A 115,343-nucleotide genomic window follows, 5' to 3' on the forward strand; every position below is an offset into this window, starting at 1 on the left:
AGCTTGCCCCAGGCGCTGTTCACGCCTTCCCAGCGCACCTGCCCTTCGATATCCGTCATCCGCTCCGGCGTGCCGTTGGGCTGGCAGTGGAACCAGAAGATCTCCGGGGCATCAACGCCGTCTATGCGCGCCAGCGGATCGTAGCTGTCCTGATCGCTGTAGACGTAGGTCAGCGGCACGTCCCCGTGCACCTCCTGCAACAGCCGGAACCCTTCCCAGACAAATCGGGTGGTGACCGGCTTGCCGGTTGGCTGTCCGCCCAGCATTTGGCGGCGCGTTTTGCTGATGCGTCGCCCGAGCGGATCGTAGCGGAAGCTGACCTGCGTCTGCGGCCTGTTGCGGTCCCGCGGCTGGCTGATCACCTCCGTCAGGCGGTGCTCACCGTCGTAGCGGTAGTGCCAGCGGGTCTGTCCGTTATCTTTCTCCACGGTGCGGCCGTGGATGTCATAGCGCCAGCGAATACCGTTCAGCTGCGTCAGGCGGTTGTGCGTGACCTTCTCAGCAGTTCCTTCGAGCGGGTTACCCGCCGCATCCCAGCGCCACTGCTCCTGGCCGGGTAGCGTACCGTCCTGAACGAGCAGACGCCCGGCGCTGTCGTACTGCCAGCGGTACCAGCTGAACGGGTTATCGTCCCGCTCTTCCCTCACCAGGTTATTGCGATAGTCGTAATCCCAGCGGCGGGACCAGCGGCGCGGCGACGGGCGCTGGGCATTGCCGGTAAAGACGTCCCGGCGATGCAGTCGGCCAAGACGATCGTATTCGCTGCGGGTGGTCAGCAGCCCCTGCGTGCGGCTGGTTTCACGGTGAAGCTCGTCGCGGGTAAAGTCGGAGACCGACAGCTTATCGAGGGCAATGCTGAGCAGATGCCCGCTGCCGTAGTAGAACTGTTTCAGCTCGCGGCCATCGGGCAGCGTGACGGAGGTGCGGTTGCCCAGCGCGTCATACTCCCACGCCAGTTCGCCGTGCTCGCCCGCTTCGCGCGTGACGCGACCAAGCGCGTCGTACTCAAAGGCAAGCTCCTGCTCTGCCTCGGTGGTCCACGCGTCGACTGAAAGCGCAGGATGCAGCCCAATCCGGCTTAACAGCCCGGACGGCGTGTAGTGGTAGCGGGTCTGCCCTTCTGGCGTGGTGCGGGCGACCAGCTGACCGCTCGCGCTCCAGGCGAAGGCGTGGGTGATAGCCTCCGGATGGCCGGCGGCAAACGTGCGCGCTATCGTGCGTCCGCAGGCATCATAGCGATACTGCGAGGCCACGCCATCAAGCCCTACCTCTTCCAGCAGCAGCGAGTCAGCGCCCCAGCGGAACTGGTACGCTTCGCCGTTCTCGTTTTCCAGGGCAATCAGACGCCCGCGGCTGTCCCAGCGGCGACGGACCTCTTCACCCTGCGTATTACGGGTGGCGGTTAAGCGCCCCGCCTCATCGTATCTGAACTCACTCTCTTTCCCGTCGGCGCCCGCGTGCCTCACCGGCAGGCCACGTTCGTTCCATTTAAGCGACTCCGTCCAGCCTTCCGGACGGTCGAGCTGCACCGGGCGCCCTGCGGCGTCGTAGCGGTAGCGCGTCTCTTCACCGTCGGCGCTAATCTCTGCCACCAGCCAGCCCAGCGGGTGATAGCGATAGCGGGTAATACGCCCGGAACAGTCCGTCGAACGGACAATCTGCCCGGCCTCGTTGTACTCCTGATAGCGGCTGTTGCCGGCGGCATCGACCTCTTCAACGACCTGGCCGAACTCGTCCCGGCGCAGCTGCGTCGTCTGCCCCATCGGATCCAGCACACGCTTCAGTCCGTGGTGTTCGTCGTACCAGAACCGGGTCGCGCTGCCGTCTGCTTCAATGATTGACGAGGGGAGTGCGCGGTGCTCAAGCCAGGTGGTGGTGCGGGTATTGCCGTCGGCATCGATTTCCTGCACCCGGTTGCCCATCTCGTCGTAGACGAAGGTGACGGCGTTGCCGAGCGGATCGATGCGACGCGTCAGAAGCTCGTTATCGTCCCACTCGTAGCGCCAGTTTTCACCGCGCTCGTCGACGTAACACACAATCAGATTCTGCGCGTTCCAGTAGTGGCGTCGCGTCTGGCCGTCGTAGTGCTCGACGGTCGTCAACCCCGCGTCTAAATCGTAGCTAAAGCGGCAGCCATCGCCGGTGCTGGTGCGGTTTTCCACCACGCGCCAGTGATCGAATTGTTTCCAGCGGTATTCGCTCTCCAGCCCCCCCGGCAAGCGGTGCCAGACCATCAGGCCGTGGTCGTTGTAACGGTATTCACGCGTCACCACGCCGGAGGCGTCCGTCGCGCTCGCCAGCTGGCCGCGCGCATCGTAGCCCCACTGCATCAGCGGCCAGGTTTGGTTGCCGTCGAAATGGCTAGCTGCGGTAACCCGCTGCGGGAAACGTTCATCCTCATAGCGCAGGGTGACGTCTATCGCCCGCGGCTCGTCGTGAAGACCAACCAGCCTGCCGTGCTCGTCCCACGCCGTCAGCAGCGCGTTGCCGTATTCATCGCTGAGGGAGGCCAGACGCAGGATAGAAGGATTCGCGCGGGTCGGTTTGTACAGACGCCACACCGCGCCGTCATCGTCGGCAATCGCCACGTCGCCGCTCTCATTGCGGCGGATAATGATGCCTTCGCTGATGCTGTAAAACGCGCGGTCGACAGGCGGCAGCTCGAAGCTCAGCTCGCGCCCGGTTTCATCGAACCAGGTCGCATTGTTATCTTCCAGCGTCAGATAGCTGTCAAAAGTTGTAGCCCAGCCCAGACCGAACAGCCCTTCGCGGGTGGTCAGGCTGTTATAGCTGCGCTGCCAGCGCAGCGGGAAGCGCCCCGGCAGCGAGAAGTCGAGCTCGTCGTCGTCATTCAGCACCTTCACGCCGGTGGCAGCATGAACCGGGTGCGAGGAGCCAAACACGGCATTCACCGCCATATCCGCCAGCATCCCACCGCCTGCCGCCGCCAGCGCACAGGGCATGTTTTTCAGGATCTTGCCCGGACGCCCGCGCAGCAGGGAGAGCGCAATCATCCCCAGCGCGAGACCCGGCGTTTTACCGCTTTTGATATCGCGGACCGTGAGCGTGTCCCCGCCGATGATCACGTTAGGAGAGACATCGTCGGAAACGGTGCCTTCGCAGGTGGTGCGATCTTTCGCGCGCACCGCAGGCTGGCCGTTGATGAAGACGCTTTTGGAGCCTTCCGCCAGATACTGCGGCCCGGAGTGTTTTTCACACGCCACCTTGTCTTCTTCCAGCGGCGAGGTTCCCGCAGCGGCAGAGGCCACGCTCGGCTGCCACATTTCGCTGCCAAACTGTCCGGCGGCGGAAAGCAGCATGCCCGCGTAATCGGCAAAGCTGCCCGGCGACTGCGGCTCAGGGGGCGGGGTATCGGCGGGCGTGAGCGTGCCTGCCGCGCGCGCGGCAGGGATTGCGTTGGTCAGAACGTTGTTCGAACCGGTGGTGATTTTGCCCGCAGGCGACGGCGGGAAAAGCGCATTACCTAACCCTTCCGCGGCATTGCTGATATCGTCTGTGATCCCCGCCACGTTCGCCAGCACGCCGCCAATGATGCCGCTTAACAGACAACTGGATCCAATTGCTGCCACGCCTGCAGCTGCTGCCCCCGCCCCCAGCAATGGCGCCGCTACGGTTGCTGCTGCGCCTACCGCCGCACCGATCACCGCATAGGCGGCACCTTCCGCCACAATGCTGGTGATGTCAGCAAAAATGCTGGAGTGAATAATCTCGTCGCCCTTACGGGCCGCGTTGTTATCGCTCATGCCTTACACATTCCGGTTGTCGTTTAGCGTCAGACTCTGCTTAAGCGCGCTCCAGCGCACCTCGTCCTCTTCAGTGAATGCTCTGAGCGCTGAGAGGGTAAAAATCATCAATACCGGTTTGCCCGGCGTCTGCACGGCCAGCTGTTTTTGCCACAGACGCTGCCCGTTGCGGTCAAAGGTGGTCTCGACTTCCAGTCCGCTAATTTTTCCATCAGGCCCGGCTTTTACGCTCCGGAATTCGCTCTGGGCAATCTCACCCATCTGAGGACGCAGCACGTCCCACTGGCGGTGAAACTCTTGTTCGTAGTCGCTGCCGTCCGGGATAACGCCGCGGCTGACCACCACGGACAGCCCGCTTTCGTCATCGCGAATGATGTTCATGCTGTTATCCTGCCAGGCAGCAGGAAAAAGGGAAAATGAACCTTCCTGGAGGGTGTATTTCATAAGTGAACTCGGGATGATTAATATTGAGAGAAACAAAAGAGGCCAATCCATGCTGGCCTTTTGGCTGGCTGTTTTATTTAAGCCACTGGCCTGACTGTTCGACTAAAACATGACTGCCTTTGCTGACAACCAATTTCACAGGTGCATACGTCACGGTATAAGCGATCTCGCCATTCTTGTACGTTGAGCCGATTATTTTACCTGCGGAGTCGTGTAACGTTTTACCCCTTAAGGAGATCGTACTGTTATCGCTTTTGCGCACGCCGAGATAAACCATCTCGTCACATTTGCTCTCAAAATGGCCGCATTTGTTTATCAGCGAAATAGTGAATTTATCGGTGTCCAGTTTTCTGGTTTCCGCGTTTTGAACCGAAGCGGCTTTACGTAATGTATACCGCAGCGGGGCATAGTAATTTCCTTTTTGAGGAGGAGTAACTAAACGCCATTCCATTTCACGCCCCTTTATTTCCAGAACAGCCCGTCCACCTACGCCGCCAAATGATGAGTTGAACTCAACGCTGGCACGATTGCCAGCGATCGTACCGCTAAGATTTTGCTCATCATCTTCCGGGCAATCTATGCGGTTTCCTCTCTGGGAGATATAGCAATAAGAGCCGATGATTCGGTTGTCTGATTCAGCTAACCGCAGGGTTAACGTCGAGTCGTTCTTGTATTCGCCAGCCCACTCCCCGTCAAATACGAGTTTTGATTGGCCGAACGTTGCAAAATGCATCGCATTAAATCTGGCTGCCCACTGCTGAATATCGGCATGAATAACCGGGCTATTATCAGATGACTGGTAATGAATAACGTCCGACGTCGGAACCACCCAGGCTGCAAAGATTTTGCCGTCAGGATTGATGACCAGCGCGGATGCATTCTCCTGAAAGAGATCTTTTAACCAGCCTTCAACAAACAACCCACCACCTGTGGTGGTATGCGGTTCACCGAAGACATCAAAGTTATCAATAAAGGTCTGGTAATGATTTCCCAGCGTTTTCCTGAGATTGTCTGTCACTTCGCTGTCGTTAACGATGTGACTGACCGTATCGAGCTTATTATATTGCGATAATTCAAGCGCCGTTGTGGTTTCAACGACGCCTGTCAATAACGCCGTGAACAAAACGACTGCCAGATACTTTTTGGTCATAAATCACTCTGAAGTACCATTTTCGTAATTCATTGTTATTTTTACAACCTTACTGTCTTTAAGCTCAAAAGAGAGCAATTTCTTTCCCAATTCATAGGAAACCCACTGCTCCCCGGAATCATTTTCGACCTGACCACTGCCGTAAGCTTTATTAAGTTCATTTATTGTTGAACCAATATGGATCCCGCGAACTGTTTTGCCATCCGGAGCAGTTAACGTAATCTGCGCCACAATATAATCGTCAACACTTCGCTCGGTTTTATCCCACCAGAGATTGGAACTGAATATTCTTAACCCAGTCTTCTGATGCTGGTAGAATTTATAGTTCGTTCCGTCAAAAGGAACTTCACCGACAAAACTACCTTCCACAGAAACTGCAATTTTACGCGCAACCTCAGGAGTCCATCTCTCACCCAGTGCCACAATCTGGTCGTTTAACTGCAGAGAAAAATCATCTTTAGCCAGAATGAGCGGCATAGTCTGAGCCATTACTTCATAACTGCTCAGAAAGGTAGACATGAGGGTAAAAAAAAGAGAGACAGAAAGGCGTTTTTTCACGTTAATCGTCATTTGTTGGATAAATGTTATGCTACTCACTACTTTAAAAAGCAGTGAGTAATGAAATAAACATTTTTAGTCAGCGCTAATAGCGACCCCACCCAAGCAGTCAGGTTTTTTTACCGTGAAACTGAAGCTTATTTTTTGCCCATTCATATCCTTTAGCGCTGTATAACTGGTCACTTCGTTCTCCGAACGGCCTCGCGGATAATCAGTTAACGTCAGTTGCGGATAATGTTTTTTAACAGTGTCGAGAGTGATGCACTGGCCGGACGGTGAAAAATTCAGTAACGGTGCCATCCCGTCACTTTCTTTACTTAAACGTAAATCAATTGCAGTAATGTTCGTTCCATCCGCCAGTTTGATATCGTCGGCATTGTAGAAATTGATATATTCATTTTGTTTCGTTAGCTTGAATGACAACGGAGCGTTATCCAGACTGTTAACGGACAATGTTTTGAGCGATGCGCTCATTTCTTCAATGAACTGCCAAAGATCCTGTTTCTGCATGTTACCTCCTGCCATTCCCGTCGTTAATAAAGCCGCAAGCACCGCACCCGTTTTTAGACTATGGATAATTTTTATCATACCAACCGCCATAATAATCTTCGTAATATTGCCCTGTGGTAGACGTTTGTTCGCCTTTGCCAAAGATACGGCCTATCTGCGTACGCGCTTCACTTTCCTTTATAGCCCCACGTTCGAGAGAATCATAGATACGATTATATTGTGTCTGATTTGCCGGATTGCCTGCAATACCTATATCCCCACCCTTGTTGGCTATGATTTCGCGTTGGACCCGGATATTGTTCAAGGTTGCAGCGCCTTCATCACTGAGTGTGCTGTTGAGATAGGCGTCGCGCGAAGAAAAATCAATGTTAGGTTCATATAAAGCGTGACCACTTTCATGTGACAGAGACTGAACGACTGCATTCGGGTTACCGAGCTCATTTTTATCAACGGTAATAACGCGCTTTTGACGATTGGCAAACGTCCCCTTGCCTGCTTCACCTTCTTCAAATGTCCAGCCTCGTTTCTTTAACGTCGCTATGTCATTTTTCATCGTCGGTGATTTATCGACAAGACTATCTACATCCTTTCCATATCCGCTTGAAGGAACATTGGATGCTGGAGGCGTAGCGTTTTTAGAGGTTTCGGCTGGTGCGCTGGCAGCCACACCAGCCTTACTCTCCTTTCCCGGCGTAAATTTCGCCTGCACCGCCGCATCAATATCCCCTTTATGCCCAGAACCCGGCGCCGTTGTGCCCGGCTTGGTGCCAGAAGTATTCAGATGCAGCTTACCGCCCGTGGTGATATAACCATCCCCTTCCACGAAGAAGTTAAACTCTTTGCCGATCAGGTTAATCTTGCCGTTAGCGTTCAGCTCAATAGCGCTCTCACCTGAGACCAGCCGCAGCTTCGTCCCGGATGCAATAACATACTGCTCGACCGCCGCATCCAGCTTGCCTTTCCCCGTCAGGATCTCGGTTCCACCTTTCACCGCTTGAGTCTGGTTTGCTTCCACACGATGCAGCTCATTTTTCTTCACGTAATGGCTGCGCGCCCCGCCGACGCTGTGCGTTTCATCATTTTTAACGCTGGTATCCATATTGCGCTCGGCCTGGATCCATACCTGTTCTGCGCCCGCTTTATCCTCAAAGCGCAGGGCGTTGGCGTTGTCCACGGAGCCCCCTTTCGTGCGGCTCATAAAGCCCATCTGCGTCGCTGCGGCCGGAAGCGCCCACGGCGGCATGCTCGCGTCGTTATACACGCGGCCGGTAATAATCGGACGGTCCGGGTCGCCGTTGATAAAGTCCACCACCACCTCGTCGCCGACGCGCGGGATCTGCACCCCGCCGTAGCCCTGGCCCGCCCACGCGCTCGACACGCGAACCCAGCAGGAGCTGGTGTCATCGCCCTTCGCCAGCCGGTCCCAGTGGAACTTCACCTTCACCCGGCCATATTTATCCGTCCAGATACTCTCCCCCTTCGGCCCCACCACCTTCGCCGTCTGCGGGCCGTAGGTGCGCGGCCAAGCCGTGCTCTGCGCCGGGCGGTAAACCACCGCCGACGGAATGACCGTGAAATCGGTACGGTGTATGGTCTCCCCCTCGCCGCTCGCGTAGCGGTTCTCCTCGAAGTGGTAGCCCGCTGCCGTCACCAGATACTCCCCGTTGTCGCTAAAGAACGGCGCGTTGGTTAACGTGAAGGAGTGCCCTGGCGCTATCCCCGCCGCCGTGGCGGTGGCCTGAATCTGCTGATGCTCCACCTGCCAGCGCTCCTGACGGATACGGGCATAGAACTCCCCGTGACCTTTGTCCACAAAGCGACCCGGCCAGTCGTACACGTCAATGCTGCCCGGCTTCGGCGACGCCGGGTTCTGCTGGGCCTGGAAAAGCCACGCGTTCGGCTTGCGGAAGTCATAGTCGTCGAGGCTGTAAATCCCCGGCGTCACGCTGTCCTCCAGCGCCCACTGGCTGATGCCCTCTTCATCCGTACTGCCGCCGGACGGCGTCTGGTGGTAAGGAATGACCTCATAGCCGCTGAAAGGCTGATGCTGCGTGGCGGCGTCAGTCAGCACCAGGGTGTGCTTGTCCGCATCGTGGCTGAAGTGATACGCAATCCCCTCCAGCTCCATCAGGCGGCTGATGAAGTCCAGGCTCGACTCCTGATACTGCACGCAGTAGTCCCAGACCCGGTAGCTGCCGGTGAGTTTATCCTCAACGTTGACCTGATGCTCACCCAGCAGGGTTTTCACAATCTGCGGCACAGTCTGCCCCTGGAAGATACGCAGGTTACGGTCGCGCTTCATTGGCCACAGGTCCGGCTCCACCGTCAGCTGATACACCGCATAGCGGGTGCCCGTCAGCTCAACGGCGCTGACCGCCACGCGGGTAATTTTTCCGTTAATATAGCGGGACGTCAGCAGATTCTGCGTCGGGATGGTCACCGTGACCGGCTGGCCCAGCAGCTTACTGCGGTCGATGCGTGCGTTCGTGCCGAGCACGGTCAGCGCCAGCGCGAACGACTCGGACATCGCCTCGCGGCCCGTCAGTTTCCAGAAAAGCAGCCCCTCCACCGGGAGCTGAACGGTAATTCGGTTGAGCATAATCATTATTCCACTATGGACTAATCTCAGTGCCAGAAGTTAACTCATTTCAATACGCAAAGCGTAAACGCTGCTGGTTTGATAATGAGTAGCTGTAAGATTGACTTCTCATGCCACAAAAAAACCACTTTTCCTGAATTTTCATCGAGATAAACAGTTACAAGAAAGTGTCTTCAGGGGCTCTATCGAACAATTCACCAGCCATTTTGGCGATACGTTCATGTTGTACGAGTTTATTTTTCCACTCCTGCGGAATAGCGGAATAACCATATAATGCTCCCGCTATTTGTCCCGCCGTTGCCGCAACGCTGTCAGCGTCATCGGCAAGATTGGCAGCCAGCAGAATCGCATCCCGGAAATTATCAGTATTCCATACGGACCACATCGCGGCCTCAAGCGTATCGATTACATAACCACTTGAACGAATCTGATCGCGAGTTTTTTTCTTATATTCACCCGCGTTGATAATCATTACACGTGGCTGAAGCGGCATGACATGCGGAGAAAAAATAAAATCTTTATTGCTACCATTAATCATATGCACAAGCAAATAACTTAAATACTGAGTGCTATTTATTGCTTCCGCGGCACCGTGTGTTGCGATACTTTGTTTTTTTGCTTCATAAAACGATTTGTTTAATGATTTTCTAAAAAAAATTGAGACAGGTGCTTGTCTGATAATGGATGCATTACCTGCAGTTTCTGGCGCAGTATTACCGCTCCACCCGGGACCAACAGTTAAATATTGATCTAAAGCAAATCGAGTTGTATTACCTATATCAAAACAGATGCCATTTGAACTGTTATAACCATGCTGATACCAGTCCAGAAGCTTATTCCTGAAGCATATAGTATCAGCATCACCTTTCTCAAGAAGCGTTTCCGCAAGACATAATGCCATGGATGTATCATCCGTCCATTCACCTGCGCGGAGTCGAAATGGCCCACCACCTATCATATCTTTGACATGTGCTTTGTCACGAGGTAAAAATTCAAGCGTTGTACCTACGGCATCTCCAACAGCAAGACCAATAAGCGCACCGACAGCACGATCCCGTGATTCCGCGAGTGAGATGTTACATTGTGGTGTTAAGTCCCATTGTTTTTGTACATCGCAATCAAAAGATGATTCTAATAGTTTATCATTATATTTATACTGCATCTTCTGCTGGACTGAAAGACTGCTAACAGGTAAGTACTTACGATATATATCTACATATTTTAACAATACATTCAAATTAGCATGTAAGTCTATCACCATTCACCCATAATAAAATATTTTTAATATCAACCCCTAGAATTCATCAGGATATTTCATTTTAAGATTATGTTGTTTCATTCTGTAATTGGCATCAACCTCATGCGGCAGTCTAACCTTTAAGCCTCGGCGGATTTGATCCACAATAAACCAGGCATCCGACAACCTTTCAAAAAACAACTCATCAGAGTTATCGAACTCCTTCACTGCATACATACCGAACGTCATTTCCCATAATTTCGCTTTATCCTTTTCCTTGCCTTCAATTAAATCCCAAAGAAATAATAATTGTTGTACAATAGAGTCGTACATTTGTAAAAGCGGAGAGTGAGGATCCTGATTTTTGACCTCAGCATATCTCTTTTTTGCTAAAATTAATGCTTTTTCAACATAACCAAAGATTGTCATTTTATCCTTTGCATGGGATTTAGTTAAATTAAAGCATCACACCAGATTGAAGTCATTAGATTCCACCGTTTATCATTGGCAATTCTAACTATAAGAAATTATCCTCAGGTGCTCTATCGAATAATTTACCCGCCATTGTAGCTATCCGTTCGTGTTGTACGAGTTTGTTTTTCCAAGCCTGCGGAATACCGGAATAACCATATAATGCTCCCGCTAATTGTCCTGCCGTCGCCGCAACGCTGTCAGCGTCATCGGCAAGATTGGCGGCCAGCAGAATTGCATCCCGGAAGTTGTCAGTATTCCATACGGACCACATCGCGGCCTCAAGCGTATCGATAACATAACCACTTGAACGAATCTGATCGCGAGTTTTTTGCTTATACTCACCCGCATTTATGATCATTACGCGCGCGCACAGTGGGAAAACATGAGGGGAAAAAGCTTCTTCTTTTTGATAACCGTTAATTAAATAGTGCAATACCAATCCGAGAAATTGGCATGCGTTAATTGACTCTACCGCGCCATGCGTTGCTCGACTCTGAGCCTGGGATTCGAAGTAAATCGCACGCAGCGATTTTCGACGAAAGATAGACACCGGTGCTTGACGAATAACCCCAGCATTACCAGCAGTGTGTTTCTCTGTATTACCATACCAGGAAGGTCCGACACGCATATACTGTTCAAGTGCGAATCGCGTCGTATTCCCGATATCGAAGCACCGACCATTACTACTATTCTCTCCGTCAAGATACCATTTCAGGAGATATTTTCTAAGCACATCGGTGTGCATTCTGTTTTCTGAAAGATAAGTCTCTGCCAGACATAATGCCATGGACGTATCATCTGTCCATTCACCAGGTTTTAATTGAAAAGGTCCCCCACCAATCATATCCGCTACATGTTCGCTGTCTCTGCGTTTAAATTCAAGAGTAGTGCCAACTACATCTCCAACAGCCAAACCCACTAACGCCCCAAGTGCTTTATCGCGTGAAACATCTTCATTTGTGATTAAAGGTAATATTTCATCCCATACATGAGAGGAATTTGAATCATCAATGCTGCTTCTTATTACCTTACGAACATTAACTGGCATGTAGTTACGATAACGATCGGCATAATGATTAATTACTGAGTCTTCGCTGTAAAGATCTATCATCCCGCACCCTTTAATCAAACGTTGTTTACCACTTGCGATATCGTTTTTGCCTTTTCAAATACTCAACGTCTTGCTCATGAGGGAGAATAAACTTCAATCCTTTTCCCATTTGCGAAGCTATATAATTAACATTGGACAAATGCTGAGCAAGTTCTGCATCGGTTGTATCAAACTCTTTTGACGCAAGCACTCCAAGATTTAATTTGTGCAATTTACTTTTATCTTTCTCAGACCCCGTTAGAATAGACTTAATATAGTCCAACTGATTCTTCGCCATAACATATAAAGAAAATGTAGGATTTTCATATAATCGATGATTAATTGCATCAATAGCATCATTGATATAATCCAGCGCGGTGTAATTTTCTTTACTCATGAGTCACCTCAAATACTGCCCTGGCGATGGCCTGAACCTGCGGATGCTCCACTTCTACCTGTTACACAGCATAGTGCGTGCCCGTTCTCTCAACGGCACCGTTCGCCACATGGATAATCTTGCCGTTAACATAGCGGGATGTCAGTTTTCAGAACAGAATATCCACTCCCGCGAGCTGAACGATAGTTCAGCTGAGCATGATTTTTTATTCCACGATGATCTGTTCTCAGTGCCTGAAGTTAACTAATCCTCAGAACGAGGGCGGTTATGATATTATTTCTGTGAAACAAAAAATAAAACCACATTTCTATGGTTTTATTTAGATGGCCATGAATTAACTTTGTCAGCTCATCGTTTTTCTATGCGAAACGTAGAAAGAATGATTTCCATGCATCGTTTATTGGCTTCGTAATAATAATCCTGATGATTACGATGAGGCCCAACCACCTCAACGTAACACCACAAATCATTCATTTTAAAGATACGCATATCGTAATAAGCCCTGATATTCTCAGCAGCACTGACTACCTCTCCCGTACAGCTATAAAGATCGCCTGTAAACGAGGGATTGATATCATTTGGGATGCTGGCAATGTCCGATGTCGTAAGAGAGACCGCACTATCGTGGCGGTTAAAGCGCGCAGTTGCTTCATCGAAAATAGCCTGCGCAGCGGGATAATCAGCCTGACGGAAAAGACAGAAATTAATCACTCCATGGTTGACGTTACCTATTGTGTGTTCAATTACCAGACGATTATCATCCAGCGTATTCACCAGCCATGAATCCGGAATTTTAAATCCACTGTCATTTTTGTTGCTAAGGCTGACTGTTTTCAACAGTTCTGAAAGCATCAAATTGCTGCGATGCAGTAAATCCCAGTTGATAGCAATCAGGAAAATAGTATCGGCAATCGTGTTGTAATCTTTCGACGCACAAGCCGTTTTCAAAAGGAAGTAATTTCCCCCACCATTTACAGGATTATAATCCTTCTGCACCGTATATCGTGAAACGACCTCATCACCCGATGGCATCGTTTTAATGGACAGGATATCCGCAAACTTCCCGCTTCCTGAAGGATGCGTAATTATTCTTTGGCTCAGTACTTTCTCACCCATTAAATCGAGCTTATTTATAAGCCAGTCTGACGCATTCATCTCCCACTGACAGTGTTCATATGCAGCCCAGACTTCAATATAGGGGCCGGTGTCATCGGCGATGTATCGTCCGATATTCGTCAGCCCAACCTCCTGAAATGTGATCGGCTTTAACTCTGCTGGCTTAACATTCTGGGGTAACAATAGCCAGTAATGAAGCATCTCTTTTTCTGCAGAGGTATAGAGACATTTCCAGAAATTTTCCCGAATCTCTTTTTCCTGATCCTTCATCTCAAGAGGAAAAAAATATTGTTTTTCAGCAACCATAATGCAACCTCACTCGTCGCGCTTACTTAAGCCATAAACCCGAAAACATAAGGAAGCTTCCGAGGGTAATTAAGCTTTTAGCAAAGATAAGTAAGCCAGGCGCCACGGCACGTGTCATAGACGATAATTTTTCATAATTTTCCGCGTTGTATCTTTTGTGCCCCCCCATAATCCCGGAAAATAACGTGCAGAGCAGCACTAATGTGATCTTTAATCCCCAAACACACAAGAAAGACATGGATAAGATGATCGAATAATGCTTGGCCGTTGCGACGGAAAATAATGACATTGACTGAGCAAGCCATTTCAACGTAAAGCCAATGACGACCGTAGCCACTAACACTAGAACGAACATTAACCCCGCAAGGAGCCATTGCTTTTTGTTAAATAAATCTTTTCCATTCCAGATAAGCGCTAGCGTCCAAATCATAAAGACTATAAAGAAAAACCAATGCATCACAACGTTCCCCATTTACACATTTTAATCTCCTATCAGGACTGTAACACAGCCAGTCTTAATCACACCATCGCCACTGCCCGCCGCTGGGGACGGCTTACTTTCATCATCGTCATAAATCCAGTCAAGAATCGGTTTGAGAGCAAATTTGATACTGGCATCCCCTCCCAGACCGAGCGCCGCTGCAAGCTCACCGGACACCTTAAGGTTGAATGAATAATCAGTGCTATCAATCCAGGTTCCCACGCCTGCAGAAGCGCCAGCGCTCCCTGCACTCCCTGAAAGCTTGCCATCGGCAACGACTACGCCATAAAAATCGGCTTTAGCCGTCGCCTCTCCTTTGACCGCCGCGGCTTCTGCGCCAAGTTCAACATTAAAACCATAACGCCCTTTATTTCCGTCATATAGTTCACTGACGGCCTTCGCTTCAGCGGTTGCCAGGTATACATCCCCACCGACGCCGCCGTATTGTTGCCCTTCTTTTCCAATGCTTCCCGAGGCGCCATATTGTATTGCGGTGGCGTTTGCATTGAGATTAATCGCCCCGTAATCAGCTCGATCGGTCACTAACGTGCCGCTGGCAGTCGCCACCCCTACTTTAGTACGTACCTCGCCTTTATATTTATCCTGACTTTTTGTATTCCCGACCGTGATATCGGCAAGTGCGAATCCGGCTGAAGCCGTATCGGGTTTTCCAAAGCCGGATTTATCTTCAAGGCTTGCATAGGCGCCAAGCACACGGGCGTCGTAAACATCACCATGTATAGCACCATCTTTACCCGCATCCTTCGCCGCCGTTCCGCCCCAGTATTGCGGAGGTGCGGGTTGAGTGGATGCGACCGCAGGGGTCGCTGAGGTATTGCAACCCGTCTTGTCACCTTCCCTGGCGAGAGGCAAACCATTCACAAATACCGTTGTTGAACCACTGAGAATACTTCCCTGACCATGTTGGGAGCATGAAAGCGGGTCGCCTTTTCGTGCTGCCGGAAATCCGCCAATAATTACGTTGGGACTTCCGCTTTGAATTGGGCCAGTATGTGCGCTGGAATCAATGCGCGCTCTGGCGGCTGGTTTTCCCATAATAGCGTTCTCTGTACGCAGATTAACTGTTAACTTTTACAATCGCGCCCTTAATATCGGTAAGGTTAGTTCCCGTTATACTCACCGTATCATTTGCTTTGAGCTCGGTATTGATCCCATCACCTAGTCTTGTAAGCTCATCACCTTTGAAGATGGCTTGTTCCACAGCCTCTGCTTTGAGGTTGCCTTGGCCTACGTGAATCTCAATGGTATCCGGGGCGATCAGAATATAGTTGTCTTTAACTTTGAGTTTAATCGTGGTCACAGATTCCAGCAGCGCGTTACCTTCTTTATCCATGGTCAAGACGGTTTGATCTTTCCCAACGTTTATAACGTGCTTGTTACCAATATTATGCGTTTCATTATTACCTACATCTGATTTCAGGTTCCGCTTAATCGTAATATTCTCATCCTGTCCGATGGTTTTTCTACGATCGACACCGACATCATGAGTTTCAGAATTTTCAATATCCGTATCCATATTTTTTTCTGCATGGATCCAGATCTGCTCGTGCCCGGCTTTATCTTCAAAACGGAGAATATTGGCATTGTCTTTATGGCCATCTTTGCTGCGGCTATAAAAGCCCATCTGCGTCGCCGCAGCCGGAAGCGCCCACGGCGGCATGCTTGCGTCGTTATACACGCGGCCGGTAATAATCGGACGGTCCGGGTCGCCGTTGATAAAGTCCACCACCACCTCGTCGCCGACGCGCGGGATTTGCACCCCGCCGTAGCCCTGGCCTGCCCACGCGCTCGACACGCGAACCCAGCAGGAGCTGGTGTCATCGCCCTTCGCCAGCCGGTCCCAGTGGAACTTCACCTTCACCCGGCCATATTTATCCGTCCAGATACTCTCCCCCTTCGGCCCCACCACCTTCGCGGTCTGCGGGCCGTAGGTGCGCGGCCAAGCCGTGCTCTGCGCCGGGCGGTAAACCACCGCCGACGGAATGACCGTGAAATCGGTACGGTGTATGGTCTCCCCCTCGCCGCTCGCGTAGCGGTTCTCCTCGAAGTGGTAGCCCGCCGCCGTCACCAGATACTCCCCGTTGTCGCTGAAGAACGGCGCGTTGGTTAACGTGAAGGTGTGCCCTGGCGCTATCCCCGCCGCCGTGGCGGTGGCCTGAATCTGCTGGTGCTCAACCTGCCAGCGCTCCTGACGGATACGGGCATAGAACTCCCCGTGACCTTTGTCCACAAAGCGCCCCGGCCAGTCGTACACGTCGATGCTGCCCGGCTTCGGCGACGCCGGGTTCTGCTGGGCCTGGAACAGCCACGCGTTCGGCTTGCGGAAGTCATAGTCGTCGAGGCTGTAAATCCCCGGCGTCACGCTGTCCTCCAGCGCCCACTGGCTGATACCCTCTTCATCCGTACTGCCGCCGGACGGCGTCTGGTGGTAAGGAATGACCTCATAGCCACTGAACGGCTGATGCTGCGTGGCGGCGTCAGTCAGCACCAGGGTGTGCTTGTCAGCCTCGTGGCTGAAGTGATAGGCGATCCCCTCCAGCTCCATCAGGCGGCTGATGAAGTCCAGGCTCGACTCCTGATACTGCACGCAGTAGTCCCATACCCGGTAGCTGCCGGTGAGCTTATCCTCAACGTTGACCTGATGCTCGCCCAGAAGGGTTTTCACAATCTGCGGCACCGTCTGGCCCTGGAAGATACGCAGGTTACGGTCGCGCTTCATCGGCCACAGGTCCGGCTCCACCGTCAGCTGGTACACCGCATAGCGGGTGCCCGTCAGCTCAACGGCGCTGACCGCCACGCGGGTAATCTTGCCGTTAATATAGCGGGACGTCAGCAGTCTCTGCGTCGGGATGGTCACCGTGACCGGCTGGCCCAGCAGCTTACTGCGGTCAATGCGCGCGTCCGTGCCGAGCACGGTCAGCGTCAGCGCAAACGACTCGGACATCGCCTCGCGGCCCGTCAGTTTCCAGAACAGAAGCCCCTCCACCGGGAGCTGAACGGTAATTCGGTTGAGCATAATCTTTATTCCATTTAGCTTATGCGATGCAAAAAAGCGGGTCGCATCTCTGATAAAGCATCATTCAAGAAAGGGGCTTTTCCCGCTCGTTCATCCAAAAAACAAGAGAGTAGATTTTCAGTGACTCTGATGTGACAAATAACCCTACATTCAACCAGACGTTTGAAATTCCAAACACGCTTACTAAAAGAGGGAAAAATGAGACTGAACATCTGAATGAAATCAAACGAAATAATTCCTGAGCAAGAGCAAATTTGACTGCGCCGTTCTTTCGTTTGAAGAATAACCAGGCCGAAGCAAACAAAGAGAGTAGTAAAAGTAAGTCAAGCACAAAAAAAAGCATGACCAAAATGCTGAAACCATCACCTGCAAAATAATCCAACGAAGCACTAAATGCTTTTGCGTCAGAAAGAAATGGGATTCTGTTGTGGCGTACTGAATTCGCGCAATAAATTAAAATTGCGAGAAGATCCATACTTCCCCAGAAATACCCTGATTTACTCTTTAAATGAGCGACATTTTGTTTATACACGTAATTAACACTGACAAATTGGAATTCCGCATCTTCGCTTCAGCTAACTCTCCGGGGTCGGAGACAAAAGGGCCTGTCGTTTTTCACTGACGGTGGTCAATTAAGACCACCGCTACTAAGCCAACTGAGCTTTCAATCCTAAAGCGATTTTGTACATAAAGAGAAGAGACGATCTTCGAACACCTTTGGAATAAGTCTCTGGCCTTGAAGATCGTGCATTACTAAGGATTCACCAGCCAGGTGCCCGGCTTGCTGATATCCAGCGTCTGGCTGCGCGTTCTCCCGTTGCCCTGCAGTTCAATCTTCGTCTCACCCGCTGGCAGCTTGAGCGAGGCATAGCCGTTGGTCGCCGGACGCAGCGCTTTTGGTTCGCCGTTCACTTTCAGCGTTTCACCGTCCTGGATACGGATATAAACCAGCGCGACCGGGCTGGCGTCGGCAGGTGGTGGCGTCTGCTGTGCCGTCGCTGGCTCGCTCACCGTCGCCGTTTCTGGCTTCACCTCTGGCGCGTTCGCGGCAGTTTCTGTCGGACGCGTCTCTGACGGAGCCTGGGCAGCCTGCTCAGGCGCATCATTCCCACCGCTGAACAGCATCGCCCCGGCGACAACGCCCACCAGCACGCCCGCGGCAACCATGCCCGGGATCTTATAGCGACGCCAGTCGAGCACCGAAGCTGGCTTCTCTTCCTCAACCGGAACCAGCATGGTGCCGGTTTTTTTGGCGGTGAGCACGTCATTGATCCCGGCGACCGGCATCTCAATCAGCGCCGCGAATTCGTCGATAGACTGCGGACGGTCCTCCATGTGCAGCGCCAGCGCGCGATCGATGGCCTGCAGCAGCGGGATGGAGTAGCCCTGCGGCATGATTTCCACCAGCGGCTTACAGGTATCCTGGATGGAGCGCACCACGCTGACCGGCGGCGGAGAACCCACAATCAGGGTACGCAGCACCGCGCCGAGGGCGTAAATATCCGTCCACGGCCCCTGCTCGCTCTCGTTATCGTCGGTGTACTGCTCAATCGGCGCAAAGCCGGGGCGCAGCATGGTTTCCGTTTCGTCGGAGAGGTTACCGATGGTGCGGCGCGCGGAGCCGAAATCGAGCAGCACCGGCAGGCCGTTATCCTGGATCTGAATATTGTCCAGAGAGATGTCGCGGTGCAGATAGCCTTCGTCGTGGATGGTCTTGATCGCGCCGAACAGCATCGGCAGCGTGCGGCGGATCCAGGCCTCGTTGATCAGCTCCGGTTTTTCTTCGCGCAGGCGTGAAAGCGTGGTGCCGCTATAAAACAGCGTCCCCATGTAAGCCGTGTCGTTTTGCACCCAGAAACGCAGGACGTGCAGCAGGTTCGGGTGGTTAAAACGCGCCAGCAGACGCGCTTCCTGAATAAAGCTATTCAGGCCCGCGGAAAATGCTTTGCCAAAGCGCTCGCTGCGCAGCACCAGGGTCATGTCGTCGCCGCGCACGGCGAGCGAGGAAGGCATAAATTCTTTGATAGCGATAGTGCGTTCGAGCTGGTGATCCCACGCGCGATAGACAATGCCAAAACCGCCGCCGCCGATCACCTCTTTGATTTCAAACTCGTTGAAGCGGTACCCGACCGGGAGCGCGTTTGGGACAGTCCGATTGTTATCATTATCCGTCATCTTTTACAGTTCTCTTGATGATTATTACGCGGCAAACTGACAGTGAAACTCGCCCTGCTCGCAGGTGACATGCAGGCGTCGGTACTGCTCGTCGCTGCGGCTGGCGGTAAGTAAGATCTGGCTCATCTGAGGCAGCAGGGTGTTAGTCAGGATAGCATCCACCATGCGGCCACCGGACTCCACCTCGGTGCAGCGCTGAACAATCTGTTCCACCACGCTGTCGTCAAACTCAGAAATAATGCTGTGATTCTCTTCCAGACGACGCTGAATGCGCTTGAGCTGCAGGCGCACAATCTGCCCGAGCATCTCGTCGCTGAGCGGGTAGTACGGCACCACCAGCAGGCGGCCCAGCAGCGCCGGCGGGAATACTTCCAGCAGCGGCTGGCGCAGCGCGCCGCTTAATGCGTCAGGCTCCGGCATCAGCTCCGGATCGGCGCACATGGCGCTTATCAGCTCGGTGCCGACGTTGGAGGTCAGAATAATGATGGTATTACGGAAATCAATGTGGCGCCCCTCGCCGTCCTCCATCCAGCCTTTGTCGAAGACCTGGAAGAAGATCTCATGGACGTCCGGGTGCGCTTTTTCAATTTCGTCCAGCAGCACCACGCTGTAAGGGCGACGGCGCACGGCCTCGGTTAACACGCCGCCTTCACCATACCCTACGTATCCCGGAGGCGCACCTTTTAAGGTGGAAACGGTGTGCGCTTCCTGGAACTCGCTCATGTTGATAGTGATGACGTTCTGCTCGCCGCCGTACAGAGATTCCGCCAGCGCCAGCGCGGTTTCAGTTTTCCCGACGCCGGACGGGCCGCACAGCATAAAGACGCCCACCGGTTTGTTCGGATCGTCGAGCTTCGCCCGCGAGGTTTTCACGCGTCGGGCAATGAGATCCAGCCCGTGACGCTGGCCGATAACGCGCTGGTTCAGCGTGTCGGCGAGGTTGAGTACCGCGTCGATCTCGTTTTTCACCATCCGGCCCAGCGGGATCCCGGTCCAGTCAGAGACGACTGCGGCGACCACGTTTTCATCTACCGCCGCAAAAAGCAGCGGCTCGTCACCCTGCAAGGCGTTCAGCGCCTGCTGCTGCTCCGCCAGCTGGCCGCGCAGCTCGTCGGTCTCTTCCTCGCCCGCCGCAAACAGCGCGGCGCGCAGGCGGATGATCTCCTGCACCAGACCGCGCTCGTCTTCCCAGCGCCGGGCCAGAGCTTCGCGTTTTGTTTCATACGCGTCGCGCTCTGTGATTAATGCCGTTACGCGCTCTGCGTCACCGGCGCCGACGCGCGCTTCGCGTTCAGCAATTTCAATTTCAACGTCCAGCGCGGCAAGATGGCGCAGGCAGTCTTCCAGCTGCGCCGGCGGCGCGCTCTGGCTGACGGCCACGCGGGCACAGGCGGTGTCGAGCAGCGCAACGGCTTTGTCCGGCAGCTGACGCGCCGGGATATAGCGATGGGACAGCTTCACCGCCGCGCTGACCGCTTCGTCGAGCAGCAGGACCTGGTGGTGCGTCTCCAGCGGCGACACGGTGCTGCGCAGCATCAGAATGGCTTTCGCTTCGTCCGGCTCGTGAACCTGTACGGTCTGGAAACGACGGGTCAGCGCCGGGTCTTTCTCGATGTACTTTTTGTATTCCGCCCAGGTGGTGGCACCGATGGTGCGTAGCTGACCGCGCGCCAGGGCCGGCTTCAGCAGGTTCGCCGCATCGCCGGTTCCCTGCTGGCCGCCTGCACCAATCAGAGTGTGGATCTCATCGATAAACAGAATAATCGGCGTGGCGCTGGACTGGACTTCATTAATGAGCGCCTGCAGACGGGCTTCAAACTCGCCTTTCATGCCCGCGCCTGCCTGCAGCATGCCGATATCCAGCAGCCACAGCTGAATATTTTGCAGCGGCTCCGGCACGTCGCCGTCGGCGATACGCAGCGCCAGCCCTTCAACGACTGCGGTTTTGCCGACCCCGGCCTCCCCGGTCAGCAGCGGGTTGTTCTGGCGGCGACGCATCAGGATATCTACCATCTGGCGGATCTCCTCGTCGCGCCCGACAACCGGGTCAATCTTCCCGTCGCGGGCGCGGGCGGTCAGGTCCTGGCCATACTGGGCCAGCGTCCCCTGCGCAGCCGGTACCATACCCGCCGGTGCATCGACGGCGGCAGCGGCCTGCTGCGTCTCTTTGCTGTTGGCGCAAATAGCGTCGAACTGCTCGATCAGCACTTCGACGTTAAGGCGGGTGAACTGCGACGAGATGCTTTTCAGCACGTTGGCCAGATTCCAGGTCTTGAGGATGCCAATCAGCAAATGGCCGCCGCGAATGCGGCTGACGCCAAACTTCAGCGAGCCGAAGACCCAGGCGCGCTCCACGGCGCTGTCGATATGTTCGGAGAGATCGGAAACGGAACTTGCGCCGCGAGGCAGAGCGTCCAGCGCCGCCACGATATCGCGCGTTAGCTGCTGTTCGTCGAGGGCAAAGTGGCGGATGACCTGCTGCAGATCGCCATCCTGCTGCTGCATCAGCTGATGCAGCCAGTGCACCAGCTCAACGTAGGGGTTGCCGCGCAGCTTGCAGAAGGCAGTCGCGCTTTCCAGAGAGGTAAATAACAGCGTATCCAGTTTGCCGAAAAGCACGGCACGGCTAATTTCTGACATGTTCGGTTCCGTTGATAACAATGCGTTAGAAAAATTTATCGCTCTGCGCGATACACCAGATCGCCACGCGGGACAGGCTGCGGCTGATGCCCCAGCCAGGTGTTAAAGCCTAATCGCCCATCGCTGCCGAGCGTGGTGCCCTGCACCGCGTCTTCACGCAGGATCACCCGTGTTTCCCATTCAAACTCAATTCCCGCGTACTGGCGCACCCAGTCGCGCAGCTCGGTGACCCACGCTTCGCCCGGCAGAAAGCGGTTGTACTCCTCCGCGCTCAGCGGGCCAATCTCGATACGAAACTTATGCTGCACGTCGCGGACGGCGACGCCGAGAAAAGCGGATTCCCCCATGCGCGGCATGCGGCGTCCTGCTCCCAGCTGCGCCTGCTCGCGGGTGGAGAGCGGCATCCACTGCGGCACGTTGCTCACCAGCTTAACCGGCGCTTTAAAATAGCTGCGCAGGATCTTCTCCAGCCCTTCCGGATCCCGCCCGTGGCGGGTCAGATGCCCGGCATGGCTAAAGCGGGCATGGGCGCTCAGGCTGCCCTTGTTCATCTGACCCGGCTGTCCCATGCCGATCAGCGACGCCAGGTAGCCCTCAAAGCGCTTATTGTCGGCACGATCGAGGGAAACGGCAGGCTGCGCATCCGCCCAGGCGCGGTAAAACAGCAGCGCCAGACGATGATGGAACAGATCGGCAAACGCGCTGAGGCTGGTGTCCTGGTGATGATGAATCCGCTCGCGGGCGTACTCGGTCATATGCACCGGCAGCGGGCCGTTCGGGCCAAACAGGCCAAAGCTGAGGATCGACACCTCATGCAGCCCGCTTTCTTCACGCTGTCGCACCTGGGCCAGCGTCGACGGCGCAAAGCTCATTGAGGGCTGCTGGCCAATGCGCAGCGGCTCAAATTTCGGCAGCGGCGCGCGTCCCAGCGGGTAGCGCTCGCCGCCCTGGGCATCAATGCGCCTTAACAGCTGAAACAGATCGTAGCGCCAGGGCGTCTCGCGGACCCCGTGCCAGAACGTATCCGGCAGCTTCGTCAGGCGATGCACGCGCAGCGGTGCGGTGGCAGCGTCACTCATACCAGCGCCCTTTTACCCATGCGCGGCGCCCAGTAGCCTATCTCGCCGCGCTGCTGACTCTTCAGGGTGAACTCGGTGAAGCTGTTGATGGAGACCAGACGGGCAAAAAGGCGCTCCATCACGCTGCCGAAAAGCCACGGGCTGGCGCCGGAAAACGCCCGCTCGTCCACCGTCAGGGTGATGCCAATTCCGCGAGCGAAAACGACCGGGCCGGGTTCAGGCACGCGGCGGTGTACCGGCTCCAGCACGCAGTGGCGAACCCCCTCCACCTGACGTGCAACCGGCGTTTCGGCCAGGTTGGCGTACAGACCTAACAGCTGGCGCAGCGCCGCTGCCCCCTCTTCATTTTCGCTGTCCATCAGGCTGAGGTAGTTCATCTGCAGCTGGCTGATGAGCCGCCAGGTGCTGAACCCTTCCGCCAGCGCCGGACGCGGCGGCGTCGGGCCTTTGCGCAGGGTTAACCCCTTCACCGGCATGGAGTCGGCCATAATGAACTGCCCGAGCTCCTGCTGGAGCATCAGCGGCAGGTCGCGGCTGGTACAGAGCACCTCGGCAGAGATGTAGCGCAGGTTTTCCTGCCACGGGGCATGCTGTTCATCCACCAGCGAGACAAAGACTTCCGAGCCGATATAGCCGGTACGGGTGCCGTAGCGCAGGGCGTGCTCGGAGAGCACGCGCTGTTCCCGGCGCAGGGAAAAATAGGCCCCGTAGTTGCCCGCGTCGCCGCTCCAGGTGCTCCAGAACGGACGAAACGTCTGGTCGTCGCGCTGGCCGTCGGCGCTGCCAAAAATTTTATTTACCGCATAAATTTCGTAGTCCAGCGGACGGATGTTATCGACCACCAGATGGTATTCATGCTGGCCTTCATTCAGCTTCTGCCGGGCCGCCACTTTCGGGAACAGGTTGATGACCGGCGTGCAGTGCAGCGCCAGATGGCTGGCGTCGACCACGCGCTCCAGCTGTTCATCCGACTTATCCAGCAGAATGAAGATATCGAAGGCTTTTTCGTTTTCGCAGCGCTGGATAAGCGTGCTCAGACCGCTCAGGCTGATAAAGCGGAAGCGGGCCGGAAACGCAAAATACTCCTGCAGCAGACGGTAGCCGTCAAAGTTGCGCAGATCGTCCGGGAGGAGCGCCTGGTCCGGCGCAAAGCCCTCCTGACGCAGCGCATCCGTTGCCAGCAGCTGTCGCTGCGGCTGAGGGCTGACCGTCTGGCAGACGATCCCGGCGTGGTGCTCCATCACCAGCTCCAGCAGCTTCAGCGCCTCAATGTCCGGGCCGCTAAGGAAAAACTCCAGCCGGTCAAAATTCAGGTGCCCAAGGTTTTGCGGGCCGTCGCAGGCAATGCGGATCCGCAAGGCGCTGTTGATCCCCCGCTGGCTTAAGCCGAGCTGCGCCAGCGGCAGGTCAGCGGGCACGCCGCCGAGCTCCACTTTGTCAATTTTCAGCGGCAGCAGATTGACCTCGTGCGCGGTGGTATAGCTGCAGGTTACGCCGGTCTTTTTCAGCGCCAGGCTGTCCATCATGGTGCCGCGCGGCACAATAAAGCCGTTGCTCAGATCGCCGCGGCTGCTGTCGGGCTCAATTTCCGCAATCGCCATTGAAGGGGTGGGCGCGAGGTAGTTCGGCGCGATCATCTCCAGCAGACGCTGGGAGAAACGCGGAAACTCCGCGTCCATTTTCATCTGCACGCGGGAGGTCAGAAACGCGAAACCTTCCATCAGGCGTTCGGTGTACGGGTCCGCCACTTCGATGCCGCGCATGCCCAACCGCCCGGCGACCTTCGGATAGCGTTCGGCAAACTCGGCCCCCATTTCGCGCAGGTAGGCCAGCTCACGGTTGTAATATTCGAGCAGTTTACTTTCCATGATTACCCCGCATCTTTCAGTTCAAAATGGCCGTTTTCCAGATCGACATCGGTGCGAAACAGAAACTCCAGCGGGTACGGCACACACCATAAGCGCCCTTTAATCTCGATGGAGAGCACGTTGTGCAGATCCAGCGAGGAGGTATCCGACACGCAGCGGACCTGCAGCCCCTGCGGCAAAATGCGCGGTTCAAAATTGATGATGGCCTCGGTGAGCTTGCGCTGAATATCGTGCCATTCGATATCCGACATTCTCTTCCCGGCCAGCGGCGCGACGCCGAAGTTAACCACCGAGCGGCTCACGTGCGGTAGCGCGCTTAAATCGCCGGAGGCATCGTGGTTGATGGTGTTAAACAGCCACTGCAAATCCCGCAGCACGTTACGACGCAGCGCGGCGTGGGTGATCAGGTTGCTGTTGGCCGGCTCGCGTTTTTTTTCCGGATCGTTATCGGTGAGGCGATCGAGCAGCGAAGGCTGCATTTTGTCGCGCGCCCCCACCTTCTCCTGCCTGCTGCGGGCTTGCCAGCCGCTGCGCAGCAGATCGCCTTCGCCAGCGGGATTACTCATCGTCTCCATCCATCGCAAACGACACGAGGCTTAACGACAGCAACGGGCTTTCGCTTTGCTCGCTGAGCCAGGCTTTCTGGCCCATCCCTTCGTACAGGGTGCCGTCCTCGTCGAGCGGCTGCCACTCGGTAGTGCGGCCCAGTTTGATCGCATCCGACGCATCGGCAGCAAACGGGTAACGCGCCGGGATCTGACATACCTGCTCCGTACCGTCAGTCAGGCGCACCAGCGCGTGACGCCAGACCAGATCGGTCACGCTGGCAGGCGCCTGGAAACGGATCTCGGCGATAGCGTTAAACGGCAGCCAGAAATAGCGGCCGTTCACGATGGTTTCGCACACCGGGCCGAGACGGGCATCGCCGTCCATCAGCCAGTCAAACGGCTGAGCCTCATCGTTTTCGAGGGTGATGTGACCGGGAGTGGCCTGCGCCTGGTCAAGCGCTTCAAGGCGCAGCGACCGGGCACGCTCACCCTCCTCGCGGAGCGCCGCGGCCAGGGTGGTCAGCCACGGCCACTGAGTTTCAGGCATGGCCGGACGCGCCTGCCCCGCCATCACCTGCGCGCGCTGCAGCTCACCCTGAATGGACTGCTCCAGCAGCGTGACGGTGGGTTTCGCCTGCGGCTTCAGCGCCAGCCAGCTTTTCAGCTGGGTCAGCGCGCGCGTCCCGTTGCCGCTGAGGATTAAAAACTGCACGAACGCGGCGCGGAGGTCTGCATCTGCCGGACGGGCTTTGATCTCCGCTTCAAGACGCGCCAGCGCGTCGTTGAGCGTTTCACCCGCCAGGTGTTGATAGAGCGTATTCATAGCCATTCCTTAATTCGCCGCGCGCCAGGCGCCCACTGCCGGATCGCGCAGCTGAGGACGCAGGGTATCAATCAGAACGATATTCAGCGGGGTGCCTGGGACAACCCAGGCGCTCCAGGTTTTCTTCACCGCCGCAATACGCGCCTGCAGTTTTGCATCGTCGCTGGCGGTCTCGCGGGAAATTTCTACCGCTACCGTGCCGTTGCTCTTCCAGCTGTTCAGGGTGCTGTCGTAAGGCAGGATCATCCAGCTCTGATCGCTGTCTGGCGTGCTGAATACCATGCGCTCTTTATTGACGGAGGTGATCAGCGCGTTTTCCGGATCGGCGCTCTGATTCAGCCCCATCACCGGGAAGCCGTGAATGTACGTCACCGCCATCTCTTTCTGCCCGCCGTTGCGGGACTGAGAGATAACGGTGTGACCGCTCAGCCAACTGCCGTTACCGCAGCGGGTGGTGTCAGAATCCGGAATAAAGAGCGCCGGAGCGGACGCGCCGCCCTCCCAGAAGGTGCGCAGGTGGCAGCCGTCCTGCAGGGTAAACTCCTGCCACGGCGTGCGGTCGGCGGCAACGGTGCGGGAAGCCACGTTCTGATCGGGTGGCAGTAACGCGCCGCTGGCTGGGGTTGCGGTGACGGCAGGCGCAGCCTGCTGCTGTTTCACCACCAGCGCCCACTCCTGCGCTTTAGCTGCCGTGCCCTGCGCCAGCGTCGTCCCCTCGGGATCGTTGAGCGTCCAGCTGAGTTTATTCACTTTGCTGCACTGGTGTTCCAGCAGCGAGCCAAGACGCGGCACAAAGTTTTCCAGCACGGAGACATCTTTCTTGCCGTTCGCCACAATGCGCAGCGCCACCTCAGGCTTACACCAGCTCTGCGGGGTGTTGTCTTTGATGTTGTCGATCCAGATATCCAGCTTCTGCGCAGGAGACTGCACGATGCGGAAATTTTCAGCCTGCACGGTGGAGGTCGCCGCCAGAAGTGCCAAACCCGATAGCCAAAGTTTCATATCGTTCCTTGTGTGTCTAATCAGTTCCGCAGGGAAGAAATTGTGCTGCATCAGAGAGGGTGTGCAGCAAAGTGGTGTCCTGAGGGTTGCCCATCCATACCGCCAGGGCGGTATAGTTATCCTGCGCATTCCCCTCCTGCTCGCCATTCTTTTGAATGATTTGGTTCATTAAGGTCAGCCACTCCTGCGGCGTATTGACCATGTGCAGCGACTGCTTCATTTGCTCTTCGCTGACGCCGTGCCAGAACCCGTCGGTGCAGAGTAAAAAGGCATCGCCGTCTTCTACCTGCACCACGTCGCTGTAGCTCGCTTCCGGTCCGCCGTTTTCAATTCCCAGCGCCAGATAAAGCAGGTTGCTGTTGAGATCGTCCGTCTGATGCCCGGCATCCTTCATCTGCTGCACCAGACTGTGGTCCGTGGTGACGTGCCACAGCCACCCCCGGCGAAACAGGTACAGGCGGCTGTCGCCGGCATGCGCCCAGTACGCCAGCCCGTAATCCCGGTCAATGAAAAGGCTGACCAGCGTCGTGCCCATCCGGCGATAGTCCTGAACGGCCTGCTGTTCGCTCAGAATGGTGCGATTCGCCGTCTGCACGTAGTCGCGGATATGCTGCGCGTTGAGGTGCTTGTCGCCATCGAAGCGGGAGATAATGCTGTTACGGGCCAGTTCCGCGGCGACTTCACCACCGGGCAGACCCGCGATGCCGTCGCAGACGACAAAGCAGGCCGAGCGTTCCCCTATGGTTTCTCCCGTCTGATCCTGGTTGCTGGCGCGCGTCCCCTGGCGGGAGAGAGAAGCGGTTGCGATATTCATTTGTCTTCCGATCCGCTCTGTGAGTCTTTGTACTGATTCACCTCCATGTCATACGCATGAAGGAAGGCTTCGCCGAACAGGGTGTGGAAGTCATCCTCAATCTCGCCCGCCGTCTCGCCATAGCTACGAACAAAATAGTCCCACAGGGCGGCTTTGCGGCTGCCCGGCAGCGCCAGACGCGAGGTCATGCCGTTCTGCTTCGCCTGCTCCTCCAGCTGTTCCGGGTTAAAGGACTGCAGCATCGCGGCGATGATGGCGCGGATACCGGAGATCATCCCCAGCTGGTGCGCCTGCAGGTCGATCAGCGCGTCGCGCACCGATTTGGTCGGCGGCATAAAGCCCGGCATCGGGGTGCCGAACATCTGAATTAAGACGGTTTTCCCGGTCGGCAACAGCTTGAACGGGTTGTTGGCATCGTCCAGCACCATGGTCATATCGGCTTTTACGCCGCGTTTCAGGATGGAGCGCGACGAGAGCAGCGCCACGGTGCCCTGCGAGAACATGCCGAGAATCTGCCCCAACTGACGCATATTTTCCCGGTCAAACTGCGGAACAGGCTGCATTTCGCTCAGGCCCATACCTTCAAGCAGCGCCTGCAGCAGCTCGCCCTGCAGCACTTCACCCTTCTCGCCATTATTCGGGCTGGCGGTTGGGGATGCCGCGTTATTGACCGGGTCGATGCGCAGGCGCCCCTTCGGTGCCTGAGCGCTGCTGCGCGCAACGGCCTGCGGCGTAGGCATGGTGAAGCCTGCGTAATCCGGCCGCGCCGGCTCTTCTTCACGCGGCGTTTCCTGCGGCTCTGGGGCGAACAGCGGAGAATCGGCAAGCACGTCCTCTTCCTGCTCCGGTTCAGGCGTTGGTGCTGGCTTTTCGTCTGCAATATCATCCGGGTGGGTTAACGGTGCTCCGCCCATCAGCCCGAGCGGGTCATCATTGCGCGCGGCTGGCGCGCTGGCCTTTCCACCGAACAGCGCCAGCGGGTCAAGCTCGTCCGCCGCGTCTTCTTTAGGGGCGGGTTGCCCCTCAACCGGCGGCACCAGCGTGGAAGGCGTCACATCGTCAAAAATGCTCTCTTTTTTGAACAGCGCTTCGTCGCTGAACAGCGTGTCCGGGTCGACGTTCTTGCGCTCAAGCGTTGGATCGCTGTCGTTGAACATCGCCAACGGATCTTCGGCATTACGCTCCGGCGCGGCGGGCTGGGAGAAGGGATCCTGTGAGGCCGCAGGCTGCGGTTTTGCGCGGTTGCTGGAGATGCTGTCTGAGATGGAGAACTCCTGCATCAGGCTGTCCCAGATTTCGGAAGGCACGGCGGTCGGTTCCGCCTTCCCGCGTGGCGCGGGGTTAGCAGGCTTCGCTTGCGCTGCGGGCGCAGCGGGTGCGGCTATCGGACGCGCCTGCTGCTGCATGCTGGCCGCCATACGGCTCACCGGCTGTGTGTCGTGGATCAGTTCGGTCACTTCGATACGGTAGTCATCAATACCGAGAATGTCGCCATCCTGCAGTTCAACCTGACGTCCGCGCTCCAGCGGAATATCGTTTAATACCACGCGGGTGACGCTGCCACGGTTGGTGACGCGGCATTCGCCCTGAGCGTCAACGTGGACAATGGCCTGCAGACGCGAGATGGTGCGGTCATTGTCCGGTAATACCAGATTGTTATCCGTACCGCGCCCAATGGTGCCGCCCGGGGCGTAAAAATCACAGCTGCTTTGCGGCGGCTGATGACCGGGTTTCGTAGAAATAATCGTGAATCGCATGGCGTATTCCTGCTGGTATGATTAGCGCTCAAACGCTGCCGCTCTCGGGAATGAGAACGGCGGGGTTTGGGGGTTAAGAACTGATTAGAGCTATTTGACTAAATTCAGGAAAATAATGCCGATAAGCAGCCATAGTGTAAAAAAAAAGGCCTGAATTTTATAGCATCGATGCAGTTTTAATATCCAGCCAATTCTCTCTTCCGGTAAAGCCTGAACGAATTTATAGGCATCATCCTGAACATCTCTGTCTTTGGTAAACTTCATCTTCACGCCTTTGCGAAGACGAACAAACCAGATTATTTTTTGATAATTCGCCAGCGAACCAAAAAATGATGCGGAATTTGTCACCAGATCGAGATCGTAGCCTTTTTGCCTATATTCTGAAAGAAGTAGATTATATTCAGTTTCGTGTCTTTTAAAATAACGAGAACTAACGAGATCCATGATTACGACAATTAAGAATAAAACTACGATCAGAAATAAAAGAATATTTTCTACATTCACCATAGTTTATCCATTACATATTCCGTTGCTCCACCGGCTACTTCGCCACCAACGTATCCACCCGCAGCGGCGCCTACCACGGAACATGCGAGCAACCCTACACCACCTGTTGCCACTCCCAATGCAACACATACGCCAGCGCCAGCCATGGCTCCATATTTTCCGCCATAAATTCCGCCCGCAAGACTTGCACCGAATTGACTGTACTTCTTAACGGCGACTTTGGAGCAATTCTGCTCTCTACCTACTGTACAGGCATCATAAACTTCATTGGTTGTGTTTGCACCAGCGAAGCCGATAGCAAGCCATCCTCCCATTTTCAGGTAACGGGCAGCTTTTGATGCATTGTCTACATATGTTGAATACCCTCGTATCGAGGCAACACCTGCGGTACTCCATTCGTGGACAATTGACCTGCTTGATAAACCTAAAGCGTGCTTGATTTCTTCATAAGGTTTCAGTTTTAGCGTTAGTCTGGAAAGCTTATTTAATAAAACGTCCAGCTCAGAAAAAAGTTTTTGTCTCTCAACAAAAAACTGCTGCCCGATCAATGTCCCTTGCGTTCTGTATTGATTTTGATAAGCCAACTCAATAGCTTTTAATTTCTTTTCTATTTCGCTAAAGTACCTTTCACCCGCATCAGCAACCACCCCGAGGGATTTATCCATAAAATTTGTTAATGCGGCGATGGTATTAAAATGTTTGTTAAAGAAATTGGCCTCATCTGTATTTAGCTCTGACAAGGCTCCATTAACCTTTTGCTTTGCATTTTGTAATTGTTTTAGCTGAACAGTATTCTCAGCACCGGGGGTATTAAGAATTAATATTTGCCCTGGCTTCAACCATGCTGTATCCCTGTTGATTTGCATAAAGTAACGCGCCGCTTCACTATCAGGTTTACTGAACAGAAGTCTGGCCTGGAAATCTAATGTCCCCGCCTGCTGCACAACGCAATAACCCGGGGGAATCATTGATTTTACGCTCATAATTCATTCTCTAAAAAATAAATTAAGCTTTCCGAATAATGACCGGGGATATCTCCCCGGCCACATGCGCAATTACGCTTCTTTGTTTTCTTTGATATTCCAGCCAGCGCTGCTTTCAGCACCTTTACCACCCGACGTGGTCTGCTCCCAGTACTGCTGTTTCACTTTCGCAGCCTGGAATGCATAGGTCACGCCAACGGTATCGCCGTTGTCTGCACCGGTGTACTGAACGGAAGTCACCAGCACATCTTCCAGCGTAATGCGGGAGTATTCCACCTGCTGACCGCCCGCTTTACAGACGGACAGCTCAACCTTAGTCAGGTGTTTACCGCTGGCGCAGTGTTTCAGGATAGCGGTGGTGGATTTGTCGATCAGCGCGTTAACGTGCAGGTCGTTAAAGTTAACTTTACCGGCACCGCCGCCACCGCCAACGCTCATATTACCTGGCTGGGAAGCGCCCCAGGAGAAGGAGGTAATATCAGTCCAGCCGGTGTGGTTAGAATCTTTAGATTCGCCCGTAACACCCTCGACCTTCAGAAACATATCAATAGCCATAATATCTACTCTTCGTGGATGAACAATATTGCTTTCGAAAAAGCACTTATATGGCAAACAGGAAAGCATGGGGCTGAATAAAACCGTCCATATTTTACCTCTGCCTCATATCAAACGACCCATGTCATTTGACAGTCTTACATTCCCCCTGAATGAAAGGAAAGAATGTGAAGTCTTTTACTCTTGTGGATTATCCTGTAACCAGGTGCGGTCAGGATTTCCGATGATTAACTGAGGTGCAAGTTCGTTAAGTTCGTCGCTGTGATAAAGTCGTAAACAGTTTAAGGTTACGCCTTTGACATCGGGTTTTCGCTCTGAATGAAATCCGTTAATTTGATTTATATATTTCCCAATGAGGACATTCACTTTATCCGTGCCATTTTCGGCATCAAAAGGAATCCATTCAATGAATGCACTCGCACTGCGAGCCGCATCAGCAGAAAACTTACTGCCTTTATCTGCCACCTGCGCAAGGCAGCGCGCCAGAACTAAATCTTTTAAAACCTGCCGGTATGTTTGCTTATGATAAAAATCAGGATAGCTATTTCCGGCATTTACATAAGAAGTCATAAACACGAGGAGATAACCCAAATATTTCATCTGATATCCTTTTCTATATACTCAGTAACACACTGACCAGCATGAGGAACTAACATTTCTCTTTCCGCTTCTCTGCAACAACGTATATACCTATCGCTAATGCATTAAGTCCAGTACATAAGGATCCATGCATTACGATTTGCCGGACATCGTCCGGCCAGTTAAATATAAAGAAATAGTAGCCAGATACTGTCACAAATAGCACGAATGAAATAATGAGCAATGTATAACTGATTAAATAGCTGATGAATTTTCTTGTTATCGTTTTTAAAGGTAAATTCATTAGCTATCTCGAATTAACAGTAAAGCTGCCGGCCCCTGCGGGCCGGCAATCGTCATCACGCGTCTTTCGTCTTCAGCGACGGCAGTTTAGAAACCAGACGCAGAGAAACGGTCAGACCTTCCAGCTGGTAGTGTGGACGCAGGAAGAACTTCGCGGCGTAGTAGCCCGGGTTGTCTTCAATCTCCTGCACCTGAACTTCCGCAGCCGCCAGCGGTTTGCGGGACTTGGTCTCCTGGGAGGAGTTAGCCGGGTCACCGTCGACGTAGTTCATCACCCAGTCGTTCAGCCAGCGCTCCATCTCTTCGCGCTCGCGGAAGGAGCCGATTTTGTCGCGCACGATGCACTTCAGGTAGTGGGCAAAGCGGCAGCAGGCGAACAGGTACGGCAGGCGTGATGCCAGGCGCGCGTTGGCGGTCGCATCCGGATCGTGGTACTCCGCCGGTTTTTGCAGGGACTGCGCGCCGATGAAGGCGGCAAAGTCGGAGTTTTTGCGGTGTACCAGCGGCATAAAGCCGTTTTTTGCCAGCTCGGCTTCGCGACGATCGCTGATGGCGATCTCGGTCGGGCACTTCATGTCCACGCCGCCGTCATCGCTCGGGAAGGTATGGCACGGCAGGTTTTCCACCGCCCCGCCGGACTCCACGCCGCGAATCGAGGTGCACCAGCCGTACTCTTTGAAGGAACGGTTGATGTTGGCGGCCATCGCATAGGCCGCGTTCGCCCACGAGTAGCTGTTGTGGTTTGCGCCGTCGGTCTGCTCTTCAAAGTCAAAGCTGTCCACCGGGTTAGTGCGAATGCCGTACGGCAGGCGCGACAGGAAGCGCGGCATCACCAGCCCCAGATAGCGGGCGTCTTCGGATTCACGCAGTGAACGCCAGGCGGCGTATTCGGTGTTCTGGAAGATCTTGGTCAGATCGCGCGGGTTAGCCAGCTCCTGCCAGGACTCCATCTGCATCACGCCCGGCGCGGTACCGGTAATGAACGGACAGTGCGCCGCAGAGCCGATGCGCGCCATTTCCCCGAGCAGCTCAACGTCCTGCGGGCTGTGGTCGAAGTAATAGTCGCCGACGATGCAGCCAAACGGCTCGCCGCCGAACTGACCGTACTCCTGCTCGTAGATTTTCTTGAAGATCGGGCTCTGGTCCCAGCCCACGCCCTTGTAGCGCTTCAGGGTGCGGCCCAGCTCCTGCTTGGAGATGCTCATAAAGCGGATCTTCAGCATCTCGTCAGTTTCGGTATTGTTGACCAGGTAGCTCAGGCCGCGCCAGGCGCTCTCCAGCTTCTGAAACTCTTCGTGGTGAATGATCTGGTTCACCTGCTGGGAGAGCTGCTCGTCGATACCGGCAATCAGGTTCTGAATGGTGCGGTAGGTGTCGTTCGAGAAGGTGACGGTATTTTCCAGCGCCTGCTGCGCCAGAGTCTTGACCGCACTCTCCACGGCAGAACGCGCCTGATCGGTTTTCGGGCGGAACTCTTTGTTCAGCAGCGCGCTGAACTCATCCTGGCTGAACGCCTGACCCGCCTGCTGATCGTGTTGTTGAGTCTGGTTGCTCATCGATTATTCCTCGCTACCTTTCGCGCTTTCGTCATTTTTTGGCATCTGGCTCAGGGATTTGAGCAGCGTCGGATCCTGAAGGATTTTTGCGATCAGCTCTTCCGCACCGTTTTTGCCGTCCATGTAGGTCAGCAGGTTAGAGAGCTGCGTGCGCGCCTCCAGCAGCTTGTTCAGCGGCTCGACTTTGCGGGCCACCGCGTCCGGCAGGAAGTCGTCCATGCTGTCGAAGGTCAGATCGACGTTGAGCTTACCTTCGCCGGTCAGGGTGTTATCAACCTGGAACGCCACGCGCGGCTTCAGTGCCTTCATGCGTTCATCGAAGTTATCGATGTCGATTTCCAGGAATTTACGCTCGTCGACGGCTGGCAGGTTTTCCACCGGCTTGCCAACCAGATCGGCCATAACGCCCATCACAAACGGCAGCTGAATTTTGCGTTCTGCACCGTAGATCTCTACGTCGTATTCGATCTGCACGCGGGGAGCACGGTTGCGTGCGATGAATTTCTGTCCACTGTTACTCATTGCCATGATGTTCTCCATCAAAGATGCGCGGTGAAGGTGAAACGGCAGACTCCATGCCTGTCGTCATAATGCCAGGACGCGTCATTCGCGGCGTCCAAAGATGTTTTCCAGTTGGTTAACGCCGTCTGGCGCCAGGTCGCGAATAATGTCCATAAAGTTAAGTTCTGACAGCCGCTGCACCCGTTCAATCATCAGCGGCGCGGGGTGGCTTGGTTCGTACTGCGCAAAGTACTGCTTCGCTTTTTCCAGCATTAGCTGCGCGTCGGCGCGGCTGGTAACCTGCACGCTGCGCCAATCGGTGATCGGCTGAACGGGCTGCGCTGCCGCAGGCTGCGGCTCAGCGTGCTGTTCAGCATGCGCTTCACGGTTCGGCAGCAGCTTGCTGATGTCGGTCACCTGACACGCGCTGGCGACCAGCCCCACTGTTTTCAGCAACTGTTCCATTTCCGGTACGCCGCTTTCACCGAGATGCCCGGTGAGCAGCTCGCGGATGGCCAGCAGCCGTTCGTTAATCACAATGACCGCTGTGGTCCCCGGCTGGTCGCCGCGCGCCAGTTCGTCAATCAGCCTCGGGCGACCGCCGGGATAGTCCGGACACTCGGTTTTACTGCCGTCCAGCAGCGCCTGGGCGTCACGCAGCGAAATTTCATCGCCGTTTGAACGCAGCAGCGAGGCGTTACGTACCGCGACGGTAAGCTCGGATTTATCGCTCAGCCCTGCCAGAGCGTTAATGCGATAGAACGGGTCGGTTTCGCCATACTCTTCCAGCAGCGGATAGAGCGGCTCCCAGTAGCGCGCGATAGCCTCCTGCACCAGCAACAGCCCGTCCGCGTAGCCCACAAGACCGCGACGGCGGGTCCAGGCGTGGGTTAACGCCAGCATCACGCGAAGATCTTTGGTGCGGCTCAGCAGGCTGGTAGCAAATTTTTCTACCGTGTTCCAGTCCGCAGGCTCTGCCGGGATGATGGTGTCGCCAAACTGCTGTTCCGCTTTGCCCTGACTGGCCTGGTTCATCGCCTGGAAGTCAGCGTCATATTCCAGATTGTCGCCACAGGGCTTATCGGGACTTATTGGCGCGAGAAATTCTTCGATATTCATGAGATCCCTGCTTATTCAAACATAGGCGGATAGAGACCGTGACGCCCCGGGCGGGCGCCCCCTGCCGGGTCGAACAGCAGGGTAAAAAGCTGGCCGGTGAAGTTGCCGCTGTGAACGTGGGTGTACAGCGGGTAACCGTCGCAGCGGTTGGTCCACCAGTAGCTGGTCTGACGCAGCGGGTCAAAGCACTCTGCCGCCTGCGGCCAGCCCAGCGTGCTTTGGCCGTCCTCGTCGTAACCAATGACGTCGAGGATGTCAGAGCGCTTCTGCGGCTCGACGGGCTGCGGCGCCGGAATGGACATCAGCATCTCATCCAGCTGCGAGGCGGAAAAGCTGTTACGCACCGCGTGCAGCCCCAGACGACCAATTTGCTGATACCAGCTCTCCGCCTGGCTGAGCAGGCTGGTCGACCACTCTGACGGGGCGAAGCTCAGCTGAATGCAGACCGGGTACTGTCGGCCAACGCTGTCGCGGCCGGGCAGCAGGCAGCCCATCTGGATCATCTGGCTGCCCAGCATCGGCGGGACGACGAAATTCCAGACCGGAGCTTTGGTGAACTGGCGCTCGCCGCTGCGCTGCTCTTCCTGCTGCCAGGCCAGCAGGCCAACCTGAAACCAGTGCGACCACTGGCGCTGTAAGGTGTCAGGAAAGCGACGCTGCAGGAAATCTCCGGCGCTGGGTAATTTGCCATACCAGCTGTAGCGGTTCATCGCAGGGGTATTCGTCATACGGCTGTCCTTGCGGTTATGGGCATGAAAAACGGGGAAGCTGGAACGGGTTGCGGATGCTGTTCGGCGCAAACTCCAGCGTGACCTGATGTCCGTCGACGTTGAAGGTGGCATGACGGCTCAGGCTACCCGCGCCCGGACTGGTGCTCGCTTTGTCAAAAAAGCGGTTGAGCGCCCAGGAGCCGTTGGTCACAAGCGTCGCGGTGCTGCCGTTAGCCAGACCCAGCTGCATACGGACCTGGTTGGTGCCGCCCGGCCCCGGCCAGTTCATGATCTGCACCGCCTGCGGACCATGGCTGTAACGCAGCAGCTGACCGTCGACATCCAGCGTCAGGTTCAGAATGGTGTTATCCATTCGAACGGTGCGAACCGTCACCTTGAAAGACGGCGTGGTTGCGCCGTTAGCAAAGAAGGCGTCGCGAATCGACTGGGCCTGCTGGAACGGTCTCAGCAGCCCTTCGCTGCCCGGCAGGGTTTTACCGTCGATACCCGGCATAAAGCGCCAGTTTGCCTGCGTCGTATCCACTTTGCTGGTCAGGTTATCGCGAAAGAAGGTATCCATCAGCCCGGTGCCCGGCGCGAACATGCGGGCGAGATCGTCCGGAGTGACCTCAGTGCTGGCGCTGCGCACCAGCGGGTAGCGACCGGCTATCGCCTGACGGCAGAAACCGCCGACTTCAACGTTGATCCGCTTACGCACGTTTTCCAGATCGCGGCGCTGGGTATCGCTGCTGGCCCCCACCGCCATGTTGCTGAACATGGTTTGCAATCCGCCCGGCAGTCGACCGGCGCTGGCCTGCAGACGGCTGATCGCCTCGCCGCCCGGTGCCGGCATACCGCTGTTGGCGGCGTCCTGCACGGCGGTCAGGTAACGATAAAGCTCGTCCACCTGCTTAAGAAAATCATCAAAGACGATGGTCTTGCCACCCTTTTCCAGCGGCTGGGCCAGCTCAATCATCGGCGCGTAGTGGTCCGTCACCAGCTGCTCCGGCGCCTGAGTAATCGCGGCGGCCTGCGTCGGGGCATTGTCATTATTGCTGAACAGCGCTTCCAGCGTGCGGGTGGCGCGGTTGCTCTGCGCCTGCGCTTTATCGGCATCTTCCGGTGCCGGGGTATCCCGGGAGAGCGTCAGCACCTGGCTCAGGTTCTGCACCAGACGACGCAGGGGCGAGTTTGCGCCAGAGAGCAGGCGCGCAGTGTTGATGCGCTGGGAGAGATCGGCGCTGTTGTTAAGCTGGATGTCGGCGAGAAAGCGATCCCAGTTCGCGATAAAGTCGCGCATGTAGAGCTGGCGTACGGCGTTATCGATCTGCTGTTTATCTTCCTGCGCGGTCGCGGCGCCCAGCACCCAGGCGTCGTCTTCATGCAGAGCGGTCGTTACGCTGTCAATCTGGCTGTTAAAGCTTTTCCAGTAACCGTCCGGCGTATAAAGACCCGGCACCCCTTCGCTCACCGGCTTACCGCTTTTACGGGAAAACACCAGCTCGCTCTGTGGCCCGCCCAGGTCGGAAAGGGAGACCGGTTTGAGGTTGTCGTCATGTTCCAGCAGGCGCTTCAGGCGACCGTAGACGCGGGTTGAAAGCGGCTGCTGGTTGATCAGCGCTCTTTCACGCGCCACCAGGGATTCGTCCTGCGCGTACGGCGAGGCCTGAATTTTCGGCTCCAGCAGCTGGGTGAGATGCCATTCGAGCTGCTGCAGCTGCGCCTTCGTGACGTTTTGCGGCAGGTTGCGCTGCAGGTTGAGCATCACCCAGGAGTGCAGGAATTTGCCGTCGTAGTGCTTCGGCTGATAGAGCATCTGATAAGCTTTCAGCGCCTCGTAGCTGTACTCCACGTCGCTACCGTTGTCGTTGCGCAGCCAGGTGGTGATGTGCATAGCAACGGCAGGCAACAGCAGCTGATCCAGCGCCTTCTGGTACAGGGACCGCGAAGCATCGCTGACGTCATCCCCACGGTAAAGCCCCATGCGGCGGGAGACTGGCGGATCGTTGACATCAAACGCGTCGCTTTTCGGCAGGTCCACCAGGCCATTCAGCAATGGCAGCAGATCGAACAGGTCACGCTGCGGCTGGTTCTGCAACGCTTTGCTCTGCTGGTCCAGCAGCGGCACCTTCGCATCCACCTCTTCCAGATAGGCCTTGTTTTTAGCATAGCTGGTCAGCCACAGCCCGCCGAGGATCGCCAGCAGGGCCAGCAGCGCCGCGTAGCCGGACCAGATTACCGCCCGGTTGCGCAGCTCCCACCAGCGGTTTTCCCCGGCGATCCCGGCTTCCTGGAAAATAACGTTTTGCAGCAGGTTCTTGATGAAGAAACTCTGGCCCTTCGCGCCCGGGATTGGGGCTTCTTTACTGACCGAATCCCAGTTATCGCGCTCTGCCCCTTCCGGCAGGGAGAGCGCGCGGTTCAGTTCTCCCATTACGCGGTCAAACGGCATGCCTTCCTGCGTCCCGCTGGCGAAGTAGATCCCGCGCGGGGAGAACTCAGTTTCGAAGTTGGAGCGCGCAAAGACCGTGCTCAGGTAGTCCGCCAGCAGCGGACGCAGCGCGGCGAACTCCTGCGGGAAGAGATACGCTTCGGCGCGGGTTTTCGCGTCATGCTCTTTGAGCATGGTTTCCGGCAGCCCGGCATCAAGACGCTGCTGTAACAGAGAAAATTCCTGCTGGAAGTTGCCCATCAGGTCGTAATCGGCGTGTTTGGTCTGCTCCCACGGCAGCGTGAAGCCCCAGATCTGGTCGCGCTGCGCTTTATCGTAGTCGGCAAACCAGGCGCGGAAGCCTTTGAGAAGGTCGGCCTTGGTCACCATCACGTACACCGGGAAGCGGATACCCAGCTGTTCATGCAGCTCGGACAGGCGCTGGCGCAGGTTCACCGCCTGCTGGCGGGACGCCTCGGCAGACTGGGTCAGCAGGTCCGAAATGCTGATCGTGACGATGACGCCGTTGATCGGCTGGCGGCGACGGTACTTGCGCAGTAGCCCCATGAACTGCAGCCACTCACCGGCATCCTGCGCCTGCTCGCTCTCCTGGGTGGTATAGCGACCCGCGGTGTCCAGCAGCACGGCCTCGTTGGTGAACCACCAGTCGCAGTTGCGCGTGCCGCCAATACCGCGCAGCGCGGTCTTACCAAAACGGTCGGCCAGCGGGAACTGCAGCCCGGAGTTCACCAGTGCCGTGGTTTTACCGGATCCCGGCGCGCCGATAATGACGTACCACGGCAGTTGATAGAGATATTGTGTGCTGAAGCGCTGGGTCCACTGGGCGCCCTGGCCCGCTTTGCTGAAGTGCGCTTTTTTAAGCATCTGCGCGGCTTCATCAAAACGGCTGGCGAGGATCTGCTCCTCACTGTTCAGGCGCTGCTGCGGATCCGCCGCCTCCGGGCTGGTGGTGTTCTCGTTGAGCTTGTCCATCAGCTTGCGGTTCAGCCAGGCGTTATAAAGGCGCGGCAGAATATGGCCCTGCGCCCACAGCAGGTAGACCACGGCGATACTGATGATGCGGTTCTGTTCGGATTCGAGCGGTCGGGTGTCCACGATGGACAGCAGAGGGCCAATCATCCAGATCACCGCCGCCAGCGCCGTTACGCCGAGGAAGCTCCACAGAATGCGGTTGGTCAGAATGGAAAGAAGTGTAGTCAGCATCCTTAGTTTCCTTGCGGCAATCCGTTCAGCTCGGCCTGGGTGTTTTCAGGCGACACCAGCAGAGTAATTTCCACACGGCGGTTACGGGCGCGGTTTTCCGGCGTCGTGTTCGGCGCCACCGGGTTAATCTCGCCCCGCCCTTCCGCCTTCACGCGGCCAGGCTGAGAGAGGCTTCCCTGCAGCATTTTCTGTACGGAGCGCGCGCGTTCCAGTGAGAGCTCGTAGTTAGAGGCAAAGCGCACGCTGCGGATCGGCACGTTATCGCTGTAGCCCACCACCAGAATTTTGCCGCTGACGTTGTTCATCGCCTGCGCAATGCGGTTGATGACCGGTTCATAGCGGTCGCGCACGACGGTCGAGGCGGAGGCAAACAGCCCGTCGCCCTTCAGGATCACGACGCTGCGATCTGCCTGGTCTTTTACCGCCACCAGGCCCGCCTCAATTTCAGGCTTCAGGAAGCCGCGCAGGTTAAGCACCGCGGGCAGCTGACGCGCCGGCTGCTGGATGGTGGTTTCCGGCAGCTGGGACTGATAAATCTTCGCCAGCACCGGGTTGGTGTTGTCGCCAAGGCGCCAGTTAAGCACGATATAAAACAGGCAGGCGATAAACCCGGCCAGCGCCACGCAGGCCCACAGGGGAACCATCGGCCGCCAGAGCTTGCGCAGCACCGGACGATCTTCCGGATGGGGAGACAGCGGCGGCGGATAGCTGCCGCGCACGCCGCGGATCATCTGCCACAGCCGCTGCTTGATGGTTTCAAGCTGGGTGCGGCCATTGTCCAGCACCCGATAGCGCCCCTCGAAGCCGAGCAGCAGGCAGTAGTTGATCATCTCCAGCAGCAGGATATGCTCGCGCGGGTTCTGCGACAGGCGCGCCAGCAGCTGGAAGAACTTTTCGCCGCCCCAGGTTTCGTTATGGAACGTCACCAGCAGGCCATTGCTGGACCAGACGCCGCTGCTGCCCCAGGGAGTCAGCGCGGCGGCCTCGTCCAGCGCCGTGCACAGGCAGTAGCGCGCCCCGACGATCACTTCGTAGGGCAGCCCCGCCTGCTGACAGCGGACTTCAAAACGGCGAATCTCATCGATCAGGCGCTGGCGTAACGCCACCTGATCGTCATGTGATACCGAATGACGGATCTGCGGAATCGCGTTGAGCAGCGGATTGGCGGCCGCCACCAGCTGATTGTTGCTACTGGCTCCGGTAAACGCGGCATCACTGCCGCTATCCTGTCGTTCCTGCATATTAAGCGCTCGCTTTATTATTCTGTCGGGCTACGGATGGCCCAAAACTCCATATCCAGCCCCGGGAACTCCCCTGCAAGGTGCAGGGCGAATGCGCCGGACTTATCCATCTCGTGCCACAGCTCGCTGCCCTTCTCCAGCTCGAAGTAGCTGTAGCCGGCATGCCACGGGATCTGCGGCGGCGCGACCGGCATGGCGCGCAGCATAATGCCCGGCAGCTGCAGCTGAACCAGATCGCGAATTTTCGAGACCGGGGCAATTTTCATCTGCGCCGGGAAGTGGGTTTGCAGGTGTTCGCCCGGCACGTTGGCTTTCACCGCCAGCACGAAGCCAAATTCGCGCACCATGCTGGTTTCAGGAACAGTGGCGATGTTCAGGCCATGCGAGCGCTCGTTAAGCGGCAGCTGAATGGCGTGGTCTTCCATCACCAGCGACAGCCCCTGGCGCAGCATCAGCATCAGCTTGCTGAAGCAGTTCGCCAGATCGTCGTGATCGTAGATCGGCAGCACGCTCTCGGTGGTGCGCTGCGACGCCCAGGTCGTGAGCTCGGTGGCAAACGGCAGCCAGCTGCGCCAGAGCGTTTCCGGGTGCAGCAGCGGCAGCGTTTTTAAATGTGAAACCTCGCCCAGATGACGGTTCACGAGCGAAAGCAGCGTAAATTCAATCAGTTCAGAGGTGTTAAAGCGGCCAGGCTGACGCAGGCGGCCGCCAATCTGCTGGCTGCGCTGCACCAGCAAACCGTGCAGATCGTTGATCATGCTGTAGATCTGCGGGCTGTTATTGGCGTTCAGCATCGGCGGGATGTAGCTGTTATCCAGCCGCACGTGGTTGTCGTTGCGTTTTTCAGTCACAAACGCCACGCCGATGGATGTCCATTCTGCCGTGAGGTCTTTTTCCAGCATCAGCGTCAGGCGCAGACGGCCAAACTGGACGGTGGCATCCCCCACCGACATGGCGTTATCGTCCTCCACCTCCTGCTCAAACGCGACGAAGCGGGCCAGCGAGGCAGGCTCTTCGCTGAAAATCACCTCTTCCCGCTCGCCACGACGAACCGGCAGCGCGAGCACCACCTTTTCGTTGGTGAGATTGTCAGGAATTTTTAGCGGCGCGGGACCATTGCGTCCGTTGCGGACCTGGAAAAAGGTGCCGTCCGGCAGTAACCCGCTGCAGTAGCTCAGGGCAATGCAGCCCTGGCGAAGCATCGCTTCGTCCAGTTCTACGTCGAGAAAGCCCCAGAGATAGGAACGCTGCAGCGCACCCCACTCACGAACATGGTTGAGCAGATAACTTTCAGTCCGCTGAAAATGGTGTGGACGCAGGAACATGCCTTCGGTCCAGACGACCTTTTCTGCTTTGGTCATGATGATGTGTTTCCTGTTGTGAAGCGCGTTACTGGCTGATGACCCGAATGCCGTTTACGTCGAGAAAAACGTTGGCCTGGAGTTCATCCGCGGACCATTTCCAGAACTGGTAGATATGATTTTCGCCTGGCACAGGCAGCGGGAGTGAAACGCGCCATTTTTTACCGTCCAGCTTCTGATATTCCGCCATCACGCCGATATAACGCGCCTCAGGATCGCTCTGACCGCTGAGGGTTTTGGACAGCTGTCCCGGCATCAGGAAGAAAACGTCGCTGTTCAGCAGATTCGCGCCAAGCGTTGCTGACGCGTTGTTCTGCAGGGAATAGAAGTCGCTGGACATGAAATCCGCATCGGATTTCAACAACAGCACCCGGACTTTAAGTGGCGCAGAATCATTGATTTGTGGATGAGCCTGAAACTGCAGATTGTAGCGGGAAGGGTCGCTGTGTGAAGACGACGTACAACCACTGACAAGGGCGAAAATCGCCGCGTAAAAGACTAACCACAGCCGATGAAACTTTTTATTATTCATAAAAATACGCCCACGAAAGCCGTTTAGTTCAGGATCCAGGTACCGTTAGCGCTGTCTTTGCAGGCTTTGCTGTTGCCATCCACATCGACGCAGGTCGCTTTTTTACGCACCTTAGGACGAATGGCCTGTTTGCGGACGGTGGCTTCGTACTGGTCGGCTTTGATAACGGCACGCATCGGGACGTAGCCAATCAGCTGGTCGTTCCCCTCATCGGCGAGCGCCATCCAGTAGTGTTCAACCTGCCCCAGCACTACATAGGTTTTTCCGGTTTCCAGCGTACGGATAACCTTTCCGCCAAAATCAGGACGGCTCATCAGGGAGGCCGGGTACATGGCACGATAAGGCTCGTTGAGCTGGGCGAATTCCGTTGGCGGCACCACGGCGTGACGGTGGGTCAGGGTGACACCGTTGACCTGGCTGGTCACGATCGTGTCGTCGGTGATTGCCGGTTTCTGTGGCGCTTTACAGCCCGCCACCGCCATTACAAACAGAAGTGAAAACAGTACGCGCATTTTCATATGCTTTTCCGTAGCGATATTTTGATGATGGAGATAAGGGGATGAAATTTGACTTAGGTGCTATTGTTAAAATAGTCAGGATAATTTCGGGGCGTTACTAATTTAAAGGCATAGCTACCGCACGAGCCCTTCAGAATAAGGCCCAGCGTCTTCCTGACATATTTTGACAAACGGTAAACAAGTTTACATGAGCTTTGCTTCAATTCAATATTTACCGCAGCGTAAGTGGTGGTAATTGAAGCAGCCAAAACATTATAGGATTAATCTGATAAAAAAACCGACATGGCCTGGATCTACTTATTTCAACACCTTCTAATGATATAACACACTGTTATTAAAGCACAAAATTCAAAAGAGAACGGATTTCATTAACGCAATAATGCTATTATCGCCACTACCATAATTAGTAGAAATGTCGTTTTGGTGATATCAGAAGAAGATATCGACGATGAATTATTTGTTGCACTTACAGGGTATGTTTAATATTGCCGCATCACCTGACGACACCATCACTATTTAACTTATTGACTGCGCCTTTAATTTCACGACTCAAAATAACTTATATTTCATGTTGTGATAATAACCCTGTAAGTGATTATATATTTCCATTAATCATTAAGCCTGAGTAAACCTTCTCGTCACTATTTCGAATACCGACGTAGCTACAGTGCCTGTCAGCCGCCATGTTTCCACTTTTGAGCGACCGTCTCTTTCATTCGAAATTTTACCTTCGCTACATACTTTCCCTCTCGACGCTATCTATCCTGCCTACCGGATGATAGATACAATGTATTATTAAAATGATAAAATTTCGTTATAATTTCTTTAAATAGTTGCATGCCAACACTTTTAACTCATTGTTATAAAGATAATTACAGGCAAGAGGCGTAACTCGACCGCGTGGATTTCCATCTCCGTCAGTCATTGCTTTTGCTTATTACCCAGCCGTTGCGCGACCAAACACGTCAGGAGTCAGTATGAACACGAAAAGACGCTCAGTTCCCGGTATCAGACACTACGATGGTCCTGCCGGCGGCTGGGGCGCGTTGAAGGCGACGGCCATTGCAGTTCGTACCCAAATGGATACCCTGGACGCTCCCGCGACGCTGCTGCGTACCAACCAGCCGGACGGTTTTGACTGCCCCGGCTGCGCGTGGCCCGATAAAGAGCACAAGTCGACATTCCAGTTCTGCGAGAACGGCGCGAAAGCGGTAACCTGGGAAGCGACCAGTAAGCGCGTGACGCCCGATTTTCTGGCGGAAAATAGCGTCTCCTCGCTACTGGCTAAATCAGACTTTGAGCTGGAAGGTTATGGTCGTCTGACGCATCCCCTGCGCTATGATCGGGCCAGCGATACCTTCCGGCCCGTCGACTGGGACGAGGCGTTTCAACGCATCGGGGAAATATTGCGCGGGCTCGAACCGGACCAGGTCGAGTTCTATACTTCCGGGCGCGCCTCTAACGAAGCGGCGTATCTGTTCCAGCTGTTCGCCCGCGAGTACGGCACCAATAATTTCCCGGACTGCTCGAATATGTGTCACGAGGCCACCAGCGTCGGCTTGCCGCGCTCCATCGGAATTGGGAAAGGCACCGTCTCGCTGGACGATTTCGACAAGACTGAGCTGGTGATCTCCATCGGTCACAACCCCGGCACCAACCATCCGCGAATGATGGGTACCCTGCACGAGCTGGCGCGTCGCAATGTGCCGATTATCGTTTTCAACCCGCTGCGCGAGCGCGCCCTCGAACGTTTTGCCGACCCGCAAAGCGTGATTGAAATGGCAACCTATAGCTCTACGGACATCGCCTCAACCTACTTCCAGGTGAAGGCCGGGGGCGATGCCGCCGCGCTGAAAGGCATTGCTAAACACCTTCTGGAGATGGAGGCCGAACGCGGTGACGTGCTTGACCGCGCGTTTATTGCAGAACACACCCGGGGTATTGAAGATTTTGCCGCCGATATCGCGCAGACCCGCTGGGACGACATTGAGCGCGAGTCGGGGCTCAGCCAGGCGGCGCTCAAAAAGGTGGCCGAGGCCTATGCCAAATCAAACGCCACCATCATTACTTACGGAATGGGGATTACCCAGCACAATAAAGGCACGGCGAACGTCCGCCTGATTGCTGACCTGCTGCTTCTGCGCGGGAATATCGGCAAGCCCGGCGCGGGGATCTGCCCCCTGCGCGGCCACTCTAACGTTCAGGGGAACCGGACCGTCGGGATTAGCGAGAAGCCTGCCCCGGCCTTCCTGAACCGCCTGAAAGAGGTGTTTGGCTTTGAGCCCCCTTCCCGTCACGGACACGATGCGGTGCAGGCGACGCAGGCCATGATCGACGGTCGCGCAAAAGCGCTCATTTGCCTCGGCGGTAACTTTGCCGTCGCGATGCCCGACCACGAGAACGGTTTCCCGGCGATGGGTAACCTGGATCTGAGCGTGCACGTCGGGACCAAGCTGAACCGTACCCATCTGCTGGTGGGCAAAGAGACCTTTATTTTCCCGTGCCTCGGCCGCACGGAGCTGGATATGCAGGCCACCGGCCGCCAGTCCATCACCGTCGAAGACTCCATGTCGATGGTGCATGCTTCCTCCGGCAAGCTGAAACCCGCCTCGCCGTTGCTCCGTTCGGAGCCTGCCATCGTCGCTGGCCTCGCAAAGGCTACCCTGCCGGAAACACGCGTGGACTGGCTGACGCTGGTCGAGGATTACGACCGCATCCGCGATTTGATCGAGCAGACCATTCCGGGCTTTGAGAACTACAATGCGCGGATCCGTGTTCCCGGCGGCTTCCGCATGCCGCTGCCTCCGACACAGCGTATCTGGCCGACCGCAACGGGCAAAGCGATGTTCTCGGTATTCGACGGCGTACAGGAAAACGCCAGCGGTGAAGGCGAGCATGTGCTGCGCCTGATCACGCTGCGCAGCCACGATCAGTACAACACCACCATTTACGCCCTGGACGATCGCTACCGTGGCGTATTTGGCCGCCGCGACGTGCTGTTTATGAACGAAGAAGATATGGCGCAGTCAGGGCTGCAACACGGCGATCGCGTGGATATCGAAACCGCCCTCCCCGGCAGCGCGCAGCGTCTGGAAGATATTACGGTGGTGGCGTACAACATCGCCCCGGGCTCCGTCGGCGCGTATTACCCGGAGGCCAACGTGCTGGTGCCGCTCGATTATCTTGATAAGGACAGCGGTACGCCGTCGTATAAATCGGTTCCGGTTCGCATTACCCTGCGCTCGAAAGAGATCCGCATGCTGTAAGGCTTTACGCGCAGAGAAGAGTGATGGACATAAAACAGTTAAAATATTTACTCGCGCTCGACGAGACCCGCCACTTTGGTAAAGCGGCATTGCGGTGCAACATCACCCAGCCGACCCTCTCCATGCGCATCCGCAGCCTCGAAGAGGAGCTGGGGCTGGTGCTGATCGTGCGCGGGCAGCGTTTTGAAGGGTTTACGCCGGAGGGAGAGCGCATCCTAGCATGGGCGCGCGCGCTTCTTGCCGCACACGACGGATTGCAGGCGGAAGCCGCGCTGTGTAAAGGTCAGGTGGTGGGAGAACTACGTCTGGGGATGGTGCCGCTGGCGAGCGTGGATCCGATGATCTTTATCCGCCTGCTTACGCAAAAGTACCCGGATCTGACCTACAGCCTCTATTCTATGTCTTCGGCGCAAATTGCCGACGGCGTCAGCCGCAATCAGCTTGAGCTGGGGATTTGCTACCTGAACAGCATCGACACCAGCCTGTTTGACATTATTCAGCTTCCTAAAACGAAGATGGGGCTGCTCCACGACACCCGTCATTTCCAGCTTACCCCGGAGACGCTGACCTGGCACGACCTGACGGATTTTCCGCTGGGGTTCCTGACCAAAGGGATGCACTACCGGGCGCATATGGAGGCCAGCTTTAAAGCTGCTGGCATCGAACCGACGGCCGTTTTTGAGAGCGACTCCACGTTCCAGATCATTCAGGCAGTTCAGAGCGGCGTATGCTGCGCCGTGATGCCGCTGAATAACGGGCTGGAAGCCCTGAACAGCACTTTCAGGATTGTCCCCATCGCCGACGCGAACATTGAGGCTCCCATCGGCCTGATTATGCGCAGGCAGAAACCCGTCTCTTCGCTGGCGCTACGCTGTTTTACCGACGCGCAGGCGATTTATCACGCGGGCAAGGAGGCGTAAGCCTGGCGCGTCACCACGCTGAAACCGCCGATCAGCACTGCGGCGCAGACCTCCCGGTAATCCGGCGCACTCACCAGCTCGCGCAGCGCATCGCGAATGGCGCTGAGCGTTTCGGGGGACGCGCGTCGCGACGTGATTAATGGCAGCCCTGGCGTCAGCGGCGTTCGATCGAACGCCGCCAGCCCCGCAAGCCGTTCCGGCTCATGACGCTCCAGCAGCGCCCAGGTCACGCAGTCTATGGCGGCGATATCGCTCTTCCCGCGCTGCACGTCAATCAGCGACTGACGGTGGCTGCCGCTGAAGGACGTTTGTGAAAAAAATGGCCCGTCAACAATCAGGGGTGCCACCTTTTTCCGCAGCGCGTTATAGCCGGACTGCGAGTCTTCCGAATTACAAACCGCCCGACGTCCGCGAAAATCCGCCAGCGTGAGATGCCTTTCCTCCGCGCGCGCTACCAGAAAACTGCGGTACTGGCTCCCTTCGCAGCCCGCGGCGGTGTAGTGAAAACAGCCCACCACCTGTACCTCCGGTAGCTGCGTCACCAGCGGGTAGCCGCATGTCTGGCTGAGGATAAGCTCAGGCTGTTGCCAGTGGGCCAGCAGGTCAGACTCCGGCCAGCCGGGAGCACCACCGACGGGCACGCCACGCGCGGCCAGCAGATGCTGCACCGCCAGCCAGAGCGCGCGGGTATCGCCGCGATCCACGGCGTACATGGGAAACGCCAGCAGGTTACTCATACCTCTCCTCCTGTTGTTTTCCGGGATGGACGGTGACCTCCACTGGCCGGGTCCAGAACTGGCGTAGCCATTCACCGTAGCCCCGGACCACAAAGCCGTGGTTACGCAGCCGGTACGCCTCCCGGTTTTGCCGGTAGATCGTCGGCAACCCGTACCAGGGAACGCCCGGTAAATCGTGGTGAATAGAATGGTAGTTGAGATTCAAAAACAGCACCCGCCAGACTAGCCCGGCCTCGTTAATGACCGAGCGCGCGAGCGGATCGTCCGCCGCCCGATGTTCGTAGAACGAGCGGACCTTGGTCAGCGCCAGCGCCGGATAGCTCACCGCCAGCACAAACCAGACGGGTGAAAAGCCGTGATGCACCATCCACGCGAAAAGTGCCCCCAGCAGCAGAGCATGAACCAGCCACATCGCCATCGCCCGCAGGTGAAAATCACGAAACGCCGCCCCGGCGCTGCCCAGCGTCTGGACGATATCCAGCAGCGGCGCCAGCAGAAGCCGCCCGGCAAAGGTATTCCGGGCCCGGATCAGGCACTTCTGCCACGGGGAAAAGCGCGCCCAGCTCGCCTCGGTAAAATAATACGACTCCGGGTCATCCGCCGGAAAGGTCAGGCTATCGTGACGGTGATGGGCCAGATGGGAATCCCGGTACAGGCCGTACGGATACCAGACCGCCAGCGGGAGCGTGCCGAACAGCTGGTTAAGCCAGGCAAAACGGGTGGGATGCCCGTGGATCAGCTCGTGCTGCAGTGACATGTACCAGGCGGTAAACCAGATAAGCAGCAGCGTGGCGGGAAGCAGGCCGAGCGTTTGCCAGAATGTTAGGGTGGAAAACCAGCCGGTATAGATAATGACGATCAGCAGCCACGTAGGGAGTTCACTTCGCCACAGAACCCCAGATGCAAGTCGGTGGATATGATTGCGCTGCTGCGGATGTAAATAGAGGGAGCTTCGTTTACTCATTCCTTCAGACGCCGTTTCGCCAGAGACAATGCTCTGACGATCGGGGATAACGCCTGAAATGACAAAGAACTTAAATCGCTTTGCTTTGCCGGAAACGCAGGGTCACGCCCGGCTTGACTTATTCTGTGGTAAATGTACTTTTCAGGACATGAAGAAAATATTAATTATCGTACCTGACGGCGGCATGCTGTTTGAGGCCGCCGGTATCGCCGACATTCTGATGCAGGCCAACCGGCTGCATCCGGAAGGGCTTACCCAGCCCCGCTACCGTATCATCATTGCCACCACGCAGCCCCACCAGGTGATCCACGGCCAGTCTGGCCTGAACCTGCTGGCGGACTATCGCCTGCCGGAGCTGGATCCGCGCGAACCGCTGGACACCATTATCATCACCGGACGCGGGATCAACGAGCAGGAGAGCACGGCGGTGGTGGACTGGCTGCACCTCGCTGCCCCGCACGCCCGGCGAGTCGCCTCCATTTGCGGGGGCGCGATGCTGCTTGCCCAGACCGGCTTGCTGGACGGCCGCCGCGCAACCACCCACTGGCGGCTGCTGGAGACGATGCAAGCCCAGTACCCGGCTATCCACGTCGAAGGCGGCCCGCTGTATATTCAGGATGGCCCCATCTGGACCTCCGGCGGCGTGAGTTCCGGGTTCGATCTGACCCTGGCGCTGGTGGAAGACGACTACGGATTTACCCTCGCCCGCGACGTGGCGCAGGATATGGTGATGTATCTGCGTCGCCCCGGCGGACAGCTGCAGTTCAGCCGCTATAGCCTGCAGCAGTCTGGCGCATCGGGGCCTATCAGCGAACTGCAAACCTGGATCCTGCAGAACCTCACCGCCGACCTGTGCGTGGAAAATTTGGCCGAAAAGGTGGCGATGAGCCCGCGCAATTTCACCCGGGTTTTTACCCGCGACGCGGGCGTCTCGCCTGCCCGTTACGTGACGGAAGCGCGCCTGGCCGCCGCCCGACAACTGCTTGAGCAGACCCATGATCCCCTTGAGCGGGTTGCCGAGCAAAGCGGGTTTGGCACCAGCATTAACCTGCGCCGCGTGTTTGAGAAACAGCTCCACCTCACGCCAGGCGAGTACCGCCAGCGCTTCCACTGCCGCAAGATGGCGTAATCTGATCCTTTTTTGTCGTTTACGCCAACCGGCCCCGCGCCTACAGTGACTCCAGACAACAGAGATAAGGAGTGCACCATGGTTAAGGTCGGTATTAACGGTTTCGGCCGTATCGGACGTAATTTCCTACGCGCGGCGCTGGGTAACCCGGATCTTCAGATTGTGGCCATTAACGATCTGACGGACAGTAAAACCCTCGCCCACCTGCTGAAACATGATTCCCTTCTGGGCAAACTGCCCGCGCCCGTTGAAGCGGCTGACGGCGCGCTGCAGGTGGACGGTCAGCGGATTGTGGTGTTTAGCGAACGCGATCCGGCAAATATTCCGTGGCGCGATGCTGGTGTTGACGTGGTAATTGAGGCCACCGGCTTCTTTACCGATCGGGAAAAAGCGGCGGTGCACGTCACGCAGGGTGGCGCAAAGCGCGTCATCATCTCCGCGCCCGGCAAAAATGACGATCTGACGGTTGTGATGGGAGTGAACCACGATCGCTACGACCCGGCTCAGCACGTGGTCGTCAGTAACGGGAGCTGTACCACTAACGGTCTGGCGCCGGCGGCTCAGGTGCTGCATCAGCAGTTCGGGATCGAGCATGGTCTGATGAACACGACGCACGCCTACACCAACAGCCAGGCGCTGCACGACCAGCCGGAAAAAGATCTGCGCGGCGCGCGCGCGGCGGCGCTGTCGATTGTGCCTTACTCCAGCGGCGCGGCGAAAGCGCTGGGCAAAGTGATCCCCTCCCTGGACGGCAAGCTGACCGGGTACTCCCTGCGCGTGCCGGTGCCGGTGGTGTCGATTGTGGATTTAACGGTAACGCTCAGCCGTAGCGTAACCGCCGAAGAGGTGAATGAGGCGTTCCGCAACGCGGCCGCCAGCGGGCCTCTGAAAGGGATCCTGGGCTATAGCGATGAACCGCTGGTCTCCAGCGACTACCAGGGCGACCCGCGCTCCTCCATTATCGACGGGCTTTCCACGCTGGTGATTGGCGGGAACATGGTGAAGATCCTGGCGTGGTATGACAACGAGTGGGGCTTCTCTAACCGCCTGGTGGATCTGGCGGTGCTAATGGATAAGAAAGGGCTGTAAGCCTGGAGCCGGGTGGCGCGAACGCTCACCCGGCAAAAAATCATTCCGCTTTCACTTTCACGCCCATCAACACAATCACCATCGCCGTCACCAGCAGGAACCCGCTTCCGGCGAATACGCCGCTGGCACCGTTAAGGTCAAATACCGCCCCGCCCCCGGCCGCACCGGCGCTTATCGCCAGCTGGATTGAGGCCACCAGCAGCCCCCCTGCACTTTCGGCTTCATCCGGAACGGTGGTGGCAAGCCAGGTTGACCAGCCCACCGGAACCAGACCAAACGCAAAGCCCCACAGCGCCACCAGGAAACCGTCCAGCATTGCCAGATGGCCAAACGCCACCATCGTCAGCGCCAGTATGCCCATGGCGAACGGCACCAGCGCCAGCGTCAGGCGCAGATTACGTGCCAGCAGATGTCCGGCAACGGAAGTACCGACAAAGTTCGCCAGCCCAAAGCCCAGCAGGATCAGTGAAATGGTCTCAACGTTCGCCTGCCCCACCGTTTCCAGGAACGGGCGCAGGTAGGTAAAGAAGGCGAAATGGCCGCTGAAGATCAGAATAGTGGCCAGCATGCCGCCGATCATGCCCGGTCGACGCAGCACGCGGAACAGCGTGCTGAGGCTACCGCTGCTCTCGGGCTTCATGGACGGCAGCACCCAGATCTGCCACAGCAGCGCCAGTACGCTCGGCAGTATGCAGAGCACAAAGACGTTGCGCCAGCCGATCAGGCTACCCAGATAGCTCCCCAGCGGGGCAGCAACCACGGTGGCAATCGACACGCTGGAGAAAATCACCGCCAGCGCCTTCGGTACTTTATCCGTCGGAACCAGGCGCATCGTGGTGGCCGTCGACATCGCCCAGAAGCCACCGATGGCGACCCCTAACAGCAGGCGCCCCATCAGCAGGACGTGCAGCGTAGGCGCAAAGGCTACCAGCAGGCTGGAGATGATTTGCAGCACGGAGAAAAACATCAGTACCCAGCGACGGTCGATACTTTTGGTCGCCGGCGTAATCAGAAGCCCGGTGACCAGTGCCACCAGCGCGGTGGCGGTGACGGCCTGCCCGGCCATGCCCTCGCTGACGCCCAGACTCGCGGCCATCGGCGTCAGCAAACTGGCTGGCAGGAACTCAGCCGTTATCAACCCAAACACGCCCAGCCCCAGTGAATAGACGGCCCGCCAGGCGGGTCTGGCTGGCGCCACGGCCTCTCTCGCCACGACACATGAATTCATCTGTTGTTCTCCCGTTATAAAAATGTGACAACTGTCGCAAAAGCATAGAGGGTTCACCGTGGACGATCTATGACATATAATCTCCACTTATTGATTATTCGTCCGGAGTTGCGCCATGACCGTTCAGTCCCCCGATTTGATCAGCGAACTCTTACGCGGCATGCGCCTGTCGGGTGTGAAATACCGACGGATTGAAGCCAGCGCGCCGTTTGGCGTGGCGTTCCACCAGGCGCCCGGTAAGGCGCAGTTCCATTTTGTGAGCCACGGTAGCGCCCTGCTGCGTATGGAGAGCGGTGCGACCTTCGAACTGAGCGGCGGCGACGCGCTGTTTATTCCTGGCGGGAATGCCCACGCCCTGCTCTCTGACGCGCAGGCAGCCATTACCCCGGTGAACGCTTTTCCGAGCGAACCTATCTGCGGCTCGGTGTGCGCCATTACCTGCGAGCCTTGTCCGGAGAGCGAGAACACCATCATCTTTAGCGGGTGTATGGATTTTGAGCTCGGCGGGATGCAGCCGCTGATCAAAGCAATGCCGGAAGTGATGATGGTCAGCCGGCTGATGTCCACCTGGCCGGAAATTCATCCGCTACTGGCGGCGATGGAGCGAGAATCCATGACCCGTCAGGCCGGGTTCGCCGGGATCCTTGCCCGGCTGGCTGATGTGGTGGCGGCGTTAATTGTGCGCGGCTGGGTTGAGGGCGGCTGCGGTAAAGCTACCGGCTGGGTGCAGGTTTTACGCGACCCGCGCCTGAGCCGGGCCATTTACGCCATGCACCAGCAGCCTGGCCTGAACTGGAGCGTGGCGGATCTGGCGAAAGAAGCGGGCACCTCACGCTCCGTGTTTGCCGAACGGTTTCTGGCCGCGACGGGGACGACCCCGGCAAAGTATCTCAGCGAACTGAGAATGCGGCTGGCGATTCAGTACATTCGTCACGAAAATCAGCCGATTGAAACGGTCGCCTTGCGGCTGGGTTACGGATCGCTGGCGGCCTTTAGCCGGGCCTTTAAGCGCATCATTGGCCATGCGCCGGGCACGCTGCGGGAAGCCGGCCAGGCCCCGGAAGAGGTCTGACCGGCAGGCTGGCATCAGAAAGAGTATTTAAAGCGCACGCGGCCACCGTAGCGATCGTCGTTTTTCTTATCGCCCGCTTTCGGGGAAGCGTTGACCCAGGACGCATACGCGCCCAGATAGATATTGAAGATTTTCATCTTCATGACGTTCGGGATCAGATCGTATGGATGGTATGAATATCGTACTCGCCCTTCGCGTCCAGGTAAGCGGTGTTGAGGTTCATGACCAATCCGTTCTCCGGATCGGTTTTAAGCCCGTCCCAGGTCATAGTAAACCCGTAGCCGTCGCTGTAGAGATCGTCCGACTTTAATTTCCCCGTCGTTCACAGAACCGAAGAAGAATACCGCATCATCGAGATACATTTTCCCGCCGAGAGGCTGAACGGAAAATCCGGCAAAATTGCCGTTATCCATTTTTCGATAACCATCAAAACCTCATAAATTACGCCCGTTAATATCCCAGCGTTCTTTATATCCCGGCGCCCGGTCGCTATTAGTGCTTTGATTAATGGGGGTCAGACTGCCTGTTTTACTGGCGGCATCCATATTAAACTCCACGTCACCATAAAATTTAATATCGCCAAACCCTGAAAGCGTCAGCTTTGGCGGTTCGGCTTTGCTCACCGGCTCTTCGGACTGCATAACAACGGCGGGTGGTGCCTGCGCGGCGGCCGCCTGCTGCTGTCTAAGCGCCGGAATAAAATGCACTTATCAGTATTACCGTTTTTTTAATTTCATAAAATTCATCCTGATTATAAAAGTGGATACGCAAATAGGGAGCATCGCCATTTCGACTACATAGCCTTTTGGGTTCTATTATTTTTTTTGTTGCACAACAAATCCTTCCGGACAGGGCGTGCGAAGCGGTAAATTGTCTGGTTCTGCGCAAAATGGGATATTCAACACGCGAAGCGGGCAATATTCGTCTAAGGTTTTCAGGTGATTGATAACAGCGGTCACGCTGTTCAGGAATACAGGAGACGAACCGATGATAAGACCTCGTACTTTACGCCCTGCTCTTTTGCACCTCGCGCTGGGAGGCGCGCTGCTCGGTGTAGCAACGATGGGTTATGCTGAAGAACAGCCAGCCTACCAGAAAAATTCACCCGATATTTTGCTTGGCCCTCTGTTTAACGACGTGCAGAGTGCCAAACTGTTTCCCGATCAGAAAACCTTTGCCGATGCCGTTCCCAAAAGCGACCCGCTGATGATACTGGCGGATTACCGGATGCAGCACACCCAGACAAGCTTTGACCTGCGCCACTTTGTGGAGATGAACTTCATGCTGCCTGCGGAAGGTGAAAAATATGTGCCGCCTGCGGGACAAAGCTTACGTGAGCACATTGACGACCTCTGGCCGGTGCTGACGCGCACCACGGATAAAGCCAGTAACAAATGGGATTCCCTGCTGCCGTTACCGAAACCTTACGTTGTGCCCGGCGGGCGCTTCCGCGAGGTCTACTACTGGGATAGCTATTTCACCATGCTGGGCCTGGCGGAGAGCGGCCACTGGGACAAAATCAGCGATATGGTGGATAACTTTGCGTATGAGATTGATACCTTCGGCCATATCCCCAACGGCAACCGCAGCTACTACCTGAGCCGCTCCCAGCCGCCGTTCTTCTCACTGATGGTTGAGTTGCTGGCGACGCATGACAAAGACGCGCTGAAAAAATACCGTCCACAAATGGAAAAAGAGTACACCTACTGGATGGAGGGTGTAGAAAGCCTTCAGCCAGGGCAGGCTAACCAGCGCGTGGTGAAGCTCGATGACGGTTCCGTACTCAACCGCTACTGGGACGATCGCGATACCCCGCGCCCGGAGTCCTGGCTTGACGATATCACCACGGCGAAGAGCAACCCTAACCGGCCTGCGACGGAAATCTACCGCGATTTGCGCTCCGCAGCGGCCTCGGGGTGGGACTTTAGCTCCCGCTGGATGGACGACCCGCAAAAGCTCGGCACCATCCGCACCACCAGCATTGTGCCCGTCGATCTGAACGCCCTGATGTTTAAAATGGAAAAACTGCTCGCGCGAGCAGGCCAGGAGGCGGGCGACAGCGCGGCGGCGAGTAAATACGAGGCATTAGCCACCGCGCGTCAAAAAACCATTGAGCGCCACCTGTGGAACGATAAAGAGGGCTGGTACGCCGATTACGATCTCAAGAGTAAGAAGGTGCGCAACCAGCTCACGGCGGCGGCCCTCTTCCCGCTCTACGTGAAGGCGGCGGCACAGGATCGCGCCGATAAAGTGGCCGCGGCCACCTCCGCGCGCCTGTTGAAGCCGGGGGGTATTACCACCACCACCATCAACAGCGGCCAGCAGTGGGATGCGCCAAACGGCTGGGCGCCGCTGCAGTGGGTGGCAACGGAAGGGTTGCAGAACTATGGGCAGGATAAGGTTGCAATGGACGTGACCTGGCGCTTCCTGAAGAACGTTCAGCATACTTACGACCGCGAGAAGAAGCTGGTGGAGAAATATGATGTCTCTTCTACCGGTACCGGCGGTGGCGGCGGTGAATATCCGCTCCAGGATGGGTTCGGCTGGAGTAACGGCGTGACGCTGAAAATGCTGGATCTGGTTTGTCCGAAAGAGAAACCGTGCGACAGCGTGCCGGAAAATCAGCCTGCGGCGAACGATGAGGCTGCGCCGGTGAAAGCTGCGGCGCAGTAAGGGAGTATTGCCGGGTGATGGCTACGCCTTACCCGGCCTTCATTTTGAACTCACAGGGATTTAGAAGCTGTAACTCGCCCCTAGCTGATACGTCCTGTCACGCCCAATCCAGCAGTTGGTCGCATCGTAGCAGGTCAGCGTCTCTTTATTGGTGATGTTCTGCATACTCGCCTTAAGCGTCAGCCCCGCCAGCGAAGGCAGAATTTCGCCCATCCGGTACGACGCCGCCAGATCGTACTGCGTAGTGCCCCCCAGCTTACCCGCATCGTTAGACGGTGAAATCTCCATCGGCCCGGTATAGCGCGCCCCGGCGCCCAGCATCAGCCCCTTCAGCGGCGTGCTCTCGAAGGTGTAGTCCCCCCACAGGTTGAACGCATTTTCCGGCACCTGAGTAGGACGCTTGCCCTGGTATTTATCATCTTCGGTATTAATTACGTGGGTGTAGGCATAGTTGGCAATCAGCGTCAGGTTGTCAGTCGGGCGGCTGATGGCGGAGAGCTCCGCGCCTTTGGATTCCACTTCACCAGTCTGACGGTAGTTCAGGAAGCCCGGGTCGGAGGTGACGACGTTTTTCTGCCGGATGTTAAACACCGAGGCGGTAAACGTCGTGGCGTACTCTGCCAGCAGATATTTTACCCCGCCTTCCACCTGCTTGCTGGTGGTTGGCTTGACGTCTTTCGCCGTGAGCGTCCCCTGCGGCGAGACCGGTGCAAAACCTTCTGAATAGCTGATAAACGGCGAAATACCGTTATCGAAGGCGTAAAGCGCCCCCAGGCGTTTGGTAACGCGATCCTGCGATACCCAGGCCTTATCGCCGTTTTGCAGGTAATCGGTGGTGACGGAGCGGTAATCGTCGTAGCGCAGGCTGCCTAACAGATTTAAGCCGCCAAATTCCACCTGATCCTGCAGGTAGTACCCGTTCTGCTGGTAGCTGAGACGGTTTTTCTGGGCGGTGTAGAGCCCCAGCGCGCTTTCGTGGATTTGCGAATAGTCCGGATTACGCATATCCATGCCCGGCGTAGTCGACGCGTAGCGGTAGTGGAAATGGGAGTTCAGCCTCTGATAGTCAAACCCGGCCAGCAGATGGTGTTTCCATTCGCCCAGCGCAACGGTTTTAGTCACCTGGTTGTCGATGTTGAAGCTCTTAAGATCTTCATCGGTGGTATAGGCAAAGCGGTTAAGCTGATAGACCTCACTTCCCGTTCCCGTCGCGTAGACGCTGTTCTGGTGGGTATCGACGTCGAAATAGCGCGCTTTCTGATTAAAGCCCCAGCCGCTGTCGAACTCATGCTCGAAGCTGTAGCCCAGCATCCACTGCCGCTGCTTAAACCCGCTCCACTCATCTCCGGCGTAATCCCGGCGATCGGCATATTTGGACCGCAGGTAAGCGAGCGGCAGCGGGTTAGACGGCGTCAGGCTCGGGGAGTTTTGCGCCAGCGCATCCAGGGTGAGGCGGGTTTTACTGTCGGGTTGCCATGTAACGGACGGGGCGACCAGATAATTTTCATAGCGGCTGGTGTGCGGCTGATCGTTATTCTCCGTCGCCTTACCCAGCAGGCGGTAATTCCAGTCGCTGTCGGCAATTTGTCCGGTCGAATCGAGGTAGCCTTCTTTCAGATTACGGTTCCCGGTGTTAAAACCGACCTCGGTTCGGGCTTCCCGCTGCGGCTTTTTGCTTTGAATATTTACCAGCCCGCCCGGCGAACCGCCGCCGTAAAGCACCGATGAAGGCCCTTTCAGTATATCGACGCTCTCTATTAACAGCGGATCGATGCGCGCCTTGGTGTTACCGGTGACGTTATAGGGTAGCTGCAGCCCGTTGTAAAACTCCTGATCGACGGTAAAGCCACGAATTTTGTATTCGCTCATATAGGAGGTATTCCCCCGCACCTCGGTTGAGACGCCTGGGGCATAGCGCAGGATTTCATTCACGGAGTTCGCGTGACGCTTTTCGATCTCCGGCGCAGAGAGCGTGTTGATAACCTGCGGCGTTTTACTTTCGGCAACGGCCGATTTGGTGGCGCTGTTGGTCCAGGCCGGCAGCGCGCTGCCCTGCTCTGAGCCCGTGACGACAATGGTTGATTCTTTGGCGAAAGCCTGGACCTGCAATGCCAGCGTGACGGCACCCGCCAGGGTGCATAACGTAAAACGTGAGGAGTTCATAATGTCGTCTTGTTATTACATGCAATACGGAACGACAATTATTATCATTTAGATTAGCAAATCAATATAGCGGCAAAAAAAACGGCCCTCCGCAGAGAGCCGTTCTGTCATTTTATGCTCGTCGCAGTAATCTGAATATGCCCAGCACGACAATGGCTCCCACGACAGCGACCAGGAAACTGTGCATGTCGAAACCACTGATGTCACCACCAAAACCAAACATCGTCGCCAGCCAGCCGCCTACAACCGCACCAACGACCCCGAGTACGCAGGTCAAAATAAAGCCGCCGCCATCGTTTCCCGGCATGATCAGTTTTGCGATAGCGCCGGCAATAAGGCCAAAGATAATCCAGGCGATAATACCCATAGCAATGCCCTCTTGCAGATTAAACGCATGTGCAGAAAACCTTCTGCACAGCTAACTTAAGTATAGGTCATCACCGGAAAACCAGTTTCGTCTCACCGACTTATCCTGCGGACAACGGTAAAAAAATCTCACCGGTTTGTATTAAGTTTGAGGGTGGATTGCCGATAACACTAAGACAGTCTGTCATCAATCAAGGAGCCATCCGGCGTGAGTCATTACAGTGAGCAGTTCCTCAAGCAAAATCCGCTGGCTGTATTAGGGGTATTACGCGACCTGCAAAAAGGCGAAGTGCCGCTGCGCATCAGCTGGTCGAATAATCAGTTTATCAGCAAGATCCTTGACGTCTCGCAGGAGAGGCTGGTTATTGACCTGGGCAGCCTGGAGTATGAAAACCGCGCGGCGCTGAAAGCAGAGAATATCGTGGTCATGGCCGAAACCCATGGGGCCAAAGTGGAATTTGTCCTGCCGCGACTGGAACTGAGCGAATACCAGGGACTTCCGGCTTTTGTTACCCTCCTTCCTGGCAATCTCTGGTTTGTCCAGCGCCGTGAATATTTCCGCATCAGCGCCCCCCTTCATCCTGCCTATTTTTGTAAGGCCAAAATGCCGGACAAAAAAGAGATCCGCTTCCGTCTCTTTGACCTGTCGCTGGGCGGAATGGGCGCGCTGATGGATACCCCGAAGCCGGAGGGTCTGGTAGAAGGCATGCGGTTTACGCAAATAGAACTGGATATGGCGGGCTGGGGCCGTTTTTATTTCGATGCACAGCTGATTGCCATCAGCGAGCGCACGGTGGTGGACAGCAAAAATGAAACGATTACCACGCCGCGTCTGAGCTTCCGTTTTCTGAACGTCGGGCCCGGCGCGGAGCGCGAGCTGCAGCGCATTATCTATTCGCTGGAACGGGAAGCACGGGAACGTGCGAATAAGGTTCTGTAGGAAAAGTCGGGCAGCGAGCGCCGCCCGTTTGCGGCATTACATGGCATCCATCGCTTTCTGTACTTTCCAGATATAGCGAGGCGCCTGCGGTGCCGGATGATTTTTCGCCACATGCTCGACGAACTCATCTTTGTCCATGTCGTTGATCTCCTCAATCGCCTCTTTGCGGTCAGAGGAGAAAGTTCTGAGCAGCGCCCCGGCGCCGTTCACGTACGAGACCACCAGCGCGTATTGCATCACTTCCGGATCCTCAATGCCCTTCAGCACGCCGTGTTCCAGAATGCTCAGGTAAGCGGTCCCCATAGAAATGTTGCGTTCCGGATTCTTCAGCTCGCTGGTCGACGGCTGGCCGCTCCAGCCCATATAGCGGTAGACCTCTCTCCCCGCCGTAGAGGCTTTCAGCTGCATCAGCCCCACCGCGTTGGATTTGCTGACAAGCGTGGGATTGCCGCCGGACTCCACCGCAATAATGGCGGTGATCAGCCGAGGGCTGACGCCCCATGCCTTCCCGGCTTGTTCACTGATCGGCATCCACTGCATGGCCCGTTTCACCGGCACTTCCGGGTTCCAGGGCGGGTTTTGATAATCATGTTTTGAACTACAGCCAGCCAGCAAAACAATCAAAAAAGCAAACCATCTCAATTTCACGTCATCTATCCTTATAGCCGGTCATCGCGGTGCGCCGCCCTTGAAGCAGGCGACGTATACGCGGCATGATATAGACAATTAGTTTCTCATTCAGCAAGGAATTGCCATGTCTCAGTTTCATCTCATCGCGCCATCGGGCTACTGTATTAACCAGGACGCGGCGCAGCGGGGCGTTCAGCGCTTACTGGAATCCGGCCATCAGGTAGAAAATCAGACAATTATCCCCCGCCGCCAGCAGCGTTTTGCCGGAACAGAAGCGCAGAGGCTAAATGATATCAATAGCCTGGTGAACCTGAAGGGCGAAAACCGAATAGTCCTTGCGGTGCGCGGCGGCTATGGTGCGAGCAGGCTGCTTGAGAGCATTGACTGGCAGGGCCTGGCACAGCGCCAGCAGCAGGATCCGCTGCTGATATGCGGCCACAGCGATTTCACCGCCATCCAGCTTGGTCTTCTGGCGCTGCATAACGTCATCACGTTTAGCGGCCCGATGCTGGCCGGTAACTTCGGCGCGCCGGAACTGGACGCGTTCACCATGGAGCATTTCTGGCGCGCGCTGCGCAATCCCACCTACAGCGTGGAATGGCAAGGCAATGGACCGCACTGGGAATGTGAGGGCCAGCTCTGGGGCGGTAACCTGGCGATGCTGGTCTCGCTCATCGGCACGCCGTGGATGCCGCAAATCAAGGACGGCATTCTGGTGCTGGAGGATATTAACGAACATCCGTTCCGCGTCGAGCGCATGTTATTGCAGCTTTATCATGCCGGTATTCTCGATCGCCAGTCCGCGATCGTGCTGGGCAGCTTCAGCGGCTCTGCCCCGAATGACTATGATGCGGGCTACTCCCTGGAAACGATGGTCGATTTCATCCGCTCGCGGCTGGATATTCCGGTTATCACCGGTCTGGATTTCGGCCATGAACAGCAGACCGTTACCCTTGCGCTGGGCGCGCAGGCGACGCTTACACATGATGTTTCGGGCAGTCGGTTAACGATCGGTGGTCATCCGGTCATAAAAGCATAAAAAACCCCCTTAATAAAACGCTGTTGCCGTTGTTAATATGTTAGGGTTTTAGTAACAGCGTTAACATTGAGGTGGGAGAAAGAGAACATTGGATGCCGCAGCGATAATCAGCCTTTTCATTCTGGGTTCTGTACTTGTAACCAGCAGTATTTTATTAAGTTCATTTTCATCGCGTCTTGGCATACCCATTCTTGTTATTTTCCTGGCCATCGGCATGCTGGCCGGCGTTGACGGCATCGGCGGTATCCCCTTCGATAACTATCCCTTCGCCTACATGGTGAGTAACCTCGCGCTGGCGGTGATCCTGCTCGACGGCGGGATGCGAACTCAGGCGAGCTCCTTCCGCGTGGCCTTAGGGCCTGCGCTGTCGCTGGCGACCGTCGGCGTGTTGATCACCTCCGGCCTCACCGGGATGATGGCCGCATGGCTTTTCAATCTCAATCTGATGGAAGGCCTGCTGATTGGCGCAATCGTTGGCTCTACCGATGCGGCGGCGGTCTTTTCCCTGCTTGGGGGTAAAGGGCTTAACGAACGCGTTGGCTCAACGCTTGAGATTGAATCCGGCAGTAACGATCCGATGGCGGTGTTCCTGACCATCACGCTGATAGAGATGATCCAGCAGCACGAGACGGGCCTGAGCTGGATGTTTGCCCTGCATATTCTGCAGCAGTTCGGGCTGGGGATTGTCATCGGCCTGGCGGGGGGATACCTGTTACAGCAGACGATCAACCGCATTTCTCTGCCCTCAGGGCTTTACCCTCTGCTGGCACTGAGCGGCGGCATTCTCATTTTTGCCGTCACCACCGCGCTGGACGGCAGCGGTATTCTCGCCGTCTACCTCTGCGGGTTCCTGATGGGCAACCGCCCTATTCGCAACCGTCATGCTATTTTGCAGAACTTTGACGGCCTGGCGTGGCTGGCACAAATCGGCATGTTCCTGGTGCTGGGCCTGCTGGTGACCCCGTCGGACCTGCTGCCGATCGCCGTTCCGGCGCTGCTGCTGTCGGCGTGGATGATCTTCTTCGCCCGTCCGCTCTCCGTATTTGCAGGCCTGCTGCCGTTTCGCGGCTTTAACCTGCGCGAGCGCGTCTTTATCAGCTGGGTCGGCCTGCGCGGCGCGGTGCCGATTATCCTTGCGGTGTTCCCGATGATGGCCGGTCTCGACAACGCGCGGCTGTTCTTCAACGTGGCGTTCTTCGTGGTGCTGATTTCCCTGCTGTTCCAGGGCACGTCGCTCGGGTGGGCGGCGAAAAAGGCCAAAGTGGTGGTGCCGCCCGTAGGCTGGCCGGTCTCCCGCGTGGGGCTGGATATTCACCCGGAAAACCCGTGGGAGCAGTTCGTCTATCAGCTGAGCGCCGACAAATGGTGCGTGGGGGCCTCGCTGCGCGATTTGCACATGCCGACTGAAACGCGCATTGCCGCCCTGTTCCGCGATAATGTCCTGCTGCACCCGACTGGCAGCACCCGCCTGCGCGAAGGGGATATTCTGTGCGTCATTGGCCGCGAGCGCGACCTGCCCGCGCTGGGCAAGCTGTTCAGCCAGTCGCCTCCCGTGGCGCTGGACCAGCGTTTCTTCGGCGATTTTATTCTGGAAGCCAGCGCCAAGTTTGCGGATGTGGCGCTCATTTATGGCCTGGATGAAGGTGCAGAAGACGGTGATAACCCGCAAACGCTGGGCGAAATCATTCAGCAGCGGCTTGGCGCTGCGCCGGTTGTGGGTGACCAGGTGGAGTTTGCCGGGATGATCTGGACGGTGGCAGAAAAAGAAGATAACGCGGTGCGGAAGGTCGGTTTGAGGCCGATGGAAGAGGACGCGGAGTAGTTTTTTTGCCGGGTGGCGGCTTCGCGTCACCCGGCAAAGATACAAGTTACACCGTCACAACCGGCACTCTTGGTGCCAGGGCGCACATCAGTTCATACCCTACCGTTCCCGCCGCGGCCGCCACGTCATCAATTTTGATTTCGTTGCCCCACAGCTCGACCGGTGAACCGATGCCCGCCTGCGGGCATGGCGTCAGGTCAACGGCCAGCATATCCATTGATACCGTGCCTACCGTTCCCGTGCGCACCCCATCAACCCACACTGGCGTGCCGGTCGGCGCGATACGCGGATAGCCGTCGGCATAACCGCCCGCGACGATGCCAATCCGCTGCTCGCCCTTCGCCCGGAAGCGGCTGCCGTAGCCTACCGTGTCGCCCGCCTTCAGCGTCTGCACGCCGATGATCTCGCTGCGCAGGGTCATGACCGGCCTCAGGCCGCTGTTGGCAATATCCTGCCACTGGCCTGAGGGTGATGCACCGTACAGAACGATCCCCGGACGCACCCAGTTATAGTGGGCTTCAGGATGCCAAAGCGTCGCCGCCGAGTTCGACAGAGAGCGCGGACAATCGAGCCCTTCAGCCGCCTGCTCAATGCGGACCATAGCATCAGCAATGCCGTCCGGTTTTTCCGCATCGGCAAAGTGCGCCATCAGCGTCATTTCGCCGACGTTTTTCAGGCCACGCAGCTGCTGCCAGACCGTATGCACCCGCTCGGGCTGGAAGCCCAGGCGGTTCATGCCGCTGTTCACCTTGAGATAAATATCCAGCGGAGCGTGGAGCTTCGCATCCTGAATGGCTTTAATCTGCCAGTTGCTGTGAACGCTGGTGGTCAGGCGATACTTATCCAGCAGCGGCAGATCGTCCGCGTGGAAGAACCCCTCCAGCAGCAGAATAGGCCCTTTCCAGCCGCGCTCGCGCAGCAGGATGGCCTCTTCGAGATTGAGTAACGCAAAACCGTCGGTCGCGCCGAGCGCGCTCCATATACGGTCAATACCGTGGCCGTAGGCGTTTGCCTTGACGACTGACCAGACGCGCGAACCAGGTGCTGCCCGGCGAACAATTTGCAGGTTTTCCTTCAGGGCCTGCAGATCCAGCTGAGCCAGAACAGGACGGGACATGACAACTCCTTAATTATGCGCGCCGTGCAGGTGCTGAGGACGCGATGGCGTAAATCCTGATTGATAGCGCGCAGCACTTAAATCGTCAAACGGAATTGCCGGCGTGCGCCCGGAAATCAGGTCGCTCAGCAGCTGGCCCGAGCCGCAGGCCATCGTCCAGCCGAGCGTGCCGTGTCCGGTATTGGTCCACAGGTTTTTGTATGGCGTGCGGCCTACAATCGGCGTGCCGTCCGGGGTCATCGGACGCAGGCCGGTCCAGAACGTCGCCTGTTCCACAAACCCGCCGCGCGGGAAGAGATCGCCCACTACCATCTCCAGCGTTTCACGACGCGGCTGCAGCAGCTCGGTGTTGAAGCCGACAATCTCCGCCATGCCGCCGACGCGAATACGCTTATCGAAGCGGGTAATGGCGATTTTATAGGTTTCATCCAGGATGGTTGACACAGGCGCCCCGCTCTCCTCTTTCACCGGGATAGTCAATGAATAGCCCTTGAGCGGGTAGACCGGAATATCGAGGATGCCTTTCAGCATGGCGGTGGAGTAGGAACCAAACGCCATCACGTAGGCATCCGCCTTTATCACCTCGTCGCCGCACTTCACGCCATAAATTTTTTCGCCTTCCGACAGCAGCTTGTCGACGGAGGTATTAAAGCGGAATTTCACCCCAGCCTGCTCGCACATCTGTGCCAGACGCTGGGTAAAGAGCTGACAGTCGCCGGTTTCGTCATTCGGCAGACGCAGACCGCCGGTCAGCTTGTGGGCCACTTCGGCCAGCGCGGGTTCCACCTGCCCCAGCTGGCTGGCTTCCAGCAGCTGATACGGTACACCGGCATCTTCCAACACGGCGATATCGCGGGTGGCGTTTTCATACTGTTGCTCGGTGCGGAACAGCTGCAGCGTGCCGCCCTGACGGCCTTCGTACTCAATCCCCGTCGACGCGCGCAGGGCTTTGAGGCAGTCACGGCTGTATTCCGCCAGACGCACCATGCGGCCTTTGTTTTCCATGTAGTGCCGGGTGTCGCAATTGCGCAGCATCTGCCACATCCACTTCAGCTGGAACTGCGTGCCGTCAAGGCTGATGGCCAGCGGCGCGTGGCGCTGGAACATCCATTTGATTGCCTTCAGCGGCACGCCGGGCGCCGCCCACGGGGCCGCATAGCCAGGAGAGATTTGACCGGCATTTGCCGCACTGGTTTCAAGCGCCGGGCCGGATTCACGATCGATAACGGTAACCTCATGTCCCGCCTGACTTAAATACCAGGCGCTGGTTACGCCAACGACACCACTTCCCAGTATGACAACACGCATAGCCACTCCATTATGAGCAAAAGAACAATCATCTAATTACAGATTGATAACCTAGTTGAAAATATTATTCAACATACGACTTTTTTATGGTGACTTACCTCACACATCCCCCAGCATTAGGGGAAAGGGATAATTTGGGATCTCCTGCTGAGCTTTATTTTTAACCAGCATAAAATTCTGATGAGTGCGCTTTTTTTGCCGTATCAAAAACGGGAAATCGCAAAGAAAAAATTTCTGCGCCAGCACGCTTTTTAACACGTTGATCTATGCTTGAAAGGAGGCTCTCCAGACAGAGAGAGCACCCACAACGAGGGCGCGCTAATGGCTAATATTGATTCCCTGAACAAGGACAACACACGTCTGAGCGATGGACCCGACTGGACCTTCGAGCTGCTGGATGTCTACCTCGCCGAAATCGACCGGGTGGCAAAACTGTATCGCCTGGATACCTATCCCCATCAGATTGAGGTGATTACCTCCGAACAGATGATGGACGCTTACTCCAGCGTCGGGATGCCGATCAACTATCCGCACTGGTCGTTTGGTAAAAAATTCATTGAAACGGAGCGGCTGTACAAGCACGGCCAGCAGGGGCTGGCGTATGAGATCGTCATTAACTCCAACCCGTGTATCGCCTATCTGATGGAAGAGAACACCATTACCATGCAGGCGCTGGTGATGGCGCACGCCTGCTACGGCCATAACTCCTTCTTTAAAAATAACTATCTGTTCCGCAGCTGGACGGACGCCAGCTCCATCGTCGATTACCTGATCTTCGCCCGTAAATATATTACTGATTGCGAAGAGCGCTACGGCGTGGACGAGGTAGAGAAGCTGCTCGACTCCTGCCACGCGCTGATGAACTACGGCGTGGACCGCTATAAACGCCCGCAGAAAATCTCACTGCAGGAGGAGAAAGCCCGGCAGAAAAGCCGCGAGGAGTATCTGCAGAGCCAGGTGAACATGCTGTGGCGCACCCTGCCGAAGCGTGAGGAGGAAAAAACGATTGCCGAAGCGCGTCGTTACCCGTCCGAGCCGCAGGAAAACCTGCTCTATTTTATGGAGAAGAACGCCCCGCTGCTGGAGCCGTGGCAGCGCGAGATTTTGCGTATCGTGCGTAAGGTGAGCCAGTATTTCTATCCGCAGAAACAGACCCAGGTGATGAACGAAGGCTGGGCAACATTCTGGCACTACACCATTCTCAACCATCTGTATGACGAGGGGAAAGTCACCGAGCGGTTCATGATGGAATTCCTCCACAGCCATACTAACGTGGTGTTCCAGCCGCCCTACAACAGCCCGTGGTACAGCGGGATTAACCCGTATGCGCTGGGCTTTGCGATGTTCCAGGATATTAAGCGCATCTGCCAGTCGCCAACGGAAGAGGACAAGTACTGGTTCCCGGATATCGCCGGTTCTGACTGGCTGGAAACGCTGCATTTTGCGATGCGCGACTTTAAGGATGAGAGCTTTATCAGCCAGTTCATGTCGCCGAAGATCATGCGCGATTTCCGCTTCTTCACCGTACTGGACGATGACCGCAACAACTATCTGGAGATCTCCGCGATCCACAACGAGGAAGGATACCGGGAGATCCGCTCCCGCCTCTCCTCCCAGTACAACCTGAGCAACCTTGAACCCAATATTCAGGTGTGGAACGTGGACCTGCGCGGCGACCGCTCTCTGACGCTGCGCTATATTCCGCACAACCGCGCGCCGCTGGATAAAGGGCGTAAAGAGGTGCTGAAGCACGTGCACCGCCTGTGGGGCTTTGACGTGCAGCTGGAGCAGCAGAATGAGGACGGCAGCGTGGAGCTGCTGGAACGCTGCCCGGCGCGGTTGAATACGCTGTAGTGCCACCGGGCGAAAAAAAACCTCTCGATTGAGAGGTTTTTTATTTCAGCGGCTCTGAATCGCCAAATCGCCCGGCAGCGTTTTCTGCATACGGTGCCAGATTTCACCGGAGTCGTGGCCGTAGCGGCGTACGGTTTCATAAACCTGATCGTGCAGGCCTTCGGTGCAGAGCTTGCTCAGCTTATGGTAGAAGCCCAGCGCCAGACTGCGGGCTTCAGGGTTAGCGAAGTAGTGACGACCAATGCGGGTATAGAGCCCTTTCATACCGTTGAGGATCAGGCCGTAAACCGGGTTGCCGGAGGCAAACGCCAGGCCGCGAAACACGTTGTAATCGAGGGTGGCAAAGGCGTCGGCGTGATCTTCAACTTCATTCGCGCTGGCCAGCACCGCAAGCGCATCTTCAGGATGCTGACGGAAAGCGGTACGAATAAAAATAGTCGCGATGTTGGTGCGCACGGAGAGCAGATTATCAATCAGCTGCGGCACGCTTTCGTGGTCGAGGCGCGCCAGCGTTTCAAGAATGTTCAGCCCCGAGGTTTCCCAGAAGTTGTTTACCTTTGTTGGCTTGCCGTGCTGGATCGTCAACCATCCATCACGCGCCAGTCGCTGAAGCACTTCACGCAGCGTGGTGCGAGTGACGCCAATCAGTTCAGAGAGTTCGCGTTCAGCCGGAAGAATGGACCCCGCAGGGAAACGATTATTCCAGATGCTTTCAATGATGTACTCTTCCGCGAAACCCGCCGGGCTCTGCGCCTTAATGACCATAGTGAGATTTCCATTACACAGCTTTTTGCAAATTGGACTCATCATACCAGAGGCGTGCAACGGCAGGTAGCGCGGCAAAGTGAGAAAAGAGGGATCGCCGTTTCATTTTTGTGAAATTTACAATGCGGTCTTATCCGCCTCCGGGCCACGATTTTTGCGTATACTGATGTTTTGTATTACTTAACGGGAAGGACGTCTGTTGTGGAAATTTCTTTTGGGCGCGCGCTGTGGCGCAATTTTTTAGGCCATTCTCCTGACTGGTACAAACTGATACTGCTGGTTTTCCTGGTCGTTAATCCCATCATTTTTAGCGTGGATCCGTTTATCGCCGGGTGGCTGCTGGTGGCGGAATTTATCTTCACCCTGGCCATGGCGCTGAAGTGTTATCCCCTGCTGCCCGGCGGTTTGCTGGCGTTTGAAGCCGTTGTCATCGGCATGACGTCCGCAGAGCATGTAAAAGCAGAGCTGGCCTCCAATCTGGAAGTGCTCCTGCTGCTCATTTTTATGGTGGCCGGTATCTACTTTATGAAACAGCTGCTGCTGTTTATCTTTACCCGCCTGCTGCTGAGCATTACGTCAAAAACGATCCTCTCGCTGGCGTTTTGCCTTGCCGCCGCCTTTCTGTCGGCCTTCCTGGATGCGCTCACCGTTGTCGCGGTGGTGATCAGCGTCGCCGTCGGATTTTACGGCATTTATCACCGCGTGGCCTCCTCTCGCCCAAGTGAGGATTTACAGGACGATAGCCACGTCGAGGCGCATAACCGCGACGTGCTGGAACAGTTCCGCGCGTTTCTGCGCAGCCTGATGATGCACGCAGGGGTCGGTACGGCGTTGGGCGGCGTGATGACCATGGTGGGCGAGCCGCAAAACCTGATCATCGCGAAAGCGGCTGAATGGCATTTTGGCGAGTTTTTCCTGCGCATGGCCCCCGTCAGCGTGCCTGTGCTGGTCTGCGGGTTGGCGACCTGCATTCTGGTCGAAAAATTCAGGCTGTTCGGCTACGGCGCACAGCTGCCTGAACCGGTCCGCAATGAACTGCATAAATTTGACGAGCAGAGCCGCAAACAGCGTACGCGCCAGGAGACGCTGCGTCTGATTGCGCAGGGGATCATCGGCATCTGGCTTATCGCCGCGCTGGCGTTGCATCTTGCCGAAGTCGGGTTGATTGGCCTCTCCGTCATTATTCTTGCTACCACCTTTAGCGGGGTAACGGACGAACATGCTATTGGTAAAGCCTTTACCGAAGCCCTGCCGTTTACCGCGCTGCTGGCGGTCTTTTTTGCGGTCGTGGCGGTGATTATTGACCAACACCTTTTCGCACCGATTATCGCGTTTGTGCTTCAGGCCTCGCCGGACTCGCAGCTTACGCTGTTCTATCTCTTTAACGGTCTGTTGTCCTCTATTTCCGATAACGTCTTTGTCGGGACGGTGTATATCAATGAGGCCAAAGCGGCGATGGAGCAAGGGATCGTCAGTACCGGGCAGTTCGACCTGCTGGCGGTAGCCATCAACACCGGAACAAACCTGCCCTCCGTTGCAACACCTAACGGCCAGGCGGCATTTCTCTTCCTGCTGACCTCGGCGCTGGCGCCGCTCATACGGCTTTCTTATGGAAGAATGGTCTGGATGGCGCTGCCGTACACGCTGGTGCTCACCGTTGTTGGTTTGCTGTGCATCAAAATTACTCTCGTTCCCTGTACGCAATGGCTGCTACAAGCGGGTATACTTGCGGCGCATTAAAATTCGTTTACACTGCGCTTTCTAAGCATGTTCCAGGGAAATGATTATGTTGAGATTTTTAAACCAGTGCTCCCGCGGTCGCGGAGCGTGGTTGTTGATGGCCCTGACCGCCTTTGCGCTGGAAATGGTTGCGCTGTGGTTCCAGCACGTGATGGGACTCAAGCCCTGCGTGCTGTGCATCTACGAGCGCTGCGCGCTGTTCGGCATTATGGGTGCAGGCCTGGTGGGCGCAATTGCCCCAAAAACGCCGTTGCGCTATGTGGGTATTGCCATCTGGCTGTACAGCGCCTGGAAAGGTATTGAGCTTTCCTGGCAGCACACCATGATGCAGCTGCATCCGTCACCGTTTATGACCTGTGATTTCGCCGCCCGCTTCCCGAGCTGGTTGCCGCTGGATAAGTGGCTTCCGCAGGTGTTTGTCGCATCCGGTGACTGCTCCGTACGTCAGTGGGAATTCCTGACGCTGGAGATGCCGCAGTGGCTGGTGGGCATTTTTGTGGCCTACTTCGTCGTGGCGCTGCTGGTGCTGATCGCTCAGCCGTTCAAACCGAAGAAACGCGATTTGTTTGGAAGGTAAAAGCAAAAACCCGCCCCGGCGGGTTTTTTATTATCACCGATTAGGGTGATTCATGATGTGATCTTCCCAGTCCCGTACCTCGGACTCCTTCACCGCAATGTGGCGTACCGAGATACGCTCGCCGTGCATCGCCGCTTTTGAACCGGTCAGCAGAGGATGCCAGGCCGGTAGATCTTTCCCTTCCGCCAGCAGGCGATACGCGCAGGTGTGCGGCAGCCACTCAAAAGTCGGCAGATTTTCACGGGTGAGCTTGATGCAGTCCGGCTCGAACTCGAAGCGGCGTTCGTAGTTGCGGCACTGGCAGGTTTTAATGTTCAGCTGCCTGCAGGCGACGTTGGTGAAATAGATCTCATCGGAGTCTTCATCCATCAACTTGTGCAGGCAGCACTGCCCGCAGCCGTCGCACAACGATTCCCACTCCGCGTCGGTCATTTGGTCAAGAGTTTTGCTTTGCCAGAAAGGAATGTCGTTCATCAGGATGTCCACACGTCAAAAGAAAGCGCACCTTATAACGAGTCTGGCACGTGGTTGCAAGTTTTGCCGCCCTTTGCAGGCGGCAAGATGCGGTTACAGCACGCGGGTTTTTAGCGACAGACCGTTAAAACCGACCTCAAGCTCATCGCCGCTGGCGAGCGGGCCCACGCCTTCCGGCGTGCCGGTGAGGATCACATCGCCCGGCTTCAGGGTGAAGAAACGGCTCATGTAGGCGATCAGCGGCACGATCTTGTGGATCATATCTGCCGTGGTGCCCTGCTGGCGGATCTCGCCGTTAACCTTCAGGCTGAGCGGAGTGTCCTGCGGATCGTTGGTAAATTCATTCACCGGAACAAACCCTGAAATCGGACATGCGTTATCAAAGCCTTTGGCTTTTTCCCACGGCTGCCCTGCCTTCTTCATTTTGCCCTGCACGTCGCGCAGGGTCAGATCCAGCGCCACGCCGTAGCCGGCAATCGCTTTCTCGACATGCTCTTCGGAAGCCTGGCGCAGCGTGGCGCCGATCAGCACGGCAAGCTCTACTTCGTGATGTACCGACCCCAGCCCCTGCGGCAGCGCCAGCGGCTGGCGGATGTCGCATAGCGCCGTCTCGGGCTTAATAAACAGGACCGGCTCTTCTGGGGTTGCGCTGCCCATCTCCTGAATATGCTTCGCATAGTTGCTGCCCACGCAGACCACTTTGCTGACGGGATAATCCAGTAATGCACCTTGCCAGTTATGATGTTGATACATGCTCGACCCCTAATCGGTTGATGTGTTATGCCCGAAAACAGCTGAGGCTATTTTTTCCCGGACGCCTCGAGGTGCTGTTTTAATAAATTCTCAGGCGGCGGTGGAAGCTGTAAATAATAGCCCTGCTCGGCTAATGCCGTTTTCACTTTTTCCAGATCGGCATTCACCAGTTTCTTACGGCCGTCCAGCGGCAGCAGCATCGCCAGCTGTGGTCGGCCAAAGTTCTTCATTAATTCTTCCGGCACGCGTGAAAAATCGTCTTTCTTTTCGACATAAAGATAGGTCTGGTCACGGCTTGTACTTCTGTAGATCACACAAAACATGTTTTTACTCTGAATTAATGGGTGGTTGCTTGCCTCAATATACTCCTGACTATAACATGCCTGATACTCTTCGGAATATCGCAGCGAATGGTTGCGGTTAATAGCAAATTGAGTAAGGCCAGGATGTCAAACACGCCCATCGAGCTTAAAGGCAGTAGCTTCACCTTATCAGTGGTTCATTTGCATGATGCAAAACCCGAGGTTATTCGTCAGGCGTTAGAAGACAAAATCGCCCAGGCTCCCGCCTTTCTGAAGCACGCCCCCGTCGTCATCAACGTCAGCGGTCTTGAGGCGCCGGTTAACTGGACACGTCTCCAGCAGGCGGTCTCCTCTACCGGGCTGCGTATTGTCGGCATCAGCGGCTGCAAAGATCCCGAGTTGAAAGCGGAAATCGACCGTGCGGGGCTGCCTCTTCTTAATGAAGGCAAAGAAAAAACCCCACGTGCAGCACCCGCTGCCGTACAAACGCCCCCTCCTGCGGCGCAAAACGTTACCGCTCTCACAAAAACGCGAATGATTGATGTGCCGGTTCGTTCCGGTCAGCGCATTTATGCGCCAAACTGTGATCTAATTGTTACAAGCCACGTCAGCGCTGGCGCAGAGCTTATTGCAGATGGCAATATTCACGTTTACGGTATGATGCGTGGACGTGCGCTCGCGGGTGCAAGTGGCGATCGGGACGCGCAAATATTTTGTACTCACCTGACGGCGGAACTGGTGTCCATCGCAGGTGAATATTGGCTGAGCGACAAGATCCCAGCCGAATTTTATGGCAAAGCGGCTCGCCTGCTTCTGGCAGACGACGCGTTGACCGTTCAACCGTTGAATTAATCCCTTTTTAACAAGGAATTTCTATGGCACGCATTATTGTTGTTACTTCGGGTAAAGGAGGCGTTGGCAAGACCACCTCCAGCGCGGCCATCGCTACTGGTTTGGCCCAGAAGGGAAAGAAAACCGTCGTTATCGACTTCGATATCGGTCTGCGTAACCTCGACCTCATCATGGGATGTGAGCGTCGCGTCGTATATGACTTCGTGAACGTCATTCAGGGCGATGCCACGCTGAACCAGGCGCTGATTAAAGACAAGCGCACCGAGAACCTCTTCATTCTTCCGGCTTCTCAGACGCGTGATAAAGATGCCCTGACCCGTGAAGGCGTGGAAAAGGTGCTCGACGAGCTGAAAAAAATGGAGTTCGACTTCATCGTCTGTGACTCCCCTGCCGGCATTGAAACCGGTGCCCTGATGGCGCTCTACTTTGCTGATGAAGCGATCATCACCACCAACCCGGAAGTCTCCTCCGTGCGTGACTCCGACCGTATTCTCGGTATTCTGGCCTCCAAATCCCGCCGTGCGGAAAATGGCCAGGATCCGATCAAAGAGCACCTGCTGCTGACCCGCTATAACCCGGGTCGCGTAAACAAAGGTGACATGCTGAGCATGGAAGACGTGCTGGAGATCCTGCGCATTAAACTGGTTGGCGTTATCCCGGAAGACCAGTCCGTGTTACGCGCCTCTAACCAGGGCGAGCCCGTGATCCTTGATACAACGGCAGATGCAGGTAAAGCTTACGCCGATACCGTTGACCGTCTGCTGGGAGAAGAACGTCCTTTCCGCTTCATTGAAGAAGAGAAGAAAGGTTTCCTCAAACGCCTGTTCGGAGGATAAGTTATGGCATTACTGGACTTTTTTCTCTCGCGGAAAAAAAGCACCGCCAACATCGCAAAAGAACGCCTGCAAATTATCGTTGCGGAGCGTCGTCGTAGCGACGCCGAGCCTCACTACCTGCCGCAGCTGCGCAAGGACATCCTGGAAGTGATCTGTAAGTATGTGCAGATTGACCCGGAGATGGTCACCGTACAGCTGGAGCAAAAAGACGGGGATATTTCGATTCTGGAGCTGAACGTAACGCTTCCGGAAGCGGAAGAGTCGCGTCCGTAGGTTCCTGGTGTCGTAGCCCCGGTAAGCGCAGCGCCACCGGGGAGAATATGCCGGGTATATCGCCCGGCATATTTTTATCGCGGATAACCTTCCAGCAAGGTATTCAGGCGATCGGCCATCAATACCCCGCGCCAGCCAGCCATCAGTTCCGGCACGCCATTCTGCGGTTTCAGCTTCCAGTGCCAGTTCAGCAGCTGGTTAATCTGTCTGCGTGACGCCAGCAGTTCAGCGCTCAGCTTGCTTTCCGTTGCGACATCCTGCACCAGCGCTTTGATATCCTTGAATGCTTTACGATAGCCCGGCATATCCATGAGATTCAGCAGCGTCTCAGGCAGTGCATCCTCCGGCAGCGCCTGCGCTTTGGCGACCAGCGCCAGCAGGGTTTTACCATGGAAACGGATCTCGCTGCCGGAAAGGCCAATGCTGTCCAGCTCGCCCAGGCTGCCCGGCATATAGCGCGCGACCGCCCAGAGATGCTCTTCACGCACCACAAAATTCACGGCCAGATCGCGCTCACGCGCTTTACGCAAACGCCAGTCCGCTAACAGCTGCAGGCAGGCCAGCTGACGCGTGCGAAGCTGCCAGGCGTTGGTGATATCACGCCAGGCCTCTTTCGGGTCAACCACTTCCTGGCGACGCTGCTGCGTCATACGGCACTCGTCCAGCGCGGCAGACAGCCAGCCGGAGGCTTCCGCCTCTTTCATCAGCTGTCCGGCAATCGGCAGCAGGTAAAACACGTCTGCCGCCGCATATTCCAGCTGACGCTCGGTAAGCGGACGCGCCAGCCAGTCGGTACGGGATTCACTTTTATCCAGCGTCAGGCCCGTGTACTCCTCCACCATGGCGGCAAAGCCCCACGACAGCGGACGACCGCTGAACGCCGCGAGGATCTGCGTATCAATCAGCGGCTGAGGCATGATGCCAAAGGTGTTAAGAAAGACTTCCAGATCTTCACTGCCCGCGTGCAGATATTTCGTTACCGCAGTATCCAGCAGCAGGTCACGCATCGGCGCCCAGTCGGTAATGCCGAGCGGGTCGATCAGCGAGACGTTCTTACCGTCGTACATCTGTATCAAACCCAGCTGTGGATAATAGGTGCGAGTACGGACAAACTCGGTATCCAGAGCGATGGCAGGAAAGTCGCGCGTCACTTCGCACAGCGAAGCCAGCTCGTCGTTGGTCGTGATCATCTGGTAATTCAAATCGGATTCTCTTTTGTTTGCGCCCATAAAAAACGCCGGCTTAACCGGCGTCTGGGCGATTAACGTGAAGCTCAGGCCTTATTGTCTACTTTGGCACGGGCTTCGTCACGTAATTCTCGTCGTAATATCTTCCCGACATTGGATTTCGGCAGCTCATCGCGGAATTCCACCAGCTTCGGCACCTTATAGCCCGTCAGCTGACGGCGACAAAACGTTATCAGCGCTTCCTCGGTAAGAGAAGGATCTTTCTTGACCACAAATATCTTCACCGCTTCACCGCTACTGCCGGAAGGAACGCCCACCGCCGCCACTTCCAGCACGCCGCTGTGCTGCATCACCACGTCTTCGATTTCGTTCGGATAGACGTTGAAGCCGGAGACCAGGATCATATCTTTTTTGCGATCGACGATGCGCAGGAAGCCTTCGTCATCCATCACCGCAATATCGCCGGTGTGAAGCCAGCCGTCTTTAATGATTTCGTCGGTCGCATCAGGACGCTGCCAGTAACCCAGCATTACCTGCGGCCCTCTGACGCACAGTTCGCCCGGCTCGCCGTGAGGCACTTCGTTATCCTCATCATCCACCAGCTTTGCTTCCGTCGACGGGACCGGCAGGCCGATGCTGCCGCTGTGGTAGTCGATATCGTGCGGGTTGACGCTCACCAGCGGGGCACACTCCGTCAGGCCGTAGCCTTCCAGCAGATATTGCCCGGTTAGCTTCACCCAGCGCTCGGCCACCGCCTGCTGAACCGGCATGCCGCCGCCCGCGGAGAGATGGAGCGTGGAGAAATCAAGCTGCTGGAACTCTTTGTTGTTAAGCAGCGCGTTAAACAGGGTGTTCACCCCGGTCATGGCGGTAAACGGGTATTTTACCAGCTCTTTCACCAGACCCGGGATATCGCGCGGGTTGGTGATCAATACGTTTTGCCCGCCCAGCTCGATAAACAGCAGGCAGTTCATGGTCAGCGCGAAGATGTGATACAGCGGCAGCGCGGTGATTACCAGCTCTTTACCCGGATGCAGCAGCGGCCCGTAGGTGGCATTAACCTGCTCAAGGTTCGCCAGCATGTTGCGGTGGGTCAGCATCGCCCCTTTGGCCACGCCGGTGGTGCCGCCCGTGTATTGCAGGAAGGCCAGGTCTTCGGAGACGACTTCAGGCTTGACGTACTGCATGCGATAGCCCGCATGCAGCGCGCGGCGGAAGGAGATAGCATCCGGCAGGTGGTATTTTGGTACCAGACGTTTGACGTATTTAACGACAAAGTTAACCAGCGTCCCTTTGGCGGTGGAAAGCTGATCGCCCATGCGCGTCAGGATGACGTGCTTCACCTGGGTTTTGTCGACCACTTTTTCCAGGGTATGGGCAAAGTTAGAAACAATGACAATCGCCACCGCCCCGCTGTCGTTCAGCTGATGTTCCAGCTCGCGCGGCGTGTAAAGCGGGTTAACGTTGACCACAATCATCCCGGCACGCAGGATGCCAAACAGCGCCACCGGGTATTGCAGCAGGTTCGGCATCATCAGCGCGACGCGATCCCCTTTTTGCAGCCCAAGTCCTTCCTGCAGATAAGCCGCAAACGCCCGGCTACGCTCCTCAAGCTTACGGAACGTCATCACCTCGCCCATATTCACAAACGCGGGCTGGTCTGCGTAACGTCTTACCGAGTGCTCAAATAATTCCACCAGGGATTGATAACGGTCAGGATTGATCTCCGCAGGCACATCTGCGGGATAACGGTTAAGCCAAACCTTTTGCAATGCATCACCTCTGAAATGAGTGTTCGTCGTCATCACAGCCCCGATAATAAACAGTTTGTTAACATTATATTAACTCAGCGTACCAGTTTATTAATTGTTCAGATTGCAGGTTGCGAAGCGCGTCACTCTTTTTTTTCGTTTTATCCGTAAAAAAACAGAGACAGCGGCTGAGCCGCTGTCTCTTTCTTAACAATAACAGTAAGTTACTCAGTTACGATCGTTTGCACCTGTGCAGGGCCCGGGTTATACCAGCCCCATCCCGGATAACCGTAACGATAAGGATGTGGACCCCACATCCACGGGTCGATTGGCTGAGCCGGCATCACCACCTGCTGGGCGATACGCCAGCGCTTATAGCCGTTCACCTGCATGGTCATAAATTTGTACGGGGTGTTGCCGATTTTGCCCTGCACCGAACCGGTAATCGGCCCGACAACGGTTACCAGCTGTCCGCGAAAATCGACCGGGTCGAGGAAACCACTAACGTCGGCATAGATACGCCCGCGAGAGGCTTCACCGAGTACGGGACGCGCGCCGCTGTCGAGCGGTACCGTGGCAATTTCCAGACGGGTTTTCCCCTGCTGGTTCTGCACGTCGATCACTTTCCCACCGAAGCGGGCTTCCTGGCCGACGTAAAGCTCGGGCGCATTCATTACCCGAACCAGATCCTGCTGTGGCGTCGGGCTGCTGCCCTTGATCGCATCAGGTACGGTTACGCAACCGCTCAGTGCTATGGCAACCGCGCCTGCCATAAAAAGGCGTACTACTTTAGTCTGAACCGCCATGATGCGACTCCTTTTTCTCAGTTCCTGTTACTGAGATTCATTCGCGGCCCGGAAGTTTCTTCCACGCGACGGTGTTTCGCAAATAAACCGGCTCCGCATGTTCAACGGCAACGGTTTTTCCTGCTGCAAGCAGTTGACGGGCAATCGGGAGCATATCTTCCGCCGCAGGCAGGAGCATGTTGCCGTCCACCAGCGTCACGCCGGTGCCGCTCGCCATCTCTGGCCACGCCGGCCAGCCCGTGCCGACCGTCGCCCACTCGCCGGACAGCTGCTTCAGGCGTTCAGTAACGGCTTCAGGCTTAAGCACTGCTTCCGTCTCTTCGCCGTGCCACACGCCGTTTTCATCGCGGGTATATTCCGCCCAGTAAACTTCACCCATGCGAGCGTCAATAGCGGCGAGCACGCGGGTCGCGCCCGTCATGCGCCAGGCTCCCTCCGCCATCGTCGCAAGCGTAGAGACGCCGATCATCGGCAGGTCAGCGCCCAGCGCCAGCCCCTGCGCGATGCCAATCCCAATGCGCACGCCCGTAAAGCTGCCGGGGCCGCGGCCAAAGGCCAGCGCGTCGAGGTCGGTTAAGGTGGTGTTGCCCTGGGTTAAAATGGCTTTTACCAGGGGCAGAATACGCTGGGTGTGTTCCCGTGGACACTCTTCGAAATGAGCAGAAACAGCACCGTCGTTTAACAGAGCAACAGAGCAAGCCTCTGTCGCGGTATCAATAGCCAGAATTCGCATCAGTCGTCGCGCTCTCGCAAGGGTCAGTCACAAAATGGCGCGCATCTTAGCACACTCCGGAGCGAATTACTCCGCCGTTGGGTTTGCCAGGAAACGCACCGCGCGTTTAATGTCCCGCGTACGCGGGGCGGGCGGCAGGCTGGCGAGGAACGTTGCGCCGTAAGGACGCATCACCAGGCGGTTATCGCAGATCACCAGCACGCCGCGGTCGGTGACGTCACGGATCAGTCGCCCTACCCCCTGCTTAAGCGTGATGACCGCGTCCGGTAGTTGAACGTCGTCGAACGGATCGCCGCCGCGCAGGCGGCAGTCTTCCATCCGCGCCTTGAGCAGCGGATCGTCCGGCGACGTGAACGGCAGCTTATCGATGATCACCAGCGAGAGCGTGTCGCCGCGCACGTCCACCCCTTCCCAGAAGCTGCTGGTTGCCACCAGCAGGGCGTTACCGGCGCTGACAAACTGCTGGAGCAGCTGGCCTTTACTGGTTTCCCCCTGCAGCAGCACCGGGAGGGTCATGGTGGCACGAAACTGCTCGGCGAGATCGCGCATCATGGCGTGTGAGGTGCAGAGCATAAAGCAGCGCCCGTTGTTGGCCTCAATCATCGGCTTGAGCATCGCCGCGAGATGCCGCGCCGCCCCCGGCTGGTTCGGCAGCGGGAGATTGCGTGGCACGCAGAGCAGGGCCTGCTTTTCGTAATCAAACGGGCTGGGCAGCAGCAGTGATTCCGCCTGCTCAATGCCGAGGCGCTCGGTGAAGTGGTGCAGATCGTCATTTACAGACAGGGTTGCGGAAGTGAAGATCCAGCTTCCCGGCTTCTGCGCCATCACCTCTTTGAATTTATCGGCCACCGTCAGCGGCGTGAGCGCCAGGGTAAAGTGGCGCGAGGTGCATTCATACCAGTAGCTGTACCCCGGCTGGTTGATCTCTTTTAGCCGTTTGAGCCGCCCGCGATAGAGCGTTGCGCGTTCGAAGGCGGCGTCAAGCAGCGCGGAGCGTCCAAGGGACAGCTTCGCCACGTCGTAGCAGAGCTCAAGTGCATCATCGAGCAGCAGCAGCGCGCGCTGGATATTTTTGTCCGCCAGCAGTTCGCGCAGGTTGCCGCGATAGCCCGGCTCGCCAAGCTGTAAGCGGAAATCCTGCGCGCTTTGCGCCAGACGGTCGGCACACTTCTGCAGCTGCTGGGTATCTTTGAGTTCGGTCCGGTAGGCAATGGTAAAATCTTTCGCCAGATCCTGTAGCTGGCGGCTGGAGAGCGACTGGCCGAAATACTGGCTGGCGATATCCGGCAACTGATGGGCTTCATCGAAGATCATCACGTCCGCCTCCGGGATAAGCTCGCCGAAACCGCTGTCCTTAACCACCATGTCCGCGAGGAACAGGTGGTGGTTCACCACCACCACGTCTGCGTCCATCGCGGTTTTGCGCGCTTTCACCACAAAACAGTCTTTATACAGCGGGCAGTCGCTGCCGAGGCAGTTGTCGTTGGTGCTGGTCACCAGCGGCCAGGCCGGGGAGTCTTCCGGCACGCTCGCGCAGGTGCTGATATCGCCCTCTTCGGTCTGGTTCGCCCAGGCGCGCAGGATAATGACGTCGCTCAGGGTTTGTACCGGCAGATCGCCGCCGGCCAGCGCCTGCTGTTCGAGTCGCTCCAGGCAGAGATAGTTGGAGCGTCCCTTCAGCAGGGCCAGACGCCCTTTGTATTTCAGCGCTTTCGCAACCGTGGGCAAGTCGCGGCTGTAGAGCTGATCCTGCAGCGCTTTCGATCCGGTGGAAATTATCACCTTCTTTTTCGCCCGCAGCGCCGGCGCAAGGTAAGCATAGGTCTTACCCGTGCCAGTTCCGGCTTCAACCACCAGCGGCTGGGCCTGATCAATGGCGCGGGCAACGGCGTGCGCCATCTGTCGCTGAGGCTCACGGGGCTTGAAGCCGGGGATCGCCTGCGCTAATTGACCTTCAGGGGAAAAATCGTCTGCCACGTTGCTCTCTCACTGTATTTTTGCACAGGGATTATGTCAGCCCATCTTCTCCTGTGCCACCCCAAATAGTGACGACGGCAGAACAATATGGCAGTCTTGCCGCCTGACGACGAAAAATAACGAGGAAACGTTTATGACAATTGTGCGCATTGATGCCGAAGCCCGCTGGTCTGATGTGGTGATCCATAACCAGACGCTGTATTACACCGGTGTACCGTCAAATCTGGATGCGGATGCGTTCGAACAGACGGCGAATACCCTGGCGCAGATTGATGCCGTGCTGGAAAAACAGGGCAGCGATAAATCCCGCATTCTGGATGCGACCATTTTCCTGGCAAATAAAGACGATTTCGCGGCGATGAATAAAGCCTGGGATGCGTGGGTGGTAGCGGGTCACGCGCCTGTACGCTGCACCGTACAGGCCACGCTGATGAAACCGGAATACAAGGTTGAGATCAAAATTATCGCGGCGGTTTAAGCCCGATTACTCTTCATCTTCATCCTCAAAACGCGCCACGATCCGCTCGCCGGTATGGGTGGCGCGCAGCTCCTCCGCCACCTGGGAAATCGCCTGTCCGCTGCCCATCCCCTGGGACATCAGTTCCTGAATTCGCTCAACCGCTTTCTGCTGCTGTTCATGGCTCAGAGAAGGTAAACCTGCAAACATCGTCAACTCCTGCTAAATTATTCGCGCTAATTATTTCACGCTGCCCGGTAGTATGCCATACATGAACATGCGCTTCCCCACTGTTGTTACCTTACCCTGGCGCGCTGACGCCGCTGAGTTCTGGTTTGCCCGTCTGAGCCATCTTCCCTTTGCCATGCTGCTGCACTCCGGCCATGCGGATCACCCGTACAGCCGCTTCGATATTCTGGTGGCCGATCCGCTGAAGACGCTCACGACCGACGATCTGTCGACGACGGACGATCCGCTGATACAGCTTCAGCAGGAAATCAACGCGCTGGGCTTATCCGCTACCCCTAACCTGGACCTGCCCTTCCAGGGCGGCGCGCTGGGCCTGTTTGGCTACGATTTGGGTCGCCGCTTCGAAATGCTGCCCGAGCATGCGCAGGCGGATATTGCCCTGCCGGACATGGCCGTGGGGCTGTATGACTGGGCGTTGATTGTGGACCACCAGAAAAAAAGGGTCTCCCTGCTGAGCCATGATGACGTGCAAGCGCGTCTGGCCTGGCTTGAGGCACAACAGCCTGCTCCAGCTGAGGCGTTCACCCTGACCTCCGGCTGGCGCTCGAACATGACCGCGCCGGAATACGCGGAAAAATTCTCCCGCGTGCAGGCCTATCTGCAAAGCGGCGACTGCTATCAGGTTAACCTTGCCCAGCGTTTCCAGGCAGCATACCAGGGGGACGAGTGGCAGGCGTTTACCCGTCTCAATGCCAGCAACAGGGCTCCGTTCAGCGCGTTTGTACGTCTGGAACAGGGGGCCATCCTCAGCCTGTCGCCGGAGCGTTTTATCCATCTGGCGGAAGGGACGATTCAGACCCGCCCGATTAAAGGCACGCTGCCGCGCCTTGCCGATCCGGACGCCGATCGCCAGCAGGCGGAGAAACTCGCCGGGTCACCGAAGGATCGCGCCGAAAACCTGATGATTGTCGACCTGATGCGTAACGATATTGGCCGGGTCGCCGAACCAGGCAGCGTGCGCGTGCCGGAGCTGTTCGTCGTCGAACCTTTCCCGGCAGTGCATCATCTGGTCAGTACCATCACCGCGCGTCTGCCCGCCTCTCGCACCGCCTGCGATCTGCTCCGGGCCGCGTTCCCGGGTGGCTCCATCACCGGTGCGCCAAAAATTCGCGCCATGGAAATCATCGACGAACTGGAACCGCACCGCCGCAACGCCTGGTGCGGCAGCATCGGCTATATCAGCCTGTGCGGCACCATGGATACCAGCATTACCATTCGCACGCTGACGGCCTGCGGCGGCAATCTGTACTGTTCTGCGGGCGGCGGCATTGTGGCGGACAGCCAGGTCGAGGCGGAATATCAGGAAACCTTTGATAAGGTGAACCGCATCCTGAAGCAACTGGAGAACTAACGGTGGAGAAAGAGAACCTGACGCTGGATGATTTTCTGTCGCGCTTTCAGCTGCTACGGCCGCAGGTCAACCGCGCCACGCTGAATCAGCGTCAGGCGGCGGTGCTGATCCCGGTGGTGCGCCGGGAACAGCCGGGCCTGCTGCTTACGCAGCGTTCGCCGCATATGCGCAAACACGCCGGTCAGGTGGCCTTTCCGGGAGGGGCGGTGGACAGCACCGATGCGTCGCTGATTGCCGCCGCGCTGCGGGAAGCGCAGGAGGAGGTGGCGATCCCGCCTGACGCGGTGGAAGTCATCGGCGTGCTGCCGCCCGTCGACAGCGTGACCGGCTTTCAGGTCACGCCGGTCGTCGGCATTATCCCCCCCAATCTTCAGTATCACGCCAGCGTCGACGAAGTTTCTGCGGTGTTTGAGATGCCGCTTGAAGAGGCGCTCCGGCTAAGCCGCTATCATCCGCTGGATATCCATCGCCGGGGGCACGACCATCGGGTCTGGTTGTCCTGGTATCAGCATTATTTTGTCTGGGGCATGACGGCGGGCATCATTCGTGAACTGGCGCTACAAATCGGCCTGAAGCCTTGACTATACTTTACATTCCAGCCTTTTTTGCAGGTTTGCGATCCGCGTCGCGCTATTAGCAAAACCCATCGTTAACCATTAGTTTAATTCATGTGAATAGTTAAGCCGAGGTTGGTGTTCCCTCTTACACTATGCGCAGTTATAACATCGTTACTGGAACCCCGGTAACCCTGTCAGGAGTGTGAAAGTGATTAGTATATTCGACATGTTCAAAGTGGGGATTGGTCCTTCTTCTTCCCACACTGTAGGGCCGATGAAGGCCGGTAAACAGTTCGTCGATGATCTGGTCGAAAAAGGATTACTGGAAAGCGTTACCCGTGTCGCCGTAGACGTTTACGGTTCACTGTCATTAACGGGTAAAGGCCACCACACCGATATCGCCATTATTATGGGTCTGGCGGGCAATATGCCGGACACTGTTGATATTGATGCCATCCCGGCATTCATCCGCGACGTGGAAGCGCGCGGTCGCCTGCTGCTGGCTAACGGTCAGCACGAAGTGGATTTCCCGCAGGATGACGGCATGCGTTTTCGCAGCGACAACCTGCCGCTGCATGAAAACGGCATGACTATCCACGCCTGGAGCGGCGAAAAAGAGATCTACAGCAAAACCTACTACTCCATCGGCGGTGGCTTCATCGTTGACGAAGAGCATTTCGGTAAAGAGAGCGCGGGCGACGTGAACGTGCCCTATCCGTTCAAATCGGCCACCGAGATGCTGGGCTACTGCAAAGAGACCGGTTTGTCGCTGTCCGGCATGGTGATGCAGAACGAGCTGGCGCTGCACAGCAAAAAAGAGATCGAAGACTATTTTGCCAACGTGTGGCAAACCATGCGCGCCTGTATCGATCGCGGGATGAACACCGAAGGCGTACTGCCAGGGCCACTGCGCGTGCCGCGTCGTGCCTCTGCCCTGCGCCGTATGCTGGTGACCACGGACAAATTCTCTAACGACCCGATGAACGTAGTTGACTGGGTGAACATGTTTGCTCTGGCGGTGAACGAAGAGAACGCCGCGGGGGGGCGCGTCGTGACTGCGCCAACCAACGGCGCGTGCGGGATCGTTCCGGCGGTGCTGGCCTACTACGATCACTTTATCGAGCCTGTGACGCCGGATATTTATATCCGTTATTTCCTCGCGGCAGGCGCTATCGGCGCGCTGTACAAGATGAACGCGTCCATTTCAGGCGCTGAAGTGGGCTGTCAGGGTGAAGTAGGCGTGGCCTGCTCCATGGCGGCGGCCGGTCTGGCCGAGCTGCTGGGCGCAAGCCCTGAACAGGTTTGCGTGGCGGCGGAAATTGGCATGGAGCATAACCTCGGTCTGACCTGTGATCCGGTCGCAGGCCAGGTGCAGGTGCCGTGCATTGAGCGTAACGCGATTGCCTCCGTCAAAGCGATTAACGCCTCGCGCATGGCGATGCGCCGTACCAGCGAACCACGCGTGTCGTTGGATAAGGTTATCGAAACCATGTACGAAACCGGCAAAGACATGAACGCGAAGTACCGTGAAACGTCGCGCGGCGGTCTGGCCATTAAGGTGCAGTGCGACTAATCCCTCTCTTTCGCCCATCCGCAACGGATGGGCGAATTTCTCCCTTCATTCTCGTCTCCTTCTTCTTTCCCCACTACACTTTTACGGTCGCGGCTGCTCGCGCTCGGCCTGACATCAGGCAGCGGCTAAATAGCGAACGGGTTGAGAGAGAAGCAGGCGCGGTAGTAACGCCACAATGGCTGGCGGGAAAATCTTCCCCGCCAGAAGATCGTAACGGGCACATCGTACCCGTTAAGCAGACTTATTCGTCTTCGTCGTGTGCAGACTGTTCTTTAACAATGCGGACCAGATCGACGCGGTAGTCGTTAGCTTCAACGATAGTGATGTGCAATGGAGGAAGCTCGATCACATCCCCGACGCGCGGGATCTGACCGTTTACGGCGATAACCAGCCCCGCCACGGTTGCGATGTCTTCTTCATCGTTAACCACGTTTTCCAGCCCCAGCGTATGCGAAAGCGCGTGCAGGTCGGTCGCACCTTTGACCAGCCAGCCTTCGCCGTCGGCCACAATTTCAGGCGTTTCGTCTTCATCCGGGAATTCACCGGCAATCGCTTCAAGCACGTCCAGCGGCGTCACCAGCCCCTGTACCACACCAAACTCGTTGGTGACGATAACAAAGCTACCGCGCGCGCGACGCAATACGCCCAGCAGATTGATCGGATCCAGCGTTTCCGGTACGACAATCGCTGGCGACGAAGCTGCAATGGCCTCCACGTTGACGCCCTCTTCCAGCGCCACCAGCATCTCTTTCGCCCGAACCACGCCGATGATTTCATCCAGTTCACCGCGACACACCGGGAACAGGCTGTGCGGAGATGAGAGCAATTGCTGACGAATTTCATCTACGCTCAGGTTCGCATCGACCCAGCTAATTTCCCCGCGCGGCGTCATGATGCCGCGCAGCGAGCGGGAGGCCAGGGAGAGCACGCCGTTAATCATGTAGCGTTCTTCTTCCACAAACGCCCCTTCCGGAACCGGCACCGGGTTACGGTTTTCAGGGTCAGACTGGACGTTCACCTGACGGCGTCCGCCCATCAGGCGCAGAATGGCGTCCGCCGTACGGGCGCGCAGCGGCTGATTTGACTGCTGCTTAATAAAGTTACGGCGCGCAATCTGGTTGAACAGTTCGATTAGGATCGAGAAGCCAATCGCGGCGTACAGGTAGCCTTTCGGAATATGGAAGCCGAAACCTTCCGCCACCAGGCTCAAACCAATCATCAGCAGGAAGCTCAGACAGAGCACGACCACCGTCGGATGCTGGTTGACGAAGCGCGTCAGCGGTTTCGAGGCCAGCAGCATCACCGCCATCGCAATTACGACAGCCGCCATCATCACCGGCAGGTGGTTCACCATACCGACCGCGGTAATCACCGCATCCAGCGAGAAGACTGCATCCAGCACCACAATTTGTAGCACCACGACCCAGAAGCTGGCGTAGCCCTTACCGTGACCATCATCATGCTGCCGGTTCTCCAGCCGTTCATGCAGCTCTGTTGTCGCTTTGAAGAGCAGGAATATCCCCCCGATTAGCATGATCAAATCACGGCCGGAGAAGGTGTAATCCATGACGGAGAACAGCGGTTTGGTCAGCGTGACCATCCACGAGATCACGGAGAGCAGCCCCAGTCGCATGACCAGCGCCAGCGAGAGCCCAATCAGACGCGCTTTATCACGCTGTTTTGGCGGCAGCTTATCCGCAAGGATGGCGATAAACACCAGGTTATCGATGCCGAGAACGATCTCCAGTACGACCAGCGTGAGCAGTCCCACCCAGATTGACGGGTCCATTAAGAATTCCATGACAAGCTCCTGCTAAAGGAATGACAAAACGGTGCCCCACTCAACGTGGGCAAATAAGAGGCAGACAGAGTTGATACGTGGCGTGGTTCGCCGGTGAAAAAGGCGCGGAATGGCCTGGTAGATGACTGACGTCGGTGACGGTCCATATAGTGGGCTGTAGCCCTATACTCCTGAACAAGTAAACGGAGGCTAAACATATCAGAGAGACTGTGTTTTTAGCAAAGATTTACGTTCCTTTGCAAAGTTCTGTAACACAGCGGCTATACGCTACAGATAATTCTGTAACGCGTGGCTAAATTACGGATCTTCATCACATAAATTATTTTTTCACTATCTAAAATAATTCGCGGAAGTCTTAGTTTTTTGAACTCTAACCCTTATCTGAATCGATTCGGTTCGCCAATACGATTCTCAGTACGTCTGCCCGGCAGGCGTATTAATGATAATAAAAGGAGGTAGCAAGTGACCATTGCTATTGTCATAGGCACACATGGTTGGGCTGCTGAGCAGCTACTCAAAACGGCAGAGATGCTGTTGGGCGAGCAGGAAAACGTCGGCTGGATCGATTTCGTTCCCGGTGAAAATGCCGAGACGCTGATTGAGAAGTACAACGCTCAACTCGCGAAGCTGGATACCAGCAAAGGCGTGCTATTTCTCGTCGATACATGGGGCGGCAGTCCGTTTAATGCTGCCAGCCGCATTGTCGTCGATAAAGAGCATTATGAAGTCGTCGCCGGGGTAAACATTCCCATGCTGGTGGAAACCTTTATGGCGCGCGACGACAACCCAGGCTTCGATGAGCTGGTCGCGCTGGCCGTTGAAACCGGCCGCGAAGGGGTGAAAGCCCTGAAGGCTCAGCCGGTTGAAAAACCCGCCCCTGCCCCGGCTGCGGCGGCACCGAAAGCAGCGGCACCGGCAAAACCGATGGGACCGAACGATTACATGGTTATCGGCCTGGCGCGTATTGATGACCGTCTGATTCACGGACAGGTTGCGACTCGCTGGACCAAAGAGACCAACGTACAGCGTATCATCGTGGTCAGTGACGAAGTGGCCGCCGACACTGTCCGTAAAACCCTTCTGACTCAGGTTGCACCACCGGGCGTTACCGCGCACGTGGTGGATGTCGCCAAGATGATCCGCGTTTACAACAACCCGAAATATGCGGGTGAACGCGTGATGCTCCTGTTTACTAACCCGACAGACGTCGAGCGCATTGTTGAAGGCGGCGTGAAAATCACCTCCGTGAACATCGGCGGTATGGCTTTCCGTCAGGGCAAAACGCAGGTCAACAACGCGATTTCAGTTGATGCGAAAGATATCGAGGCGTTCAACAAGCTGAATGCTCGCGGTATTGAGCTGGAAGCCCGTAAGGTTTCCACTGACCAGAAACTGAAAATGATGGATTTGATCGGTAAAGTTGGGAAATAAGCCCGCGCCGGTTTTTCACATAAAGCTTATGTTATAGGAGAAGTACAATGGAGATTACCACTCTTCAGATTGTGCTGGTGTTCATCGTCGCGTGTATTGCGGGTATGGAATCCGTACTTGATGAATTTCAGTTCCACCGCCCTCTGGTGGCCTGTACGTTGATCGGTGCCGTTCTGGGTGATATGAAAACCGGTATCATCATCGGTGGTACGCTGGAAATGATCGCCCTGGGCTGGATGAACATCGGTGCCGCCGTTGCGCCTGATGCCGCACTGGCCTCAATCATCTCAACCGTTCTGGTTATTGCCGGTCATCAGAGTATTGGCGCAGGTATTGCCCTTGCCATTCCTCTGGCCGCAGCAGGCCAGGTGCTGACTATCATCGTTCGTACCATCACCGTGGCCTTTCAACACGCGGCGGATAAGGCGGCCGAGAACGGCAACCTCACGGCACTCTCCTGGATCCACGTGTCGTCCCTGTTCCTGCAGGCGATGCGTATCGCAATCCCGGCGGTTATCGTTGCGATCTCTGTCGGCACCAGTGAAGTTCAGGGCATGCTGAACGCTATTCCTGAAGTGGTCACCAGCGGTCTGAACATCGCGGGCGGTATGATCGTCGTGGTAGGTTACGCGATGGTCATCAACATGATGCGCGCGGGCTACCTGATGCCGTTCTTCTACCTCGGCTTCGTCACCGCAGCATTCACCAACTTCAACCTGGTTGCGCTGGGCGTGATTGGTGCCGTGATGGCGATTCTCTACATCCAGCTCAGCCCGAAATACAACCGTGTTGCGGGTGCCCCAGCGCAGGCTGCTGGTAACAACGATCTCGATAACGAACTGGACTAACAGGTGAGCGAAATGGTTGATATGACAAAAACTACCACCGAGAAAAAACTCACTCCGGGTGATATTCGTGGCGTGTTCATCCGTTCTAACCTGTTTCAGGGTTCATGGAACTTCGAACGTATGCAGGCGCTGGGCTTCTGCTTCTCTATGGTGCCGGCGATAAAACGCCTCTACCCTGAGAACAACGAAGCACGCCGTCAGGCGATTAAGCGTCACCTGGAATTCTTCAACACCCATCCTTACGTCGCGGCTCCGGTTCTGGGCGTGACGCTGGCGATGGAAGAGCAGCGTGCGAACGGCGCGGAGATTGACGATGGTGCCATCAACGGTATCAAAGTCGGTCTGATGGGTCCACTGGCCGGCGTGGGCGACCCTATCTTCTGGGGTACTGTTCGTCCGGTCTTCGCGGCGCTGGGTGCCGGGATCGCGATGAGCGGCAGCCTGCTCGGTCCTCTGCTGTTCTTTATCCTGTTCAACGCGGTACGTCTGCTGACCCGTTACTACGGCGTGGCCTACGGCTACCGTAAGGGCGTGGACATCGTTAAGGATATGGGCGGCGGCTTCCTGCAGAAACTGACCGAGGGGGCCTCTATTCTCGGCCTGTTTGTCATGGGGGCGCTGGTTAACAAGTGGACGCACGTGAACATCCCGCTGGTGGTTTCGACCATCACCGGTCAGGATGGTCAAACCCGCGTCACCACCGTGCAGACGATTCTGGACCAGCTGATGCCTGGCCTGGTGCCGCTGCTGTTGACCTTCGCCTGTATGTGGCTGCTGCGTAAGAAAGTGAACCCGCTGTGGATCATCGTTGGCTTCTTCGTCATCGGTATCGCGGGCTACGCTGTCGGCCTGCTGGGCCTGTAAAACATTGCGTTTTCGACCGGGGGCTTGCCCCCGGTCTTTTTATCTGGAGGATGAATGACTGTTACGGACATCGTACTGGTGTTGTTTATTGTTGCCCTTCTGGCTTACGCGATCTATGACGAATTCATTATGCCTCGCCGTAACGGCGAGACGCTGCTGACCCTTCCCCTTTTACGCCGTGGACGCATTGATGCATTTATCTTCGCCGGCCTGGTGGTCATTCTGATTTACAATAACGTGACCAGCCACGGTGCAATATTAACCACATGGTTATTATGTGCGCTGGCATTAATGGCGATTTACCTGTTCTGGATCCGCTCGCCAAAACTCATTTTTAAAAAACAGGGATTCTTCTTCGCCAACGTATGGATAGAATATAACCGCATTAAAGAGATGAATTTATCCGAAGACGGCGTGTTAGTGATGCAATTAGAACAGCGCCGCCTGCTCATTCGGGTCAAAAATATTGATGACCTTGAGAAAATCTACACATTACTCGTTAAAACTCAATAAGTTAACATTATAACCTCGGCTATATATTGTGATATTCTTTCGCAAAGAATATAGCCGTTGCTATATCTTCTCTCCTCTTTGACTTATATTTATTAACGATATTTTCACGCATAAACCTAAATGAAAATCGTTATCAAAGACGCAGATAAATTAAGCCTTGCTCGTTGTTGTTTTATATTCTCAAAATATGTTAAGGTTGCGCCCGTCGTTGGGGAGTAGCCGATTTCCTGCACGCAGGAAATGTACGCGTCAACATACTCGTTGAAAAACGTGGCGCGTACGGATCGCTTTCAGCACGCTTACCGTGCAAAAGAGATCAGGCGAGACCATAGATACATCAACTGCTGTTTACTGGGGGCAGTGATGTGTCATATGGATATCCCCGGTCTGGACGCTCTTATGAACATCTCCGCTACGATCCTTCTCGCTTTTGGCATGTCCATGGATGCATTTGCCGCCTCCATCGGCAAAGGCGCCACGCTTCACAAACCTAAATTCACAGAAGCTCTGCGCACCGGTCTGATCTTTGGTGCCATCGAAACGCTGACGCCGCTCATCGGCTGGGGTTTGGGCATGCTCGCCAGCCAGTTCGTGCTGGAGTGGAACCACTGGATTGCGTTCGTCCTGCTGGTGTTTCTCGGAGGCCGAATGATGATTGAAGGTTTTCGCGGGAATGATGATGAAGATGAAGCACCGCTGCACCGCCACGGTTTCTGGCTTCTGGTGACAACCGCTATCGCAACCAGTCTTGACGCCATGGCCGTCGGGGTGGGTCTGGCATTCCTGCAGGTCAATATTATCGCCACCGCGCTGGCCATTGGCTGTGCAACGCTGATTATGTCCACGCTGGGCATGATGGTCGGGCGGTTTATCGGCCCGCTGCTGGGTAAACGCGCCGAGATCTTAGGCGGTATCGTGCTGATCGGCATTGGTGCCCAGATCCTCTGGGCACACTTCGCGCCTTAAGCGTCGCGCTGCCAGACGTGGATACTGAAATCCGTCTGGCAGACAAACGTCGTCCGAGCCGCTAACGCATCCCATACTTCCGGCTTTGCCCGCCACGCGAACGGGGTCATCTGCAGCAGGGCTACCGCTTCTTCCCCGTTCAAATTCATTTCATACGCCACTGAATGCTCCTGCTTCAGCGTAAAGCCTGTCAGCTGTTCAGAGTGTGGGGCATGCAGACGCACCTCGTCGTAAATGAGTCCCTTCAGCTCCATCAGGTGACGCGGGCCCGGCGTGACGGTTATCACCCATCCTCCGGGCTTCACCACGCGCGCCAACTCGTCTGCTTTACACGGCGCGTAGATGCGGATAACGGCATCCATACTGGCATTATCAAACGGCAGCCGGTGGCTGGATGCCACGCAAAACGTCACGCCAGCGTAACGTTTAGCCGCCGCGCGGATCGCCACTTTCGACACGTCGAGACCGAATGTCACGGCCCCCTTCTCCCGCACCACATCCGCAAACCGTGCGGTGTAGTACCCTTCCCCGCAGCCGATATCAAGCATGGCGGACGCCGAATCAGGCAGTAAGTCACCCAGCATCTGCGCCACCGTCTCCCGCAGCGGCAGATAGTGCCCGGCATCGAGAAACGCCCTGCGCGCCTGCATCATCTCTGCGCTATCGCCCGGATCGCGGGAGCGCTTGTGCTGCACCGGAAGAAGATTCACATATCCTTCTTTCGCCATATCAAACTGATGTCCCTGCGGACAGGCATAACTTTTATCTGAGCGCGTCAGTGACGCGTGGCAAAGGGGACAGCTGAAGGACATGGAAACTCCGGGAGATAAACCAAAGGGCGAAGTGTACCGCTATTCGCCCTGCTATAAAACGGCTGGATTACCGCATGACGATAAGGTGGTCTGAACCGGCCGGCAGGCCATCGGGTTTGATATTCTCCAGGCGCAGCACGTTGCCCATGATTTCGCTGAAGACCGGCGCGGAAACCGCCCCTCCATAGTAGGCCCCGTTTTGAGGATCGTTAATCACCACCACCAGGGCGAAACGCGGGTCGCTGGCAGGCGCAACGCCTGCGGTATAAGCGACGTATTTATCGACATATTTGCCGCTATCATCAATTTTCTTCGCCGTCCCGGTCTTTACCGCCACGCGATAATCGCGAACGGCGGCCTTAACGCCCCCGCCGCCGGGCAGCGCGACGCTTTCCATCATGTGCTCCACTTCATGCGCGATCTCCTCCGGCATGACGCGGTGGCCGATAACCGGGGGATCGATGCGGGTGATGGAGAGTGGACGCTCAAGCCCGAAGCCGCCAATCGTCGCGTAGACGTGGGCAAGCTGGAGCGGTGTGACCATCAGGCCGTAGCCAAAGGCAAAAGTCGCACGGTCTAGCTGACTCCAGTATTTACGCTGTGGCAACAGCCCGGCGCTTTCGCCCGTTAAGCCAAGCCCCGTGTTGGTGCCAAATCCAAAGTTTCGATAGGTATCAATAAGATGCTGGACAGGCATCGCCAGCGAGAGCCGGGATACGCCGGTGTCGCTCGATTTTTGCAGGATCCCGGTCATGGTCAGCTCAGGATAATAACCCACGTCGCGGATACGATGCCCGTCAAGGGTATACGGGTGGGTATCAATGACGCTATCCGGCTTGACCAGCCCCTGCTGCAGAGCCGTCATCAACACCAGCGGCTTAACGGTCGAACCGGGCTCGAACGTATCGCTGATTGCCCGGTTGCGAAAATCGTTTATCGTCGCGCCTTCCCGGTTATTGGGATTGAAATCCGGATAGCTCGCCATGGCGAGTATTTCCCCGGTGGGGATATTAATGAGCACCGATGCCCCTGACTCGGCCTTATTCCAGGCGACGGCATTGTCCAGCGCGTCTTCGGTAATGGTTTGCAGCCGCTCGTCAATACTCAACTGGATGTTATGTGCCGGCGTGGGCGCCACTTCCGTCAGGTTTTCAACCACGCGCCCGTAGCGATCCTCCCGGACCTGTCGGACACCCGCTTTACCGGTCAGCTGAGTATTGAAGCTTTTCTCCACCCCTTCAATGCCCTGCCCGTCAATATTGGTGAAGCCAATCAGGTTCGCCGCCACGTGGCCTGCCGGGTAAAAGCGGCGGGATTCATCGCGCAAATTAATGCCGGGTAAATTGAGCTTATCAATCCACTTCGCCTGAGCAGGATCGACCTGACGCGCCAGGTAGATGAAGCGGCCCTGGGGGTTGGCGTTAATCCGTGATGAAAGGGTGCTCAACGAAAGATGCAGCGCGCTCGCCAGCGCCTGCCAGCGTTCATCAAACCCAACGCCCCCTTTTGCCAGCACCGTTTTTGGATCGGCCCATACGGCCCGGACGGGCACGCTGACCGCCAGCGGTCGCCCTTCACGATCCATAATCATCCCACGCGGCGCATCAATCGCCAGCTGACGGAGGGATCGCATATCTTCCTGCTTCACCAGATTGTCAGGTTTGATGATTTGTAGCCAGGCAACGCGGCCAAGTAAAAAGGCCAGACTGCAGAAAATAGCGAAACAGAGCAGCGCGAAACGCGCCGGCGTGAAATTGCCAGCGGTTAATATCAATTTTTTCTTCACCTGAACCCCAGGGCTGTTAAACAACGCTCTGATTTAACGAGAAAAGATGCGCTTAGGGAGGCGAAACTGTGATACTAACCTCGCAGCTTTGCAACAAGTTGCTAACAAGACCGTAGATAGTAATATTTTGAAAGATAGGGAATAAAAAAGCCCCGCATGAAGCGAGGCTTTATGTCTGAGAGTGAAGCGCTATGCGCCCCAGTCAGCAGCGGTTCGATCAGATAGCAGTTACGTTAACTGCAGCTGGGCCTTTCTGGCCGTCCTGAATTTCGAACTCAACGTTCTGGCCTTCGGCCAGAGTTTTGAAGCCGTTACCCTGGATTGCAGAGAAGTGTACGAACACGTCTTTGCTGCCATCAGCAGGAGTAATGAAACCAAAACCTTTAGACTCGTTGAACCACTTAACTTGACCTTTAATCTTTGCCATTTTGCAAAATTCCTTAGAGTGTTTTCTTAGCCCGCAGGCATTAACTGAGATAAAACTGAGACATTACTGCATGAGGCACTAATATAAGGTTCGGCAGAGAAGCGGTATTCAACGACAACGTGTTTACTCAGGACTTCTTTACTGAAAATGCCACACATAAACAGAACTGTACCTCGTTTGACCCAAAACGTGTTATCACACACTATGTTTAATATGGCAAGCCATTTTTAAACATGTCTCGATCCGCCGCACAAATTCGAACACTGTCTGTAAGGATTTGCACAATTATGCGCTTCTCAAACAGACGGCTATACTCCCTTACACAGACTCAACGCTGCTTGCACAACCGCTGTAATCTAAGACTTTTTTAACATAGCTCAATCATTACAATGCGTCCAGCAGACGGGAAAAGAAATCTTTGGCGTTGATTGAGTTAGAACAAATTGTGAAAACTTATGCTTAAATCATTGTAACGTGGCCGTATTGTTTCAGCCAAAAACGATGTTAATAATCCGCACCCTTCTGTATTAAAATCCATCAGGTAATTAGCAGTGTTATGCACCAAAATAATGAAATTTTTATGACTCTGCATCAAAAAAAGGCAAGCAAAACGTTTCGATAAAATTAAAATTTTCCTGACGACGAATACATACACAATATACGCAACAATCTATGGCTTCGTTTATAAGGGTAAATACTCGCCAACTTTCAGTATCCTGAAAGTATTATTAACTGGTGCTACATTATCCAGCGCATCAGTTAATTCTTTAATGGGGTCATCCAGCGCTTCATCCGCCAGCTCAAACACGCCCCAATGAACAGGGAACGCCAGCGGGCAACCTAACTGTTGCCACAGCGCAACGGCAGACTGGGGATCCATATGGTGTACGGCCATAAACCATCGTGGAGCATAGGCGCCAACGGGCAATGCTGCAGCATCAATTTTCCCCAAACGTTCCGGTATCAACAGCAGCTCAGGCGAATAGCCGGTATCACCACTAAACCAGAACCGGTGATGCCGCCCTTCAAAGACCCAGCCGCACCACAATGAGCGATTGCGGTTCCAGAGCGTGCGCATACTCCAGTGCTGCGCCGGTACGGCGGATAATGTTATCCCCTGCCAGGTAAAACTCTGCCACCAGTCGAGCTCAACCACCTGTTTTGCGCCCCGGCGGCGAAACCAGCCGCCCAGGCCTAAAGGAACAAACACGCTAACGTCCGGAAAGCGTTTGAGAATGTGGCGAACAGTGAGTTCATCAAGATGATCGTAATGGTTATGCGAAATAACGACCGCGTCAAGCTGGTGCAGCTGATCGACAGAGAGTGCCGGAGGCGTTCTACGCTGCGGCCCTAAGAAAGGAAGTGGAGAAGCGCGCCTTGAAAAAACGGGATCGGTAAGAAGGAAATTGCCGTCCAGCTGCAGCAGTATGCTCGCATGTCCGAGCCACCACGCCCCATCCTGCTGCGGCTGCTGAAGATCGGCCGGTTGCCACCACCGCCGGATAAAGTCATCGTAGCCGAGCGCGGGCGGCTTCGGTAAGCCAGCGGCTTTGCGTTCTTTGCGCCAGCGGTCAAGGTCGCCAGGCTGGTGTCCTGCAGAAGTGGTATTACGAAAACCGTTTGGGGTGTGATGTTTCAGGGAGGGGTCATACCAGGGATTTTTCCAGACCACTGCCACCTCCCGGAATAATACGATTAACGCTCAGCCACCAGGCGGATAAAATCGTCTTGATCGTTGTTCTCGTCAGCGACCGCTTCTTTTTGTGCTTCTTTCTCTTCCGGCTCGTTAGCCTCGCACAGACGACGCAACAGTGCATTCTGCCGTTTTTGCTGCTCAAGCAGCGCTTCCAGCAGTTCGATCTGCTCATTGGTACGTGAACTGGCACGGTTTACGAAAAACCAAATGACCAGCCCCACCAGCAGAACAACCAAAGAGATCGTCAGGGATGCCATATTTAGCAGCCCTGAATTCAGTAACTCACCCATTTCACCACCTCAATAAAAACGTCTATTTTACCACTGGCGCGAAGGAAGGAAATCACCTGAAGAAAAAATGCGTGCTACCACGGAATAAACTTATTGATTGCGCAAACGCCGCTAAAAAACTGTACATCCTGATCGCACATCACGTTGATAGTCTGCGTCCACAACACCACGCACGCTATCAGCACGATAATCAGAATCACCCAGCGTATTTTTTTCACTCCACACTCCGTTTACAGACCTGATATGACCAGGTTATCACGGTTATCTTAAACAAGGACTAACTGTAGCGCCATCAGGCTCTTTTCAGAATCCTGCACTTGTTTCATTACGTAAACCGGTTAGGCTAGCATCATGATAACAATGATAAAGAGGTAATAATGCGCTTAATTATTCGTACAATTGTTGCACTGGCGATACTCTGGATTGGCCTTCTTTTAACGGGTTATGGCGTGCTGGTGGGAAGCACCGAAAACGCCGCAGGGTTAGGCATTCAATGTAAGTATTTAACAGCACAGGGAGTTAGCACGGCGCAGTATCTCCATTCGGATAGCGGGATCATTGGGTTAACCAACTGCCCGGTACTGCGTAAGACCTCCGTCGTGATTGATAATGGCTGAGCCACAGCGTTTACGACAAATAAAAAACGCCGCAAAGATGCGGCGTTTTTTTATGCTAACCGGGGTTAGAACGGATAGTCGTGGTAACCCATCTGTTCAGAAATCTTACGCGCGGCGGTATGCAGAATAGCCACGTACTCGTGCAGGCGCTCTTCCGAGAAGCGAAGCGTTGGGAAAGAGATGCTCAACCCTGCGATTACGACGCCAAAACGGTCAAACACCGGAACGCCAATACAGCGCAGCCCTTCTTCCTGCTCTTCGTTATCTTCGCCGTACCCTTGCTCACGCACCTTGTCGAGCACCGTTAATAACTCATCGGTGTCAGTAATGGTGCGTTCAGTGCTGCGTTTGTACTCCACGCCATCGAGGATCTGTTTAACTTCTTCACGATCGCGCCACGCCAGCAGAACCTTACCGATTGCCGTGCTGTAAAGCGGGTTGCGACGACCAATGCGCGAATACATACGCAGGTTATACATGGAGTCAATTTTATGGATGTAAACAATACTGTCTTCATCCAGCGCGCCCAGGTGGATAGTCTCCTTGGTCAGGCGGGAGATCTCGCGCATCTGAATATCCGCGCTACGGATCAGATCCACATTTTGCAATGCCCGGGCACCCAGTTCAAACAGTTTCAGCGTCAGAGAATATTTTTCAGATTCGCCTTCCTGTGCAACGTAACCCAGTGATTTCATGGTTTGCAAAAAGCGGTAAACGGTGCTTTTCGACATCATCACGCGCTGTGACAACTCTGTGATACCAATTTCACGCTCTTCCCCGAGCGCCTGTAAGATGCCAAACACCTTCAGCACGGAAGAAACTGAATCTGGCTGTTTATCCAAATCCGCAATTGCCATTTACCACCTCATAGAGAGTGTTTTATAAAAATCAGAACCGGTTTTTATTATAAATTCCCGTCATGTTACCTGCAATCAATCCGCGTTTACTTCGTTACAAATCTGCGACATAAAACGGTGTTAACGATGCTAAAATAGTTACTCTGAGAATAATTTCACTCTGAGCTATTTATCCCCGATGGAAAAAAACCTTTCCGATGGCCTGCCTTTGCCCCAGCGGTATGGCGCTATCGCTACGATTATTATTGGTATCTCAATGGCCGTTCTTGACGGCGCGATTGCGAACGTTGCCCTTCCCACCATTGCCACCGATCTGCATGCTTCCCCGGCCAGTTCGATATGGATTGTTAACGCCTATCAGATTGCGATTGTGGTTTCCCTGCTCTCCTTTTCTTTTCTGGGCGATATGTTCGGCTACCGTCGGATATATCAGTGCGGGCTGGTGGTATTTACCTTTACATCACTGCTGTGCGCCCTTTCGGACTCTCTGCATACGCTGACGCTGGCGCGCATCGCGCAAGGTTTTGGCGGCGCGGCGCTGATGAGCGTCAATACGGCGCTAATCCGCCTAATCTATCCGCACCGCCATCTGGGCCGCGGCATGGGGATAAATTCGTTTATTGTCGCGGTCTCTTCTGCCGCCGGGCCAACGATTGCAGCGGCCATTCTTTCTGTCGCCTCGTGGCAGTGGCTGTTCGCCATAAACGTGCCGCTGGGTATCGTGGCCATCTTCTTTGCCCTGCGATTTCTCCCCGCTAACGGCCCGAAAACCACCATGCCGCGCTTTGACGTAGCAAGCGCGGTGATGAATGCGCTCACCTTTGGTCTGCTGATTACCGCCCTGAGCGGTTTTGCGCAGGGTCAATCCCTGATGCTAACCGCCGTGGAGCTTGTTGCCCTGCTGGTGACGGGCTTCTTCTTTGTTCGCCGCCAGCTTGCCCTGCCGGTGCCCTTACTGCCGGTCGATCTGCTGCGTATTCCCCTCTTTTCGCTTTCCATCTGCACCTCCGTCTGCTCATTCTGCGCCCAGATGCTGGCTCTGGTTTCTCTGCCCTTCTTCCTGCAAAGCGTGATAGGACGTTCCGAAGTGGAGACCGGGCTGCTGTTAACCCCCTGGCCGCTGGCGACGATGGTGATGGCACCGCTGGCAGGTTACTTAATAGAACGTGTACATGCCGGTTTGTTGGGCGCGGTGGGGCTAGCCGTGATGGCAACAGGTCTCTTCGCGCTGGCGCTGCTGCCATCATCGCCAGGGGATCTGGACATCATCTGGCGCATGATCCTGTGCGGAGCCGGATTTGGCCTGTTTCAGTCCCCCAACAACCACACCATTATTACCTCTGCGCCGCGCCACCGCAGCGGAGGTGCCAGCGGCATGCTGGGGACCGCGCGTCTGCTGGGGCAAAGCACCGGTGCGGCGCTGGTTGCCCTGATGTTTAACCTTGCCGGGCAAAACGGCAACCACGTTGCGCTTATCATCGCAGGTGCGCTTGCCACCCTTGCAGCCATCGTCAGCGGGTTGCGCGTGACCCAACCCGGCGCTCAGGCATAAAAAAAGCCGGGCGGAGTCTTCTCCTGCCCGGCTTATTTAAGCGCTTAGCGTTACTTCAGGTATTCTCCACTGCGCAGCGCTTCAATACGTTTATCCAGCGGTGGGTGAGACATAAACAGCTCGCTCAGCGACTTTGATTTGCCGTTGATGCAGAAGGCCATCATGCTGTTCGCTTCCTGCGGCTCGTAGCTGGTTTTCAGACGCTGCAGGGCGGCAATCATCTTTTCACGCCCTACCAGCTTCGCTGAACCGGCATCCGCATGGAACTCACGGTGACGGGAGAACCACATGGTGATAATGCTGGCCAGAATACCGAACACCAGTTCCAGCACCATCGATACGGCGAAGTAGATCAGCGGATTACCGTTGCTCTCTTCACCTTCATCACGGTTGCCGCCCATGAAGCCAGCCGCAATCTGCGCCAGGATACGGGAGATGAAGATAACGAAGGTGTTCACCACACCCTGAATCAGGGTCATGGTCACCATGTCACCGTTGGCGATATGGCTGATTTCGTGCGCGATAACCGCTTCGGCTTCATCACGGCTCATGTTCTGCAACAACCCGGTGCTCACGGCAACCAGCGACGCATCACGACGGGCACCCGTAGCAAACGCGTTAATATCCGGGGCATGGTAAATAGCAACCTGCGGCATCGCAATGCCTGCCTGCTTAGACTGCTGTGCCACCGTATTCATCAGCCACTGTTCCATATCGTTACGCGGCTGTTCAATCACCTCACCGCCTACGGATTTCAGCGCCATCCACTTTGACATCAGCAGGGAAATGAAAGAGCCACCAAAACCAAACAGCAGCGCCATAATCAACAGACCCTGAACGCTGCTCGACTGAATTCCCGTCAGGCTTAGCACTAGCCCGAAAACCACCATCACCGCCAGGTTGGTGAGCAGGAAGAGCGCGATTCGCATCATAATTTTCTTTTAACCTCAGTTTAACAAAACGCACTATGCGATTACCCACATCGTATGGGTATTACGGCTATTTTCAAGCATCCGGTGGGCGTAAGTCACCAGAAAGACACAACTTTACACAATTGGAAATCAGCCTGACGGAAGGATGCAGAACAAAAAGAAACAGGCACAATTTCTTGTGCCTGTTGGGAGATTATTTTGCCGGAGCGGGCTGTACGGCAGGCTTCTCTTTTTCCAGATTCGCCAGGTCGAGCGCGATATGCACCGTCTCGTCCAGGTACGGATCCGGCTCCTGGTAATCTTTTGGCAGATCGTCCAGTTTCTTGAGCAGAGGCTTACCTTCTCGCTTGAAGCGATCGTTGATACGCGCCAGACGCGTTGCGTCGTCCTCGTTGTTCTCTTTTTCACGCTGAGCGTAGTTCAGAGAAACAATATTCCGCTTATCTTTCAGGGCATTGAAACGCGCAATGTCCTTCATTATGTACTGGAATTCCGGGTCTTTCGCGATGCGTTCATTATGCGCTTTCAGCAGCTCAGGGCCAAACTGCGTCATATCACCTGCCTTCACGAATGTCGCAGCATTGATGCTGTCCCACGGCAACGCGTTATCTTCAAACTTCTCGCCGGTTTCGGTCTCTTCCGTGCCGGTCGGCATCATGATATCCGGCGTTACGCCTTTACGCTGCGTACTGCCGCCGTTAACGCGGTAGAACTTCTGAATGGTGTACTGAACGGAGCCCAGCGCAGGCCATTCCGGACGCAGCATCTGATCGTAAATACGGTTCAGCGAGCGATACTGCTGAACAGTACCTTTGCCGAAGGTGGGCTCCCCCACGATTAGCGCGCGGCCATAGTCCTGCATTGCAGCGGCAAAGATTTCAGATGCGGACGCGCTGAAGCGGTCAACCAGGACCACCAGCGGGCCTTTGTAATAGACCACACCGTCGTTATCAGCATCTTCACGAACTTTACCGTTGTTATCTCGCACCTGTACAACCGGGCCAGACGGGATAAACAGGCCTGAGAGCGACACCGCTTCGGTCAGCGCACCGCCACCGTTCGTGCGCAGGTCGATAATGACGCTGCTCACGTTCTGCTTCTCAAGTTTCTGCAGCTGAACTTTTACATCGTCGGTCAGCCCCACGTAGAAGCCAGGGATATCCAGAACACCCACCTTCTCTTTACCCACGGTTTTCACCGACATTTTCACCGCGCGGTCTTCCAGACGGATACGCTCGCGGGTCAGGGTCACGATACGGGTTTTGGTGCCTTTACCGGCAGGCAGAATTTCCAGACGAACTTTGCTGCCTTTCGGACCTTTGATCAGCGCAACCACATCGTCCAGACGCCAGCCAATGACATCAACCATGCTCTGACCGGTTTGTCCTACCCCCACAATGCGATCGCCTACGCTTATCGCTTTGCTTTTGGATGCCGGGCCGCCCGCGACCATGGAGTTGATCACCGTGTAGTCATCATCCATTTGCAGTACCGCGCCAATACCTTCCAGAGACAGGCTCATCTCAGTATTGAACTGTTCGGTATTGCGTGGAGAGAGATAGTTGGTGTGCGGATCGATTTCGTGCGCAAAGGCGGTCATCGCCAGTGAGAAAACATCTTCACTGTTGGTCTGCGCCAGACGGCGAATGGCAAATTTGTAACGACGCGTCAGCGTGTCGCGGATCTCTTTTTCATCTTTGCCGGTCAGCTTGAGGCTCAGCTCGTCGTATTTGACCTTTCCATCCCACAGCGCGTTCAGCTCGGCTTCGTCTTTCGGCCAGGGCGCTTTGCTGCGATCGAGATTAAAGGTATCGTTGCCGGTGAAGTCCATTGGACGTTCCAGCACTTTCAGCGCGTACTGATAGCGTTCAAAGCGGCGCTTCTGCGACAGGTTGTAGAGATCGTAGAACAGATCCAGCTTGCCTGACCGCAGCTCATCACCCACCTCGGATTTGCGCTTAGCGAACTGCTCGACATCGCTGGCGAGCAAAACGTTATGGCTGTAATCCAGCAAGTTCAGATAGCGGTCAAAGATTTTGGCCGAAAAGGCCTGATCGAGATCGAACTGACGATAGTGCGAGCGGGTAAAGCGAGAGGTTACACGCTCGCTTACCGTCGCGTGCTGCGTCTCTTCCTTGAGTACCGGAATTTGATCAACACGCGTGATATCGTCCACTGCGAAAGCGTGACCTGTTATGGCAAACAGGCCCGCCAGCGCGGTGAGCTTAAAAAAAGTGTTCATGCCAGGCTTGGCCTCCGTTTCAGAACAACAAGTGTTCTGCGCGTACAATCATTGACATACCAGAAGTCAGCTGTACACGAACGCCATCTTTGGTGATTTCCAGTACGGTGGCGTCCATTGCGTTGTTGCCCGCTTTTACTTTCAGAGCCTGACCCACGCTCAGGGCGTTAATGTCAGAAACCGGAGTATGACGCTGCTCTTCACGAGGCGCACGAGGGGCTTTCGCTGCTGGTTTGTCTGCACGCGGTTTGCGATCGTTATTGTCGTGACGACGCGGCGCAGGACGTGGTTTACGCTCACGACGAGGCGCTTCTTCCTGGCCGTTTGCCGCTGCGGCTTCGCGTTTTTTCGCCTGCTGTTCTGCACGTTGTGCCTGAACGCGTGCTTTGGCTTCTTCCAGCTGCTTGCGCGCGTGTTCTACGTGCTGCTCGTCCAGCTCGCCACAAGGGTTGCCGTCGAGATCCACGCGGGTCGCGCCCGGTTTGATACCGTACAGGTAACGCCAGCTCGAAGTATAAAGACGTAAGGCAGAACGCAGCTGAGTTTTGCTGAGGTTCATTTCCCCTTCAACACGCGCTACCAGATCCTGAAAAATACCGACTTTCAGGGGACGTGCTTCACCTTCCGCGCTGAAGCACTGCGGGAAACGCTCGGCCAGAAATGCGATAACTTCTTTACTGCTATTCAACTTAGGTTGATTTTCCATGAAATTTCCTGATTACAACGGACGTTGCCAACAAGCGCAGGCATGAACAGGCGTCATTATAATGACGCTATCAGTAAATGCTACGTTATCCGTTGATTATCCTGCGACGCTCGCAAAGAATTTTTGATAATCGGTTGCAGCGAGGACGTTTTCCAGATTCGCCACCAGCTCGCGCAGCCCCTGTTCGTCCTCGGTTGTAAAGCGACTGAAGACCGTACTGTCGATATCCAGAACGCCAATAATCTGATTTTTTACCACCAGCGGCAGAACGATCTCTGAATTGCTGGCAGCATCACAGGCGATATGCCCGTCAAACGCATGAACATCTTCCACGCGCTGAACCTGATTCTCGGACACAGCGGTACCGCATACGCCGCGCCCTACCGGAATACGCACGCAGGCCAGTTTGCCCTGAAACGGACCCAGCACCAGCGTTTCACCTTCCAGGAGATAAAAGCCAGCCCAGTTCACATCGGATAGCCGTTCGAACAGCAATGCGCTAGTATTTGCCAGAGTGGCTAAGAAGCTGGTTTCACCTGCCATCAATGCCTTAAAATCGCGGTTCAGATCCGCGTAGAATTCTGTTTTGTTCATTATTCAATCACTTAGTTGTCTTACAAAATTACCGCATAGCCTATTAAAATAAGCAATAAATGCGCTCATGCTCAAGATGAATCCGTTCATGAGTTAATATAACGTTCAACAATACTTATTTGCGCGCAGCTGATGGCCTTAAAAACAACCAAAATTACGCCGACAAAAAAGATAACTGTCCATACGGTAAGCGACGCTTTGCCTCGTGCACATTATCAGCGTTGCCCCCAGTGCGATACGCTTTTTATGTTGCCGAAGATGAAATCGCACCAAAGCGCCTTTTGTCCCCGCTGTGACGCTAAAATTCGTGACGGCCGCGACTGGTCGTTAACCCGCCTTGCCGCTATGGCCGTTACCATGCTGCTGCTGATGCCCTTTGCCTGGACCGAACCGCTTCTGAAGCTTTACCTGCTTGGTGTGCGCATTGACGCCAACGTACTGCAGGGTATCTGGCAGATGACGAGCCAGGGCGATCCTCTCACCGCCGCCATGGTACTGTTCTGCGTTGTCGGCGCGCCGCTGGTGCTGGTTGCAGCCATTGCCTACCTGTGGTTTGGTAACATCCTCGGAATGAACCTGCGTCCGGTATTGCTGATGCTGGAAAAGCTTAAAGAGTGGGTCATGCTGGATATCTATCTGGTGGGCGTGGGCGTGGCATCAATCAAGGTGCAGGACTATGCCTTTCTGCAGCCGGGCGTCGGGCTTTTTGCATTTATCTGCCTGGTATTGCTCAGCATCCTGACACTGATCCACCTGAACGTTGAGCAGCTTTGGGAGCGTTTTTACCCGCAGCGCCCTGCCACCCGCCCGGATGAAAACCTCCGCGTCTGTCTGGGATGCCATTACACCGGGTTGCCCGACAAGCGTGGACGCTGCCCGCGCTGCCACATACCGTTGAGGTTACGACGCAACAACAGCCTGCAAAAATGCTGGGCGGCGCTGATTGCCTCCCTGGTGTTTCTGTTCCCGGCCAATATGCTGCCGATATCCATTATTTACGTGAACGGTGGCCGTCAGGAGGATACTATCCTCTCCGGTATTATCTCCCTTGCGCACAGTAACGTTGGGGTGGCGGCCATCGTCTTTATTGCCAGTATCCTGGTTCCCTTTACCAAAGTGGTGGTGATGTTTACCCTGCTCGTCAGCATTCACTTTAAGTGTGAACAAGGTTTACGTACCCGTATTCTGCTTCTGCGATTCGTCACCTGGATTGGCCGCTGGTCAATGCTGGATCTGTTTGTGATTTCGCTGATGATGTCGCTGATCAATCGCGACCAGCTTCTTGCTTTTACTATGGGACCCGCGGCTTTTTATTTCGGCTCTGCGGTGATATTGACTATTCTTGCTGTGGAATGGCTGGATAGCCGCTTACTTTGGGATGCACATGAGTCAGGAAACCCCCGCTTCGCCGACTGAAGCGAGAATTAAAACTAAACGCCGCATTTCGCCATTCTGGTTGCTGCCTGTCATCGCCCTGATGATTGCAGGCTGGCTTATCTGGACGAGCTATGAAGATCGCGGCAGTACCGTCACCATTGATTTTCAGACCGCCGACGGCATCGTCGCCGGACGAACCCCCGTTCGTTTTCAGGGGGTCGAAGTCGGTACGGTTCAGGACATCTCCCTTGGAAAAGGGCTTAACAAGATTCAGGTGCGGGTCAGTATAAAATCTGACATGCAGGATGCTCTTCGCAGCGAAACGCAGTTCTGGCTGGTGACGCCGAAAGCCTCCCTGGCCGGCGTGTCCGGGCTGGATGCGCTGGTTGGCGGCAACTACATCGGCATGATGCCGGGCAAGGGTGAACCGCAGGATCACTTTGTCGCGCTGGATACGCAGCCGAAATACCGCCTCAATAACGGCGATCTGATGATCCATCTTCAGGCACCGGATTTGGGCTCGCTGAACAGCGGCTCGCTGGTCTACTTCCGCAAGATTCCGGTTGGCCGCGTGTACGATTACAGCATCAACCCGAATAAACAGGGCGTCACCATTGATGTGCTGATCGAGCGTCGCTTCACCAATCTGGTGAAAAAAGGCAGCCGCTTCTGGAACGTGTCCGGCGTGGATGCCGACCTGAGTCTGAGCGGTGCAAAAGTGAAGCTGGAGAGTCTGGCCGCCCTGGTTAACGGTGCCATTGCCTTTGACTCCCCGGAAAACTCAAGCCCTGCCACGGCCGATGACACGTTCGGTTTATACCCGGATCTGGCGCACAGCCAGCGTGGCGTGATCGTTAAGCTCGTTCTGCCTGATGCCAAAGGGCTGAAAGCGGGGTCAACGCCGCTGATGTACCAGGGACTGCAGGTCGGCCAGCTCACCAAAATGACGCTCAACCCTGGCGGTTCGGTCACGGGCGAAATGACGGTCGATCCGAGCGTGGTCGATCTCCTGCGCGAGAAAACGCGCATCGAGATGCGCAGCCCTAAACTCTCTCTGAACGATGCCAGCCTCAGCACGCTGCTGACCGGAAATACCTTTGAACTGATCCCCGGTGAAGGCCAGCCCAGCAATAGCTTCGTCATTGCCCCGGCGGATAAAGCGCTGCTGCAAAAACCGGGCGTCGTGACGGTTACGCTCAATGCGCCTGAAAGTTACGGCATTGAGGCCGGTCAGCCGCTGATTCTGCACGGCGTACAGGTGGGTCAGGTGCTGGAGCGAACGCTCTCCGAAAATGGCGTGAGCTTCTCGGTAGCTATCGATCCGCAATACAGCAACCTCGTCCATGGCGACAGTAAGTTCGTGGTGAACAGCCGCGTCGACGTGAAGGTGGGTCTGGACGGCGTGGAGTTCCTCGGCGCCAGCGCCAGCGAATGGGTTAACGGCGGTATTCGCATTTTGCCGGGCAATAAAGGCGCCGTTCGAGACAGCTACCCGCTGTACGCCAACCTGGACAAAGCGATTGAAAACAGCCTGAGCGATATGCCAACCACGACCCTGACCTTAAGCGCCGAGACGCTGCCTGACGTTCAGGCGGGCTCCGTGGTGCTCTACCGCAAGTTTGAGGTTGGGGAGGTGATCGCCGTTCGCCCGCGTGCGGACGCGTTTGATATCGAACTGCATATCAAGCCCGAGTACCGCAAGCTGCTGACCCCAAACAGCGTCTTCTGGGCCGAGGGCGGCGCGAAGGTGCAGCTTAACGGCAACGGCCTGACCGTGCAGGCCTCCCCGCTCTCGCGCGCGCTGCGCGGGGCGATCAGCTTCGATAACCTCAGCGGCGCGGGCGCGAACCTGCGTAAAGGCGATAAGCGCATTCTCTTCCCATCCGAAACCGCCGCGCGTGCCGTGGGTGGGCAGATTACCCTGCATGCGTTCGATGCCGGCAAGCTGGCGGAGGGCATGCCAATTCGCTACCTGGGCATTGATATCGGGCAGATCCAGAAGCTGACGCTCATCACCTCGCGCAACGAGGTGCAGGCCACCGCCGTGCTTTATCCGGAATATGTGCAGACCTTCGCCCGCTCGGGTTCCCGCTTCTCGGTGGTAACCCCGCAGATTTCGGCCGCGGGCGTTGAGCATCTCGACACCATTCTGCAGCCTTACATCAACGTCGAACCCGGTCAGGGCAAAGCCCGTCGTGATTTCGAGCTGCAGGAAGCTACCATTACCGACTCGCGCTACCTTGGCGGCCTGAGCATTGTGGTGGAAGTGCCGGAAGCGGGCTCGCTTGGCATCGGTACGCCGGTGCTGTTCCGCGGCATTGAGGTGGGTACGGTAACGGGCCTCACGCTCGGCACACTCTCCGACCGCGTGATGGTGGCGCTACGCATCAGCGAGCGTTACCAGCATCTGGTGCGTAATAACTCGGTGTTCTGGCTGGCATCCGGCTATTCGCTGGACTTCGGCCTGACGGGTGGCGTGGTGAAAACCGGTACCTTCAACCAGTTCATCCGCGGCGGTATTGCGTTTGCCACCCCGCCGGGAACGCCGCTGGCGCCGAAAGCGCAGCCGGGTAAACACTTCCTGCTGCTGGAAAGCGAACCGAAAGAGTGGCGCGAATGGGGAACGGCCCTGCCGCGTTAATCTGACAGGCTCCGGTGTCAACGCACCGGAGCCTTTATGTTACACTGCGCACCTGAACTTTTCCCTGTGGTGTGCTCGTGGCTCAAAACTCCGTATTTCTTCCCGATCAATTCCTGGCGCAGATGCGCGAGGCGCTTCCCTCTCATCTGTCGCTGGACGATTTTATCGCCGCCTGTCAGCGTCCGTTACGCCGCAGCATTCGCGTCAACACCCTGAAAATCAGCGTCGAGGATTTTCTGGCCCTGGTTTCTCCGTACGGCTGGCAGCTTACGCCGGTTCCGTGGTGTGAAGAGGGATTCTGGATCGACCGCGATGACGAAGACGCGGTGCCGCTGGGAAGTACCGCAGAACATCTGAGCGGTCTGTTTTATATTCAGGAAGCGAGCTCGATGCTACCGGTTGCCGCCCTGTTCGCCGACGGCAACGCGCCTGAACGCGTGATGGATGTCGCCGCCGCGCCCGGTTCGAAAACCACGCAGATTGCCGCGCGCATGGGCAACCGCGGAGCAATCCTCGCCAACGAATTTTCCGCCAGCCGCGTGAAGGTGTTGCATGCCAATATCAGCCGCTGCGGTATTCATAATGTCGCTCTTACGCACTTCGACGGTCGCGTCTTTGGTGCCGCCCTGCCGGAAATGTTTGATGCCATCCTGCTGGACGCCCCCTGCTCCGGTGAAGGGGTAGTGCGTAAAGATCCCGATGCGTTAAAGAACTGGTCCGTGGAGAGCAATCTTGAGATCGCCGCCACGCAGCGGGAGCTGATCGACAGCGCGTTCCACGCCCTGCGCCCCGGCGGCACGCTGGTCTATTCAACGTGCACCTTGAACCGGGATGAAAACGAAGACGTCTGCCTGTGGCTGAAAGCGCAATACCCGGATGCGGTCGAGTTCCTGCCGCTCAACGATCTGTTTTCCTCGGCACAGGAGGCGGTCACGCCGGAAGGTTTCCTCCACGTGTTCCCGCAGATTTACGACTGCGAAGGGTTCTTTGTGGCGCGCCTGCGTAAAACGCAGGCGATTACTCCCCTGCCCGCCCCCAAATTCAAGGTCGGCAATTTCCCGTTTGCCCCCCTCAAAGGGCGCGATGCAGCACAGCTTGTCGCCGCCGCCGAAAAGGTTGGCCTGGTCTTGGATCAGAGCCTGCAACTCTGGGTGCGTGATAAAGAGGTATGGTTGTTCCCGGCAGAGATCGCACCGCTCATCGGAAAGGTCCGTTTTTCCCGAATCGGGATCCGCCTTGCGGAGGTGCATAATAAGGGCTATCGCTGGCAGCACGAGGCGGTCATCGCGCTTGCCGGACACGAGAATACGTTCGCCCTGACGCACCAGGAAGCTGAAGAGTGGTACCGTGGCCGCGATGTTTATCCTGACAGCTCGCCTTCCGCAGATGAAGTGGTAGTGACCTATCAGGGATTCCCGCTGGGGCTGGCCAAAAAGGTCGGTTCAAGGCTTAAAAACAGCTATCCACGCGAACTGGTCCGGGATGGCCGACTGTTTACCGGTAACGATCGCACCGCCTGAAAAAAGCGCATTTTTTTACTGGCGATTTTGCTCTCCTTGTCTACGATCAAAAATGGATGCCCATACTGGTCATACCAGATTTTGACAACCGACCCGGAGAGCACTATGACGAAAACCAGCGTGCGTATTGGCGCTTTTGAGATCGACGACGCAGAACTGCGCGGCGAAGCACAAGGCGATCGAACGTTAAGTATTCCCTGCAAATCCGACCCGGATTTGTGCATGCAGCTCGATGCATGGGATGCAGACACCAGCGTCCCGGCAATACTTGATGGCGAACACTCTGTCCTTTACCGTGAGCATTACGATAGTAAAACCGATGCCTGGGTCATGCGTCTTGCCTGACCTAAAGAGAACCCGCCCGAAGGCGGGTTATTTATTACTGCAGCTGCGCCAGCGTAAAGTAACCGTCAAAAACGGCCCCCGTATCAATGTAGTGCAGATTGTCAAAATCATACCTTCTGTCGACGGGCGTATGTCCGAACCAGAAGTGATCCGCCCCGCTAATTCCCTGCCCTTTGCCCACCATAAACCCCATCAGGCGGTCGCGATCCCATAACACGCGCTGGGCGCTTACCGGTTTTTCCCAGCGGTATTCCTCCGCCGGGTAATCAGCATGAGCAATAACGTTCACCCCGTTCGCGCAGGTAATTTCGATAATATGCGGTAACGCACGGCATGCGTTAAGTAACGAGCGCGCCCGCTGCTGCTCTTCATGCTCAAGCCGCGAAAACCACATTCCGCCATTCATTGTCCAGAGCGCAAAATCATTATTATCCAGGCTATCTATTGCCATTTGCTCATGATTGCCCCGCACTGCTCGAAACCATTTCTCATTGATGAGCTGCAATGATTTCACGCTGTCCGGACCACGATCGATCAGATCGCCAACGGAAATAAGTAAATCCTCATAAGGATTGAAATGACGGCGTTTCAGTTCCTCCATGAGCCTTTGGTAACAGCCGTGTATGTCGCTGACAACCCATACGTGACGCCACTCTCCACCTTCTATTCGCTGATACATAAGGCCTCCCTTTAACAGTATAGCCGCCGTCAAAAGCGCAAGAAGATCAGCGCAGCCCTTACAAAGTAAAACAAACGGTAAACCAAAGAGAAATAAAGATCCGCGCGCTCTTAATCCCTTTTTACTGGCTCCTTAGAATAAGGGGAGATAAAAACGAGAGGTCTTCACGTGTCTAATACACAGCTACATAACGATGTTTTCTATCCGCATCGCACGAATATTATTTCCGAGCTGGTGAACGGCAAACGCGTCCCGGGGCCAATCTGGCGGAAACGCGACTACCGACTGAAGTTCCTTTTACGTTCCCTGCTCTTTTGGTCTTCCACCCACCGTATGCTGGAAGCCCTCTCTGGCCGTGACGATTTCGACAAACTGCTGACATCGCAAATTACGTTGCCCAGCAAGACCCATCGGCAGTACCTGATGCGCGGTCTGACGGCAAACGATCGCGCCGACGCTATCGTTAACCATTACTACTGGATCGATCACCTGAAGGAGAGCCGTCTTGCCCAGGCTATGACCGGCGCGCAGGAACAACCTATCGCGCAGTTCCATGTCAAAGACGGCGTGACCTACACGGTTAATGCGTCCTCAGCTGGCAAAGCCGAGCGTGAAGGTGAGAGTACGCTCTGGCTGCGCGACAACGAGGATACGCTTCTTGCCAGCCTGACCTTTAGCGTCGCCCGCAGCAATGGCCAGCCCGTTGTGGTCATTGGCGGACTTCAGGGCCCCCGTCGCTGCGTGTCACGAGATGCCATTAAACTGGCAACTCGCGCCTGCCATGGCCTGTTTCCCAAGCGCGTGCTGATGGAGGTACTTTTCCAGCTGGCAGCGCAGTCATCTGTTCGGGCCATTTTTGCCGTCAGCGATGAGGGACACGTTTTCCGCGCGCTGCGCTATCGCCTCAGCAAAGGCCGTCATTTCCACGCCAGCTATGACGAATTCTGGGATTCTTTGGGTGGAAAAAAACTTTCCGCCTTCTGCTGGCAGCTGCCGCTGCAGATGGAGCGCAAATCCCTCGACGAGATAGCCAGTAAAAAACGCGCTGAATACCGTCGTCGCTTTGAACTGCTTGATGAAATTGAGGCGTCCGTTAAGTCCCATTTCTAATCGCGACAAGCGTTTTCGCTCTCAGCACAGAGAATGCACTCGGTTTGAGAAAGGAATGATAAAGCAGAGCACTCTTGCATATGCCAGGGGTGCTCAGTTAGCATTGCGCGAAATGAAAATAGCGAATGCGTTGGAAAAGCGCAGTGTAGACGCAAATTTAAGGACTTTGATGATGATTTACGACTGCTTCTTGTATTACGATGAAGATATGCTTCTTGATATCAGGCTAAATACGCTAGCGGACGTTATTGATCGGTTCGTTATCGTTGAGTCAACGCATACCTTTACCGGCAAAAAGCGGCAGCTTAACTTTGACATAAATAAATACGGTCCTTTTAAAGATAAAATTATTTATGTTGTGCATGATGAAACACCTCTCATGAAAGCCTCTGACGGCAGCGATCAGCATCAGGACGGTCTGGTGGTGGATGCATGGGCGAATGAAGCCGCGCAGAGAAATGCCATCATGCAGGGCCTCAAAAGTGCTAAAGATGATGATTTGATTTTAATTTCCGATGTGGACGAGATTTTTTCACCACAGGTTATCGGCTCTATCAACGCGAATAAACTCTGCACAACGCTTTATCAGAATTTTTATAATTATCAGTTTAATCTGCAGGTTTTTAATACAGATAACACCCCACGAAAATGTAAACTGCCGAGAGCGACAAAATATAAAAACCTCGTTCATTTTTTTGGCGGCGAGCCTGAGTCGTTCAGAAATCTTAAACGCACCAGAAGCGTCAAAAACTGGTCCTGGCTTAAATGGAACTGGTTCAAACTTAACAATCGCATCATTGAAAATAGTGGCTGGCATTTCTCATGGGTTATGACCCCTGAACGCATATCAGAAAAAATGTCCACCATCTCCCACACGGAATACGATCTGCCTGAGTTCAACAACCCGGAACATATCATGAAGGTCATCAAAAACGCGGAAGATATCTGGGGACGTGACAGAAAATTAATCAAGCAAGAACTGACAGTTAAAAGCTTCCCTGAGTATATTGTCAACAATCAAGAGCGATTCAGGGAGTTCATTATTTAAGCCAGAACTTACCGTGTCGGCGAAGAGTGAGAACCGGATCATCAACTTTCATGGACTTATCCTGTGTCGACTGGAGAAGTTTGCATCGCGTTGGCCCGGCCACAAATTTTTAATAAGAAGCCAGTTGAGAGGCTGGCGAAAATGTTAGAGACAGGAGTAAAGGTAAAGGTGATTAAGGAAGATTTAAAACGCCACCTGCATGAATGTTTACAGGCTGAAGTGATGAAAAATCAAAAGCCGTTTACCTGGACCAGAGCTGTTCACAAAGCATTCAAATGCCCTGAAAGGCGCTTTAACTTTTGGTGGCGAATTGCATCTTATCTCTATAAAACTAACATCAATAAAAATTTTGCACGCAAAATAAATAGAAAATTGACCATGAAATATGGTTGCGAAATCCAGCTTGGCGCCTCAATCGGTCCCGGGTTAATTATCAGCCATTTTCACGGAGTAGTGATTAATGGTAGCTGCCGCATAGGTTCAAACTTTAGAATCAGACAAAATTCCACGATCGGAATTGGCGGTGGAAAAAAGCCTGGCTCCGGAGAGCCATGCATTTTGATTGGAGACAATGTCAGTGTCGGCGCTGGCTCTTGTATTATTGCAAACGTGATAAATATTGGTAGTAACGTTGACATCGGCGCAATGAGCTTTATAAACAAGGACATTCCAGACAATTGTGTCGTTTATACTAAAAAAACGAATGAACTCCTTTTCAAAGTTAGCCGGGAGAGCGCTTGCATCTGAAAGCCCAGCGCCACTTTTGCGAAACCCGACCGCAATGCAAGCGCCCCACCGTTTGCAATCAGGCGTCCGGAGGGACCCGCGCACCGAAGATTAAGGTTTAGCGCCTGTTCGGCCATAAGTCAGAAAAATGACAGTAAAGTGCCAGGAGAGCATGAAAAAGAAATCATGATGTTTTAAAAAATTGCGTGTAAATGAATTGTTAATGTTAAAAATGGTATGGTATAACGAGAAATGTCGGATATTGAACTTCGGACAATTTCAGGACATTTTCGGGCGGATAGGCGTAAGTGACTGAAATAAAACGCAGATAAAAAGAGACCGAATACGATTCCTGTATTCGGTCCAGGGAAATGGCTCTTGGGAGAGAGCCGTGCGCTAAAAGTTGGCATTAATGCAGGCTAAGTCGCCTTGCCTTTTAAGAATAGATGACGACGCCAGGTTTTCCAGTCCACAGCAAAAGTGGCCTGAAAAAAAGCGTCAGAGCATCATTAAAAGTGAAAAACCGCAGTGCTTTGGCGAGCTTCTGCGGTTTTTTTATTGGAAACCTGAACGTCAGCAGAGCTTGTCAGCGCGCTCGATAAACGGTGCCAGGCTCATCTTCTGCCCCGGGTTGGCCGGGTCATCAATCTGAATCACGCTGACTGGCTGACCGCTGCTCTTGCCGCTGGCGACCTGCTGCTCAGCGGTATCGTTGAGCGGGTACTGGACCAGCGTGCTCGGGTTGATCGCATACAGCGCATGGCCCGGACGGCAGGTCAGCATCACCTCTTCGCGATTAAAGGCCCATTTGTCTTTGCCCACTTCAAAGCGGCTTACGGTGATTACCTGCGGTGCCGCCAGAGCGCTTCCCGCGCAGGCCAGCAATAAGAGAGAAAGTACTGTCTTTTTCATTTAATAGTTAACCTTGTCAGAAGGGTTCCCAGGTAGCAAACAGACTGACCGTTGCCAGAACCAGCGCGCCCAGCACCACCTCTGCCTGTGTCATCCTGATAAACATCTGTTGTGCGCGCCCGGAATCCGGACGGAACCGTGGCACCAGAAAATACCGATTTGCCAGCGCAATTGCCACCATCAACGCCACGAGAGCACATTTGAACAACAAAAACTGCACGTAGCCAGCCTGCCAGGGAATATGGATGCCCAGAATCAACAGCGCATTCACTACGCCGGTAAGCAGCACGCCTGCGACGGCATAATGCCCCACGCGCGAGAAACGCATCATGGTATAGATGGCCGCGTTCTGCCAGCGTCCTTTCGCCAGACGCATGCAAAACAGCAGCGGCAGCAACCCACCTACCCAGGTTGCGGCACACAGCAGGTGAACAGCATGATTGAGTCGCTGTATCGTTCCCATCGGGCCGTCGCTCATCGCCGCGTGCCCTACCCCTGCCAGCAGGATAAGCTGGCCCATGGCGAGCAGCAG

The 115,343-nt window shown here is 55.7% G+C and carries 103 protein-coding genes, 2 pseudogenes and 1 riboswitch (1 of these 106 running past the window's edge); of the genes and pseudogenes, 33 read left to right on the plus strand and 72 right to left on the minus strand.

The features are described from left to right. The 37 genes from IM291_RS15345 to IM291_RS15525 form a co-directional block, all read right to left on the minus strand. A partial coding sequence (locus tag IM291_RS15345) for a DUF6531 domain-containing protein (protein WP_192987238.1) occupies positions 1–3,764 on the minus strand: 3,764 nt, incomplete at its 3' end. Between the two features lie 3 nt (positions 3,765–3,767). Beyond that, the gene (locus IM291_RS15350; protein WP_047366812.1) at positions 3,768–4,208 is read right to left on the minus strand and encodes a DcrB-related protein; all 441 of its coding nucleotides are present in this window, start codon (positions 4,206–4,208) and stop codon (positions 3,768–3,770) included. Between the two features lie 73 nt (positions 4,209–4,281). Beyond that, a complete protein-coding gene (locus IM291_RS15355; RefSeq protein WP_048998874.1) occupies positions 4,282–5,358 on the minus strand; it encodes a hypothetical protein in 1,077 nt (358 codons plus the stop codon). A gap of 3 nt (positions 5,359–5,361) precedes the next feature. Continuing rightward, a complete protein-coding gene (locus IM291_RS15360) occupies positions 5,362–5,916 on the minus strand; it encodes a hypothetical protein (RefSeq protein WP_074147927.1) in 555 nt (184 codons plus the stop codon). A 75-nt stretch (positions 5,917–5,991) separates the two neighbouring features. After that, the gene (locus IM291_RS15365; RefSeq protein ID WP_047366809.1) at positions 5,992–6,504 is read right to left on the minus strand and encodes a hypothetical protein; all 513 of its coding nucleotides are present in this window, start codon (positions 6,502–6,504) and stop codon (positions 5,992–5,994) included. After that, positions 6,485–9,025, minus strand: coding sequence for a type VI secretion system Vgr family protein (locus IM291_RS15370; RefSeq protein ID WP_192971788.1), 2,541 nt, complete (start codon positions 9,023–9,025; stop codon positions 6,485–6,487). The genes IM291_RS15365 and IM291_RS15370 overlap by 20 nt, the downstream gene beginning before the upstream one ends. 157 nt (positions 9,026–9,182) lie before the next feature. Then, positions 9,183–10,283 (minus strand): ADP-ribosylarginine hydrolase Tri1, encoded by a 1,101-nt coding sequence (gene tri1 / locus IM291_RS15375; protein ID WP_048998863.1) that lies wholly within the window; start codon positions 10,281–10,283, stop codon positions 9,183–9,185. A gap of 36 nt (positions 10,284–10,319) precedes the next feature. Beyond that, positions 10,320–10,691, minus strand: a complete 372-nt coding sequence (locus IM291_RS15380; RefSeq protein WP_048958537.1) for an immunity protein Tsi6 family protein — start codon at positions 10,689–10,691, stop codon at positions 10,320–10,322. Positions 10,692–10,779: 88 nt separating this feature from the next. Next, on the minus strand, positions 10,780–11,847 hold the full coding sequence (gene tri1 / locus IM291_RS15385; protein ID WP_048998862.1) for an ADP-ribosylarginine hydrolase Tri1: 1,068 nt from the start codon (positions 11,845–11,847) through the stop codon (positions 10,780–10,782). Positions 11,848–11,872: 25 nt separating this feature from the next. Then, positions 11,873–12,223 carry an immunity protein Tsi6 family protein gene (locus tag IM291_RS15390; protein WP_192971786.1) on the minus strand — a complete coding sequence of 117 codons (351 nt, stop codon included), beginning with the start codon at positions 12,221–12,223 and terminating at the stop codon, positions 11,873–11,875. A gap of 348 nt (positions 12,224–12,571) precedes the next feature. Continuing rightward, the gene (locus IM291_RS15395; protein ID WP_047366826.1) at positions 12,572–13,645 is read right to left on the minus strand and encodes a hypothetical protein; all 1,074 of its coding nucleotides are present in this window, start codon (positions 13,643–13,645) and stop codon (positions 12,572–12,574) included. Positions 13,646–13,667: 22 nt separating this feature from the next. Next, positions 13,668–14,102, minus strand: coding sequence for a hypothetical protein (locus IM291_RS15400; protein WP_226840406.1), 435 nt, complete (start codon positions 14,100–14,102; stop codon positions 13,668–13,670). 24 nt (positions 14,103–14,126) lie between these two features. Beyond that, complete coding sequence (locus IM291_RS15405) at positions 14,127–15,182, minus strand: PAAR domain-containing protein (RefSeq protein WP_024909805.1); 1,056 nt, start codon at positions 15,180–15,182, stop codon at positions 14,127–14,129. A gap of 22 nt (positions 15,183–15,204) precedes the next feature. Continuing rightward, the gene (locus IM291_RS15410; RefSeq protein ID WP_192971785.1) at positions 15,205–17,163 is read right to left on the minus strand and encodes a type VI secretion system Vgr family protein; all 1,959 of its coding nucleotides are present in this window, start codon (positions 17,161–17,163) and stop codon (positions 15,205–15,207) included. Between the two features lie 64 nt (positions 17,164–17,227). Further along, positions 17,228–17,638 carry a hypothetical protein gene (locus IM291_RS15415; protein WP_226840400.1) on the minus strand — a complete coding sequence of 137 codons (411 nt, stop codon included), beginning with the start codon at positions 17,636–17,638 and terminating at the stop codon, positions 17,228–17,230. 278 nt (positions 17,639–17,916) lie between these two features. Further along, positions 17,917–19,338, minus strand: a complete 1,422-nt coding sequence (locus IM291_RS15420) for a serine/threonine-protein kinase (protein ID WP_047367778.1) — start codon at positions 19,336–19,338, stop codon at positions 17,917–17,919. A gap of 24 nt (positions 19,339–19,362) precedes the next feature. Further along, the gene (tssH, locus tag IM291_RS15425; RefSeq protein ID WP_192987243.1) at positions 19,363–21,978 is read right to left on the minus strand and encodes a type VI secretion system ATPase TssH; all 2,616 of its coding nucleotides are present in this window, start codon (positions 21,976–21,978) and stop codon (positions 19,363–19,365) included. A 35-nt stretch (positions 21,979–22,013) separates the two neighbouring features. Further along, entirely contained in the window at positions 22,014–23,057 is a 1,044-nt protein-coding gene (tssG, locus tag IM291_RS15430; protein WP_192987244.1) for a type VI secretion system baseplate subunit TssG, read from the minus strand. Further along, positions 23,054–24,925 carry a type VI secretion system baseplate subunit TssF gene (gene tssF, locus IM291_RS15435; RefSeq protein ID WP_045260272.1) on the minus strand — a complete coding sequence of 624 codons (1,872 nt, stop codon included), beginning with the start codon at positions 24,923–24,925 and terminating at the stop codon, positions 23,054–23,056. The genes tssG and tssF overlap by 4 nt, the downstream gene beginning before the upstream one ends. Before the next feature lie 2 nt (positions 24,926–24,927). Beyond that, complete coding sequence (gene tssE, locus IM291_RS15440; protein WP_028013485.1) at positions 24,928–25,491, minus strand: type VI secretion system baseplate subunit TssE; 564 nt, start codon at positions 25,489–25,491, stop codon at positions 24,928–24,930. Beyond that, positions 25,484–26,296, minus strand: a complete 813-nt coding sequence (locus tag IM291_RS15445) for a type VI secretion system accessory protein TagJ (RefSeq protein WP_059358135.1) — start codon at positions 26,294–26,296, stop codon at positions 25,484–25,486. The genes tssE and IM291_RS15445 overlap by 8 nt, the downstream gene beginning before the upstream one ends. 9 nt (positions 26,297–26,305) lie before the next feature. Then, on the minus strand, positions 26,306–27,298 hold the full coding sequence (locus IM291_RS15450; RefSeq protein WP_192987246.1) for a hypothetical protein: 993 nt from the start codon (positions 27,296–27,298) through the stop codon (positions 26,306–26,308). Positions 27,299–27,314: 16 nt separating this feature from the next. Continuing rightward, positions 27,315–28,112 (minus strand): PP2C family serine/threonine-protein phosphatase, encoded by a 798-nt coding sequence (locus IM291_RS15455; RefSeq protein ID WP_023336024.1) that lies wholly within the window; start codon positions 28,110–28,112, stop codon positions 27,315–27,317. Then, positions 28,109–29,869, minus strand: coding sequence for a type VI secretion system-associated FHA domain protein TagH (gene tagH / locus IM291_RS15460; protein WP_192987248.1), 1,761 nt, complete (start codon positions 29,867–29,869; stop codon positions 28,109–28,111). Before tagH ends, IM291_RS15455 begins: the two co-directional genes overlap by 4 nt. 90 nt (positions 29,870–29,959) lie before the next feature. Next, complete coding sequence (locus IM291_RS15465; protein ID WP_080351050.1) at positions 29,960–30,376, minus strand: hypothetical protein; 417 nt, start codon at positions 30,374–30,376, stop codon at positions 29,960–29,962. Beyond that, positions 30,370–31,359 (minus strand): hypothetical protein, encoded by a 990-nt coding sequence (locus IM291_RS15470; RefSeq protein ID WP_047367785.1) that lies wholly within the window; start codon positions 31,357–31,359, stop codon positions 30,370–30,372. Before IM291_RS15470 ends, IM291_RS15465 begins: the two co-directional genes overlap by 7 nt. Positions 31,360–31,431: 72 nt before the next feature. Continuing rightward, positions 31,432–31,914, minus strand: a complete 483-nt coding sequence (locus IM291_RS15475) for a type VI secretion system tube protein Hcp (protein ID WP_008502640.1) — start codon at positions 31,912–31,914, stop codon at positions 31,432–31,434. Positions 31,915–32,091: 177 nt separating this feature from the next. Next, positions 32,092–32,514, minus strand: coding sequence for a T6SS amidase immunity protein Tai4 family protein (locus tag IM291_RS15480; RefSeq protein WP_048998701.1), 423 nt, complete (start codon positions 32,512–32,514; stop codon positions 32,092–32,094). A 338-nt stretch (positions 32,515–32,852) separates the two neighbouring features. Further along, positions 32,853–34,352 carry a type VI secretion system contractile sheath large subunit gene (gene tssC / locus IM291_RS15485; RefSeq protein WP_006810956.1) on the minus strand — a complete coding sequence of 500 codons (1,500 nt, stop codon included), beginning with the start codon at positions 34,350–34,352 and terminating at the stop codon, positions 32,853–32,855. Positions 34,353–34,355: 3 nt separating this feature from the next. Continuing rightward, complete coding sequence (gene tssB / locus IM291_RS15490) at positions 34,356–34,880, minus strand: type VI secretion system contractile sheath small subunit (RefSeq protein ID WP_022648413.1); 525 nt, start codon at positions 34,878–34,880, stop codon at positions 34,356–34,358. Positions 34,881–34,955: 75 nt separating this feature from the next. Continuing rightward, positions 34,956–35,972, minus strand: coding sequence for a type VI secretion system protein TssA (gene tssA, locus IM291_RS15495; RefSeq protein ID WP_192987250.1), 1,017 nt, complete (start codon positions 35,970–35,972; stop codon positions 34,956–34,958). Positions 35,973–35,983: 11 nt separating this feature from the next. Next, positions 35,984–36,700 (minus strand): type VI secretion system-associated protein TagF, encoded by a 717-nt coding sequence (gene tagF, locus IM291_RS15500; RefSeq protein WP_028013492.1) that lies wholly within the window; start codon positions 36,698–36,700, stop codon positions 35,984–35,986. A 16-nt stretch (positions 36,701–36,716) separates the two neighbouring features. Then, complete coding sequence (tssM, locus tag IM291_RS15505; RefSeq protein ID WP_192987252.1) at positions 36,717–40,337, minus strand: type VI secretion system membrane subunit TssM; 3,621 nt, start codon at positions 40,335–40,337, stop codon at positions 36,717–36,719. Between the two features lie 2 nt (positions 40,338–40,339). Next, a complete protein-coding gene (locus IM291_RS15510) occupies positions 40,340–41,578 on the minus strand; it encodes a DotU family type VI secretion system protein (RefSeq protein WP_192987254.1) in 1,239 nt (412 codons plus the stop codon). Between the two features lie 17 nt (positions 41,579–41,595). Then, the gene (gene tssK, locus IM291_RS15515) at positions 41,596–42,939 is read right to left on the minus strand and encodes a type VI secretion system baseplate subunit TssK (protein WP_192987256.1); all 1,344 of its coding nucleotides are present in this window, start codon (positions 42,937–42,939) and stop codon (positions 41,596–41,598) included. Positions 42,940–42,967: 28 nt separating this feature from the next. After that, positions 42,968–43,471 carry a type VI secretion system lipoprotein TssJ gene (gene tssJ / locus IM291_RS15520; RefSeq protein ID WP_028013495.1) on the minus strand — a complete coding sequence of 168 codons (504 nt, stop codon included), beginning with the start codon at positions 43,469–43,471 and terminating at the stop codon, positions 42,968–42,970. A gap of 23 nt (positions 43,472–43,494) precedes the next feature. Next, complete coding sequence (locus tag IM291_RS15525; RefSeq protein WP_048960692.1) at positions 43,495–43,989, minus strand: hypothetical protein; 495 nt, start codon at positions 43,987–43,989, stop codon at positions 43,495–43,497. A gap of 977 nt (positions 43,990–44,966) precedes the next feature. Between IM291_RS15525 and IM291_RS15530 the strand changes: the two genes are divergently transcribed. Together IM291_RS15530 and IM291_RS15535 are read left to right on the plus strand one after the other, a co-directional pair. After that, positions 44,967–47,255, plus strand: coding sequence for an FdhF/YdeP family oxidoreductase (locus IM291_RS15530; protein ID WP_192987258.1), 2,289 nt, complete (start codon positions 44,967–44,969; stop codon positions 47,253–47,255). A 23-nt stretch (positions 47,256–47,278) separates the two neighbouring features. Next, positions 47,279–48,175 carry a LysR family transcriptional regulator gene (locus tag IM291_RS15535; RefSeq protein WP_192987260.1) on the plus strand — a complete coding sequence of 299 codons (897 nt, stop codon included), beginning with the start codon at positions 47,279–47,281 and terminating at the stop codon, positions 48,173–48,175. Here IM291_RS15535 and IM291_RS15540 read toward each other — a convergent pair. Together IM291_RS15540 and IM291_RS15545 are read right to left on the minus strand one after the other, a co-directional pair. Then, complete coding sequence (locus IM291_RS15540; protein WP_192987262.1) at positions 48,154–48,912, minus strand: phosphate/phosphite/phosphonate ABC transporter substrate-binding protein; 759 nt, start codon at positions 48,910–48,912, stop codon at positions 48,154–48,156. The genes IM291_RS15535 and IM291_RS15540 overlap by 22 nt on opposite strands. After that, positions 48,905–49,876 (minus strand): fatty acid desaturase, encoded by a 972-nt coding sequence (locus IM291_RS15545; RefSeq protein ID WP_048998688.1) that lies wholly within the window; start codon positions 49,874–49,876, stop codon positions 48,905–48,907. Before IM291_RS15545 ends, IM291_RS15540 begins: the two co-directional genes overlap by 8 nt. A gap of 148 nt (positions 49,877–50,024) precedes the next feature. Between IM291_RS15545 and IM291_RS15550 the strand changes: the two genes are divergently transcribed. Both IM291_RS15550 and gap read left to right on the plus strand, forming a co-directional pair. After that, entirely contained in the window at positions 50,025–51,005 is a 981-nt protein-coding gene (locus IM291_RS15550) for a GlxA family transcriptional regulator (RefSeq protein WP_192971773.1), read from the plus strand. Between the two features lie 78 nt (positions 51,006–51,083). Then, a complete protein-coding gene (gene gap, locus IM291_RS15555; protein WP_048998685.1) occupies positions 51,084–52,094 on the plus strand; it encodes a type I glyceraldehyde-3-phosphate dehydrogenase in 1,011 nt (336 codons plus the stop codon). A 40-nt stretch (positions 52,095–52,134) separates the two neighbouring features. Here the strand turns inward: gap and IM291_RS15560 are convergent, their stop codons facing one another. Further along, complete coding sequence (locus IM291_RS15560) at positions 52,135–53,322, minus strand: MFS transporter (RefSeq protein ID WP_045260284.1); 1,188 nt, start codon at positions 53,320–53,322, stop codon at positions 52,135–52,137. A gap of 115 nt (positions 53,323–53,437) precedes the next feature. On the opposite strand from IM291_RS15560, the gene IM291_RS15565 reads away from it, so the two are divergent. Beyond that, positions 53,438–54,394: an AraC family transcriptional regulator gene (locus IM291_RS15565; RefSeq protein WP_028013503.1), complete on the plus strand. Its 957-nt coding sequence runs from the start codon at positions 53,438–53,440 to the stop codon at positions 54,392–54,394. 14 nt (positions 54,395–54,408) lie between these two features. On the opposite strand, the pseudogene IM291_RS15570 reads toward IM291_RS15565, so the two are convergent. Beyond that, a pseudogene (locus IM291_RS15570) lies at positions 54,409–55,101 on the minus strand (carbohydrate porin). A gap of 280 nt (positions 55,102–55,381) precedes the next feature. On the opposite strand from IM291_RS15570, the gene IM291_RS15575 reads away from it, so the two are divergent. Next, the gene (locus tag IM291_RS15575) at positions 55,382–57,067 is read left to right on the plus strand and encodes an alpha,alpha-trehalase (protein WP_048998683.1); all 1,686 of its coding nucleotides are present in this window, start codon (positions 55,382–55,384) and stop codon (positions 57,065–57,067) included. A 60-nt stretch (positions 57,068–57,127) separates the two neighbouring features. Here the strand turns inward: IM291_RS15575 and IM291_RS15580 are convergent, their stop codons facing one another. Beyond that, positions 57,128–59,230: a TonB-dependent siderophore receptor gene (locus tag IM291_RS15580; RefSeq protein WP_048998681.1), complete on the minus strand. Its 2,103-nt coding sequence runs from the start codon at positions 59,228–59,230 to the stop codon at positions 57,128–57,130. A gap of 112 nt (positions 59,231–59,342) precedes the next feature. After that, the gene (locus IM291_RS15585; protein ID WP_028013508.1) at positions 59,343–59,597 is read right to left on the minus strand and encodes a GlsB/YeaQ/YmgE family stress response membrane protein; all 255 of its coding nucleotides are present in this window, start codon (positions 59,595–59,597) and stop codon (positions 59,343–59,345) included. A 207-nt stretch (positions 59,598–59,804) separates the two neighbouring features. On the opposite strand from IM291_RS15585, the gene IM291_RS15590 reads away from it, so the two are divergent. Then, on the plus strand, positions 59,805–60,536 hold the full coding sequence (locus IM291_RS15590; protein ID WP_028013509.1) for a flagellar brake protein: 732 nt from the start codon (positions 59,805–59,807) through the stop codon (positions 60,534–60,536). A gap of 36 nt (positions 60,537–60,572) precedes the next feature. Here IM291_RS15590 and emtA read toward each other — a convergent pair whose 3' ends face one another. Beyond that, on the minus strand, positions 60,573–61,184 hold the full coding sequence (emtA, locus tag IM291_RS15595; RefSeq protein WP_041909508.1) for a membrane-bound lytic murein transglycosylase EmtA: 612 nt from the start codon (positions 61,182–61,184) through the stop codon (positions 60,573–60,575). Between the two features lie 106 nt (positions 61,185–61,290). On the opposite strand from emtA, the gene ldcA reads away from it, so the two are divergent. Both ldcA and IM291_RS15605 read left to right on the plus strand, forming a co-directional pair. Further along, positions 61,291–62,205, plus strand: coding sequence for a muramoyltetrapeptide carboxypeptidase (ldcA, locus tag IM291_RS15600; RefSeq protein ID WP_041909506.1), 915 nt, complete (start codon positions 61,291–61,293; stop codon positions 62,203–62,205). An 88-nt stretch (positions 62,206–62,293) separates the two neighbouring features. After that, complete coding sequence (locus IM291_RS15605) at positions 62,294–64,027, plus strand: potassium/proton antiporter (RefSeq protein WP_041909504.1); 1,734 nt, start codon at positions 62,294–62,296, stop codon at positions 64,025–64,027. 46 nt (positions 64,028–64,073) lie between these two features. On the opposite strand, the gene dadX is transcribed toward IM291_RS15605, so the two are convergent. Together dadX and IM291_RS15615 are read right to left on the minus strand one after the other, a co-directional pair. Then, entirely contained in the window at positions 64,074–65,144 is a 1,071-nt protein-coding gene (gene dadX, locus IM291_RS15610; protein ID WP_028013513.1) for a catabolic alanine racemase DadX, read from the minus strand. A 9-nt stretch (positions 65,145–65,153) separates the two neighbouring features. Continuing rightward, positions 65,154–66,452 carry a D-amino acid dehydrogenase gene (locus tag IM291_RS15615; protein ID WP_192987264.1) on the minus strand — a complete coding sequence of 433 codons (1,299 nt, stop codon included), beginning with the start codon at positions 66,450–66,452 and terminating at the stop codon, positions 65,154–65,156. 321 nt (positions 66,453–66,773) lie between these two features. Here IM291_RS15615 and IM291_RS15620 point away from each other — a divergent pair, with 321 nt between their 5' ends. Next, on the plus strand, positions 66,774–68,306 hold the full coding sequence (locus IM291_RS15620; protein ID WP_192987266.1) for a SpoVR family protein: 1,533 nt from the start codon (positions 66,774–66,776) through the stop codon (positions 68,304–68,306). Between the two features lie 45 nt (positions 68,307–68,351). Here IM291_RS15620 and fadR read toward each other — a convergent pair whose 3' ends face one another. Beyond that, the gene (fadR, locus tag IM291_RS15625) at positions 68,352–69,071 is read right to left on the minus strand and encodes a fatty acid metabolism transcriptional regulator FadR (RefSeq protein WP_028013515.1); all 720 of its coding nucleotides are present in this window, start codon (positions 69,069–69,071) and stop codon (positions 68,352–68,354) included. 201 nt (positions 69,072–69,272) lie between these two features. Between fadR and nhaB the strand changes: the two genes are divergently transcribed. Together nhaB and dsbB are read left to right on the plus strand one after the other, a co-directional pair. Continuing rightward, entirely contained in the window at positions 69,273–70,811 is a 1,539-nt protein-coding gene (gene nhaB / locus IM291_RS15630) for a sodium/proton antiporter NhaB (RefSeq protein WP_048998676.1), read from the plus strand. Positions 70,812–70,857: 46 nt separating this feature from the next. Beyond that, positions 70,858–71,388, plus strand: a complete 531-nt coding sequence (gene dsbB, locus IM291_RS15635; RefSeq protein ID WP_028013517.1) for a disulfide bond formation protein DsbB — start codon at positions 70,858–70,860, stop codon at positions 71,386–71,388. Between the two features lie 33 nt (positions 71,389–71,421). On the opposite strand, the gene IM291_RS15640 is transcribed toward dsbB, so the two are convergent. From IM291_RS15640 to IM291_RS15650, 3 genes are all read right to left on the minus strand, one after another. Further along, complete coding sequence (locus IM291_RS15640) at positions 71,422–71,862, minus strand: YcgN family cysteine cluster protein (RefSeq protein WP_028013518.1); 441 nt, start codon at positions 71,860–71,862, stop codon at positions 71,422–71,424. Between the two features lie 93 nt (positions 71,863–71,955). Continuing rightward, on the minus strand, positions 71,956–72,615 hold the full coding sequence (locus IM291_RS15645) for a fumarylacetoacetate hydrolase family protein (protein WP_028013519.1): 660 nt from the start codon (positions 72,613–72,615) through the stop codon (positions 71,956–71,958). A 47-nt stretch (positions 72,616–72,662) separates the two neighbouring features. Beyond that, positions 72,663–72,938, minus strand: a complete 276-nt coding sequence (locus IM291_RS15650; protein WP_041909499.1) for a YcgL domain-containing protein — start codon at positions 72,936–72,938, stop codon at positions 72,663–72,665. A gap of 123 nt (positions 72,939–73,061) precedes the next feature. Here IM291_RS15650 and minC point away from each other — a divergent pair, with 123 nt between their 5' ends. From minC to minE, 3 genes are read left to right on the plus strand one after another with little or no spacing between them, the layout of a single operon-like run. After that, positions 73,062–73,769, plus strand: a complete 708-nt coding sequence (minC, locus tag IM291_RS15655) for a septum site-determining protein MinC (protein ID WP_028013521.1) — start codon at positions 73,062–73,064, stop codon at positions 73,767–73,769. 23 nt (positions 73,770–73,792) lie between these two features. Beyond that, positions 73,793–74,605, plus strand: a complete 813-nt coding sequence (gene minD / locus IM291_RS15660; RefSeq protein ID WP_028013522.1) for a septum site-determining protein MinD — start codon at positions 73,793–73,795, stop codon at positions 74,603–74,605. Positions 74,606–74,608: 3 nt separating this feature from the next. After that, entirely contained in the window at positions 74,609–74,878 is a 270-nt protein-coding gene (gene minE, locus IM291_RS15665) for a cell division topological specificity factor MinE (RefSeq protein ID WP_010432714.1), read from the plus strand. A 74-nt stretch (positions 74,879–74,952) separates the two neighbouring features. Here minE and rnd read toward each other — a convergent pair whose 3' ends face one another. The 5 genes from rnd to IM291_RS15690 form a co-directional block, all read right to left on the minus strand. Continuing rightward, positions 74,953–76,080 (minus strand): ribonuclease D, encoded by a 1,128-nt coding sequence (gene rnd, locus IM291_RS15670; protein WP_192987330.1) that lies wholly within the window; start codon positions 76,078–76,080, stop codon positions 74,953–74,955. Positions 76,081–76,151: 71 nt separating this feature from the next. Continuing rightward, positions 76,152–77,837: a long-chain-fatty-acid--CoA ligase FadD gene (gene fadD, locus IM291_RS15675; RefSeq protein WP_192987268.1), complete on the minus strand. Its 1,686-nt coding sequence runs from the start codon at positions 77,835–77,837 to the stop codon at positions 76,152–76,154. Positions 77,838–78,040: 203 nt separating this feature from the next. Next, complete coding sequence (locus IM291_RS15680) at positions 78,041–78,622, minus strand: Slp family lipoprotein (RefSeq protein WP_048998674.1); 582 nt, start codon at positions 78,620–78,622, stop codon at positions 78,041–78,043. Between the two features lie 37 nt (positions 78,623–78,659). Further along, entirely contained in the window at positions 78,660–79,355 is a 696-nt protein-coding gene (gene tsaB / locus IM291_RS15685; RefSeq protein ID WP_047367799.1) for a tRNA (adenosine(37)-N6)-threonylcarbamoyltransferase complex dimerization subunit type 1 TsaB, read from the minus strand. A gap of 66 nt (positions 79,356–79,421) precedes the next feature. Further along, a complete protein-coding gene (locus tag IM291_RS15690; protein WP_045260293.1) occupies positions 79,422–81,332 on the minus strand; it encodes an ATP-dependent DNA helicase in 1,911 nt (636 codons plus the stop codon). 133 nt (positions 81,333–81,465) lie between these two features. On the opposite strand from IM291_RS15690, the gene IM291_RS15695 reads away from it, so the two are divergent. After that, positions 81,466–81,810, plus strand: a complete 345-nt coding sequence (locus tag IM291_RS15695) for a RidA family protein (RefSeq protein WP_028013528.1) — start codon at positions 81,466–81,468, stop codon at positions 81,808–81,810. A gap of 6 nt (positions 81,811–81,816) precedes the next feature. Here the strand turns inward: IM291_RS15695 and IM291_RS15700 are convergent, their stop codons facing one another. Beyond that, complete coding sequence (locus IM291_RS15700; protein ID WP_192987269.1) at positions 81,817–81,999, minus strand: YoaH family protein; 183 nt, start codon at positions 81,997–81,999, stop codon at positions 81,817–81,819. Positions 82,000–82,060: 61 nt separating this feature from the next. On the opposite strand from IM291_RS15700, the gene pabB reads away from it, so the two are divergent. From pabB to sdaA, 3 genes are all read left to right on the plus strand, one after another. Next, entirely contained in the window at positions 82,061–83,389 is a 1,329-nt protein-coding gene (pabB, locus tag IM291_RS15705; protein WP_192987331.1) for an aminodeoxychorismate synthase component 1, read from the plus strand. Positions 83,390–83,391: 2 nt separating this feature from the next. Beyond that, positions 83,392–83,970, plus strand: coding sequence for a CoA pyrophosphatase (locus IM291_RS15710; RefSeq protein ID WP_028013530.1), 579 nt, complete (start codon positions 83,392–83,394; stop codon positions 83,968–83,970). A 184-nt stretch (positions 83,971–84,154) separates the two neighbouring features. Beyond that, a complete protein-coding gene (gene sdaA, locus IM291_RS15715) occupies positions 84,155–85,519 on the plus strand; it encodes an L-serine ammonia-lyase (RefSeq protein WP_028013531.1) in 1,365 nt (454 codons plus the stop codon). A gap of 241 nt (positions 85,520–85,760) precedes the next feature. Here the strand turns inward: sdaA and yoaE are convergent, their stop codons facing one another. Beyond that, positions 85,761–87,320, minus strand: coding sequence for a CNNM family cation transport protein YoaE (gene yoaE, locus IM291_RS15720; protein WP_028013532.1), 1,560 nt, complete (start codon positions 87,318–87,320; stop codon positions 85,761–85,763). Positions 87,321–87,782: 462 nt separating this feature from the next. Here yoaE and manX point away from each other — a divergent pair, with 462 nt between their 5' ends. The 5 genes from manX (at position 87,783) to mntP (ending at position 91,942) form a co-directional block, all read left to right on the plus strand. Beyond that, complete coding sequence (gene manX, locus IM291_RS15725; RefSeq protein WP_028013533.1) at positions 87,783–88,751, plus strand: PTS mannose transporter subunit IIAB; 969 nt, start codon at positions 87,783–87,785, stop codon at positions 88,749–88,751. 47 nt (positions 88,752–88,798) lie between these two features. After that, positions 88,799–89,599 carry a PTS mannose transporter subunit IIC gene (gene manY / locus IM291_RS15730; RefSeq protein WP_003859914.1) on the plus strand — a complete coding sequence of 267 codons (801 nt, stop codon included), beginning with the start codon at positions 88,799–88,801 and terminating at the stop codon, positions 89,597–89,599. 12 nt (positions 89,600–89,611) lie between these two features. Next, on the plus strand, positions 89,612–90,463 hold the full coding sequence (locus IM291_RS15735; protein WP_006810994.1) for a PTS mannose transporter subunit IID: 852 nt from the start codon (positions 89,612–89,614) through the stop codon (positions 90,461–90,463). A 54-nt stretch (positions 90,464–90,517) separates the two neighbouring features. After that, positions 90,518–90,976, plus strand: a complete 459-nt coding sequence (locus IM291_RS15740; RefSeq protein WP_047367801.1) for a DUF986 family protein — start codon at positions 90,518–90,520, stop codon at positions 90,974–90,976. 198 nt (positions 90,977–91,174) lie between these two features. Then, positions 91,175–91,365: riboswitch (yybP-ykoY riboswitch) on the plus strand. A gap of 10 nt (positions 91,366–91,375) precedes the next feature. Next, entirely contained in the window at positions 91,376–91,942 is a 567-nt protein-coding gene (gene mntP, locus IM291_RS15745) for a manganese efflux pump MntP (RefSeq protein ID WP_041911997.1), read from the plus strand. Here mntP and rlmA read toward each other — a convergent pair. The 7 genes and pseudogenes from rlmA to mgrB form a co-directional block, all read right to left on the minus strand. Then, positions 91,939–92,754 (minus strand): 23S rRNA (guanine(745)-N(1))-methyltransferase, encoded by an 816-nt coding sequence (gene rlmA / locus IM291_RS15750; RefSeq protein WP_136485518.1) that lies wholly within the window; start codon positions 92,752–92,754, stop codon positions 91,939–91,941. The genes mntP and rlmA overlap by 4 nt on opposite strands. A 67-nt stretch (positions 92,755–92,821) precedes the next feature. Further along, entirely contained in the window at positions 92,822–94,540 is a 1,719-nt protein-coding gene (gene ftsI / locus IM291_RS15755; RefSeq protein ID WP_192987271.1) for a peptidoglycan glycosyltransferase FtsI, read from the minus strand. A gap of 217 nt (positions 94,541–94,757) precedes the next feature. Next, complete coding sequence (gene cspE / locus IM291_RS15760; protein ID WP_001062678.1) at positions 94,758–94,967, minus strand: transcription antiterminator/RNA stability regulator CspE; 210 nt, start codon at positions 94,965–94,967, stop codon at positions 94,758–94,760. Positions 94,968–94,980: 13 nt separating this feature from the next. After that, positions 94,981–95,125: pseudogene (locus IM291_RS15765) on the minus strand (DUF2627 domain-containing protein). A 524-nt stretch (positions 95,126–95,649) separates the two neighbouring features. Continuing rightward, positions 95,650–96,639 carry an MBL fold metallo-hydrolase gene (locus IM291_RS15770; protein WP_192987273.1) on the minus strand — a complete coding sequence of 330 codons (990 nt, stop codon included), beginning with the start codon at positions 96,637–96,639 and terminating at the stop codon, positions 95,650–95,652. A gap of 23 nt (positions 96,640–96,662) precedes the next feature. After that, positions 96,663–96,953, minus strand: a complete 291-nt coding sequence (locus tag IM291_RS15775; RefSeq protein ID WP_047364849.1) for a YebO family protein — start codon at positions 96,951–96,953, stop codon at positions 96,663–96,665. Positions 96,954–97,027: 74 nt separating this feature from the next. Beyond that, a complete protein-coding gene (mgrB, locus tag IM291_RS15780) occupies positions 97,028–97,171 on the minus strand; it encodes a PhoP/PhoQ regulator MgrB (protein WP_006175995.1) in 144 nt (47 codons plus the stop codon). Between the two features lie 159 nt (positions 97,172–97,330). On the opposite strand from mgrB, the gene IM291_RS15785 reads away from it, so the two are divergent. Then, the gene (locus IM291_RS15785; RefSeq protein ID WP_041909477.1) at positions 97,331–97,570 is read left to right on the plus strand and encodes a YobH family protein; all 240 of its coding nucleotides are present in this window, start codon (positions 97,331–97,333) and stop codon (positions 97,568–97,570) included. A gap of 65 nt (positions 97,571–97,635) precedes the next feature. Here the strand turns inward: IM291_RS15785 and kdgR are convergent, their stop codons facing one another. Beyond that, positions 97,636–98,427, minus strand: a complete 792-nt coding sequence (gene kdgR, locus IM291_RS15790) for a DNA-binding transcriptional regulator KdgR (protein WP_047367805.1) — start codon at positions 98,425–98,427, stop codon at positions 97,636–97,638. A gap of 178 nt (positions 98,428–98,605) precedes the next feature. Between kdgR and IM291_RS15795 the strand changes: the two genes are divergently transcribed. Beyond that, positions 98,606–99,979: an MFS transporter gene (locus tag IM291_RS15795; RefSeq protein ID WP_192987275.1), complete on the plus strand. Its 1,374-nt coding sequence runs from the start codon at positions 98,606–98,608 to the stop codon at positions 99,977–99,979. A 50-nt stretch (positions 99,980–100,029) separates the two neighbouring features. Here the strand turns inward: IM291_RS15795 and htpX are convergent, their stop codons facing one another. The 4 genes from htpX to IM291_RS15815 form a co-directional block, all read right to left on the minus strand. Continuing rightward, on the minus strand, positions 100,030–100,911 hold the full coding sequence (htpX, locus tag IM291_RS15800; protein WP_010432647.1) for a protease HtpX: 882 nt from the start codon (positions 100,909–100,911) through the stop codon (positions 100,030–100,032). Between the two features lie 193 nt (positions 100,912–101,104). Further along, positions 101,105–103,153: a carboxy terminal-processing peptidase gene (prc, locus tag IM291_RS15805; RefSeq protein ID WP_028013542.1), complete on the minus strand. Its 2,049-nt coding sequence runs from the start codon at positions 103,151–103,153 to the stop codon at positions 101,105–101,107. A 19-nt stretch (positions 103,154–103,172) separates the two neighbouring features. Beyond that, on the minus strand, positions 103,173–103,859 hold the full coding sequence (gene proQ, locus IM291_RS15810) for an RNA chaperone ProQ (RefSeq protein ID WP_028013543.1): 687 nt from the start codon (positions 103,857–103,859) through the stop codon (positions 103,173–103,175). A 96-nt stretch (positions 103,860–103,955) separates the two neighbouring features. After that, entirely contained in the window at positions 103,956–104,453 is a 498-nt protein-coding gene (locus IM291_RS15815) for a GAF domain-containing protein (RefSeq protein WP_192987277.1), read from the minus strand. Between the two features lie 132 nt (positions 104,454–104,585). Between IM291_RS15815 and yebS the strand changes: the two genes are divergently transcribed. The 4 genes from yebS (at position 104,586) to IM291_RS15835 (ending at position 110,336) form a co-directional block, all read left to right on the plus strand. Beyond that, complete coding sequence (yebS, locus tag IM291_RS15820) at positions 104,586–105,869, plus strand: membrane integrity lipid transport subunit YebS (RefSeq protein ID WP_041909475.1); 1,284 nt, start codon at positions 104,586–104,588, stop codon at positions 105,867–105,869. Further along, complete coding sequence (locus tag IM291_RS15825; protein WP_045260305.1) at positions 105,838–108,471, plus strand: PqiB family protein; 2,634 nt, start codon at positions 105,838–105,840, stop codon at positions 108,469–108,471. Before yebS ends, IM291_RS15825 begins: the two co-directional genes overlap by 32 nt. Positions 108,472–108,542: 71 nt before the next feature. After that, the gene (gene rsmF / locus IM291_RS15830; protein ID WP_203435474.1) at positions 108,543–109,991 is read left to right on the plus strand and encodes a 16S rRNA (cytosine(1407)-C(5))-methyltransferase RsmF; all 1,449 of its coding nucleotides are present in this window, start codon (positions 108,543–108,545) and stop codon (positions 109,989–109,991) included. A gap of 105 nt (positions 109,992–110,096) precedes the next feature. Continuing rightward, positions 110,097–110,336 (plus strand): YebV family protein, encoded by a 240-nt coding sequence (locus IM291_RS15835; RefSeq protein ID WP_008500472.1) that lies wholly within the window; start codon positions 110,097–110,099, stop codon positions 110,334–110,336. Between the two features lie 34 nt (positions 110,337–110,370). Here the strand turns inward: IM291_RS15835 and pphA are convergent, their stop codons facing one another. Continuing rightward, a complete protein-coding gene (gene pphA, locus IM291_RS15840) occupies positions 110,371–111,015 on the minus strand; it encodes a protein-serine/threonine phosphatase (protein WP_048998654.1) in 645 nt (214 codons plus the stop codon). Between the two features lie 168 nt (positions 111,016–111,183). Between pphA and IM291_RS15845 the strand changes: the two genes are divergently transcribed. The 3 genes from IM291_RS15845 (at position 111,184) to IM291_RS15855 (ending at position 113,920) form a co-directional block, all read left to right on the plus strand. Further along, the gene (locus tag IM291_RS15845; protein ID WP_192987279.1) at positions 111,184–112,125 is read left to right on the plus strand and encodes a VirK/YbjX family protein; all 942 of its coding nucleotides are present in this window, start codon (positions 111,184–111,186) and stop codon (positions 112,123–112,125) included. Positions 112,126–112,297: 172 nt separating this feature from the next. Further along, positions 112,298–113,173 carry a benzoate transporter gene (locus IM291_RS15850; protein WP_192987332.1) on the plus strand — a complete coding sequence of 292 codons (876 nt, stop codon included), beginning with the start codon at positions 112,298–112,300 and terminating at the stop codon, positions 113,171–113,173. 63 nt (positions 113,174–113,236) lie between these two features. After that, complete coding sequence (locus IM291_RS15855) at positions 113,237–113,920, plus strand: serine acetyltransferase (RefSeq protein ID WP_320699541.1); 684 nt, start codon at positions 113,237–113,239, stop codon at positions 113,918–113,920. Between the two features lie 552 nt (positions 113,921–114,472). Here IM291_RS15855 and IM291_RS15860 read toward each other — a convergent pair. Next, the gene (locus IM291_RS15860) at positions 114,473–114,811 is read right to left on the minus strand and encodes a YebY family protein (protein ID WP_028013604.1); all 339 of its coding nucleotides are present in this window, start codon (positions 114,809–114,811) and stop codon (positions 114,473–114,475) included. Between the two features lie 16 nt (positions 114,812–114,827). Continuing rightward, a protein-coding gene (gene copD / locus IM291_RS15865) for a copper homeostasis membrane protein CopD (RefSeq protein WP_192971759.1) crosses the window boundary here: on the minus strand, positions 114,828–115,343 show its 3' portion. Its footprint extends 354 nt past the window's final position; the window shows 516 of its 870 coding nt (coding positions 355–870); its start codon lies beyond the right edge, outside the window — the gene reads right to left on this strand; it ends in the stop codon at positions 114,828–114,830.

It is taken from the genome of Enterobacter cloacae complex sp. P27C, from assembly GCF_014895705.1.
In the GTDB taxonomy this organism is placed as follows: domain Bacteria; phylum Pseudomonadota; class Gammaproteobacteria; order Enterobacterales; family Enterobacteriaceae; genus Enterobacter; species Enterobacter bugandensis.

Excerpts from the sequence above, each read along its gene's own strand:
- tssC (WP_006810956.1), bottom strand. The coding sequence starts at position 34,352 with ATGAGCAACCAGACTCAACAACACGATCAGCAGGCGGGTCAGGCGTTC.
- prc (WP_028013542.1), bottom strand. The coding sequence starts at position 103,153 with ATGAACACTTTTTTTAAGCTCACCGCGCTGGCGGGCCTGTTTGCCATA.
- IM291_RS15530 (WP_192987258.1), top strand. The coding sequence starts at position 44,967 with ATGAACACGAAAAGACGCTCAGTTCCCGGTATCAGACACTACGATGGT.
- IM291_RS15580 (WP_048998681.1), bottom strand. The coding sequence starts at position 59,230 with ATGAACTCCTCACGTTTTACGTTATGCACCCTGGCGGGTGCCGTCACG.
- IM291_RS15645 (WP_028013519.1), bottom strand. The coding sequence starts at position 72,615 with ATGTATCAACATCATAACTGGCAAGGTGCATTACTGGATTATCCCGTC.
- IM291_RS15355 (WP_048998874.1), bottom strand. The coding sequence starts at position 5,358 with ATGACCAAAAAGTATCTGGCAGTCGTTTTGTTCACGGCGTTATTGACA.
- IM291_RS15525 (WP_048960692.1), bottom strand. The coding sequence starts at position 43,989 with ATGAAAATGCGCGTACTGTTTTCACTTCTGTTTGTAATGGCGGTGGCG.
- proQ (WP_028013543.1), bottom strand. The coding sequence starts at position 103,859 with ATGGAAAATCAACCTAAGTTGAATAGCAGTAAAGAAGTTATCGCATTT.
- IM291_RS15700 (WP_192987269.1), bottom strand. The coding sequence starts at position 81,999 with ATGTTTGCAGGTTTACCTTCTCTGAGCCATGAACAGCAGCAGAAAGCG.
- IM291_RS15350 (WP_047366812.1), bottom strand. The coding sequence starts at position 4,208 with ATGAAATACACCCTCCAGGAAGGTTCATTTTCCCTTTTTCCTGCTGCC.
- IM291_RS15650 (WP_041909499.1), bottom strand. The coding sequence starts at position 72,938 with ATGTTTTGTGTGATCTACAGAAGTACAAGCCGTGACCAGACCTATCTT.
- tssK (WP_192987256.1), bottom strand. The coding sequence starts at position 42,939 with ATGACCAAAGCAGAAAAGGTCGTCTGGACCGAAGGCATGTTCCTGCGT.
- IM291_RS15480 (WP_048998701.1), bottom strand. The coding sequence starts at position 32,514 with ATGAAATATTTGGGTTATCTCCTCGTGTTTATGACTTCTTATGTAAAT.
- IM291_RS15585 (WP_028013508.1), bottom strand. The coding sequence starts at position 59,597 with ATGGGTATTATCGCCTGGATTATCTTTGGCCTTATTGCCGGCGCTATC.
- manY (WP_003859914.1), top strand. The coding sequence starts at position 88,799 with ATGGAGATTACCACTCTTCAGATTGTGCTGGTGTTCATCGTCGCGTGT.
- IM291_RS15550 (WP_192971773.1), top strand. The coding sequence starts at position 50,025 with ATGAAGAAAATATTAATTATCGTACCTGACGGCGGCATGCTGTTTGAG.
- tssG (WP_192987244.1), bottom strand. The coding sequence starts at position 23,057 with ATGAGTGACGCTGCCACCGCACCGCTGCGCGTGCATCGCCTGACGAAG.
- gap (WP_048998685.1), top strand. The coding sequence starts at position 51,084 with ATGGTTAAGGTCGGTATTAACGGTTTCGGCCGTATCGGACGTAATTTC.
- IM291_RS15465 (WP_080351050.1), bottom strand. The coding sequence starts at position 30,376 with ATGGTGAATGTAGAAAATATTCTTTTATTTCTGATCGTAGTTTTATTC.
- IM291_RS15415 (WP_226840400.1), bottom strand. The coding sequence starts at position 17,638 with ATGGATCTTCTCGCAATTTTAATTTATTGCGCGAATTCAGTACGCCAC.
- IM291_RS15400 (WP_226840406.1), bottom strand. The coding sequence starts at position 14,102 with ATGCATTGGTTTTTCTTTATAGTCTTTATGATTTGGACGCTAGCGCTT.
- IM291_RS15395 (WP_047366826.1), bottom strand. The coding sequence starts at position 13,645 with ATGGTTGCTGAAAAACAATATTTTTTTCCTCTTGAGATGAAGGATCAG.
- tssF (WP_045260272.1), bottom strand. The coding sequence starts at position 24,925 with ATGGAAAGTAAACTGCTCGAATATTACAACCGTGAGCTGGCCTACCTG.
- IM291_RS15475 (WP_008502640.1), bottom strand. The coding sequence starts at position 31,914 with ATGGCTATTGATATGTTTCTGAAGGTCGAGGGTGTTACGGGCGAATCT.
- dsbB (WP_028013517.1), top strand. The coding sequence starts at position 70,858 with ATGTTGAGATTTTTAAACCAGTGCTCCCGCGGTCGCGGAGCGTGGTTG.
- IM291_RS15445 (WP_059358135.1), bottom strand. The coding sequence starts at position 26,296 with ATGAATACGCTCTATCAACACCTGGCGGGTGAAACGCTCAACGACGCG.
- IM291_RS15560 (WP_045260284.1), bottom strand. The coding sequence starts at position 53,322 with ATGAATTCATGTGTCGTGGCGAGAGAGGCCGTGGCGCCAGCCAGACCC.
- IM291_RS15860 (WP_028013604.1), bottom strand. The coding sequence starts at position 114,811 with ATGAAAAAGACAGTACTTTCTCTCTTATTGCTGGCCTGCGCGGGAAGC.
- htpX (WP_010432647.1), bottom strand. The coding sequence starts at position 100,911 with ATGATGCGAATCGCGCTCTTCCTGCTCACCAACCTGGCGGTGATGGTG.
- minC (WP_028013521.1), top strand. The coding sequence starts at position 73,062 with ATGTCAAACACGCCCATCGAGCTTAAAGGCAGTAGCTTCACCTTATCA.
- yoaE (WP_028013532.1), bottom strand. The coding sequence starts at position 87,320 with ATGGAATTCTTAATGGACCCGTCAATCTGGGTGGGACTGCTCACGCTG.
- pphA (WP_048998654.1), bottom strand. The coding sequence starts at position 111,015 with ATGTATCAGCGAATAGAAGGTGGAGAGTGGCGTCACGTATGGGTTGTC.
- yebS (WP_041909475.1), top strand. The coding sequence starts at position 104,586 with ATGGCCTTAAAAACAACCAAAATTACGCCGACAAAAAAGATAACTGTC.
- tssM (WP_192987252.1), bottom strand. The coding sequence starts at position 40,337 with ATGCTGACTACACTTCTTTCCATTCTGACCAACCGCATTCTGTGGAGC.
- IM291_RS15615 (WP_192987264.1), bottom strand. The coding sequence starts at position 66,452 with ATGCGTGTTGTCATACTGGGAAGTGGTGTCGTTGGCGTAACCAGCGCC.
- IM291_RS15565 (WP_028013503.1), top strand. The coding sequence starts at position 53,438 with ATGACCGTTCAGTCCCCCGATTTGATCAGCGAACTCTTACGCGGCATG.
- tssJ (WP_028013495.1), bottom strand. The coding sequence starts at position 43,471 with ATGAATAATAAAAAGTTTCATCGGCTGTGGTTAGTCTTTTACGCGGCG.
- IM291_RS15380 (WP_048958537.1), bottom strand. The coding sequence starts at position 10,691 with ATGACAATCTTTGGTTATGTTGAAAAAGCATTAATTTTAGCAAAAAAG.
- IM291_RS15510 (WP_192987254.1), bottom strand. The coding sequence starts at position 41,578 with ATGCAGGAACGACAGGATAGCGGCAGTGATGCCGCGTTTACCGGAGCC.
- IM291_RS15405 (WP_024909805.1), bottom strand. The coding sequence starts at position 15,182 with ATGGGAAAACCAGCCGCCAGAGCGCGCATTGATTCCAGCGCACATACT.
- tsaB (WP_047367799.1), bottom strand. The coding sequence starts at position 79,355 with ATGCGAATTCTGGCTATTGATACCGCGACAGAGGCTTGCTCTGTTGCT.
- IM291_RS15470 (WP_047367785.1), bottom strand. The coding sequence starts at position 31,359 with ATGAGCGTAAAATCAATGATTCCCCCGGGTTATTGCGTTGTGCAGCAG.
- kdgR (WP_047367805.1), bottom strand. The coding sequence starts at position 98,427 with ATGGCAATTGCGGATTTGGATAAACAGCCAGATTCAGTTTCTTCCGTG.
- dadX (WP_028013513.1), bottom strand. The coding sequence starts at position 65,144 with ATGTCCCGTCCTGTTCTGGCTCAGCTGGATCTGCAGGCCCTGAAGGAA.
- pabB (WP_192987331.1), top strand. The coding sequence starts at position 82,061 with ATGAACATGCGCTTCCCCACTGTTGTTACCTTACCCTGGCGCGCTGAC.
- cspE (WP_001062678.1), bottom strand. The coding sequence starts at position 94,967 with ATGGCAAAGATTAAAGGTCAAGTTAAGTGGTTCAACGAGTCTAAAGGT.
- mntP (WP_041911997.1), top strand. The coding sequence starts at position 91,376 with ATGAACATCTCCGCTACGATCCTTCTCGCTTTTGGCATGTCCATGGAT.
- IM291_RS15390 (WP_192971786.1), bottom strand. The coding sequence starts at position 12,223 with ATGAGTAAAGAAAATTACACCGCGCTGGATTATATCAATGATGCTATT.
- IM291_RS15450 (WP_192987246.1), bottom strand. The coding sequence starts at position 27,298 with ATGAAACTTTGGCTATCGGGTTTGGCACTTCTGGCGGCGACCTCCACC.
- IM291_RS15455 (WP_023336024.1), bottom strand. The coding sequence starts at position 28,112 with ATGAATATCGCAACCGCTTCTCTCTCCCGCCAGGGGACGCGCGCCAGC.
- ldcA (WP_041909506.1), top strand. The coding sequence starts at position 61,291 with ATGTCTCAGTTTCATCTCATCGCGCCATCGGGCTACTGTATTAACCAG.
- IM291_RS15575 (WP_048998683.1), top strand. The coding sequence starts at position 55,382 with ATGATAAGACCTCGTACTTTACGCCCTGCTCTTTTGCACCTCGCGCTG.
- tagF (WP_028013492.1), bottom strand. The coding sequence starts at position 36,700 with ATGACGAATACCCCTGCGATGAACCGCTACAGCTGGTATGGCAAATTA.
- rlmA (WP_136485518.1), bottom strand. The coding sequence starts at position 92,754 with ATGTCCTTCAGCTGTCCCCTTTGCCACGCGTCACTGACGCGCTCAGAT.
- IM291_RS15420 (WP_047367778.1), bottom strand. The coding sequence starts at position 19,338 with ATGACGGATAATGATAACAATCGGACTGTCCCAAACGCGCTCCCGGTC.
- IM291_RS15365 (WP_047366809.1), bottom strand. The coding sequence starts at position 6,504 with ATGATAAAAATTATCCATAGTCTAAAAACGGGTGCGGTGCTTGCGGCT.
- IM291_RS15535 (WP_192987260.1), top strand. The coding sequence starts at position 47,279 with ATGGACATAAAACAGTTAAAATATTTACTCGCGCTCGACGAGACCCGC.
- IM291_RS15850 (WP_192987332.1), top strand. The coding sequence starts at position 112,298 with ATGATTTACGACTGCTTCTTGTATTACGATGAAGATATGCTTCTTGAT.
- tssA (WP_192987250.1), bottom strand. The coding sequence starts at position 35,972 with ATGAATATCGAAGAATTTCTCGCGCCAATAAGTCCCGATAAGCCCTGT.
- tssH (WP_192987243.1), bottom strand. The coding sequence starts at position 21,978 with ATGTCAGAAATTAGCCGTGCCGTGCTTTTCGGCAAACTGGATACGCTG.
- IM291_RS15735 (WP_006810994.1), top strand. The coding sequence starts at position 89,612 with ATGGTTGATATGACAAAAACTACCACCGAGAAAAAACTCACTCCGGGT.
- IM291_RS15825 (WP_045260305.1), top strand. The coding sequence starts at position 105,838 with ATGAGTCAGGAAACCCCCGCTTCGCCGACTGAAGCGAGAATTAAAACT.
- tssE (WP_028013485.1), bottom strand. The coding sequence starts at position 25,491 with ATGAGTAATCCCGCTGGCGAAGGCGATCTGCTGCGCAGCGGCTGGCAA.
- IM291_RS15740 (WP_047367801.1), top strand. The coding sequence starts at position 90,518 with ATGACTGTTACGGACATCGTACTGGTGTTGTTTATTGTTGCCCTTCTG.
- minD (WP_028013522.1), top strand. The coding sequence starts at position 73,793 with ATGGCACGCATTATTGTTGTTACTTCGGGTAAAGGAGGCGTTGGCAAG.
- IM291_RS15775 (WP_047364849.1), bottom strand. The coding sequence starts at position 96,953 with ATGGGTGAGTTACTGAATTCAGGGCTGCTAAATATGGCATCCCTGACG.
- IM291_RS15370 (WP_192971788.1), bottom strand. The coding sequence starts at position 9,025 with ATGCTCAACCGAATTACCGTTCAGCTCCCGGTGGAGGGGCTGCTTTTC.
- IM291_RS15795 (WP_192987275.1), top strand. The coding sequence starts at position 98,606 with ATGGAAAAAAACCTTTCCGATGGCCTGCCTTTGCCCCAGCGGTATGGC.
- tagH (WP_192987248.1), bottom strand. The coding sequence starts at position 29,869 with ATGCGATTCACGATTATTTCTACGAAACCCGGTCATCAGCCGCCGCAA.
- IM291_RS15410 (WP_192971785.1), bottom strand. The coding sequence starts at position 17,163 with ATGCTCAACCGAATTACCGTTCAGCTCCCGGTGGAGGGGCTTCTGTTC.
- IM291_RS15640 (WP_028013518.1), bottom strand. The coding sequence starts at position 71,862 with ATGAACGACATTCCTTTCTGGCAAAGCAAAACTCTTGACCAAATGACC.
- IM291_RS15785 (WP_041909477.1), top strand. The coding sequence starts at position 97,331 with ATGCGCTTAATTATTCGTACAATTGTTGCACTGGCGATACTCTGGATT.
- IM291_RS15545 (WP_048998688.1), bottom strand. The coding sequence starts at position 49,876 with ATGAGTAAACGAAGCTCCCTCTATTTACATCCGCAGCAGCGCAATCAT.
- IM291_RS15540 (WP_192987262.1), bottom strand. The coding sequence starts at position 48,912 with ATGAGTAACCTGCTGGCGTTTCCCATGTACGCCGTGGATCGCGGCGAT.
- tri1 (WP_048998862.1), bottom strand. The coding sequence starts at position 11,847 with ATGATAGATCTTTACAGCGAAGACTCAGTAATTAATCATTATGCCGAT.
- IM291_RS15680 (WP_048998674.1), bottom strand. The coding sequence starts at position 78,622 with ATGGCGGTTCAGACTAAAGTAGTACGCCTTTTTATGGCAGGCGCGGTT.
- minE (WP_010432714.1), top strand. The coding sequence starts at position 74,609 with ATGGCATTACTGGACTTTTTTCTCTCGCGGAAAAAAAGCACCGCCAAC.
- IM291_RS15695 (WP_028013528.1), top strand. The coding sequence starts at position 81,466 with ATGACAATTGTGCGCATTGATGCCGAAGCCCGCTGGTCTGATGTGGTG.
- tssB (WP_022648413.1), bottom strand. The coding sequence starts at position 34,880 with ATGGCAATGAGTAACAGTGGACAGAAATTCATCGCACGCAACCGTGCT.
- IM291_RS15835 (WP_008500472.1), top strand. The coding sequence starts at position 110,097 with ATGACGAAAACCAGCGTGCGTATTGGCGCTTTTGAGATCGACGACGCA.
- fadR (WP_028013515.1), bottom strand. The coding sequence starts at position 69,071 with ATGGTCATTAAGGCGCAGAGCCCGGCGGGTTTCGCGGAAGAGTACATC.
- IM291_RS15815 (WP_192987277.1), bottom strand. The coding sequence starts at position 104,453 with ATGAACAAAACAGAATTCTACGCGGATCTGAACCGCGATTTTAAGGCA.
- IM291_RS15620 (WP_192987266.1), top strand. The coding sequence starts at position 66,774 with ATGGCTAATATTGATTCCCTGAACAAGGACAACACACGTCTGAGCGAT.